At 59.7% G+C, this 82,601-nt stretch carries 84 protein-coding genes; 56 read left to right on the top strand and 28 right to left on the bottom strand.

Annotated features, from left to right (window positions below):
- Nucleotides 1-227 precede the first annotated feature (227 nt).
- The 3 genes from HY36_RS06315 to HY36_RS06305 are packed head-to-tail and all read right to left on the bottom strand — an operon-like array spanning nt 228 to nt 5,601.
- On the bottom strand, nt 228-1,154 hold the full coding sequence (locus HY36_RS06315; protein WP_035550007.1) for a GIY-YIG nuclease family protein: 927 nt from the start codon (nt 1,152-1,154) through the stop codon (nt 228-230).
- 5 nt (nt 1,155-1,159) lie between these two features.
- Nucleotides 1,160-3,754, bottom strand: coding sequence for a DEAD/DEAH box helicase (locus tag HY36_RS06310; protein WP_035550002.1), 2,595 nt, complete (start codon nt 3,752-3,754; stop codon nt 1,160-1,162).
- Nucleotides 3,751-5,601: a site-specific DNA-methyltransferase gene (locus tag HY36_RS06305; RefSeq protein WP_051602559.1), complete on the bottom strand. Its 1,851-nt coding sequence runs from the start codon at nt 5,599-5,601 to the stop codon at nt 3,751-3,753. The genes HY36_RS06310 and HY36_RS06305 overlap by 4 nt, the downstream gene beginning before the upstream one ends.
- A gap of 166 nt (nt 5,602-5,767) precedes the next feature.
- Between HY36_RS06305 and HY36_RS06300 the strand changes: the two genes are divergently transcribed.
- Entirely contained in the window at nt 5,768-6,694 is a 927-nt protein-coding gene (locus HY36_RS06300; RefSeq protein WP_035549999.1) for a hypothetical protein, read from the top strand.
- A 304-nt stretch (nt 6,695-6,998) separates the two neighbouring features.
- Here HY36_RS06300 and HY36_RS06295 read toward each other — a convergent pair whose 3' ends face one another.
- The 7 genes from HY36_RS06295 to HY36_RS06260 form a co-directional block, all read right to left on the bottom strand.
- Nucleotides 6,999-9,569, bottom strand: a complete 2,571-nt coding sequence (locus HY36_RS06295; RefSeq protein ID WP_035549996.1) for a glycosyl hydrolase 115 family protein — start codon at nt 9,567-9,569, stop codon at nt 6,999-7,001.
- Nucleotides 9,570-9,719: 150 nt separating this feature from the next.
- Nucleotides 9,720-10,250, bottom strand: coding sequence for a hypothetical protein (locus tag HY36_RS06290; protein ID WP_035549994.1), 531 nt, complete (start codon nt 10,248-10,250; stop codon nt 9,720-9,722).
- Between the two features lie 64 nt (nt 10,251-10,314).
- On the bottom strand, nt 10,315-11,247 hold the full coding sequence (locus HY36_RS06285) for a hypothetical protein (RefSeq protein ID WP_155841749.1): 933 nt from the start codon (nt 11,245-11,247) through the stop codon (nt 10,315-10,317).
- Nucleotides 11,248-11,251: 4 nt separating this feature from the next.
- Nucleotides 11,252-13,834: a fimbrial biogenesis outer membrane usher protein gene (locus HY36_RS06280; RefSeq protein WP_035549988.1), complete on the bottom strand. Its 2,583-nt coding sequence runs from the start codon at nt 13,832-13,834 to the stop codon at nt 11,252-11,254.
- A gap of 95 nt (nt 13,835-13,929) precedes the next feature.
- A complete protein-coding gene (locus tag HY36_RS06275) occupies nt 13,930-14,682 on the bottom strand; it encodes a fimbrial biogenesis chaperone (protein WP_035549977.1) in 753 nt (250 codons plus the stop codon).
- Between the two features lie 81 nt (nt 14,683-14,763).
- On the bottom strand, nt 14,764-15,276 hold the full coding sequence (locus HY36_RS06270; RefSeq protein ID WP_035549975.1) for a hypothetical protein: 513 nt from the start codon (nt 15,274-15,276) through the stop codon (nt 14,764-14,766).
- A gap of 1,015 nt (nt 15,277-16,291) precedes the next feature.
- Complete coding sequence (locus tag HY36_RS06260; RefSeq protein ID WP_051602558.1) at nt 16,292-17,302, bottom strand: AraC family transcriptional regulator; 1,011 nt, start codon at nt 17,300-17,302, stop codon at nt 16,292-16,294.
- Between the two features lie 225 nt (nt 17,303-17,527).
- On the opposite strand from HY36_RS06260, the gene HY36_RS06255 reads away from it, so the two are divergent.
- The 4 genes from HY36_RS06255 to HY36_RS06240 all read left to right on the top strand — a co-directional run bounded on the left by HY36_RS06255 (nt 17,528) and on the right by HY36_RS06240 (nt 20,439).
- Nucleotides 17,528-18,349: a cysteine hydrolase gene (locus HY36_RS06255; protein WP_081806060.1), complete on the top strand. Its 822-nt coding sequence runs from the start codon at nt 17,528-17,530 to the stop codon at nt 18,347-18,349.
- 227 nt (nt 18,350-18,576) lie between these two features.
- Complete coding sequence (locus tag HY36_RS06250) at nt 18,577-19,062, top strand: YHS domain-containing (seleno)protein (protein WP_035549972.1); 486 nt, start codon at nt 18,577-18,579, stop codon at nt 19,060-19,062.
- Nucleotides 19,063-19,136: 74 nt separating this feature from the next.
- Complete coding sequence (locus HY36_RS06245; RefSeq protein WP_035549969.1) at nt 19,137-19,598, top strand: DUF1348 family protein; 462 nt, start codon at nt 19,137-19,139, stop codon at nt 19,596-19,598.
- A gap of 112 nt (nt 19,599-19,710) precedes the next feature.
- Complete coding sequence (locus HY36_RS06240; RefSeq protein ID WP_035549966.1) at nt 19,711-20,439, top strand: SDR family NAD(P)-dependent oxidoreductase; 729 nt, start codon at nt 19,711-19,713, stop codon at nt 20,437-20,439.
- Nucleotides 20,440-20,517: 78 nt separating this feature from the next.
- Here the strand turns inward: HY36_RS06240 and HY36_RS06235 are convergent, their stop codons facing one another.
- The 5 genes from HY36_RS06235 to HY36_RS18875 form a co-directional block, all read right to left on the bottom strand.
- Entirely contained in the window at nt 20,518-21,549 is a 1,032-nt protein-coding gene (locus HY36_RS06235) for a phytase (protein ID WP_035549963.1), read from the bottom strand.
- Nucleotides 21,550-21,722: 173 nt separating this feature from the next.
- Nucleotides 21,723-21,983, bottom strand: a complete 261-nt coding sequence (locus HY36_RS06230) for a hypothetical protein (RefSeq protein WP_035549960.1) — start codon at nt 21,981-21,983, stop codon at nt 21,723-21,725.
- 182 nt (nt 21,984-22,165) lie between these two features.
- Complete coding sequence (locus HY36_RS06225) at nt 22,166-22,429, bottom strand: hypothetical protein (protein ID WP_035549957.1); 264 nt, start codon at nt 22,427-22,429, stop codon at nt 22,166-22,168.
- A gap of 112 nt (nt 22,430-22,541) precedes the next feature.
- Nucleotides 22,542-25,328, bottom strand: coding sequence for a TonB-dependent receptor (locus HY36_RS06220; RefSeq protein ID WP_051602557.1), 2,787 nt, complete (start codon nt 25,326-25,328; stop codon nt 22,542-22,544).
- 306 nt (nt 25,329-25,634) lie between these two features.
- Nucleotides 25,635-25,997 carry a hypothetical protein gene (locus HY36_RS18875; protein WP_155841747.1) on the bottom strand — a complete coding sequence of 121 codons (363 nt, stop codon included), beginning with the start codon at nt 25,995-25,997 and terminating at the stop codon, nt 25,635-25,637.
- Nucleotides 25,998-26,133: 136 nt separating this feature from the next.
- Here HY36_RS18875 and HY36_RS06205 point away from each other — a divergent pair, with 136 nt between their 5' ends.
- The gene (locus tag HY36_RS06205; RefSeq protein ID WP_051602560.1) at nt 26,134-27,372 is read left to right on the top strand and encodes a terminase large subunit domain-containing protein; all 1,239 of its coding nucleotides are present in this window, start codon (nt 26,134-26,136) and stop codon (nt 27,370-27,372) included.
- Nucleotides 27,373-27,446: 74 nt separating this feature from the next.
- Here HY36_RS06205 and HY36_RS06200 read toward each other — a convergent pair whose 3' ends face one another.
- Genes HY36_RS06200 through HY36_RS06190 form a run of 3 tightly spaced genes read right to left on the bottom strand, consistent with a single transcriptional unit; the run spans nt 27,447 to nt 29,197 of the window.
- On the bottom strand, nt 27,447-27,809 hold the full coding sequence (locus HY36_RS06200; RefSeq protein ID WP_081806059.1) for a GIY-YIG nuclease family protein: 363 nt from the start codon (nt 27,807-27,809) through the stop codon (nt 27,447-27,449).
- Nucleotides 27,810-27,863: 54 nt separating this feature from the next.
- Entirely contained in the window at nt 27,864-28,316 is a 453-nt protein-coding gene (locus HY36_RS06195) for a hypothetical protein (protein ID WP_035549950.1), read from the bottom strand.
- Nucleotides 28,313-29,197 carry a ParA family protein gene (locus tag HY36_RS06190; RefSeq protein ID WP_051602556.1) on the bottom strand — a complete coding sequence of 295 codons (885 nt, stop codon included), beginning with the start codon at nt 29,195-29,197 and terminating at the stop codon, nt 28,313-28,315. Before HY36_RS06190 ends, HY36_RS06195 begins: the two co-directional genes overlap by 4 nt.
- Before the next feature lie 218 nt (nt 29,198-29,415).
- Between HY36_RS06190 and HY36_RS06185 the strand changes: the two genes are divergently transcribed.
- From HY36_RS06185 to HY36_RS06105, 17 genes are all read left to right on the top strand, one after another.
- On the top strand, nt 29,416-30,543 hold the full coding sequence (locus tag HY36_RS06185) for a phage portal protein (protein WP_035549948.1): 1,128 nt from the start codon (nt 29,416-29,418) through the stop codon (nt 30,541-30,543).
- A complete protein-coding gene (locus HY36_RS06180) occupies nt 30,540-30,770 on the top strand; it encodes a hypothetical protein (protein ID WP_035549945.1) in 231 nt (76 codons plus the stop codon). The genes HY36_RS06185 and HY36_RS06180 overlap by 4 nt, the downstream gene beginning before the upstream one ends.
- Nucleotides 30,763-31,278, top strand: coding sequence for an HK97 family phage prohead protease (locus HY36_RS06175; RefSeq protein ID WP_081806058.1), 516 nt, complete (start codon nt 30,763-30,765; stop codon nt 31,276-31,278). Before HY36_RS06180 ends, HY36_RS06175 begins: the two co-directional genes overlap by 8 nt.
- Nucleotides 31,279-31,316: 38 nt before the next feature.
- Nucleotides 31,317-32,489: a phage major capsid protein gene (locus HY36_RS06170; RefSeq protein ID WP_035549942.1), complete on the top strand. Its 1,173-nt coding sequence runs from the start codon at nt 31,317-31,319 to the stop codon at nt 32,487-32,489.
- A gap of 212 nt (nt 32,490-32,701) precedes the next feature.
- Complete coding sequence (locus HY36_RS06165; RefSeq protein ID WP_035549940.1) at nt 32,702-32,905, top strand: hypothetical protein; 204 nt, start codon at nt 32,702-32,704, stop codon at nt 32,903-32,905.
- A 136-nt stretch (nt 32,906-33,041) separates the two neighbouring features.
- Nucleotides 33,042-33,590, top strand: a complete 549-nt coding sequence (locus HY36_RS06160) for a head-tail connector protein (RefSeq protein WP_035549937.1) — start codon at nt 33,042-33,044, stop codon at nt 33,588-33,590.
- Nucleotides 33,587-33,997, top strand: coding sequence for a DUF3168 domain-containing protein (locus HY36_RS17710; RefSeq protein WP_051602555.1), 411 nt, complete (start codon nt 33,587-33,589; stop codon nt 33,995-33,997). The genes HY36_RS06160 and HY36_RS17710 overlap by 4 nt, the downstream gene beginning before the upstream one ends.
- Nucleotides 33,997-34,410, top strand: coding sequence for a phage major tail protein, TP901-1 family (locus tag HY36_RS06150; RefSeq protein ID WP_035549935.1), 414 nt, complete (start codon nt 33,997-33,999; stop codon nt 34,408-34,410). The genes HY36_RS17710 and HY36_RS06150 overlap by 1 nt, the downstream gene beginning before the upstream one ends.
- Complete coding sequence (locus HY36_RS06145) at nt 34,407-34,700, top strand: GTA-gp10 family protein (protein ID WP_035549927.1); 294 nt, start codon at nt 34,407-34,409, stop codon at nt 34,698-34,700. The genes HY36_RS06150 and HY36_RS06145 overlap by 4 nt, the downstream gene beginning before the upstream one ends.
- Nucleotides 34,700-34,990 (top strand): phage tail assembly chaperone, encoded by a 291-nt coding sequence (locus HY36_RS06140; RefSeq protein WP_035549925.1) that lies wholly within the window; start codon nt 34,700-34,702, stop codon nt 34,988-34,990. Before HY36_RS06145 ends, HY36_RS06140 begins: the two co-directional genes overlap by 1 nt.
- Nucleotides 34,977-35,354, top strand: a complete 378-nt coding sequence (locus HY36_RS17705; protein WP_051602554.1) for a phage tail tape measure C-terminal domain-containing protein — start codon at nt 34,977-34,979, stop codon at nt 35,352-35,354. The genes HY36_RS06140 and HY36_RS17705 overlap by 14 nt, the downstream gene beginning before the upstream one ends.
- Before the next feature lie 2 nt (nt 35,355-35,356).
- Nucleotides 35,357-35,968, top strand: a complete 612-nt coding sequence (locus HY36_RS06130; RefSeq protein WP_035549922.1) for a DUF2460 domain-containing protein — start codon at nt 35,357-35,359, stop codon at nt 35,966-35,968.
- Nucleotides 35,969-35,973: 5 nt separating this feature from the next.
- Nucleotides 35,974-36,621 (top strand): DUF2163 domain-containing protein, encoded by a 648-nt coding sequence (locus HY36_RS06125; protein WP_051602553.1) that lies wholly within the window; start codon nt 35,974-35,976, stop codon nt 36,619-36,621.
- Nucleotides 36,618-37,049, top strand: coding sequence for an NlpC/P60 family protein (locus HY36_RS06120; protein WP_035549919.1), 432 nt, complete (start codon nt 36,618-36,620; stop codon nt 37,047-37,049). Before HY36_RS06125 ends, HY36_RS06120 begins: the two co-directional genes overlap by 4 nt.
- Before the next feature lie 3 nt (nt 37,050-37,052).
- Nucleotides 37,053-40,676: a baseplate multidomain protein megatron gene (locus HY36_RS06115; RefSeq protein ID WP_051602552.1), complete on the top strand. Its 3,624-nt coding sequence runs from the start codon at nt 37,053-37,055 to the stop codon at nt 40,674-40,676.
- A 67-nt stretch (nt 40,677-40,743) separates the two neighbouring features.
- A complete protein-coding gene (locus tag HY36_RS06110) occupies nt 40,744-41,214 on the top strand; it encodes a DUF1203 domain-containing protein (protein ID WP_035549916.1) in 471 nt (156 codons plus the stop codon).
- 78 nt (nt 41,215-41,292) lie between these two features.
- The gene (locus HY36_RS06105) at nt 41,293-42,168 is read left to right on the top strand and encodes a DnaJ C-terminal domain-containing protein (protein ID WP_035549913.1); all 876 of its coding nucleotides are present in this window, start codon (nt 41,293-41,295) and stop codon (nt 42,166-42,168) included.
- A gap of 4 nt (nt 42,169-42,172) precedes the next feature.
- Here HY36_RS06105 and HY36_RS06100 read toward each other — a convergent pair whose 3' ends face one another.
- Nucleotides 42,173-44,608 carry a bifunctional diguanylate cyclase/phosphodiesterase gene (locus HY36_RS06100; protein WP_162175952.1) on the bottom strand — a complete coding sequence of 812 codons (2,436 nt, stop codon included), beginning with the start codon at nt 44,606-44,608 and terminating at the stop codon, nt 42,173-42,175.
- 506 nt (nt 44,609-45,114) lie between these two features.
- On the opposite strand from HY36_RS06100, the gene HY36_RS06095 reads away from it, so the two are divergent.
- From HY36_RS06095 to HY36_RS06060, 8 genes are all read left to right on the top strand, one after another.
- Nucleotides 45,115-45,876 (top strand): helix-turn-helix transcriptional regulator, encoded by a 762-nt coding sequence (locus HY36_RS06095; RefSeq protein ID WP_035549906.1) that lies wholly within the window; start codon nt 45,115-45,117, stop codon nt 45,874-45,876.
- A 95-nt stretch (nt 45,877-45,971) separates the two neighbouring features.
- Complete coding sequence (locus HY36_RS06090) at nt 45,972-46,283, top strand: PepSY domain-containing protein (protein ID WP_035549903.1); 312 nt, start codon at nt 45,972-45,974, stop codon at nt 46,281-46,283.
- Nucleotides 46,284-46,320: 37 nt separating this feature from the next.
- Entirely contained in the window at nt 46,321-47,004 is a 684-nt protein-coding gene (locus HY36_RS06085) for a response regulator transcription factor (RefSeq protein WP_035549900.1), read from the top strand.
- A 27-nt stretch (nt 47,005-47,031) separates the two neighbouring features.
- Nucleotides 47,032-48,465: an ATP-binding protein gene (locus HY36_RS06080; RefSeq protein ID WP_051602551.1), complete on the top strand. Its 1,434-nt coding sequence runs from the start codon at nt 47,032-47,034 to the stop codon at nt 48,463-48,465.
- On the top strand, nt 48,462-49,064 hold the full coding sequence (locus HY36_RS06075) for a tetratricopeptide repeat protein (RefSeq protein ID WP_035549897.1): 603 nt from the start codon (nt 48,462-48,464) through the stop codon (nt 49,062-49,064). The genes HY36_RS06080 and HY36_RS06075 overlap by 4 nt, the downstream gene beginning before the upstream one ends.
- 56 nt (nt 49,065-49,120) lie before the next feature.
- On the top strand, nt 49,121-49,546 hold the full coding sequence (locus HY36_RS06070) for a cytochrome c maturation protein CcmE (protein WP_035549894.1): 426 nt from the start codon (nt 49,121-49,123) through the stop codon (nt 49,544-49,546).
- Nucleotides 49,543-51,426: a heme lyase CcmF/NrfE family subunit gene (locus HY36_RS06065; protein WP_035549892.1), complete on the top strand. Its 1,884-nt coding sequence runs from the start codon at nt 49,543-49,545 to the stop codon at nt 51,424-51,426. Before HY36_RS06070 ends, HY36_RS06065 begins: the two co-directional genes overlap by 4 nt.
- Nucleotides 51,423-51,842: a cytochrome c-type biogenesis protein gene (locus HY36_RS06060; protein WP_035549889.1), complete on the top strand. Its 420-nt coding sequence runs from the start codon at nt 51,423-51,425 to the stop codon at nt 51,840-51,842. Before HY36_RS06065 ends, HY36_RS06060 begins: the two co-directional genes overlap by 4 nt.
- Here HY36_RS06060 and HY36_RS06055 read toward each other — a convergent pair.
- Nucleotides 51,839-52,396 (bottom strand): prepilin peptidase, encoded by a 558-nt coding sequence (locus HY36_RS06055; RefSeq protein WP_051602550.1) that lies wholly within the window; start codon nt 52,394-52,396, stop codon nt 51,839-51,841. The genes HY36_RS06060 and HY36_RS06055 overlap by 4 nt on opposite strands.
- A gap of 670 nt (nt 52,397-53,066) precedes the next feature.
- On the opposite strand from HY36_RS06055, the gene HY36_RS06050 reads away from it, so the two are divergent.
- The 11 genes from HY36_RS06050 to HY36_RS06000 all read left to right on the top strand — a co-directional run bounded on the left by HY36_RS06050 (nt 53,067) and on the right by HY36_RS06000 (nt 63,987).
- Entirely contained in the window at nt 53,067-54,599 is a 1,533-nt protein-coding gene (locus tag HY36_RS06050; protein WP_035550033.1) for a Do family serine endopeptidase, read from the top strand.
- A gap of 36 nt (nt 54,600-54,635) precedes the next feature.
- A complete protein-coding gene (locus HY36_RS06045; protein WP_035550031.1) occupies nt 54,636-55,307 on the top strand; it encodes a response regulator transcription factor in 672 nt (223 codons plus the stop codon).
- A gap of 33 nt (nt 55,308-55,340) precedes the next feature.
- Nucleotides 55,341-56,741, top strand: coding sequence for a sensor histidine kinase (locus HY36_RS06040; protein WP_035549886.1), 1,401 nt, complete (start codon nt 55,341-55,343; stop codon nt 56,739-56,741).
- 7 nt (nt 56,742-56,748) lie between these two features.
- Entirely contained in the window at nt 56,749-59,424 is a 2,676-nt protein-coding gene (locus HY36_RS06035) for a bifunctional [glutamine synthetase] adenylyltransferase/[glutamine synthetase]-adenylyl-L-tyrosine phosphorylase (protein WP_051602549.1), read from the top strand.
- Between the two features lie 56 nt (nt 59,425-59,480).
- Nucleotides 59,481-60,020, top strand: a complete 540-nt coding sequence (locus tag HY36_RS06030; protein ID WP_035549883.1) for an EF-hand domain-containing protein — start codon at nt 59,481-59,483, stop codon at nt 60,018-60,020.
- Nucleotides 60,021-60,118: 98 nt separating this feature from the next.
- A complete protein-coding gene (locus HY36_RS06025; protein ID WP_035549882.1) occupies nt 60,119-60,661 on the top strand; it encodes an RNA polymerase sigma factor in 543 nt (180 codons plus the stop codon).
- Nucleotides 60,658-61,101: a hypothetical protein gene (locus HY36_RS17700; protein WP_051602548.1), complete on the top strand. Its 444-nt coding sequence runs from the start codon at nt 60,658-60,660 to the stop codon at nt 61,099-61,101. The genes HY36_RS06025 and HY36_RS17700 overlap by 4 nt, the downstream gene beginning before the upstream one ends.
- The gene (locus tag HY36_RS06015) at nt 61,098-61,586 is read left to right on the top strand and encodes a periplasmic heavy metal sensor (protein WP_035549879.1); all 489 of its coding nucleotides are present in this window, start codon (nt 61,098-61,100) and stop codon (nt 61,584-61,586) included. The genes HY36_RS17700 and HY36_RS06015 overlap by 4 nt, the downstream gene beginning before the upstream one ends.
- 54 nt (nt 61,587-61,640) lie before the next feature.
- Entirely contained in the window at nt 61,641-63,089 is a 1,449-nt protein-coding gene (locus HY36_RS06010) for an amidase (RefSeq protein WP_035549876.1), read from the top strand.
- Nucleotides 63,090-63,109: 20 nt separating this feature from the next.
- Nucleotides 63,110-63,589 (top strand): YbjN domain-containing protein, encoded by a 480-nt coding sequence (locus HY36_RS06005; RefSeq protein ID WP_035549873.1) that lies wholly within the window; start codon nt 63,110-63,112, stop codon nt 63,587-63,589.
- Between the two features lie 2 nt (nt 63,590-63,591).
- Nucleotides 63,592-63,987 (top strand): GFA family protein, encoded by a 396-nt coding sequence (locus tag HY36_RS06000; RefSeq protein ID WP_035550023.1) that lies wholly within the window; start codon nt 63,592-63,594, stop codon nt 63,985-63,987.
- Here HY36_RS06000 and HY36_RS05995 read toward each other — a convergent pair.
- The 3 genes from HY36_RS05995 to HY36_RS05985 form a co-directional block, all read right to left on the bottom strand.
- Nucleotides 63,984-64,313 (bottom strand): heavy metal-binding domain-containing protein, encoded by a 330-nt coding sequence (locus HY36_RS05995; protein ID WP_035550020.1) that lies wholly within the window; start codon nt 64,311-64,313, stop codon nt 63,984-63,986. The genes HY36_RS06000 and HY36_RS05995 overlap by 4 nt on opposite strands.
- Before the next feature lie 70 nt (nt 64,314-64,383).
- Nucleotides 64,384-66,543, bottom strand: coding sequence for a methylmalonyl-CoA mutase (gene scpA, locus HY36_RS05990; RefSeq protein WP_035549870.1), 2,160 nt, complete (start codon nt 66,541-66,543; stop codon nt 64,384-64,386).
- Entirely contained in the window at nt 66,540-68,462 is a 1,923-nt protein-coding gene (locus tag HY36_RS05985; RefSeq protein ID WP_035549867.1) for a methylmalonyl-CoA mutase family protein, read from the bottom strand. The genes scpA and HY36_RS05985 overlap by 4 nt, the downstream gene beginning before the upstream one ends.
- A gap of 126 nt (nt 68,463-68,588) precedes the next feature.
- On the opposite strand from HY36_RS05985, the gene HY36_RS05980 reads away from it, so the two are divergent.
- Nucleotides 68,589-68,810 (top strand): hypothetical protein, encoded by a 222-nt coding sequence (locus tag HY36_RS05980; protein WP_035549864.1) that lies wholly within the window; start codon nt 68,589-68,591, stop codon nt 68,808-68,810.
- A 119-nt stretch (nt 68,811-68,929) separates the two neighbouring features.
- Here the strand turns inward: HY36_RS05980 and HY36_RS05975 are convergent, their stop codons facing one another.
- The gene (locus tag HY36_RS05975; protein ID WP_035549861.1) at nt 68,930-70,105 is read right to left on the bottom strand and encodes a glycoside hydrolase family 43 protein; all 1,176 of its coding nucleotides are present in this window, start codon (nt 70,103-70,105) and stop codon (nt 68,930-68,932) included.
- A gap of 174 nt (nt 70,106-70,279) precedes the next feature.
- Here HY36_RS05975 and HY36_RS05970 point away from each other — a divergent pair, with 174 nt between their 5' ends.
- The 4 genes from HY36_RS05970 (at nt 70,280) to glpK (ending at nt 73,805) form a co-directional block, all read left to right on the top strand.
- Nucleotides 70,280-71,275 (top strand): NAD(P)H-dependent flavin oxidoreductase, encoded by a 996-nt coding sequence (locus HY36_RS05970; RefSeq protein WP_035549859.1) that lies wholly within the window; start codon nt 70,280-70,282, stop codon nt 71,273-71,275.
- 67 nt (nt 71,276-71,342) lie between these two features.
- Nucleotides 71,343-71,816 carry a D-Ala-D-Ala carboxypeptidase family metallohydrolase gene (locus HY36_RS05965; RefSeq protein ID WP_241764155.1) on the top strand — a complete coding sequence of 158 codons (474 nt, stop codon included), beginning with the start codon at nt 71,343-71,345 and terminating at the stop codon, nt 71,814-71,816.
- Nucleotides 71,804-72,271, top strand: coding sequence for a hypothetical protein (locus HY36_RS05960; protein WP_035549856.1), 468 nt, complete (start codon nt 71,804-71,806; stop codon nt 72,269-72,271). Before HY36_RS05965 ends, HY36_RS05960 begins: the two co-directional genes overlap by 13 nt.
- A gap of 52 nt (nt 72,272-72,323) precedes the next feature.
- Nucleotides 72,324-73,805, top strand: coding sequence for a glycerol kinase GlpK (gene glpK, locus HY36_RS05955; RefSeq protein WP_035549853.1), 1,482 nt, complete (start codon nt 72,324-72,326; stop codon nt 73,803-73,805).
- Nucleotides 73,806-73,928: 123 nt separating this feature from the next.
- Here glpK and HY36_RS05950 read toward each other — a convergent pair whose 3' ends face one another.
- Complete coding sequence (locus HY36_RS05950; protein WP_051602547.1) at nt 73,929-74,969, bottom strand: zinc-dependent alcohol dehydrogenase family protein; 1,041 nt, start codon at nt 74,967-74,969, stop codon at nt 73,929-73,931.
- 348 nt (nt 74,970-75,317) lie between these two features.
- Between HY36_RS05950 and HY36_RS05945 the strand changes: the two genes are divergently transcribed.
- The 7 genes from HY36_RS05945 (at nt 75,318) to HY36_RS18340 (ending at nt 80,699) form a co-directional block, all read left to right on the top strand.
- Nucleotides 75,318-75,755 carry a plasmid mobilization relaxosome protein MobC gene (locus HY36_RS05945; protein ID WP_081806054.1) on the top strand — a complete coding sequence of 146 codons (438 nt, stop codon included), beginning with the start codon at nt 75,318-75,320 and terminating at the stop codon, nt 75,753-75,755.
- Nucleotides 75,752-77,059 (top strand): relaxase/mobilization nuclease domain-containing protein, encoded by a 1,308-nt coding sequence (locus tag HY36_RS05940; protein WP_051602546.1) that lies wholly within the window; start codon nt 75,752-75,754, stop codon nt 77,057-77,059. Before HY36_RS05945 ends, HY36_RS05940 begins: the two co-directional genes overlap by 4 nt.
- A gap of 235 nt (nt 77,060-77,294) precedes the next feature.
- Nucleotides 77,295-78,635: a hypothetical protein gene (locus tag HY36_RS05935; protein ID WP_035549850.1), complete on the top strand. Its 1,341-nt coding sequence runs from the start codon at nt 77,295-77,297 to the stop codon at nt 78,633-78,635.
- A gap of 27 nt (nt 78,636-78,662) precedes the next feature.
- Nucleotides 78,663-79,247: a hypothetical protein gene (locus HY36_RS05930; protein ID WP_035549847.1), complete on the top strand. Its 585-nt coding sequence runs from the start codon at nt 78,663-78,665 to the stop codon at nt 79,245-79,247.
- Nucleotides 79,248-79,293: 46 nt separating this feature from the next.
- On the top strand, nt 79,294-79,569 hold the full coding sequence (locus tag HY36_RS05925; RefSeq protein ID WP_162175951.1) for a hypothetical protein: 276 nt from the start codon (nt 79,294-79,296) through the stop codon (nt 79,567-79,569).
- A gap of 307 nt (nt 79,570-79,876) precedes the next feature.
- A complete protein-coding gene (locus tag HY36_RS05920) occupies nt 79,877-80,356 on the top strand; it encodes a hypothetical protein (RefSeq protein ID WP_155841743.1) in 480 nt (159 codons plus the stop codon).
- A gap of 37 nt (nt 80,357-80,393) precedes the next feature.
- Nucleotides 80,394-80,699 carry a hypothetical protein gene (locus HY36_RS18340; protein ID WP_155841741.1) on the top strand — a complete coding sequence of 102 codons (306 nt, stop codon included), beginning with the start codon at nt 80,394-80,396 and terminating at the stop codon, nt 80,697-80,699.
- 46 nt (nt 80,700-80,745) lie between these two features.
- Here HY36_RS18340 and HY36_RS05915 read toward each other — a convergent pair whose 3' ends face one another.
- On the bottom strand, nt 80,746-80,961 hold the full coding sequence (locus HY36_RS05915) for a hypothetical protein (protein WP_162175950.1): 216 nt from the start codon (nt 80,959-80,961) through the stop codon (nt 80,746-80,748).
- Here HY36_RS05915 and HY36_RS05910 point away from each other — a divergent pair.
- Together HY36_RS05910 and HY36_RS05905 are read left to right on the top strand one after the other, a co-directional pair.
- Nucleotides 80,960-81,415: a hypothetical protein gene (locus HY36_RS05910; RefSeq protein ID WP_035549836.1), complete on the top strand. Its 456-nt coding sequence runs from the start codon at nt 80,960-80,962 to the stop codon at nt 81,413-81,415. The two genes, HY36_RS05915 and HY36_RS05910, sit on opposite strands and share 2 nt — an antisense overlap.
- Nucleotides 81,416-81,430: 15 nt before the next feature.
- Nucleotides 81,431-81,772: a hypothetical protein gene (locus HY36_RS05905; RefSeq protein WP_155841734.1), complete on the top strand. Its 342-nt coding sequence runs from the start codon at nt 81,431-81,433 to the stop codon at nt 81,770-81,772.
- A 14-nt stretch (nt 81,773-81,786) separates the two neighbouring features.
- Here the strand turns inward: HY36_RS05905 and HY36_RS05900 are convergent, their stop codons facing one another.
- Both HY36_RS05900 and HY36_RS05895 read right to left on the bottom strand, forming a co-directional pair.
- Complete coding sequence (locus HY36_RS05900; protein WP_035549832.1) at nt 81,787-82,227, bottom strand: hypothetical protein; 441 nt, start codon at nt 82,225-82,227, stop codon at nt 81,787-81,789.
- A 3-nt stretch (nt 82,228-82,230) separates the two neighbouring features.
- A partial coding sequence (locus HY36_RS05895) for an antirestriction protein ArdA (protein ID WP_035549829.1) occupies nt 82,231-82,601 on the bottom strand: 371 nt, incomplete at its 5' end.

The raw sequence follows: 82,601 nt of genomic DNA, 5'->3' as shown, positions 1-82,601 counted from the left end.
GGGGCGGGCGGGGTTACGACAGCACTCCGGGTCCTCAGTAACCCTTTACCGTCGCTTTCACCATTTTCCACGCTCACTATATGGTCGGTGTCGCCAAATTTTCAGTCCGTCAAGGGCGCGCACAAGGCGCGCCGCGAAGCGGCCGCAGGCCCTTGACGGACTGAAAATTTGGCAAGGAAGATTGTTATTGCCCAAGGCATTTGATGCCATTGGGCATGATGGAAAGTCTATTCCTTGAACAGCTCGCCAAGATCCTTCGAAGCTAAAAGATCGGACAATCGAGTGTATCGCGAACCTTGCATTGAGCCTTGCTTGGCTTGGCCAAAAGGAATCGATTCCTCGAGCTTCTTTGCAGGTTCAGAGAAGATTAATCGATACTTTCCCGTATCGCCATATGGTTCAATTCTTTCGACGGGCGCCCAATGAGTAACAGCACTAATCGGCTGTGTTTGGTATGCTGCGATATATCGAATGTGAGGAATTTTGCCGCCTGAAATTCTTACGGCCCACCACGCATCTTCCCCCAAGAATACTCGCTGAAACCCATCCCTTTTCGCCGGCACTATAATAGTGTCTATGCTGTCTATTGCGCCCGCTTCCGGAACAACAGGCGTAGACTTTTCAGTTGTCTTTATCACACGAGGACGTTCGAAAGCCGTGATGCCGATAAGCGGAAGGATCTGAAGAATTTCGCGGAGAAAGGCCTGTGTATCCGCCTTTTCAAATTCAGAAAGCGATGGCTCTTTTGGCGCGTTTCCATTGTCGAGATGGCATTGCCCTATCTCTTTCGCGCGTCTGATCAACGAATGTTCGAGCCACGTGATATGCGCTCGGTTCAGCCCATCGTTTGTAGATACAAACACAACGGCGCGATCCCAAAAATCCTTGTCCTTTTGGTGCTGGTTCAGTCTATTCAGAAGATCATCGGTTTGCCCGACGTACAGTAATGGCAGGTCGTCTTCCTCATCGGATTCAACGCGCCCAACCAGAATGTAGACGCCCGGTTTGGATAACTCCGGGCGAGACATCGCCCGGCCCCAAACATCTCGAGGGAATGCTACGCCGCGACCAGTCCAGTTCATACGGTCGATTACGCGAACGCCATCCGGGTCTCCATCTGGCACATAAATTCGAATTGTGAATGGATCGGCCAACTCGATTATCCTGTTGTGCGAAGCAATATATCCGGGTCAAATCTACCGCTTGGCAACAGGCGGTTTGCACTCTGGTCATACGATAGCCTCAAGAATAGATCATCGTCTTTTTGTGCCCACAGCACCGATTGATATGATCGATGAACCGCACCAATTTTCTCGAGACTTTCATCAGTGTTGTCTAGATGCCCGCCTTTGATTTCTACAAGTACGATCTCATTTGGCGTGGACCTCCCGCGAACGCTGACGACAAAATCCGGAAAGAAAAATCCGCCGCTCGGTAGTACGAGATTTGTACTCCATCCTCGCGACCAACCGGGTCGATGCGGATTGCGGAGCCACCATTTCACCCTGCCGGAACGGTCCGAGTCGAGCCACTCGGCAAAGGCTCTTTCGTCACCATTCAAATCCGATGGCAACACACCATACGCATTGTTCTTCGATGGCGCGCATTCCGGATAATCGTCGTGAACTTTGGGAACTGGTTCGTCAGCCTCCCCCGTGTCGATGTAGTTTGCTTTGGCTTCCTTCAATGCTTGTTTGAATGCTTGCGGCTCACGCATCGCCGCCAAGTAAACCGCTCTGGAGAGGTCCAAATACGAGAATCCAATCCCTTCCTGGATCGCCGCGTGACGGAGTTCGTCTCTCAGAAATTTGCGCAGCTGCCGATCATTTATGGAGGCATCAAAGCTGAATACGCGCTGGCCTTCGCGCTCAATTCTGGTGTCGTCTAGACGAACTTGGACATCCTCAACGGTCATCGACAGTTCATCATTAAACAAGTCGCGCAGGTGCAACTCGCCGGCCCCCATGCGGGTGTTGATACGGCGAAGAATGGTCGATTTTTCAATAAAGCGTCGTGCAAATTCGCGATTAAATTCCTCGCTATTCAGAACTTCAGCACGTGGCGGCTTCTCCGCAATGAGATACTCCGGTACGTCGAGTGCGGGTCGCAACGGATACTTTTGGCTCTTGGCTTGCTTTGAGCGCGAAGACCCACCAAATAGGCTTGGCACGTTCTGCTCGGGGAGCGTGCCGCCGAAAAGATCCAGACCTGAGACATCGCGAAGTTGTTCAGCAACTTGAATGGCGCGGTCAATCTCTTCCGTTGGCCGCTCTCGAATGTCGCCAGGTACACGTTGCTCTTCGATCAAAACATCGAGGCGCTGCTGACGCTCGGCATCGTCCTTTGGAGGAGGTGGGAGCTTCTTGTGTAAGAAGCCTCTCCCATACTCTCCAACAGACAGCGGCTGAGCTGTTCCAAGTTCGACCAGATCAAAGCTGCTAGTGACCACATCGATACTAGAAACCACGGAGTCGAGAGCATCGGCGGCTTCCTTTAACCCTGACTGCAACTCTGGATCAGTCAGGAAAACATAGCCCCGATCAAGAAGATCGTCCTGGCCATGGATCGGTCTCACATGCGGATGCACCCGCATGATTCGACCGACGATCTGCAGCCCGAAATCCTTCCCTCGGCTGGGGCGGAGGGAGACAAGAGTCCAAGCACGCGGCGCATCGAATCCAGTGGCAACGGCCACCTTGAAGATCAAAACTTCACGGGACGGATCGAAGGCAAGCGTGTGAAATTCCGGGTCCGGATTTCCAGATGTATGCGTTGCAATTTTCGATTCCGGCACGCCGATGGAGATCAGCTTTTCCTTCACCCGCTCGATCGGGTCTTCTTCGCCCTTTTTCTGGTCCTCAACCTGAACCAACATGAGCGGAACAACCCCAAGCTCTTTCTCATCAAGGCGTTCCTTGATTTTCTGATGCTGGTACCAGCCGCAGCTGAGTGCAGAGGTTTCGGGGTCAACCAGCGCCAGATCCTGTTCGCGCAGGCGCATGACGCCGACCATCAGTCCGTATTTGTTCAGTCCACGTTCGACAACACGATCGCGAGAGACGATTATTCGGCTAGCGACTTCGACTCCCGCATCTTCCGCAAATTTTTCGAGCTTATCGTCATTTGGCGTAGCGGTTGCCAAAATGGTCGCGTCTGGCTGCAAGTGGTCTAGATAGAACTTCGCCGCCGCCTTCGCACCTGTACCGAAATTCAAGTGAGCCTCGTCAATCACGACGCCAATTGCGAAACTCTCAAGTCGCAGCAGCTCCAGCATTTGGTCGAGTGAATAGGTATCTTCCGTCGTGCGACGTACCTTGCGGGCGTCTGCATTGTTCGCAGCGATCGCGCCCCAGGTGTTGACGAACACATCACCATCGCGCGCCAAGCTTGGCTCGCGATCACGGGTGGCATCGCGGAGCCGAAGGCCGGGGCACTGCTCAGCCAATGCCTCGACTGTTTGGTCGATCAGGCCGGAATAGGGGGCGAACCAGAACCAGACTGTCTTGCGCTCCAGCTTGCCGACGAGACCCTCCAGAGTCCGGCCGAGCATCAGCGTTTTGCCGCTTGCCGTTGGTGATTGCAGCAGCATCACGCCACCATGCCGCGCGATTTCCAGCCGCTTCTCTGGTGAATGTACCTGCTGCCCTATGGCGCGGGCAATTACGCCCTGCAGGCTAACAACCGCATCGAGTTGATAATCGGTCAACACATGACGGACGGCACTGTCCGTGGGATCAAAACCATCAGCGCTCATGCGGAAAACAACCTTTGCAGAGTGTCACGGATGCTGCGCACTTCGATATTGGCGCTCGCATCAAGGCCGGTGATCTGACCGGGTGCGAAGGCATAGAGGAAGACGGGGCGGCCCGCGTCAAACACGAGCGACAGCGCTTTGGCTGCCGCGTCGCTCCAATAGTCGATCAGCGCAAGTGTCACGTCTTCGCTTTCGTGTATCGCGAAAGTATCGCCTTCCGGCCATACGGTCAGCGGCAAGCCGTGGTGTGCCTCCAGAATGGACCAAGCCGCCTCTGGCGTCAGCGCATCGTCTATTTCGAGCGGATTGATCTCGCGGCAGCGCAGATAGGCAAAGCCCGCACTCAGCCGCTCATAATTGTCCGTATTCGCATTGAGACGACGTACCCGCTCGGCGGTTACATCGCGGCAAATATTCTTGTCTGGCTCCTCGCCAGTCGCCTCAGTTGAGGATACCATGATGAAGCGGCGATCGCCGCCATCCTGTGCATCGAGTTCCATCACCGCCTGCGCCGTCGTGGCTGAACCTGCGAAGAAGTCGAGGACGAGGTCTCCGGGGCTAGTCGATTGGCGGACAAGCTCTCGGATCAGTGAAGCAGGTTTGGCGTAGTTGAACGCTTTCTCGCCGAATACGTCCTTGATGACCTTCGCCCCCTCATCGTTCGTGCCGGAAATGACCATATTCGCGCCTTCCGGCACTGTTTCGGATTCAGCTTTTGGTGTGATCCAGCTTGAAAGCGGTTGGGTCTGGTTTTTCAGATCTTTCTTGTAGCGTTTGAAGGCTGGAGCGCCCCAGCCAATCCTCTTGCCTATCCAAAAATCAAGATCGGGAAGGTCTTCACGAAGCAGTTGTGCACGTCCGCTTGTCGGTACGTCTCCAGACCGAATGGCGGCTAACAAAGCATCTTTCGACTCGAAGGTTTCCACACGAGGCTCTTCAGGAAACAAGATGTGCCCTTCAGCAATCCATTCTTCCATGTACTTCGTTTTGATGCGCCCGTTCTCGCCAGAATAATCTTTCGAAGCGTATCCCCAGACACGGTCGGGATTGCAGGGATACCAAATGTCCGTCTTGGGGTCCCGCAAAGGATAATAGGCCTTTCCGGCGCGCTTGTCGGTGTAACCAACTGCGACTGTAAGATCGCTTTTCCGCCATGGCCCTTTCCCGTCACCATCGTCCCACTTGTACATGTCGAAAGATTTGTCCGTGCCGCCGAAACGAAACCCTGAATTCGCAAAGATCAGCACGTGCTCCTGATTTGGAGAGAAGAAACTTTCGCCCCCTTCATTTCCGCCAATTCTTGTTCGCCACACGAAACTTCCCACCCGCATCCCCGGCAACGCCTGGTCCATCATCAGCTCCAGCCGGGCGCGGTTCTCGTCATTGATGGAACAGAGCAGCACACCATCGGGCGCGAGCAGGTCACGGGCAATTAGTAAGCGCTGATAGAGGAATTCTAACCACTGCGAATGGCGGTAGCGGTGGGCTTTGTCGACATAGTCGTCATTATAGACCCAGTCCTTATTCCCAGTATTATAGGGTGGATCGATATAGATGCACTTCACCTGCCCGCGATGCGTCATTCGTAACCAGCGCAGGGCGTCGTAATTGTCGCCCTCAATGATCAGATTGTCCCACGGCGCGGGCCGCTCGCACTGATCGGCAATCAGATCGGCAACAACGAAATTGCTGTCGATGGCCTTGTCTGGGGAGATCTCATCGCGCTCCCAGACCAACCCCAGCTTGCGCTCCGCGTCGCGCTTTTTCAGCAGCGCGATCAGCTGGCTGCGCGTCAGCGAGTCGTACGCACTAGCCTGTTTCTTGATGCTCTCGCCACTATCAGCCACTTAAGTCCAACCTTGCTCGTATTTCCAATACTGACACGTTCAATGTCACCCAGAAAACAAAGCATCATTGATAACGTGTTTGGGCAGATTCGCCACCCATACCCTCCAGCCTATTGGTGGCTGATACACACGACTCTCGCTATAGATGCCTCCATAGGAGAATGCGATGCCGAGCCTTTGGTCTATTGAAGATGCCAACGCCGATGAGGGATACCAAAATATTAAAGCGGGTGATTCTGCGGCGGAACGGGAGATGCGAGAGTCGCTAGATGAAATGTGGGTAGTTTTCGAACCATTTGCAGACCGCGATTTCCTGCCTGCTTTTTCTCATGATCCCGACGCTCGATTTTGGGAAATGTTCCTAGGATATTCTCTGCTTCAAAATGGCCGAACACTGATGCCAGCCACAGAGCGGGGAAATCAAGAAGGGTTGCCCGACATATGCCTATTGGATGGTGATCGGAGAGTGTGGATTGAGGCAACAGCGCCTGGCGACGGCGCAACCGGACCGGACCAAGTCGTAAGGCCCGTGCCGATAAATGAAGGCGGGGGTTTAGCGGCTGCACCCGAACGTCAAGTACAACTACGAGTTACTAGCGCGCTCTACACCAAGTCGGCTGCATTTGCTCGATACGTTGAGCGTGGAACCATTACATCTGAAGACGTTAAGTTGATTGCGATTGGGGCAGCTAGATTTGGAGCATACGCTTCCGATGACCCGCCTTCTGCATTGAAGGCCGTCTTTCCCATTGGCGATCAATTCTTGAGAATAAACCGTGAAACGGGAGAAGTAGTTGAAGAAGGTTTTCTGGAGAGCAGGACGATCGAACGCGAAAATGGCGCTATCGATCGAACGGCATTTTTGACCGGGGAGTATTCGCATATCTCGGGACTAGTCTGGTCCAGAGTGGGAATCGGCAATTTCAATACGCGTGTGCGACCCATTTCGCTCATCCACAACCCGATGTCTGAAGTCCTCATGCCGGAAGGTTGGAATGTGTGGAATCGCGAATACGTCGCCCGGCGACAAGGTGAAAATTGGCAGGTTGAAAACATCGCTGAAGATGCATGCGAAGCTCAACCTGCTCAGTGATGCATTCGATGCAAATCGCAGTAGAATGAAAGCGACACGAATTGCGGGCAACTCAAAATCGAGCTAAGTGTTTATTTGTAAACGATAAAAGCAGGACTCTCACTCATACAGTCCTTCAAAAATATGGTATGCTGTATGGTACGGGTCGATACCATATTCCGAAAATAATCAAAACTTTTCAAAGCTTATGTGGTTAATGCCAGTCCTCTTCTGGCACCAGTTTTTTTGTGAGCCGTCCTTTTTGGGGCGGCTTTTTTGTTGGGTGCGGCGCAGCGGGGGCTGGGGGCTGCGCCGGATTGGGGGATCAGTTGAGGGTCAGGTCGATTGATTCGATGATGATATTGTCATCGATGCGATGCAGGGCCAGCGTGTGCGTGCCTTCGGGAAGGGCGGCGAAGCGGGCCTCCAGCGTGACGCCATTGTCGGAAACGGCCTCTGCCCAGCGGCGTTTGCCGGGCGTGTCCTGCGCGCCACCTGTCGGCTCCAGATCCAGTTCCAGAATTTTCATCGCCTGATCGCCAAGCGACACGCCGAGACGCAACGGCTCTGCATTGATCGTGTTCAGCGTCGGCGCAAGCCGGACCCGCACGGTCACGCCCTCATGCGCCGGCAAGTCGATCTGGTATTCGGCGCGCGGTCCGGTGGTCGGATCGCTGGCCGGCTGGCCCTGGGGCAGGGCAACGAGCGCGGCTTCGGCCTGTCCGAGATTTTCGATAGGGGTCCAGGTCACACCGTCGGCGCCCATATTGCGAGACATTTTGGAGACCGGCAAGGCGATGCGATTTGCCTCCGGCGCAGCGTCGACGAAGACCGGTTTGGCATTACGCATTTTCTCCGGCACATCGCCCGCGGTCCAGATGACTGTTGGCTGGGTCTGTTGGGTCGGATCGTTCCAGATTACATAATTCATGTGGATCTGGGACATCATGTGCGCCCATTTGCCATCCAGCAGGGCGTGATAGGAATCCTCCAGCTCGGAATCCCGCGCGAATGCGGCCTCCACGGCATGCATGAAATGGTTCCCGCGCGGATCGAAATGAGATGCCAGCATACGGTTCCACGCGGTCGCATAATACATCTCGTAGAGGTTCGATACGGCGAGGATCGGGAATTCCACGAGTTGGTAGAAAGCCGCTTCCTGTTCGGCTGGAATGTCGGCCTTCACCGCCTCCAGTTCCGCGACCAGGGCGCGCCAATCCTCGATCACTGCGCTCCATTCGCCGCGCACCAACACGTCTTTTCGGATCTCCCCAAGCTGATAGGTGGACTCGTTTACCAGCTCTGGTTTCCGCTTGGCGGCGAGGCGCGAATACTCCGTCACCAGATGGGCGATCTCTCCGGCATGCTCGGCGCCAAATTGCTGCGCGGCCCAATCCCGCGGATAGGCGTTCAGCGCGTCCGGCGTCATGTTTTCGGGGGACCAGGCCATGTCGAGGAAGAAATCGAGCGGGTACTCCATCGGCTTGATGTCGCCGACATTCACGATCCAGATATCACGCGCGCCGCGCTGATAGGCCAGGTCCATCTGTTGCCAGACTTTCTCGATCTGGTTCGTGTTCAGCCATTTATAGTTCCGGGGAACGCCGACATAGTCAAAATGATAGTAGACGCCAAAGCCGCCATCGCGGTCCACATCCTGCGTTGGCAGGCGACGGATCTGGCCCCAATTGTCGTCTGCAAACAGCAGGGTCACATCCTCCGGCACACTCATGCCCTGATCATAGTAGTCCTGCACTTCTTTATAGAGCGCCCACATTTGCGGTGTTTCAGAGGCCGGTTTGCCGGTCACGTCTTCGATGATCTTGCGCTGGTCAGCCACGATGGATTCGAGCAGGTCGATTGCGGTACCCTCGGCCATCGGGGCGTCGCCATCTCCGCGCATGCCGATGGTCAGCAAATTGTCGCGCATGCCGCCGCCTGGCAGGGCGAGCCGCTCCACGCCGGTGCGCCAGAACTCGCGGAGGTTCTCGGCATTGGTCTGGTAGTTCCATTCGCCGCCCGTATAGGGCGTGTCCAGACGATGCCATTCCGCCTGCGCACGGGAGAGGGGTTCATGATGGGAGGTGCCCATGACGATGCCCATTTCGTGCGCCAGATCGGCGCTGCGTTCATCATCCATGTGAAAGGCTTTCGGCGCCCACATGGCCGGCCAGATGTAATTGCCCTTCATGCGCAGCAGCAATTCGAACACATGTTCATACATGTCGGCATTGACGCCGCCGAATTGCGCCTCGGCCCAATTTTTCAGGGCAGGGTCTTCATCATTGATGAAAAAGCCGCGATAGCGCACGCCGGGGTGTTCCGTACGCTGTCCGGGCGTGAGGCGTACGTGGCTCCGGCGCTGCACCGGCACGTCCGCGAACCAGTACCAGGGAGAAACGCCCATATCTTCTGACACGTCGTAGGTGCCAAATACCGCGCCGCGCCGGTCTGACCCGACGATGACCAGCGCGCGATCAACCCCCGGCCAGGGCGTGTCCGCCACAGTAATGCGGAAGGTTTCCCACTCCCCCGCCAGGTCCGAAACGTCCAGTTTTCCGCGTGCAACAAGGTCATCAATCAGCGGGCTTTCCCCCGGAACGCCGACCAAAACGACGGGGCCGGTGGCGTTCGCGGCATCGCGCAGAACCTGTGGCGTCTGTCCGCTGACGCGGGCCAGGTCTTGCTGGAAGCTGGCGGCGACGCGCTGCACGGCCGGGTCGGCCTCCGCATCAATCAGGATGGCCGCAGGGCGGTTGTCGCGGATCAGGTCAAAGCCGGTTGCCGACGCTGTCTCGCACACGCGGGCCGGGCCGTCGCAGGCAAAGGCAGCAGAGACACAGCCGGTCGAGACGATAACGCCAAGGGTGGCGGCGAGCAGGCGGATCGGTTTCATGGGCTTTGAACTCCCTCTGGAATGTCAGCTTTTTTGGCAATCCCATCGTCTGACAGCCATTGGCGGGCTGCGCAGCGGGATTGCAGTTAGCGCTAACATTAGCAGGGTTCACGTACCCGTCCAGACCTTCCGCAACGCCATCAGGCACGGTCAGGTCTTGCCGCCGAGACCCATCGCGCGGAACGCCTTTTCGATGTCTGGTTTCATCGTCCAGGTATTGTTGCTCTCATCGAGGTCAGCCAGGATGCCCGTCATCATCTGTTCATCCTGCCGCGTGGAAGAGGGCGGGGCCGGCCATAGATAGATTTCGCGGCTTTTGCACATCGTGCCGAAATGCATGTGCCAGGTTTGTGCTTTCCACCCACACGCCGCGCTCAGCGCCCGGGATGTTGAACCGGGATTGGCCAGCAAGGCTTCGATGATCTTGACTTCCGTATCTGTGAGGGGCTGGCGCGTGAAGGCGGTGGCGACCCGCTCCGCTGCGGCCATTCCCTTGAGCTCATCATAGAGCGCCTGGTGTTCAGCGGTAACCGCGTCGTCCAGGGCTTTCAGAACAATGATGGCGTCAGCGCGTTGCGCGTCAGTGCCTTCATTGATCCAGCGTTCCGCATTGGCGCGGACTTTGTCCCGCGATTCCTGTGTCATGGACGGAATACGGTCCAGCGTGCCTTGTATGCTCAATGTGATCCTCCAGTGTCTTCTGTAGTGAATACAGCAGGTTGAGAAAACAGGGGAGTAACAGTTTTTACTGCGCGCTGATGATCAGGGTCAGGCGATCGGAATACTTGCCCGCAACGCCCAGGGTCGGGTCGTCTCGCAATTCGAAATCCAGCCTGTGACGGGAATTCTCATTGCTGGTGAACAGGGTGGCGGAGTTCGGATCTGAATCGCGTAGCAATTGGCCATCAATGCGGATGTCATAGTCCAGCGTGAGACCGGACAGCTCGTGCCTTAGTGCACCGGAATTCACGGATTCGAAATTGACTTTGTAATTGGTGTTGGCGGAAACCGCGAAATCAACTGATGCCTTCTGGTTGCGGGTCATTGTGCCCAAATCCAAATCTATCGAATTGTTGTTGCCGCTTGCAAGTTCCCCGAACGATGCGGAAACTTTTGGTGCAACCTCACTGGCGAAGTAAACCGATTGCTGATCCACCAACTCTTCCGCGCCATTGTCTGTTCGGTATAGAGACAAGGCGACCCGACCGGAATACATGCCCGCCAAGGCGCGCTGGCCGATCGGCATACTGATCTGGAAGGGGACTTCCTTTTGCGATTGATTGCTGGAGAAAGACCCGGACAGTTCAACCAGATTGTCCGCATTCTGGCCCTGACCGCCACTTGGCTCGATATTGTAGATCAGGTGTCCCGATGCGGAATGGATGTGGCCTTCACCTGGGCCAGTATCCGGCTCAATACGGAGCATATACTGGCACGCGCCACCTTCGTGCAGTATCCTGACGGTAGCGCGTTCAGCATGATTGTAAGAGCTTGCTGCGTCGTATCCTCGACTGAATGGCCCGCGATAGGTGATCGTGGAAGGCGGCGAAATACGCATCTCGCATTCCTGCAAGTTCGATTCTGATTCAGGGGCAATTGTAGAGGACTCTTCGGCGCATGCCACTCCCGCGCCCAAGACGAGCGAGAGGATAGCTGCGGTAAGGATGTTCGAGCTCATGGCGTCAGCCTCCCTGATAATTGTGAATACGCATGGTAACGTTGTAAGGCGATTGTTCTTCAGGTGTTTGTATGCGGATCGGGTCAGGCAACCGGATGACGCCGATCTCTCCGTCTGGAACAACGAAAGAAGTTGATGCCCCTTCCGGTGAGTCGAACTCCAGCTTGACCGTTTCGCCGTGCTTCAGACCGTCAATATATAAACGACCGCCGCGGTTGGTGAACATCTGCCGACGCTCGCCATCACTGGTGATCGCATAGCCTGCCGCGAACGGAATCGGCTCTCCATCCTGATCAACAAGAACAGACATGACCGCGACGTTGCGGTCATCTCCCAGCTTGACCACATAACCAGAACGGTATCCGGGCAAGAAGTTGAGCGCTTGTCCTCCCAGAGACGTTCCGGCTGGTGCATCGGGCGCTTCCACTTCGATCGTACGAATGTAATAAGCATTCAAATCCGGCACGACAGGTGGGCCAAGTACGGAGGAATACGCCGCATAAGAGGGCTTCGTATCCAACACGGTGCGGCGTGGATCGACGGCGATATCGATATCTTTCACCGCATCATTGCGGGAGAAGATCACGAAGCTGTCATAGACAGGGCGGGAGATCGCAAACGCGCCATCCGCGAATACGAGAGCGGAGCTGATCGAGGCTTCTGTAGTATGCTCGCTGCCAAAACTATCCTGCGGAGAGGCGGCGCTCAAACGCTGTTCTGCGCGCGCCTCGAACCGGTTGCCAACATAAGAGGCGCCCGCGCGAACATCGTCACGATCGGACTGCCGTGCATACGCGACGTCCCATCCGAAACTATCTGCATACCGATCAGTTCGGCTGGAATAAGAAACTCGACTCGATGAGGATTGCGTATCATGCGATGCCTGAACATACCCGCTGCCTAGTCGCATATTGAATGATATGCCCGCAGAGAATTCGTCATCTTTGCCAGGAGCGGTTGTGTAACGGACGAGCGTTCCAAACGTGCCGTACTTTGTTCGCCAGGACAGATTGGCAGAATGGGATTGTTCGAACTCGTCCAGATTGTGACGTTGTCGGAATCCGGTGGTCAATTGCAGGCGCAACGCTTGTGAAAAGTTTCGCGACGCGCGGGCGGTCAGATCGTATTTGATGCTGTTTCTGCCGGTGCCGAGGGTTGTATAATCTTCACTTTGATATCGAGCCTGGACATCGAAGCGTGTTGTTTTCTCATGACCGGCGCTATTCCATCGATATAGGCCGGTTAGCGCGCTGCCGGTTCCAAAGTCCGAATCACTCAGTCCAGCGAGTACGCCGAACGTTCCCAGACCTGTTGCATAGAATGCGTCTCCGCCAACATTCAAAATTTCTGTATCGGCCTGAAGGTTGAGTCCCGCGGTGAATTCGTCCGTCCAACCCTTTCGGTAAAAGGCGCTGATAGCGGGATTGTCGAAATCGTACTCTCGGCTGCCGTCATCAATACGAGATGTAGGGCCTACACTGAGAGAGAAATCGGTCACACCCTTTTTCAACAGGCTGAAATCATAGAAAGCTGAGAAAACGACACGATCTCGATCACCGCTGTCGTACTCGATCTCCAGAATGATGTCGTTTCCGGCAGCGCTCTGAAGCGGCAGATCAGTAAGATTGTATCGGCCCGGAAGCAGCCTCAGTTCCCGGATGAATTGGCCGTTGATGTAAACCTGCACCTGAGCCGCACGTTGCAATTCAAACTGTTGGGACGGGTTGGTGCGGTATTCTTCATAGGGTTGGAGGCCGAAGTTCCGAAAGCCCGCCAGACCGAGTATCCCTGGGTTTCCCTGCAATGCACTTGTCGGGACTGTCAGGTCACCGGCTTCCAGGCGAACCCGTTTGTCAATCAGGTCTTTCGTCAGCCGTGTGTCATTCAGGCCGAGCTTGTCTCCCGAATTGTCGCTATAGCGCAGCCCTGTTTCGAGAACGAGATCATAAATGTTCAGCGCGGCGGCCACGTTTACCTGCGTCGCGGAAAACCCTGGCTCAAGATATTTGCTTTCGTGAACATACCGCGTGCCGGCGGCCACATTTACAATTGCACTGGTTTTTGCTTGGTCTTCAGTATTGAGATTAAGTGCAGCCCGCATACGAGGCTGAATTGGAAGCGGTACAATCGTTCTGATTTCGACCGGTATGTCGATAATTAGAACCAGGTTTCCGTTGTCGAACTCGGTCGGCATGCCCAGCGAGGTGAGATCCCACGCCTTGATGGTATCCGCCTGCCCGAAAGCCTCCAGCAGTTCGGCTTGTTTCTGCTCTATGAGAAACGGAAGGATCATCTCTACAATCGCTTGCCGGTCGATCTCTGTTTCGCCCGGCAGGGGGCTCGGCGTAATCGCGATGTCCCCTTGGTTGATTCCTGAAATGATCACCGGGTAGGGTAGGGTCAAGGATTGTTGAGGGGCGCTGCCGAACAAGGCGCCATAGATGTCATCAACCGATGCGTTCTTGTCGACTTCCGGCTTTGTTTCCGGCTGTTCGGGATGGGGTGTTTCGTTTTCGGCATATGCGCCTTGGGCACCAAGCTGGAAGCCTAGAAGTGCCGCCGAGCAAGCCAGAATGGCTCGCAGCAATCGGTGCGAGATCGCGGGATGGCCTAAACTCAGAAAAAGCCGCCCTATTTGCCGTTGGTGTTTATGTGCAGCTGGCCATTCTGCCACAACAGTCTCTAATTCTTGTAGTAATCGGTTGAAAGTGATGCGCTGACTGGACCAAAGGGAAGGGATTCCGGCCACGGAATATCGAATACGGCTTGGGTGCCGGCGATAATGTTGTAGTTGCTGAGTACAGGAATACTGTCACCGGATAGGGTTGTGCTTTGACCGTTAGTTGTGACCGTTACGGACGGGTCCTGAAGGATGGCGCGGCGCTGACCGGTATTCTTGATGGTGAGCCGGAGCATCTTTTCTCCGGTCTCGGTCTCAATGGGGTCGGCGTGGGTGATCTCAGCTGCTGGGTCGCCTTCGCGTGGTACAACGTATAGCGCCGCCTCATAGCGGATGCCTAGACTGATATCCGTCACGCGATTGCTTCCCGCATCCTCCTTGGCATAGGGGATCGGAAGTTGCTCCACGATCATTCGGTACGACAATTCCATGTCCGGGTCTGAGTCGCCCACCCATTGTACGCGAATTGATTGGCTCTGACCTGGAGCCAGCACGAGTTGTGGCGGCGTAATAATGAAATCATCATATTCCGGTTGCCGAAGTTCCTTGCCTGTTTCGTCAGCGGACCGTTGAAACATCTCGATTTGCAGGGCGACAGGTTCTTCATGCGTGTTCCGAACAACGAATGTCCGAGCGGCGCCAGAGCCATTTGGTGTGAACTGAGCGACAATCGGCGCAAACTCATAGGCGGCGGCAGGAAGGGAGGACAGCGCCAGCAGGCAGCCAAAAAGGGCGGGGATGAGACGTTTCAGCATGAATTATTCCCGGGGCTTTCTTCAGAAAGGAAAAGACCAGGCGACACCTCGAAGAGTCGCCTGGTCAAAAGGTGAGGCGAACTAGTTGGTCGCCGTCAGTGTGATGGTCAGCTCGTCAGAGTACGTACCGGCAACGGCGTACTCGGAGAGGGAGTCAAAGGACAGGTCGAGGTTGCCTGTGCGCAGACCACCATTCAGCAGAATGTTCTGCCAGTCGCTGTTCGTGACGATGACAACCGGCGTGCCGTTCATGGCTGCCGAGTTCGTTGACGTTGCGCCAAAGCCAAAGAACCCTGCTGCTTCAATATCATAGTCGATGTTGACTGAGCCGCCGCTTTCAGCGTGCAGCATGCCACCATTCAGTGACTCGAGAGACACGGTGTATGGCGAGTTGCAGGAGTACAGGATGGTCAGGGAGCCCTGATTGCCGGTGTCCAGCATGTCGACGTTATAGCTTGCTGTGCCTTCTGGCACGAGTTCGCAGACGCTATCGACTTCGCCGCTGAGGTTGATGGTCAGTTCTTCGGAATCCAAGGCTGCGGCAGAGCCAGCGAACATGGCGACTGCTGCAATAGCTGTAAGTGTACGCTTCATTGTGGTACCCTCTTGATTCTCGGCATGGGTGCAAGCCATGACCGAGGCGTTCTGCCGAGCCACTATTGGCAAGGCAGGTTCCCACTTTCGTGGGCGGAATTGGCGAGTGATCGCCGGCTCAGGTCACGGGGCATACGTGTCCCGTGACCACACTCCGAATTTTGAGTGTGAATTCGGAAGTGATCTCGAATCTTGTGATGGTAACGAACTAATCGTGCTCGCAATATTCTTTGCTGCTCTGATGTCCCCTAATCTACGTCTCCCAATGACTTGGCATGTTCTATGTCAATCCGTCCGCTCATTTCTCCAGCCCGTGAAGCCGGGCAGAAAAGCGTGTCCCCGAACGTCCCTTCGACAGCTACCTACTATCAAAGGTTAACCCGATTTAACCCCCATTTTGGGGATGGCTCAAGACCCAATTTTGATTTTGCGAATCGCTGCGTGTTCAAAATAACGCCTCTCAGGCGAGTTCGGTGGGAGGGTTAACACATGAAAAGCGCCGTGGACGAACCATAAACTTAACCGAAAGTTTGAATGAAATTGGTTGCTTTTGTCCCTCGCGAATTTCGGATTCTTGCTTGCATCCTGTAGTAGTGACAGTGCAACTCAAGGGGTGGCGGGGGATTGGGCAGCTCATGCTCAAAACCTGAGCGACCAGGAGAAAAGCCTCCCAGATCGCCGAGTGTATCGGAGGGAGTCTATGCTTAAGAATCGCGCGCTGGGGGAGGGTAAAGCTTTTGCGACGCACACCAAAAAAAAGTGTAAAAAATGCATTAACCAGACCCAAAATAGTATTCGCAGCCGCGCGGACCAGATTTTCTGATCGCGATCTCTCAAACAAAGCGCCAATACTTTATCAATCCAAACGATTGTTTCGGGCGGGCCGAATCACTCCGTGCCCTGTTCGCCCGAATCGGGAATGCGAATCGATCAGGTTCCGCCTCCGCCCTGACAGGCGAATCGCTCGGTTCTACTTTTGCGAATGCGATCTGACGCTCGCTCCGATTGGCTGAAATCACGCGCTTGCGGTCATCGCCCGGTACGAGCCGGGGGTCTGCCCCGCCCAGCGTTTGAACGCCCGGGTGAAGGCGCTCTGTTCGGAGAAGCCGGTCAGGAAGGCGACTTCCGCGATCGAATAGTCGGTTGCGGCCAGGAAGCGTTCCGCACTTTCGCGCCGGGCCTGATCGACCAGCGCCTGGAAGGTGAGCCCCTGATCCGATAACCGTCTTTGCAGCGTCCGCGCGCTCATGCCGAGATCAGACGCCACCTGCCCAAGTGACGGAATGCCATCGGTCAGCACATCCGCGATCTGAAGCACGACTTGCCGGTCCAGCGACCGGTCGGCGGACTCTGCCGGTATCATCCCCTCTGCCTGCGAGCTGAGGAACCGCCAGATGCTCTCATCCCCGACCAGGTTGGGCTTGTCGAGGCGCTCGGCCGGAATGATCAGCGCGTCGATGTCTGCGCCAAATGTGATCGGACAGCGGAAATGCGCCTCCAGCACCTCCAGAGACCCGGCAGGCGCCTTATGGCGGAACTGCACAGCGCCGGGGCGCGAGTTTGGCCCCGTCGCCTCCCGGCACAGCGTCACATAGGTGGCCAGCGCCCCTTCGCTGGAAAGGTCCAGCCCCAACCGGGACATGTTCGGGCGCTCATGCGTCCACCAGAATGTATCGCCCTTGTCGTGCAGCTTGAAAGTCGACGCTGTATTATAGGCGCGCGCGTGCCGATCCATCCGCAGGAAGGAATGGCGCAGCGTCGGTGCCGATTTCCAGGCCAGGCCCACCGCGCCGAAATCGGAACAGGTGGCCGACATGCTGATCCCCAGCAGGAAGCGGATGTCCGGCTTTTCCGTCTCGGCGATCATTTCCAGAAGGCTGTAGTAATTCTCCGCGCTGATCATGGCCGGGGAGGGGGCGGGGGAATCCGCATCAATGCCGGCCACGCGGCACAGCGTGCCCCGGTCCAGCCTGTCGCTGACCCGGTCAATGATCCTCGAAACGAATATTGTTGAGACCGAAGCCATGCCCGTCGCACTCCCCAACTGACTGGCTCGTCCCCCGACGCACCAAGCTTTCCGATATTGCCCCCGATGGATTGACGCGTCCAGTCAACAGGATGTCGCGACCGGTCAATACCGTTCCGGCCCCGCCTCATAGGGTGAGTACAGATCAGCTCAGGAGGGGGCGCAACGCTCCGGACAGGGTTGACGCCGCCACTATTCGCTCAACCCGCTCTGAGGAAATCCGCCATGTTGAATTCCCCTTATCCGCCAAAATCCTTCCTGAAACTCATCGTGACCGCCACCGCGATCTTTGCCTGCGTCGGCATCCCGGCCGAGGCGGATGCGCCGAACTCCCGCGCTGCCAGTGCGAAGTTGCCGCCCATCAATGACGGCCTGCCCATGCCGGGCTTCGTGGTGACCACCGAAGGCACTGCCATCGTCGTGACTGATCCGCAGAATGACTTTCTGTCTCCCGAAGGCGTCACCTGGGGCGTTGTCGGCCAGAGCATTACGGAGAACCGCACAGTCGAGAACATTGGTGACCTGTTTGAGGTGGCCGAAGAAACCGGCATGCCGGTCTTCATCTCGCCGCACTACTATTTCGAGCATGACCACAAATGGCAGTTCGAAGGCACGCTCGAAACCCTGATGCACGCCATTGGCATGTTTGATCGCCCCTCCGCGCTCGATCTCGAAGGGTTCGAAGGCTCGGGCGCTGACTGGCTGGAAGAATACAAGCCCTATATCGAGAACGGCAAGACCGTCGTGACCAGTCCGCACAAGGTCTATGGGCCTGACAGCAACGACCTCGTGCTCCAGTTGCGCAAGGCCGGTATCGACAAGGTGATCCTTGCTGGCATGTCATCCAATCTGTGCACGGAATCCCATATGCGCAGCCTGATTGAAGCCGGATTTGAGGTCATGGTTGTCACCGATGCGACGGCCGGGGCCATCACCGAGCACTATAATGGCTACGACGCTTCCCTCACCAATTTCCGGATGATCGCCAGCAAGGTCGACAATACGGAAAACACGGTGAAGGCGATCCGCACCGCCTACAAGAAATAAGTATTGGGCCATCCGCACCCGCCCATTCCCACCCCCGGATGGCCCTATGGCGCCCGACTGTTTCCTGCCTCTCACACCTCGCAGTCGGGCGCCCACCCTGTTTTCGCTGGCGGATGATTCAAGGCCCGCCGCCAGACGGAATCCGCGCCTGCAGGCGTGTATCTCTCTCCCCCTTGGGCCGCTCTCCCTCGCGCCGTGCCCTGGCGCCCCAATCAAGGAATACCGAAATGTCCCGTAAACTTGCTCTCGCCGCCGTTGCTCTCGTTGCGGCCACATCCGTCTCTCTGCCCGCTCTTGCTGAAGATGAGTACAACGTCTCGACAGGTATCACAGCGGCAGGTGCGCCACTTGGCCTGCACGGATTCGACCCCGTCGCACTGACCACCTACAATGCAGTTGCCGAAGGGGACGCGTCCCACACGGTCGTCGAAGACGGCGTGGCTTACTATTTCGCGTCGGCTGACTCCGCCAAAATGTTCAAGAAAGACCCGGCACGCTACGCTCCACAATATGGCGGCTTCTGCGCCTATGCCGTTGCGGTCGGCAAGAAATTTGATGGTGATCCTCAGTTTGCGGACATCGTTGATGGCAAGCTCTACCTCTTTGTGAATGCGGATGTCTTCGCGAAGTACAAGAAAGACAAGGCAAACATTCTGAAGCGCGCCGAAAGAACCTGGCCAACCATCCAGCACAAGGCTGTGGGCGATCTGTAATCGCTCACCCCATGCAGCCGGGCCGAATGGCCCGGTTGCGCTCTTGACCCTGCTTCCAACTATTGGAGACCCGTATGCGTCCCCCATTGCCTCCCTTTACCCATGAAACGGCCACCCAGAAGGTGCGTCTTGCCGAAGATGGCTGGAATGGCCGTGATCCCGAGAAGGTCGCCCTGGCCTATTCGGAGAACAGTGCCTGGCGAAACCGGGACCTGTTCATCACTGGACGGGCAGAGATTGTCCGCTTCCTCACCGCGAAGTGGCGGCGGGAACTGAACTATCGTCTGATCAAGGAGTTGTTCGCCTTCTCCGAAAACCGAATTGCCGTTCGCTACGCGTATGAATTCCACGACCGGACCGGGCAGTGGTATCGTGCCTATGGCAACGAGAACTGGGTGTTCGATGACACCGGCCTGATGAGCCAGCGCTTCGCCAGCATCAACAATCTGCCGATTGGCAATTCCGAACGGAAGTTTCACTGGAAACTCGGCCGCCGCCCGGATGACCATGCCGGGCTGAGTGATTTCGGGCTATAGTCCGGACCGGCCCTCATTCCGGATTCTCCCCGAAAAGCCTGTTTCACCTATTTAGTTCTGATTTAGAACGCTCAATAGTGTGCGCTTGTCATCCAGCCGGGGAGAAGCGTGCATGGAACACCGGAACGAGACCGTCGCCATTGTCGGGGCGGGCGACTATATCGGCGCCGAGATCGCGAAGAAGTTTGCCGCCGAGGGCTATACAATTGTGGCTGGGCGGCGAAACGGCGAAAAGCTGACACCGCTCGTTGAGCAGATCGAGGCCGCGGGCGGGCGGATCTTTGCCCGGTCCCAGGACGCGCGCGAGCCCAATGACGTGACGGCCTTCCTGAACGAAGCGGATGCGCTCGCCCCGCTGGCGCTGACCGTGTTCAATGTCGGGGCCAATGTGAACTTCCCAATTCTGGAGACAACCGACCGGGTGTTTCGCAAGGTCTGGGAAATGGCCTGCTTCGCGGGCTTCGTGACGGGGCGGGAATCTGCGCGGCTGATGCTGGCGCGCGGCAAGGGCAAGATCTTCTTCACCGGCGCGACTGCCAGCCGCCGGGGCGGGAAGGGCTATGCGGCGTTTGCCTCTGCCAAATTCGGCCTGAAGGCCGTGGCCGAGGCGATGGCGCGGGAGCTCTGGCCCCAGCACATCCATGTGGCGCACCTGACGATTGATGCCGGTGTCGACACGGCCTGGGTGCGCCAGATCATCAAGGACCGGGGCGGGCCGGACGACCCGCAGGGCCTGATACCACCCGAAGCGATTGCCGACGCCTATTGGGAGCTCTTTTGTCAGCCGGAAACGGCCTGGACGTTCGAGAAGGAAATCCGGCCTTACGGGGAGACCTGGTAGGCTTGGTCTTTCCGCGTATGAAAAAGCCCGCTCCCGACGTATCAGGAGCGGGCTTTTCTGTCTGGCGACACCTGGCGACTATTCGAGGCCGAGCGCGGCCTGGATCAGCGTCCAGTCAACCAGTTTGAAGTTCTGGTCCACGCCGGATTCCGGATTGCCATCATCCTGAACCACGACAATCCCGTTCGGGAAGCCGGGCAGTGGCGCGGAATTCACGTCCAATCCGTCCGTATGGGTGACGGCGTCAATCGCGCCATCGAGACTTTCGACGACAGTGAACACGCCGCGCGGCGCATGCGGCGCTTTCAGATCATACACAACGAACCGGTCTGCGGCCTGCGACGAGACAACGAGATAGCCTTCGCCATTCTCACCTGCCCAGATGTCCATGCCTTCCACATCAGCCACAAGGCCGTTGCGCGCATCAATCGTGTCCACGCTGACCGGCGCAGCCGTCCAGTCGTTCAGGTCCAGCTTCCAAACGCCATGTTCTTCCTCGCCGACAAAGACCTGACCATTGGCCTCGTCAAAGACGCAGCCTTCCAGCTGCAGCTGGCCATACTGGCCAACCTGGATTTCGGCGAGCAGCTCTGGCCCGTCGCTAATCGCATCGGTCGCCACAGCCCAGACCTGAGCCACACCGTCCTTGTAGGTGGGCATGGCGTAATATGTATTGCCGACGAGACCGGCGCAGATGCCATAGGGCTCGTCCTTGTTGGTGGGGGTGTCCCCGATATGACTGACCGTATTCGTGGTCGAATCGATGGTGAACCAGCTGACCGAATTGGTCTCGTCATTCGAGGCGACCGCCAGATCGCCGCGCAGGTCCACATTGTTCACGCGGCCAACATCCAGGAACTGAAGCTCCTCGCCGGCCAGGTTGTAGACGTAGAGACCTGCGTCCTTGTTGGTGCCGAGGACGAGGCTGGCAGCAGGATTGGCCAGATTGACCCAGACGGCCGGATCATCAGCCTTGTCGCCTTTGCCCACCATTGGGGCAGTCTCGACAGCGGCCGGGATCGGCGCGGTCTCGATGGCGTAGAGGTCCTGTGCGGGCTCGGTTGCGCAGGCAGACACAAGCAGGGCGGCAAGGGGCAGATAGCGTTTCATGAACACTCCTTCTGGGGCTCGGTTAAAAGCGTTTCGCGCCGGTATTCCGCGCAGGGACGGGAAGATCAAGTCACCGGATGGAACTTTCACATAACTGCCACGAATTGCATTGCGGATGCAAAAAAAGCAGGCCCGGAGACCTGCTTTTTCCAAGTGTTCTGATGCCAACAGGATCAGCCGGCGCGGGGGTCGCCCGTGCTGAGGGCGCGGCGCTGTGCATCACCGGTGGCGTCCTCGCCAGCTTTCTCGTGGCGTTCCCACTGTTCAGCGGTCATGCAGATCTTGCCGGGGTAAATCTTGCCCGGAATGGACACACGTTCACAGATCAGGTCCGGGTTGTTGGAGGCGTCTGCAACAGCATAACCCTCTTTCTTTTTCAGTGCGCAACCGGACACGGCAAGGGCCGATGCGAGGGCGATAAGTGCAATTCTCATAAAGTTTTTTCTCCCGCGAATTGCAAAAGCTCTAGCAGAGGGATCCGGAAACGTCGCCCCCTCGGGCATGTTTTTTCATTCGAAAGCGACAGAAACGCACAATTCTGTTGCAATCGTGCACTTCTGTCGAAAATGCAACGGATTGCAGGCGGTGCCTTTGCCGTCTCGGTTGCAGGCGGCTGTCAGGTGCCCTGGCCGGGAGCAGGTGTCCGCAGGGCGCCGCGTTGAACATCTGATGTGGCAGTCTGGCCGGCCCTGTTATGCCGTTCCCATTGGGCAGCGGTCATGCAGATCTTGCCGGGATATACCTTGCCGGGCACGGGGACACGCTCACAGACGAGGTCAGGATCGTTGGAGTGGTCCACAATCTGGAAGCCTTCTTTCTTTTTCAGTGCGCAACCTGACAGAATGATTGCAGCTGCGAGCGCGGGTATCAGTCTTTTCATCAGTCCCTCCTATCCAGACGGGAAAGTATAGCCTGATTATACGCGCATGAAAAACCGGGCGGATAACGCGATCCGCCCGGCTTCCGGTTTTTGCGTTGTTTGCGCGCTGGCCTTAGTAGGTCAGGCGAGCACCGATGACGTAGCGAGCGCCGTACTCATCATACTGGGACAGACGGTTTTCGGATCCGAAATAGTAGTATTCCGGCTCGTCGGTCAGGTTCTTGCCTTCGACGAAGACCTGCAGATTGTCATTCACGTCATATTTGGCAGACGCTTCGACGCTGAGGTGATCGCTGGTGTACCGGTCGATGTTGGCACCAAACAGTTCGTCCAGGTAATCATCGCGGAAATTGGCCGAGATGCGCAGATCCCACGGACCGCGATCGTAACCGATCGAGGCGTTCCAGATCAGGTCGTTCTGCTTCAGCATCGGAACGTCGCGGGTCAGCAGCGGATCTTCCTCGTCCGGAACGGACGCTTCGGATTCGGCGATGGTCACGTTTGCGGAGACCAGGAAGCCTTCCCAGAAGTCGCCGATGAAATCGAGCTGCTGGACATAGTTGAGCTCGATACCTTTCACGGTGGCGTTTTCGCCGTTCACATATGTGAAGACTTCTTCAACCGTGTCCGGCAGCAGGGACAGGTCAACCGACCCCGGAACATCGTCGATGTCGTAGTTTGCGCCGAAGATCGGGTTGGAGATTTCCTTGTAGAACACACCAGCCGACAGGACGGACAGCTTGGTCGGGTAGTATTCGATCGAGAGATCGAAATTGTCCGCTTCATACGGATCCAGCGCCGGGTTGCCGAGTTCCGCTTCGTCGCGGTCATCGTTCAGGGCGATGGTCGGGCGCATTTCACCGAAGGCCGGACGCACGATGGAGGCATAGTAAGCTGCGCGGCCGATGAGGTTTTCGGAGAAGTTGTACTTCAGGTTCACACTCGGCAGGACGTGGGTGTAATCATCCTCGTACTTGCGGATCTCGACGTTCTCCGGATCGTCTCCCTCGAAGAAGATGTTTCCTGTGGCAGTCACATCCGTAGCTTCGACGCGGACACCGGCAACCACGGTCAGATTGTCGAACTGGAACGTACCCATACCGTACCCGGCAAGGATCATTTCCTCGATCGTGTAGTCTTCGGACAGGCTGTCGAAGTTCGTGCCGTCTTCGTCCAGCTCGTCATCCGTGAAGGTGCCGCGCAGGGCGTTGGTCAGTCCGGCGCTTGGCCACTGGAACATCGGGTTGTTCATGCGCCAGTTGGAAATCCGGCTGTTGTCGGTGATGTAGTCTGACATCAGGACATCATCGCGTTCCCAGATGAGCAGGTTTTGATCACGTACCTTTTCGCGGTCGCGGACCTTCACACCCATCTTCCAGGTAACTGGCGTGCTGCCGATGGAGGATTCGTTTTCGAGGTCGAGCTTGTAGGCCCACTCAGTGTCTTCGTTGACGGTGAATTCCTGCTCGAACGCATCCATTTCATAGGTGGACGGATCGTAGACGAAATCAACGCCAGCGCCGGTCAGGCGAGGTTTCTCAGGTGTGGAATTGTCCCACACGATGATCGCATCGCCGTCCATGTCGTCTGAGCGGAAGGCCACATCGTGATTGTTGGAATCGTCTTCCTCAGCATAGGCGTAGGAGACTTCGTAATCCACGGTCCATGCGCCAGCGATGGTCTGACCACCGAGGGCATAGGTCTGGATCTTGCGCTCTTCTTCACGCTGGCGGACTTCTGCGTCCACTTCGGCGAAGTTGAAATTGTAGTTGTTGCCATCGACGCTGACACCTTCTTCGGCCAGGTCGCGGAATTCGAACTTGTTGCGGACCTCATCATCCTTGTACTGGTTGAACAGGGTACGCAGGTAGAGTTCGGTATTCTCGGTGGCGCGATAGTCCACATTGAAGACGAGGCCGAGGCGTTCGCGGGTCAGGTCATACCAGCGCATCTCGTAATCATCGTTCGGATAGTAGGCGCCGAGATCGTCATCGAACTCCCACTCGCCAACTTCGTTGTTGTGAGCTTCGATGGCGAGGCTCTGGAAGTTCACGGAAGCGGCGATGCCGAGCTTGTCACCAAACACGTTGGAATAGGTCAGCGTGGCTTTCGGGGAGAGTTCTTCGGCGATCTCGTTGTAGGAGCCTTCGACCTTGGCGCGGACAAACTGGCCGTCGCGGTCGAATGCGGAGATGGTCTTCAGGTTGATGACACCGCCGATTGTGTCGGCGTCAACGTCCGGGGTCAGGGATTTCTGGACTTCGATACCGTCCAGAAGGTCAGATGGCACACCGTCCAGCAGAACGCCGCGGCGGTCTTCCGGGGAAGGGGTGCGCACGCCGTTGATGGTGGCGGAGATCAGGTCTGTGTTGATGCCGCGGATGGAGACATAGCGGCCTTCGCCCTGGTCGTTCTCGATGGAGAGACCGGCCACACGGGCAAGGGAGTCTGCCACGGTGGTGTCCGGGAAGTTTCCGAGGCCATCGGAGTCGATCACGCTGATCAGGGCGTCAGAGGCGCGCTGCTGGTTGATGGCGCCAGCCTGCGCAGCGGAGGAGCCGACCACGAGGATGTTGTCGAGATAGCGCACGTCACCGCCGAGGCGGATGCTGAAATCGGTGTCGCCAGAAACCGTCACGCTATCGGTGACCGTATCAGCGCCAACATAAGAGACGCTCAGCGTGTAATCGCCGGCCGGAATGTTCGCAAAACGATAGGTGCCGAAGCGGTCGGCGGAGGTGGTGCGGCCCAGTTCTTCAATCGTGACGAGGGCGCCTTGAAGGCCCGCTTCGCCGGTTGCGTCCGTGACGGTGCCGGTCAGGACGTCAGCGCCTGCAGCCTGGGCGAGGACTGCGGTAGCAGCGCCCAGCATAAAGAGTTTGCGGGAGGTTTTGGTCATCAAAATGATCCTTGCTGTGGAAAGCCGTATGAAGAAGTCTACGCTTCGAAACTGCGGCCCCGTCCCACAGGAAGGTAACGGCTGGATGACAGCTATGTTATGTTTTGATGACGGCGCCCGAAATCCCTTTAATCAAGGCCACACGCGGAGACACGGGGAGATCAGCGTGTTTTTCCTGCAACACAAATTAACCGCGATGCCCGTCGCATAAGTGGTTGCATGCGAAATCATCAATGATTCTGGAACCTCCAATCCGACGGGGATGGGGCCGTGCCAACCTTCTGGAAACAGGAGGCCAAAGCCATGTCAGATACGCCACATCGCAATCGCCTGATCCGGCAGGTTCGCCAGATGCGCCTGTTGGGCAAGCCGGTCGCCGAGATCGCCGGTATCGTCGGCCTGCACCGGGCGACCGTCTACAAGCTGATCCAGCGCAACGGCCTTGATGGGCCGGAAGAGTGGATGGAGCGTCCGCGCCTCGCCCTGCATGAGGCCATTGATGAGATCACCGAACAACTCGCCGCAAGCCAGACCGGGGAGGCGCAACGGGCCTATTGTGGCGTGCTGACCCGCCTGATCGGGGAATTGCGCCGTCTGGAAGTGACGGTCGCGAAATGGAGAGGAGAGCAGGATGCCGGGCATGCCGGATGTGATAATCAGGAAAGTCATTCCGACACGGACGAAACCGACGAAGACAGCGACGACGCCGAAGACGAATTATCCCCTGCCGCTGAGCGGCGCCGGCTGGCAGCCTATGCAGCAGAGTTTCAGACAAAGGGCGAGGCAGGCCAACAAGTCCGGCCAGATGCACCTGTTGAGCGCGGAAGAGACACGTCTGGTCAGCCAGAATCCCTGGATCCTGAGCGCCCGCGATATACAGGTTCCGCCGCCGGACGGCTGGCGGAGTTTCGTCTTCATGGGCGGACGCGGCGCTGGCAAGACACGGGCGGGGGCCGAATGGCTGCGCTGGTCAATGCTGCAGGGCGGGTGTGGCCGCGCGGCGCTGGTGGGCCCGGCCTTGCACGATGTGCGCGAAGTGATGATCGACGGGCCGAGCGGCCTGAAATGGATCGAGCCGCTGAAGTGTCGCCGCCCATCCTATTCGCCCAGCCGCCGGATCCTGAGCTTTGACAATGGTGCGGAGGCGCATGTCTTTTCCGCCGAAGACCCGGACAGCCTGCGCGGGCCGCAATTCGATGTGGCCTGGTGTGACGAGATCGCGGCCTGGCTGCGCGGGCAGGCGGTGTGGGACACGCTGCAAATGGGGCTGAGGCTGGGCGCTGATCCGCGCGTGATGGCGACAACCACGCCCCGGCCGACGCCCTTTTTCAAGGCGCTGCTGGCCGGGCCGGACACGATCATTGGACGCGCCAGCATGGCAGAGAATGCGGCGAACCTTTCAGCAGGCTTCGTGGCCGCGATGGAGGCGGCCTATGGCGGCAGCGCGCTGGCCCGGCAGGAAATTCACGGCGAAATGCTGGAGGATCCGGAAGGCGCCCTGTTCAGCCGACGGAAGATTGATGATGCACGGGTCGAGACGCCGCCGATGCTGGAAGATGTGATCGTGGCCGTCGATCCGCCCGCCACCAGCGGTGCACGCGCTGATGCCTGCGGTATCATTGCGGCGGGGGTGCGCGATGGCACGGCCTTTGTGCTGGCCGATGCATCCGCACCGGGACTGAAGCCGCTGGACTGGGCCCGGCGCGCCGTTGTCATTAGCCGAGAGGTGGGCGCGCGGGAGATCATCGCCGAGGCAAACCAGGGCGGGGAGATGGTGCGGCAGGTTCTGGAAAGCGCGGGCGTGGATGTGCCGGTGCGGCTGGTCCATGCCCGGCTGGGAAAGCGGGCGCGCGCCGCGCCAGTGGCGACATTGTACGAAAAAGGACGGGTGGCGCATGTCGGCCTGCTGCCGGAACTGGAAGACCAGATGTGCCGCTTCGGCGCGGAGGGTTTTCGCGGCTCACCCGACCGCGTCGACGCCCTCGTCTGGGCCATCTGGGCCCTCCTCCTGGACCGAGCCGGGCCCTGGGTGCGGGTGTTGTGACTTTTGGTGCTGGGAGGGTGAGTGTGGCCTTCCTCTCTTCCGCTCATCCCGGCGTATGCCGGGATCCAGATGGGTCAGTCCGGTCTGTGCGGTGCTGGGCCCCGGCCTTCGCCGGGGTGAGCGGTATTGTGAAATGGAGGAGTGGGGGTCCAGTCAAGGAGTTCCAGATACAAATCCCGCCAGTCGGGATTGGCCTTTTCAATGAGGTTCAGTTTCCACTGTCTCCGCCAATCCTTGATCCGGCGTTCACGCGTAAACGCAGATTCGCGAGTATCATGTTCTTCGAACCAGACCAGCCGCGCGCAATGATATTTCGAGGCGAAGCCGGGGCGTATCCTGTTTTGGTGTTCCCAGCACCGCCGCATCAAGTCATCCGTATGACCCGTGTAGAGCGTGCCGTTCCGGCGGTTGCAAACGATGTAGGTGTAGAACGCCATGACCGGGAACGTATCATGAACACCGCGCGAAATCCACCCGGTTATCTGGGAGATTTACCCCCCCGTGCGGAAGGCCTTGCGTCCGAAGTAGGCGTTCTTGGGGGCGGGGGGTGTGTCGTCCGGCTTGTCTTCCGTGGCAGGCTCGACCGTCTCGGTCTTCTCCGCAGGGGGCGGTGTCGTGCCGTTCATCAGGCCACGGATCCAGGCGCAGGCGGCGCCGGCAGTGGAGACTTCGAGATCGGGGACAGAGCGGTCCATGCGGCGCGCCAACTGGCGGGCCTGGTGGGCGGTGAGGGATTTCAGCGTTGTTTCGAACAGGTCCGCGCCGACCGTCTCGCGCAGATCCTTCATGTCTTGCGTGGTCTGACCCGCGGAGATCATCAGCTTTTTCACGAGCAGGGCCGTTGCGGCAGCGAAATCCTTCTCGCCGAGCTTCGCAAAGCGCTCGCGCTGGGCCAGCAGGGATTCGAGCGCTTTCGCGCTGGACGGGGCGGGGGTGTCGGTCATTGAATCTTCTCGCGCACTTCCTTCAGGAGACCTTCGATGATGCCGAGGGCATCGCCGGGCCATTTCGCCTGAAGGGTTGGCTCTGGGCCAAGTTCGATTGGGTTGGTGGCAAAGCCCGGCTTCATCGGGATCACCGAGTTGAACATGTTGAATTCGGTTTCCTTGGCATTCGCCGCATCGCGCATGGCGTTCAGCACGACCTTCTGGTGCGCCGAGCCGTCAAACCGGGTGGCCAGCACGCAGGGCAGATTCTCGATGTCGCGGCCGCGCAGGTTGCGCATGATGTCACCGGTGAACAGGTCGAGGCCCAGCGTGGACATGAAGTCCGGAATGGTCGGCACGATGATCAGGTGGCTGGCGGCCAGCACGGTTTCGGTCATCACGGAAATGCCGGGCGGGCAGTCACACAGGATGACATCATAATCGGCTTTCAGCTTTTCGAAATCATCGCGCATGCGGCGGCCGACCTGACCCTGCAACGCCTCCATCGAATAGCCCTTGGCGGTCAGCTCATAGATCAGCTCGCGCTCTGTCTTGCGCAGGCGCGGTGAGGACGGGATCAGGTCCAGCTCCAGCGGCTTGCCATTATAGGTCACGTCAGAGGCGTCGGTGACGATGAAGTCTGACAGGCGCTTGTGCTCGCCCGCGAAGAAATTCTCCAGCAGCCAGTCGGAAATCGTGACGTAATCATTGATGGCCTGGAACAAATGCTCGTCGCCTTCATGGCCGAAGACCAGCAGCGATGCGTTGGCCTGCGTGTCCAGATCGACCACCAGCGTGCGGAAGCCATTTGCGGCAAAGGCCTCTGCCAGACTGACGCAAGTTGTGGTCTTGCCCACACCGCCTTTGGAGTTGGCGATGGAAATCACGCGTGCCGACATTCTGTAAGCTCCTTTGACCCTGACCGAATGGCGAAAAAGCAGATTTGCGCCTGCATGGCTATGGCCCGGCCGCAGGAAATTAGGGGTGTAGTGTTCGGTTAACCCTCAGCTTTTCGGCGCTAGCGGGCTGATTTTCCGGCACTTTTCCTTGCCCAATCCGATGGGGACCGGCGGCATTTAATTTCTGCTCATCAAAGGAAACGGAGCCGAGCCCCAACATGAACCCAATCTGGCCGTTCACCCGTCGCCCAAGCGAGGCGAAATCTGCGCCGTCCCTCGTGGCGCTGTCCCAACTGGGCGAGGCCCGATGGGGCAGCCGGGAGGGCGCGGCGCTGACGCGGGATGGCTATCTTGCCAATGCAATCGCCTATCGCGCGGTGCGCATGGTGGCAGAGGCGGCGGCGTCCGTGCCGCTGGTCACCGATCATGAGGGCGCAGCCCGCCTGATCCGCAGGCCCCAGCCGGACGGCGTGGCGGCGGATCTGTTCGAGGCGGCCTATTCGCAATTGCAGCTGACCGGCAACGCCTTCCTGGAGGGGGTGCAGCTATCGGGCGAGGCAGGCATCTCTGCGCTCTACGCGCTGAACCCGGCCATGATGCGCCCGGTCAGCGATGCGCGCGGCTGGGTCGAGGCGTGGGCCGTGCGTGAGCGTCATGGCGAGCGGCTGATCCGGCGCGATGGCGAGACTGGCTGGAGCCCGGTGCTGCACCTGAAACTGTTCAATCCGGTCAGCGATGTGATGGGGCTGGCCCCGCTGGGCGCAGCGCGGCGGGCGCTGGACCTGCACAATGCGAGCGCGGACTGGGCCAAGGCACTGATTGACAACTCCGCAAAACCGTCCGGCGCGCTGGTCTATGGCGGGCATGGGCGGATGCCGCCGGACCAGTATGACGCGCTGAAGGACGAGCTGGAGGGCATGTATTCCGGCGCGGCCAATGCGGGGCGCCCCTTGCTGCTGGAAGGCGGGCTCGACTGGCGGCCCATGTCGCTGTCCCCGGCGGAGATGGATTTCCTGGAGGCGCGCCACAGCGCCGCGCGGGAGATTGCGCTGGCGCTGGGTGTGCCGCCCATGCTGCTCGGCATTCCGGGGGATAATACGTATTCAAACTATAAAGAGGCCAATCTCGCCTTCTGGCGGCTGACCATCCTGCCGCTGGTGCAGAAGATGGCGGCGTCCCTGTCGGTCTGGCTGGACGACCCGTTCCAGACCGAAGTGACCGTGCGGCCAGACCTCGATCGTGTGCCCGCCCTGTCGGCAGAACGCGACGCGCTGTGGGCGCGGCTGGAAGGGGCGAGCTTTGCGACGGGCGAAGAGAAACGCCGCCTGGCGGGGCTGCAGCCATGAAGATCGACCGGAAAGTGACTATTGCCTTCATCGCGGCCGTGCTGGCGCAAACCGGCGGCGCGCTGGTCTGGGCGGGCGCAGCCGCGGAGCGAATTTCTTCCCTGGAAGATACCGTCCGGGAACGGCGCAGCGTGGTGGAGCGCCTCGCCCGCCTCGAAGAGGGCGTCGACCGGATGGAGAGCCAGCTGGACCGGATTGAGCGGAGACTGGAGGGCGGGGATGAGTAGTTTGATCAGCGCCGCTCATCCCGGCGCAGGCCGGGATCCCGACCGGCGTGCTGCGTCTCTTGCGGCGCTGGGCCCCGGCCTTCGCCGGGGTGAGCGGAAAAGTGAGCCCCTCCTCATCGAAGGTTACGCCTCTCTCTTCGGAATTCCGGATGCGAGTGGGGATGTTGTGCGGGCGGGGGCGTTTGCCCGCAGCCTGCAGCGCGGGACGGGCCTGCCCATGCTGTTACAGCACAGGCCCGGCGCGATTGCCGGGCGCTGGGTGCGGATGATCGAGGATGGACGTGGCCTGTATGTGCGCGGCCTGGTGGAGGGCGTCGCGGCGCGGTCCTTGGTGGCGCAGGGGCTGAGCGGACTCTCCATCGGATTTCGCCCCCGCATCTGGAATGCGCGGCGGCCGGACGGGCGCGAACTGGTCGAGGTGGACCTTGTGGAGGTCTCCCTCGTGACCAGCCCGATGCAGGCCCGTGCGCGCTTTGCCCTGCTGGGCGCGGAAGGGAAAGCGGCGTGAGGCCGAAGGATTATGGATTTGAGAGGAATGGAGAACGCATGACCAAGGAAACCAAGATGGCGGGCGGCGGGGCCGATACCACCGAGCTGATGGCGGTGTTTGCCGCCTATACGGAGGCGAATGATGCCCGGCTGGCCGAGATCGAAGCCAAGGGCGACAGTGATCCGCTGACAGATGAGCGTCTCGCCCGCATCGACCGCCGCCTTGAGGCGCTGAGCCTGAAAATGGCGCGGCCCGAAGCCGGCGCGGTGAAGACGGCGGACGAGGATGCCCGCAATCAAGCCTGGACGCGATACCTGCGTGCGGGCGATGAAAGCGGGCTGGCGCGTCTGGACGTGAAGGCGCTGAACACGGGCACGGACGAGCAAGGCGGCTATATCGCGCCGCCGGAGCTGGACCGGCTGATCGAGTCGCGCCTGATGGCGGCAAGCCCGATGCGCCAGATTGCGACCGTGCGCCAGACCAGCGCGGGCACCTACAAGAAGCCGGTTGGCCTTGGCGCGGCGGCGAGCTGGGTGGGTGAACAGGCGACGCGGACCCAGACCACGCATTCGGGCCTGTCCCTGCTGGAATTCCCGGCAGGCGAGCTGTACGCCATGCCGGCGGCGACGCAGACCTTGCTGGAAGATTCCTATGCCGACATCGATGCCTGGCTGGCCGATGAAGTGGAGGCCGCCTTTGCGGCGCAGGAATCGGCCGCCTTTGTCAGCGGCGATGGCGACGGCAAGCCGAAGGGCTTTCTGGACTATGACATCGTCGCCGAGGCGAGCCATGAATGGGGCAAGATCGGCTCTGTCGCGGGCGACTTTACCGCCGATGACGCCGCTGACCAGATCATTGACCTGATCTACACACCAAAGGCCCAGTTCCGCGCGAATGGGCGCTTTGTGATGAACCGGCGCACCGTGGCGGCTGTCCGCAAGCTGAAGGATGGCGACGGGCGCTATCTGTGGCAGCCCGGCAATGGCGGCGAGGCGGCGACCATCATGGGCTATCCTGTGACGGAAGTGGAGGACATGCCCGACGTTGGCACAGGCAATGCAGCCATCGCCTTCGGGGATTTCCGCCGCTTCTACCTGATCGCTGACCGGCAGGGGGCCCGCGTTCTGCGTGATCCATACTCGGCCAAGCCGTTCGTGCTGTTCTACACCACCAAGCGCGTCGGCGGCGGCGTGCAGAATTTCGACGCCGCGAAAGTGATGGTGTTCTGATTTTTATCCTCCCCCGCTTGCGGGGGAGGTGCCCGAAGGGCGGAGGGGGAAGGCCCCCTTCGAGCCGGACGCGTCGCGCTCGGGCCCACATCCGCTCATCCCGGCGAAGGCCGGGACCTCGCCCGGCATGTCCGGTCTGAATTAGCTGGGCCCCGGCCTTCGCCGGGGTGAGCGGACCTTTTTTTATCCAACCCAACCAAAGGAACCCCAACATGTTCGAATCCATTCTCACCACCCTCATCCGCCAGGCCGCATTGCTGACCGAGCCGCAGCAGGAGGAATTCACGACCAAGATCGCCGAGGCGCTCTCGACCCTGATCAATTCCACCGAGACCGAGATCGACAATGAACTCGTCCGCAGCGTTGCCTTGCCTATCGGCGGCACGCTGATCGAGAAGCTGGAGGGGATGGTTTAGGCCGATCAATCCTCCCCCGCTTGCGGGGGAGGTGCCCGCAGGGCGGAGGGGGAAGAGGCCCCCTTCGAGCCGGACGCGTCGCGCCCGGCCCACTTCCCCCGCAGGCGGGGGAAGAAAGAACCATAAGGAAACAAGAATGAACAATCTGACGGTGATCTCACCGCCGGACGGGGAGGCTTTGTCTCTCGATACGGCAAAGGCCTATCTGCGCATCGGTCATGAGGGCGAGGATGATCTCGTCACCGGCCTGATCGCGTCGGCGCGGGCGCGGCTGGAGGCGGAGACGGGGTTGGCCCTCGTTATGCGCACGGTGAAACGGCGGTTCGACCGCTGGCCATCGGGCGTGACGCGGACCGGCATGCGGCTGGTGCCGGGGCCGGCTTCGGCGCTGGTCTCGGTTGAGACATTGGATGCCGAGGGGGCCGCGCAGCTCTACACCGCGCGGTTTGCGCTGAGTGGCGGGCGGCTGCGGCTGAAGCCCTTTGTGGCGCTGCCGCCCATTCCGCCGGGCGGGCATGCGGATGTCACCTTCGTGACCGGCTATGGCGCGGCGGCGGATGTGCCGGAGGATCTGGTGCAGGCGCTGAAACGGCTGGTGCTGGCGGCCTATCGGCGCGAAGCGGGCGAGGCGCTGCCGGACGAGGTCTCCGCCATCCTGGCGGCGCGGCGGGAGCGGAGACTATGAGTGCCGAGGCAGCGATTGAGGCGGCGCTGATGGAGCTGCTGCGCGCAGATGCGGGCGTGCAATCCGTGTTCGGCCAGCCCGCGCGCGTGTTCGACGCCGAAAGCGATGCGCCGCTCTTTCCTTATGCCGAGTTGGAGCGTCATGAAGTGACACCCGCCGGGGCGGCGCTGGTGGACGGGCATGAGCACCGACTGACGCTGGCCGTGTTCACGCGGGAAGACGGGCTGAGAGGCGCGAAGGCGGCGGTGGCGGCCTTGCGAGCGGCGGTTGAGGGCGCGGCCTGGAGCGTGCCGGGCGTGCATGTGGTGCTGGCGCATGTCGTCTATGGCGATGTGATGCGCACCGCCGACAAGCGCGCCTTTCGCGGCATCATCCGGATTCGGATTATCTCAGAGGAGGCAGGCTGATGGCAGGCCAGAGAGGCAGGGACATCCTGCTGAAGATTGCAGATGGCGCAGGCGGGTTCACGACGCTGGCCGGGGTGCGGACAAGCCGTATCCAATTGTCGGCGGGGATGGTGGACGGCACCAGCGCCGACAGCGCAGAGGCGTGGCGGGAGCTGATCGACGGTGCGGGCGTGAAGACCGCGCGTGTGACCGGGCGGGGCGTGTTCAAGGATGCGGCCAGCGATGCCCGCATGCGGGCGGTGTTCTTTGCGGGCGAGGCGCCGGACTGGCAGTTGATCCTGCCGGATTTCGGCATTCTCGAAGGCGCCTTCCAGATCACCGAGCTGAGCTGGAGCGGCGCGCATGATGGCGAGGCGGAATTCTCCGTGACGCTGGAGAGCGCGGGGCGGCTGGGTTTTGAGGTGCTGCCATGAATGCGGCGCGGGGCGAGACAGAGCTGGTGATCGGTGGGCAGGCGCGGCGGCTTTGCCTGACGCTGGGCGCGTTGGCGGAGATTGAAGCGGCGTTCGGATGTGTACGGATCAGCGACCTTGAGGCGCGGATGCGGGCGCTGTCGGCGGCAGATCTGATGATTGTGCTGGCGGCCCTGTTGCGCGGCGGCGGCGAAGCGGAAACTGCCGGGCAGCTGGGCGCGCAGCAAATGGCGCCGGGCGCTGCGGCGCGGGCTGTGGCCGAAGCGTTCCGGCTGGGGTTGGCGGGCTGATGTTGCTCTGGTCGGAGATGATGCGGTCAGCGCTGGCGGCGGGCATTCGCCCGGCGGATTTCTGGCGATTGTCGCTGAAAGAGTGGCGATGGCTGGCGGCGCGGGGAGCGGGCCTGAAGGCTGGGCGGCTCACGGAATTGATGGCGGGGTTTCCGGATGTTCACCCAACCGCTCATCCCGGCGCAGGCCGGGATCCCGATAGAGGCTGTGCGGACGTCACGCGCTGGGCCCCGGCCTGCGCCGGGGTGAGCGGCAAGGTTGAAAGAAAGGCAAGTGATGAACGATTTTGAGAATGACCTAACCGCCGCGGGCGATGCCTTCCGCAGCCTTGCCGAAGGGCCGGGCGTGCAGGCGGCTGAAGCGCTGGAGGCGGCGTTCGGCAAGGCCGGGCAGAGCATCGAGACCGCGTTGGGGCAAGCGGCACGGTCTGGCGAGCTGGACTTTGAACGCATGGCCGAGAGCATCCTGAAAGATTTGGCGCGCGTGGCGGCGGAAAGTGTTGTCGCGATGGCAGGCGCGGACGGTGGCGCGCAGCAGGCGGTGACCCTCAACATGAACTATGCGCCGGGAGCGGAGCAGTCCGGGCAAAGCAGCGAAGCATCCCTCAGCGCATTGCTGGCGCGGATCGTGGCAGGCGGGGGGCGGTTCCTGTGAGTGTGACGAATTTCCATGAGGTGAGCTTTCCCGTGCCGCTGGCGCTGGCCGCGACAGGCGGGCCGGAGCGGCGCACGGAGGTGGTGAATCTGGCGAGTGGCGCGGAAGTGCGCAATGCGGTCTGGGCGGGCTCTCGGCGGCGGTGGGATGTCGGCAGCGCGGCGCTGAAGCTGGATGCGTTGCAGCATCTTGTGGCCTTTTTCGAGGCGCGCGGCGGGCGACTCTACGGGTTTCGGTTCCGTGACGCGCTCGATGACCGGTCCTGCGCCGCGGGGGAGGTGCCCTCGGCCACGGATCAGCGGATTGGCACAGGCGATGGGGTGGCGACGCGGTTCCAGCTGGTCAAGGCGTATGGCGATCATCAACGGCGCATCCTGAAGCCAGTGGCAGGCAGCGTGCTCGTGGCCGTGGATGGCGTGACGGCGGAGTTCAGCCTGGACGCGACGACGGGGGAGGTGACGCTGGATGCCGCGCCAGCGCCGGGCGGGGTGGTGACCGCAGGGTATCGTTTCGACTGTCCGGTACGGTTCGACACCGACCGGCTGGACATCACGCTGGAAGGCTTTGGCGCAGGCAAGGCGCTGCGCGTGCCTCTGGTCGAGTTGATCGGATAGACACCATGCGGATCATTGAACAGGAATTTGCAGAGCGTCTGGCCAGCGGGGCGGCAACGACCTGTCTCTGTTGGCGGATCACGCGCGCGGATGGCTTCTTGCTGGCGGTGACGGAGCATGATCGGGCGATAGAGGTGGGTGGCATTCTCTACCAGTCCGGCGCGGCGCTGGAGGGGGCGAGTTTTGCGCAGTCTGCTGATCTGAGGCCCGGCCATGCGGCGGCGGGCGGGGCGCTGTCGCATGAGGCGATCACCGAAGCCGATCTGGCGGCGGGCAAGTGGGATGGCGCGCGCGTCGATGTGATCCGTACAGACTGGCAACGGCCGGATTTGTTCGTGACGGTGTGGAGCGGATGGCTGAGCGACGTGACGCGCGGTGAGGCCGGGTTTGAAGCGCAGCTGGTCAGCCGGAAGGCGGAGCTCGAGCGCCCGCTGGGCCGGGTCTATGCGCGCCAGTGCGACGCCGTGCTGGGCGATGAACGCTGCGGCGTGAATGTGGATGCGTTTCCTGGACTGGCTTGTGACCATAGGTTTTCGACGTGTTCGGACGTGTTTGGCAATGCGCAGAACTTTCGCGGATTTCCGCATCTGCCGGGGGCGGATTTCGTTCTGCTCGGCCCTGCGGCGAGCGGCAATGATGGGGGCAGGCGATGAGACGAGAGGATATTGTGACGGCGGCGCGGGGCTGGCTTGGCACGCCCTATCGCCATCAGGCCAGCCGCAAGGGCGCGGGCTGTGACTGTCTTGGCCTGGTGCGCGGGGTGTGGCGGGAGTTGATCGGGCCGGAGCCGCAGCCTGTGCCGCCCTATTCGCCGGACTGGGCGGAAGTGACGGGCGAGGACACGCTGCTGGCGGCGGCGCGGATGTATCTGGTGGAGAAGCCGGTCAGCGCGGCAAAGGCGGGCGATGTGCTGGTGTTCCGTATGGCGAGCGGTGTGCCGGCCAAGCATTGCGGCGTGCTGTCTGCGCCGGGGCGGATTGTGCATGCCTATTGGGGGCGGGCGGTGGTGGAGACGCGGCTGGTGCCGTGGTGGCAGAGGCGGGCCGTGGCGGCGTTCAGCTTTCCCGGCGTGGAGGACTAGGCAATGGCGCAGATCGTGTTTTCAAGTGTCGGGCAGGCGATCGGGCAGCAGGCCCTGCCGCAAGGGCTGAACCTGCTTGGGCGGCAACTCTCCGGCGCGGCGATTGGCAAGTCTCTCGGCAATCTGGCCGGGCGGGCGGTAGGCGCATATTTTGCCCCGGCGCAGGAGGGGCCGCGTGTCAAATCCCTGCCCGTGATGGAGGCGCGCGAAGGCGCGGGGATGCCCTCCGTTTACGGCCGGATGCGTGTGGGCGGTCAGGTGATCTGGGCAGCGCGCTTCAAGGAGACAAAGACAACCCGCCGCGCCGGCAGCAAGGGCGGGCCGAAGCTGACCGAGTATGATTATTCGGTCAGCTTTGCCGTGGCACTGGGCGAGGGGCCGATCCTTGGCGTGCGGCGGGCCTGGGCGAATGGTGAGGCGTTTGACCTGTCTGGCGTCGTGCACCGGGTCTATCCCGGCGATGAGGTGCAGGCGCCGGACCCGTTGATCGAGATGATCGAGGGGACGGGCAAGGCGCCGGCCTATCGCGGTACGGCCTATATCGTGTTCGAGGATTTGCCGCTGGACGCATTCGGCAACCGGTTGCCGCAGCTTTCTTTCGAGGTGGAGCGCGTGCCGCCGGGTGGGGCCGAGCCGGGGCTGTCGGATGTCGTCACGGCGGTGAACATCATCCCGGCGTCGGGTGAGTTTGTCTATGCGACCGAGATTGTGCGCGAGCAGGTGTTCGCCGGAAAGGAGCGTGCGCTGAATGCGTGGTCGGGTGAGGCGCGGGCGGACTTTCTTGTCTCGCTGGACCAGCTGGAGACAGATTTGCCGCGTGTTTCCCATGTGGCGCTGACCGTGGGCTGGTTCGGGACGAGTATTGCGGCGGGGACGTGTGAGATCCATCCTGGTGTGGAAGTCCGCGAGCGGGTGACGGTGCCCTATGCCTGGGAGGTGGCCGGTGTCGCGCGGGGGGATGCCTATGTCATTTCGCGCGATGAAGGCGGCAATCCGAATTATGGTGGCACGCCCGCAGACCGGTGCGTGATCGACGCGATCCGGGAGATGAACGCGCGAGGCCTGTCGGTGACCCTGTCGCCTTTCCTGTTCATGGACAGCGAGGGCTTTCCGTGGCGCGGGCGGATAGGCGTGTCGGCAGATGGCACAGCGGCGGCACGCAGCGAGATCGACGCTTTCGTGAACGGCGCAAATGGTTTCCGTCGGTTCATCCTGCAACATGCGCAGTTGGCCGCGGAGGCGGGCGGTGTGGAGGCGTTCCTGATCGGCAGCGAGATGGTGGGGCTGACCCGTGTAAGGGATGAGGCGGGCGCATTTCCGTTTGTGGAGGCGCTGGTGGCCCTGGCGGCGGAGGTGAAGGCGATCCTGCCGGGGGCGGACATTTCCTACGCGGCGGACTGGACCGAATATGGCGCCCATGTGCCCGGTGACGGAACGGGGGACGTGCTGTTCCCGCTCGACGCGCTATGGGCAAGCGCGGATGTGGATTTCGTCGGGGTGGACTGGTATCCGCCGCTTGGTGACTGGCGCGACGGTGCGGCGCATCTGGACGCCCTGGCGGGATATGGGGCGGCGGACGACCCGGCCTATCTGGCATCGCAGATTGCAGGCGGCGAGGCGTATGACTGGTATTATGCCGATGGCACGGCGCGCGATGCGCAGACGCGCCTGTCTATTCAGGACGGTGCGTATGGGGAGCATTTCATCTTCCGCCGGAAGGATATCACTGGCTGGGCCAACGCGTATCATCATGAGCGTCCCGGAGGGGTGCGGGCGGCGACGCCGACGGGCTGGACGCCGGGGATGAAGCCGGTGCGGCTGATGGAGATTGGCTTTGCGGCGGTCGACAAGGGCGGCAATGCGCCGAACGTGTTCTTTGATCCAAAGAGCAGCGAAAGCGCGCTGCCGCCCTATTCCAACGGGGCGCGGGACGAGGTGTTCCAGAGGCGGGCGCTGGCGGCGGTGTTGCCGCATTGGGAGGCTGAGCCGCTGGTGGAGGCCGCCTATGTCTGGGCGTGGGATGGGCGACCGTTTCCAGCCTGGCCACTGAAGGAGGCGGTCTGGAGTGATGGCGGAAACTGGGCGCGCGGGCATTGGCTGAATGGCCGGTCGGGCCTTGCACCATTGGCCGATGTGGTGGCGGACATCTGCGCGCGGGGCGGCGTGGAAGATGTTGACGTCTCCGGACTGGACGGCGTGGTTGAGGGCTATGGCCTCGACGGGGTGCATTCGGTGCGCGCGGCGCTTGAGCCGCTGAAGGTGGCGTACGGGTTTGAGTGCGTGGAGCGTGATGGCGCACTGGTGTTCCGCATGGCGGGTGAGGGCGAGGTGCTGGACGTGTCGGCGGCGGCGCTGACCGAGACGGGGGCACAGCGCACGCGCGGCCTGCTGGACAAGGCCCCCGCGCGCCTTCGCCTGTCATATATTGATCTTGAGGCGGACTACCAACCGGGTCTGGCCGAAGCGCGCGCAGGCGGGGGCGATGCACGGCTTGTGCAGGATGTGACCTTGCCACTGGCCCTTGGGGCAAGCCGGGCGGAGGCCGTGGCGGGGGCCTTGCTGGACGCGGCGGCGAGCGGCGAGAGCCTGACTTGTGCGCTGCCGCTGTCGGCATTGGCGCTGGAGCCGGGCGATGGGCTGCGGCTGGAGGATGGCGCGGTCTGGCGGGTGAGCGATGTGGTGGATCGCGGCGGTGTTCGCGCGCTCACCTGCCATGAGGAGCTGACACCGATGCCGCGTGTCCGTGCGGGACAGGCCGGCAGCGCGCCGCCGGAGGCAGCAGTGTTTGGCGGGGTGGATCTGGTCATCATGGACGCGCCGCACCTGCCGGAATTTGGAGAGGAGACCGGCCCACTTGTCGCGGCTTGGGTCGATCCGTGGCCGGGCGAGGTGGCGGTTCTGGCCGGGCTCGCGGAGGATGCGCTGAATGAGGTGGCGCGCCTCTCCCGGCCTGCCGTGATCGGACGGCTGACGGATGCGTGTGGACCGGGGCCCGTCGGGCGGTGGGATCTTGCGACGGTTCTGAGTGTGTATTGTCCGGGGGGAGAGTTTGCGAGCCTGCCAGAGGGGCAGGTGCTGTCCGGCGGCAACGCGGCCCTGCTTGAGACGGAGGCGGGCTGGGAGTGCATCCAGTTCCAGAGCGCGGACCTTGTTGCGCCGGATGTTTGGCAGCTCAGCGGCCTGTTGAGGGGGCAAAGGGGCAGCGTGCCGGGCAGGGCCCAGATTGGCGCGCGGCTGGTGATGCTGGATGCCGCTGTGGTGCGGGCGCGCCTTGGCGGCGAGACGCTCGGCGTGGAGATGATGTGGAAAGCGGTCACCGACGATACCGCAATGGCGGAGACGTTCGAGGATCAGGCGGGCCGGCCCTGGCCGGTTGCGCATCTGAGGCGCGTGGGCGACCAGTTGAGCTGGACGCGGCGCGGGGCGGATGTGCCGGAAAGCTGGGCCCTGCCGGAAGCGGAGAACGCAGGCCGGTTCGCGGTGGCGTTCGATTTCGGTTCAGGATTTTCCGCGTCGGAGATTGTCGAAGTGCCATCCGCCGTCTGGCCTGTTGGGGCGGTTGCTGCGCGCGTGGCAGAGATTGGGCCGGACGGGCGCATTGGGGCGTGGCAATCCTGCGGGGCGTAGCATGTATCGGGTGGCGTGAGCGGAGCGCGGCCGACAGGGTGTTTCATGAAGCACAAAGGACCCCGACATGACTTTCCAGATCCGCGCCCTGCCAGCAGGCCAGTTCGCCCATTTGACCCAATTGTCTGATGCGGAACTGGCCGCGCAGAACATTCACAAGCGGGTTGTGGATGCCAATCCCGGCTATCCGTGCCGGGTCAGCCTGCAGGATGCAGACATCGGGGAGACGGTGTTCCTGCTGCACCACTGCCACCATGGTGAGGCGACGCCCTACCGCGCGTCCCATGCGATATTCGTGCGGGCGGGTGCGACGCAAGCCCAGCCGGAATTGGGCGAGGTGCCGGAATCCCTCACATTGCGGCTGATCTCGATCCGGGCCTTTAATGAGGCGCACGATATGGTCGCAGCGGATGTGGCGGAAGGCGTTGACCTGGCCACGGCGATACCGGACATGCTGTCGAAAGAGGGCGTTGCCTATCTTCATCTGCACAATGCCCGGCCGGGGTGCTATGCCGCGCGGGTCGACCCGGTAAGGTAATCTCCGGGTTTCAATACGCTGCGGGAGGGCCTAACTGTGTGCGGATAAGTGACTCGCAGACAGAAGGATGCCCGGCCCGTGGCTCTTGACCCTTACAAAGTGCTCGGCGTGGACCGTTCGGCCAGTGATGCCGACATCAAGAAGGCCTACCGCCAGAAGGCAAAGGACCTGCACCCCGACCTGCACCCGGACAACAAGGCCAAGGCGGAAGAGTTCAAGCGCGTCTCTCTCGCGTGGGACATTCTGGGCGACAAGGACAAGAAGGCGAAATTCGATCGCGGCGAGATCGATGGCGGCGGCAACCCGACCGGCTTTGGCGGCGGCGGCCAGCCCTATGGGCAGGGGGGTGGTTCCTATCGCTGGGAAGGGCGCGGCGGCAATCCGTTTGGCGGCGCACAAGGCGACCCGTTTGAGGACATCCTGTCCGGCATGTTCGGCGGTGGACGCTCGCGCCGCGCCGGTCCGACAAAGGGCCGGGATGTGCGCTATCGCGTGTCGATTGATTTTGAGGACGCCGTCACCGGCGCACGCCGCCGGATGACGATGGCGGACGGGACGGCGCTGGACGTGAACATTCCGGCCGGCGTGGAAACTGGCCAGACGCTGCGCCTGAAAAGCCAGGGGGAGCCCTCTCCGAATGGTGGCCCGCCGGGAGATGCGCTGCTGGAAATCCAGGTGCCTGAGAGCAAGGTCTGGCAGCGCGATGGCAAGGATTTGCGCATGACGGTCGCCATTGACCTGAAGACCGCTGTTCTGGGCGGCAGTGTGGAGGTGAAAACCCCGTCCGGGCCGGTGACGCTGAAAGTGCCTGCGGGGTCCAATACCGGGTCTCAGCTTCGCCTGCGGGGCAAGGGCGTGCAGACCTCAACGCCGGGCAATCTCTATGCGCGGCTGGAGATTGTTCTGTCCGATCCGAAAGATCCCGGCCTCAAGGACTGGGCCGAGGGTCGCTAGGCGATCAGGCCTGTGCCGGTTCGAACAGAAGCGTGTCGTCTTCAAAGATGATCTCTACCGGCGCCGGCGCGGCGATCAGATAGCCCTGCAATTCCTCACAGGCGAGACGTGCGAGGGCTTCGGCCTGGTCCTCTGTCTCAACGCCTTCCGCGACGACGGGGATTTGCAGCGAGTGTGCGAGATGGATGATCGCTTCCACGATGGCGCGTGATTTCGGATCGACATTCATGGAGGTCACGAAAGAGCGGTCGATCTTGATACGGTCGAACGGGAATTCCTGAATATAGCTCATCGAGGAATAGCCGGTTCCGAAATCATCCAGCGAGATCTTGATGCCCAGACTCTTCAGGTCGAGCAGGATGCTGGTGGCCAATTGGGTGTTGTGGATGATGGCTGTTTCCGTGATCTCCAGTTCGAACCGGTTTGGCGACAGGCCCGTTTCGGCAAGCGCTGTGCGGACGGTATCGACCAGGTCTGCATCGAGCAGTTGGCGGGCGGAGAGGTTTACGGCGACGGACTCATTCTCTCCCCAGTGGCGTGCCGCGCGGCAGGCGGCCTGAATGGTCCAGCGCCCAATCTCCACGATCAGCATGCTTTGTTCAGCAATCGGAATGAATGTGTCCGGGCCGACAAGGCCGATGCCGGGACGGTTCCAGCGCACTAGCGCTTCATGGCCAACAACATCCCGGGTCGCCGCATTCACCTTGGGCTGGAAGTGGAGCACGAGTTCGTCATTCTCGACGGCCTTGTGCAAGGCGCGCTCAAGATTGCGTGCCTCCATCTGTTGCTTGTGCAGTTCGGCGTCATAGAAGCGGAAACAATTGCGCCCGGCTTCCTTGGCGGAGTAGAGCGCGCGGTCTGCGAAGGTGAGCAGGCGCGCTGCGCTGTGATTGCCTCTGGAGGCCATGGCGATGCCAATACTGCCGCCACTGGACAGGTTCCGACGCCCGATTGCGATGGGGTCTGACAGGGCCGTCAGGATGCGGCTGGCGACATCCGTGATCTCGTCCTGGGATTTGCGACCGCGCAGGAGAACCGCAAACTCGTCGCCGCCGAGACGTGAGAGAACGTCTTTCTTTTCAAGCTGGCTGGACAGGCGGCGCCCGATGGATTTCAGCAGCGTATCACCTGCGCCATGCCCGTACTGGTCGTTGACCTCCTTGAACTCATCGAGGTCGATAATGAGGACGGCCAGTTCATGCGGGTTGGTGCCTGTTCGTTTGCTGACGGCAGATTCCAGCGCCATGTTGAAGGCGACACGATTGTAGAGGCCGGTCAGCGAGTCGCGATAGGCCAGCGTACGCACACGGGCTTCTGCGCGGACACGCTGGGTCATGTCATGAACCGCGAAGACGATGAAATCGCCATCCGATTCGCTGACATAGCGGCTGGACACCGTCGCCACCATTTCGCGACCGTCAGAGAAACGCAGTCGCCGCTCACCGAAATCGTGATTGCCGGCGAAGGTGATGTCCTCATCCTTGATCTGCAGGATGTCCTGGATCTTCTTGCCGACCAGCATCTGTTCTGTTTCTGGTTCTGGCTCCGGCGTCAAACCAAGGTCTTCCAGTTTGCGTGCGTCGGGGCCGTCATCCTTGAACATGGTGCGCGCGGATGAGTTGGTGGACAGGATCGTGCCGTCCGGGGCGACTACGAACAGGCCCTCGCTGCTGGCATCGGCCAGCACGAAGAGTTTGCGCTGTTCCTTGTTGCGGATGCGCTGGAACTGATTGTCGAGCCCTGCGGCCATCGCGAAGATGAAGACGACGAGCAGCATGGCCAGAGCGATAATGATGCTGAGGCCGCCTGAACGCAGCGCGATTGCTGGAATTTCCAACCCCTTTACCGGGATCATCGTGGTGCCGGTGGCGCTGATGAAATGGATGGAGAGAACCGCGATGATGCTGAACACGGTGGCCAGCAGGGTGCTGCGCGGGATGCTGGGGTTCGCGCCGGTGAGATAGGTCGCAACGTATCCCATGAAGCCGAGCACCAGGGCAGTCGTGACCATCATCTGGTCGTATTCCATGATGGCTGAGGCGTTCAGGGCGGTCATGCCGCAGAAGTGCATGGCGGCGACCGAGGCGGTGGCGATCGCTGCGCAAAGCACCCGCACGAGGACATCGGAATTCATCCGCATCAATAGCGCAGTGGTCACGAAACCGGTGACCACGATCATGGCGGAGAGAATGGTGCGTCCGCCCGAGAAGACAACTTCAAAGCCGGGCTTGTAGCCGAGCAGGGCGATGAAATGCGTGGACCAGATGCCCAGGCCGACGACCGTTCCAGCAGCAATCGCCCAGAAAATCTGGTTCTGCAGCTGTACGGCCACCATGCTGCGGCGGAACACGACAAGCGAACAGCAATTGCTGAACGTCAGAACCAGAAGCGCGGCAATAACGTGTGAGAGATCGTGCTCGGTCGTTATGCAAGTCAACACATTGTACATAAAAAAGGTAAACCCATCAGTCCGCCAATCTCACTGACGTGGTTGCGTTACCAAAAGGGAAATCAGATTGGTCGCGTTTACCATAATTGCGGCCAGGCAGCCGGGCGCTGAAGTCCGGGATTTTTTCATCGTGTAGTGAAATATACAGGACGGGCGATTTGGCCTGGCGAAAATGTACGGACAAAATGTCAGATCATGAATTCGTGTTTTAGCAGTTGGATGCTGAAAGTTTCCATCGATTGCATTTTTTCATGGAAAGCGCGCTCCACCCATGATGGAGGAATCTCTTTGGCGAAAGCCGGAGATTGAGATAGATTGCCATCGTGGCTGTGGGGGACGCAGGCACCATCAGGCGTGCATTGTGCGCGCTTTCGGCATCGCCGGATCATTCGATGAAATGGTCCGGCGCGCCGACCCCGAAAGGGAGAGGGTGCTTTTTTCTTGCCGAACAGGGGAAGCCATCTAGCATCGTTCGGGGTGTTGGAAAGGTGAGCGACATGTTGGACGGTATTTCAGCTTTGTTGACTGCGCGGTCTTTGCAGGATCTGCGAGCCGAAGCTGTTTCCGTGTTCAGCATGATGGGCATGCCGCGCGTGATCTGCCTGTCTCCCATCGGGCATGACCGCTCGGTAGGGCGGACATTGGTGAATGCCGGGTTTCCGCTTGAATGGGAAAACGCCTATCTCGACGCGCGCCATATGGATGACCCGTTGCCGGATATCGCCGTGCGGATCGGCTCGGCCTTTCATTGGGATCATCTGCCTTCTGATGTGGTGCTGAACCAGAACGAGACGACGTATCTGGAAGACCTGAAAAGCTGGGGCATGGAGAAAGGTGTCTGTGTCGCAACTTACGGACCTGCGGCGCGGGTCGGTTTCATCGCGGCAAGTTCCGAGACTGGCCAGGACAGCCTTCATGCCGTGGACATGCAATTGTTCCAGGTGGCCGCCCAGACCGCCTATTTGCGCTATTGCCAGTTGATGACGCTGGAGCTGAATTACGAGATGAATCTGTCGAGCCGTGAACTCGACGTGCTTCACTGGATGGCGCAGGGACGCAGCAATGCCGCGATTGGCGAAACGCTGAGCCTCAGCCCGGACACGGTGGGGACTTATGTGAAGCGCATCTTCGCGAAGCTGGAAGTCTTCGACCGGACATCGGCGGTCATGAAGGGGGTGATGCGCGGGCTGGTCATCGCGTCGGACCCCGAAGTCGAAGCCGAAGCGCTTGCCCGCCGCGCACGCAAGCGCGAAGGCTAGGCGCACGTCGATGCGCTGCTGTCTGCTGAAAGTGAAGGAATCCGCGCGGATATGTTCACTTGGTATTCAGAGCCTGATGCCTATACAGCAAAGCCATGAGACGGATTTCTGCCTTTCTTCTGGCCCTGGGCCTTGTGATGACGCCACCGGCGATCGCGCAGGACTGGCGTAACCAATGGTCGCCGGGCCAGGCGCGCGATTCGGTACGCGAAGGCAAAACGGTGCCGCTCAGCCAGATTTTCCAGAATCTGAAGCGCCAGTATGGCGGTTACCAACTGAACGCAGACCTGTTCGATAATGGCGGCAATCCGCGCTACAAGATCGACTGGATGACCGGCGATGGTCGCAAGATGCGGTTCACGGTGGACGCCCGGTCTGGCCGCGTGCTTGACCGGCAGGGCGCATGACCCGACAGTGTATTTTTGAATTCGGAGGGACGTATTGATGCGTATCCTGGTTGTTGAAGATGATTCAGACCTGCGTCGCCAATTGGCCGACGTGCTGTCGCAATCCGGCTATGCAGTCGACCTGGCCGCCGATGGCGAAGACGGCCACTTCCTGGGCGATACCGAGCCGTATGATGCGGTGATCCTGGATCTGGGCCTGCCAAAGATGGATGGCGTCAGCGTCCTGAAGAAATGGCGCGCGGACGGCAAGTCCTTCCCGGTGCTGATCCTGACCGCGCGCGATTCGTGGAGCGAGAAGGTTGCAGGCTTTGACGCGGGCGCGGACGACTATCTGACCAAGCCCTTCATCACGGAGGAATTGCTGGCGCGTTTGCGTGCCTTGCTGCGCCGGGCCGCCGGTCACTCCGCCGCAACGCTGGAGGCTGGCAAGCTGGTGGTCGATACCCGCGCTGCACGGGCCAGTGTGAATGGCGAACCGGTGAAGCTGACCGCACATGAGTATCGCGTCCTGTCCTACCTGATGCACCATATGGGCCGCGTCGTGCCGCGCACGGAACTGGTCGAGCATATCTATGACCAGGATTTTGACCGTGACTCGAACACGATCGAGGTTTTCATCGGCCGCCTGCGCCGCAAGATTGGCACGGACCGGATTCAGACAGAGCGCGGCCTTGGCTATCGCCTGGTTGTGCCGGATGCCGAAGCCCGCGTCGCCGGATAAGGCCTGCTTCGCGCCGGAGCCCTCAGCATGAGCGACAGCGCCGCTTCCAAACCAAGCCTGATGGATCGCTGGACCCGGCTGTCGCTGGCCCGGCGTATCATGCTGGCCGCAGCGATATGGGGCTTTGTCGTTTTGATTGGCGGGGCGATTGCCTTGTCTGCCGTGTATCGCGCGCAGACCTTGAGCCTGCTGGAAGAAGACCTGGAGCAGACCCTGGTCGGCCTGACACGGGAAATGACCCGCGAGAACGCGTTTCTGGAAGATGGCCGGGTGACGGATTCCCAGCGGGAATTCTTTGCAGGCGACGTACGTTTTCGCACGCAATATTCCGGCCGATACTGGTCCATTGTTGGCGTGAATTCAGAGGGCAGTATTGCAGGCGACATCCGCTCACGGAGCTTGTGGGACGAGCCAGTGCCCCTGAATGAAGACCAGCTTGAGCGGACACTGATGAATCCCGGCCTGACCATGTTTGGAAACTTCCGTTTTGAGGGGCCGGCAGGCCAGCGCGTGCGGGTGGCCTCCCGCGCGATCCTGATCGAGAACCGCGAGACACCGCTGATCCTTGTCACGGCAGCAGACCGGGCCGCGAATGATGCAGCGACCAGCCGCTTCCGCAGCCTCTTGCTGGTCACGATGATTGCCCTGTTCGGAGGCGTGTTTGCGGCAATGGTTGTGGCGATTTCATTCTCCCTGCGACCCTTGCGGCGGATCGGGGGCGACATTGCCGAAGTGCGCGAAGGCACGCGGCAGAGACTGTCTGAAGACTATCCCGCGGAAGTGCGCCCACTGGCCGATGAGCTGAACAAGCTGCTGGAGCATAACCGGCAGGTGGTAGAGCGTGCACGGACCCATGTGGGCAATCTGGCCCATGCGCTGAAAACCCCGCTGGCCGTTTTGCGCAATGAAGCGACCGGCGAGACACAACTGGATGATGTGGTGCGCCGTCAGTCCGAAAGCATGCAGACCAATGTGGAACATTACCTGAAGCGGGCGCAGATGGTGGCGCGCGCGCAGACGCTTGGCGCACGCACCGAATTGCGCCCCGTGATTGATGGCATCGCCCGCATGCTGAACCGTCTCTATGATGCGAGGGGCGTCAACGTGTCTGTTGACGGCGGGGTGGGGGCCGTGTTCCGGGGGGAGAAACAGGATCTTGAGGAAATGGTCGGCAATCTGATGGAAAATGCCTGCAAATGGGCGAGCAGCGAAGTGCTGGTGCGCGTGCGCGACACGGCAGCGGCCCTGACCATTGATGTCGAGGACAATGGCAAGGGCCTGTCACCGGAGGAGCGCGAAGGCGCCCTGAAACGCGGTGTGCGCCTGGATGAGACCACGCCGGGTACGGGTCTTGGCCTGTCCATCGTGAAGGAGCTGGCCGAGTTGCATCGTGGTTCACTGGAGCTGGGCGATGCGGAGCTTGGCGGCCTGAAAGCACAGCTGAGGTTTCCGAAACCATGACGCGGACGAACTGGATCATTCTTGTGGTCTGTCTCGCCGTGGCGGTGGGCGGTTATTTGCTGATCGGGAAGCCCGGCATGGGCGACCAGCCCATGAAGGATCGTCAGGCGGGCCTGATGGAGAAGATACAGACCAATCCGCAATCGCTGACGCCGGCGGAGACCCTGTCGCGGTTGGAAGCCACTGTGCAGGAGCGCCCGGACGACCCGCAGCCACATTTCTTCATTGGAGAAATCCTGCGATCTCAGGGCCGCACGTCAGATGCGGCGCGCGCCTATCAGTCCGCCCTGCGGCGCGATGGCGAATATGTTCCTGCCTTGTTGGCGCTGGCCGATGCGCTGGTGGATCTGAACAATGGCGCCGTTTCACCGGAGGCAACGCGTCTGTTTGCGAAGGCTTATGAGCTGGACGAAACACAGGTGCGGGCCGGCATGTGGGCGGCCATGGGCGCGGCGCAGGCAGGGGATCAGGCCAAGGCCGAACAGGCCATGCGCTATATCTATTCCCGCCTGCCGGAAGACGACCCCCGCCGCGAACGCTTCGCCCCGATGATCGAGGCGCTGGGCAGTGGTGAGGCCGCTGCACCGGAAACCGAATAAACCGGCTACATTCGCCGCACTCCCCACATGGGCCAACACACCCTATAAGACCTTTCATGCGCGCACGGACACGACGGCTTTATATGTTTGGCATTGCGGCGCTGCTGCTTCTGGCGGCGGCGGCGCTGGCGTTTATGGCGCTGCGCGAGAATGCGAACCTGTTCTATACGCCGGAAATCCTGGCCGAGAATGGCCAGCCGGAAACGGGCAAGGTGGTCAAGGTTGGTGGTTGGGTTGAGCCGGGCTCGCTGACCTATTCCGATGATGGCGCGACCATGATCTTTACGGTCATTGATAACAGCCCCCACACGATCCGCGTGAATTATACCGGGATTGCGCCAGACTTGTTCCGCGAGGGGCAGGGCGTGGTTGCCACCGGCCAGTTCGGGCCAGAGGGCGATTTCACGGCCCGGCAGATCCTGGCCAAGCATGACGAGAATTACCAACCCCGCGAACTGAAACCGCTGGACGCAGCCGGATGATCGAACTCGGCCATTTCGCGGCCTTTCTCGCGCTGGCAGCGGCGCTGGCTCAGGGCCTGTTCGGACTGAGAGGAGAAAGACGCCTCGCAGCGCTGGCAGCCTATGCCGGGTTTGGCGTGATGACGCTGTCCTTCGTGACGCTGATCATCGCCTTTGCACGATCTGACTTTTCCGTCGCGCTGGTGGCGAACAATTCCCACACGCTGAAGCCGATGCTCTACAAGATCGCCGGGGCATGGGGAAATCATGAAGGGTCCATGGCGCTGTGGTGCCTTGTCACGATCGGTTTTGGCGCGGCAGGGGCGTTGTGGATGCGCACAGGCCGTGACCTGTTCGAGGCCCGGGCGCTGGGCGTGCAGGGATTGCTGGCGGTCGGATCGCTGGCCTATCTGCTGTTTGCATCTTCGCCCTATCTGCGATTGGACCCGGCCCCGTTTCAGGGCGCGGGCCTGAATCCCCTGCTACAGGATCCGGCGCTGAGTATTCATCCGCCCATGCTGTATCTCGGCTATGTTGGCTATTCCTTTGTCTTCGCGCTGGCCGCGGCGGGCATGATGGAGGCGCGCATTGATGCCGTCTGGGCGCGGGAAGCGCGGCGCTGGTCTCTGGCGGCCTTCATTCCGCTTACGCTGGGCATCGCGCTCGGCTCCTACTGGGCGTATTACGAGCTTGGCTGGGGCGGCTGGTGGTTCTGGGACCCGGTGGAGAATGCGTCCCTGATGCCGTGGCTGATTGGGGCGGCATTGCTGCATTCGGTGGTCGTGACGGAAAAGCGCGAAGGCTTTGCGGCCTGGTCTGCCTTGCTGGCGGTGCTGGCCTTCCTGTTTTCGATCATGGGCGCATTCCTCGTGCGCTCGGGCATCCTGACCTCTGTACACGCCTTTGCGGTCGACCCGGAACGGGGAATGCTGCTGCTGGGCGGATTGCTGGCCTATGGTGGCTTCGCGCTGGTCCTGTTCGCGATGCGCGCGCCAAAGCTGGCGGGTGGCAAACCCTGGGCGCTGCTCAGCCGTGAAGGCGCGCTGATGGCGAACAATATCGTGCTGATCGTGGCGACACTGACCGTGCTGCTGGGCACGCTGTTCCCGCTGATGGCGGAGGCCGCAGGGCGCACGATTTCTGTCGGGGAGCCTTATTTCAATCTGACCTTCACGCCGATGCTGGGCGTGTTGCTGATCATCCTGCCGGTCGTGCAGGCCTGGGCCTGGGGCAAGGCAGACCTGAAATCCTGGACCAAATGGGCCGTCGGCGGCGCAGCATTGGCGCTTGTCTTCGTTGCGCTGGGCATTGGCCTGTGGAGCATTTCCATCGGCGCAGCGCTTGGTCTTGCGCTGGGCGTGTGGCTGGTGCTCGGCTCTGTCTGGGAATTGAAGCGCCGGGCGATCACGCCGGGCCGCATCTTCCGACTGCCGCCGCGTGTTTGGGGCATGACGCTGGCGCATCTGGGGCTGGGCCTGTTCGTGATCGGGGCCGTTGTGGAGACGACCGGACGCTATGAAACCACGGTGGCCTTGGCGGAAGGCGGCTCGGCCGAGGTAATCGGCTGGACGCTGACACTGGATGAAGTGCGCGCGATTGAGGGACCGAACTGGTATGCTGACCGCGCGGTTCTGACGGCTGCGCGTAGTGGATCCCGCGCAGTGATGACCCCGATGAAGCGCTATTACCCGGCCGCGCAGATGCCGACCACGGAAACCGCGATCCACAAGACCGGCACGGGCGATCTCTATGCGGCGCTGGGCGAACAGCGCATGGTGGAGGGCGAACCGCGCTGGGTGTTCCGCGTCTACTACAACCCGATGATTGATCTGCTATACTTCGGCGTACTCCTGATGGCGCTGGGCGGTGTGTTCAGCCTGTGGCCGAGGCGGAAAGCATGAAGCAGATCATCATTATCCTGATCAGTGTCTTGTTGGCGGGTGCGGCGTTTGCCGAAGACGTGGCGCTGGACGATCCGCAACAAGAGGTCCGCGCGCAGGATCTGATGCGGGAGCTGCGCTGTGTGGCGTGCGAGAATGAGCCAATCTCGCAATCCTCTGCGCCGATTGCCGAGGACATGCGCGCACGTGTTCGCACCCTTGTAGGGGAAGGCGCAAGCGACGAAGAGGTTCGCACCTGGTTTGAAGATCGCTATGGCGAGTTTGTTCTGTTCCGTCCGAAGGCGGAGGGCGTGGCTGGCTGGATGCTGTGGGGCCTGCCATTCGCATTATTGCTGATCGGCGGCTGGATCGGCCTGCAGATTGCCCGCTCTCGCAAGGCAGCACCGGTTGAACCGATCGCGCCGGAAGACGTCTAGTAGACGCCAGCTGGCAGAAGGTATGGCGCCCCAAGCCAGACCACCCATCCACCAAGCGCAATGAACGGCCCGAACGGGATGGCTGTGTCGGCATCTGCCTTGCGAATGCCTGTCACGGCCAGCGCTATGACGCCGATCAAGGCCGAAGCAGACGCCGCAAGCATGATGGGTGCAAGACCCATCCACCCCGTCCAGACGCCAAGACCGCCGAGGAGTTTCGCATCACCGCGCCCGATGCCGTCCCGCCCGCGCAGGCGGCGATAGCCGACTTCGATGGCGACCAGCACGAGATATCCGGCAAGGCCGCCAATGGCATGCGCTCGCCATTCCTCCGGGCGTGTCAGCCAGACCATGGCGATGCCCAGCAGGACAATTCCGGCTGTAAGAGGATCGGGCAGCGTGAAGCTGCGAATGTCGATGATGCTGAGCGCCAGAAGGAGCGCGCCAAGGCAGAGCGTCAGGAGCAGCGTTCCCGGCGGCGCGAACATCCAGGCAGAGATGCCGAGCGCGGCTGTGGCCAGCGCTGTCAGCAAGAGAGAAAGTGGTTTTGACATGCGTGTCTGTCCTTTCCCCGGCCGGGGCAATGCTCGCTCAAGAGCATTCGCGCCTAGGGAAATCAAGAGTGGCCAGCAAACAAGGCGCGCCAGAAAACGCGCGGCGGTGAGTGGGGAGTCTTCCTGTCGTGGGATGCCGACGCCGCTCCATAACACTCGTCAGCTGGGTGGGGACGCGCTTGACGATTGCAATGGCCCGGAAGGTGAGTCCTGGCAGGGACCTTTGCCTCCGGAGGCATATGCCGCAGTTCCCGTAAGGGCCTGTGCGACGCCGGCAACTTGTTTGGGGGCAGCCCTCCACGACCGAATGCAAACGCCCGGTCCCTAGTGCCGACTGGCGGCAAAAGAGACATGGCGTGATTGCGGAAATACCCCCCAAAGCCTGTTGTTATTACAGAATGGGCCGAAAATTCGAGTCTTACAAGGGAATTCACCGGGGATGCGAAAAATTTATTGGGGAAACAGCGCGGTGGAGGATTACCCTCAGATTTACCCTGATTTCGCCGCAGTCATCGGGCAGTTGAGGGAATACCGTGTGGTGCGGTGCCAATTATGGGGAATTCAGGCAAAATAACCTTGCTGTCTTTTAATGACCACAATGCTTGTGGCAGGTTAATGTTTGGACCACATGCCCAATACCGGCAAATTTTTCAGTGACTTGGAGACAGGAATGAAGACAATCGGCATATCGAGACAGGCCATGGTAGCAGCGCTGGTAGGCGTCGCGATGGTGGGCTCTTTCTCTCTGGCCCCACAGGTCTTCAGCCCGGAGGCCGGCGCCCAGCCGATTCAGATTGAAGCCCCGCTTGGTGCACCGCTCAGCTTTGCGGACCTGATCGAGCAGGTCGAGCCTGCGGTTGTCAGCGTGAATGTTACCACGGAGCGCGAAGTTGGCCGCCTGGCCGACATGCAGCAATTCTTCGAACAGTTCCGCGGCATGCCTGGCCTGGACGAGTTCATGGAACAACGCCGCCAGGAAGAGGAAGAAGAGCCGGAAACCCAGGAAGGGCGTTCGCTCGGCTCAGGCTTCTTCATCTCGAAAAATGGCTACATCGTCACCAATAATCACGTCGTGGATGGCGCGACCGCAATTCAGGTTGTCTTGCAGGATGGCCGCGAACTGGATGCTGAGCTCGTCGGCAAGGACGCCCAGACAGACCTCGCCGTGCTGCGCGTGACGGAAGAGGGCGAATACCCCTTCGTGAATTTCGGCGACTCCCACACCATGCGCAAAGGTGACTGGGTCGTGGCGCTGGGCAACCCGTTCGGCCTCGGCGGAACAGCCACCGCGGGCATCCTGTCAGCAGACGGGCGCGAGATTGGCCCTGACAGCCCGTACACAGACTTCCTTCAGATTGACGCCTCGATCAATCGCGGCAATTCCGGCGGCCCGACCTTTGACCTGAACGGCAATGTGATCGGTGTGAACACTGCGATCTTCTCTCCAACGGGTGGGTCGGTTGGCATCGGCTTTGCCATTCCGGCAGAACTGGCCGATGAGGTCACCAAGGCCCTGATCAAGGACGGGAAAGTGTCCCGTGGCTGGTTGGGCGTTGCGATTCAGGACCTGACCGAGGATATGGCGGAAGCCCAGGGCATCAAGGATGCCAAAGGGGCGATTATCGCTGATGTGACCAGCGGCAGCCCGGCCGAGAAGGGCGGATTGGAACGCGGCGACATCATCTTGTCCGTCAATGGCGACAAGGTGACGGACGCAACCTCCACCACGCGCCTTGTCGGAAAGCTGATTGCGAACACCGCCAACCGGTTTGAAATCATTCGCGGCGGCAAGAAACAGACAATCAACGTGACTGTTGGCGAACGCCCGAGCAGTCCGAATGCGAACATCACACCTTCCAGTTCGTCCCCATCGGATGATGCGGTCGAGGATGGCCAGGTGGTTTCCGAAGTCGGTGGCACGTTCGAGCAGATGGACGACGAATTGCGCGAACGCCTTGGCCTGAAAGCCGGGGAGAACGGCCTCGTGATCACCAAGGTTTCAAAGGATGGCGTGCTTGAGGAAGCTGGCTTTCAGGCCGGTATGGTGATCCTCGAAGTGAACAATAAGCCCGCAACGAGCGTTGATGCCCTGCGCAAGGCCATCAGCGATGCAAAGCGGGCCAATCGCACGAAAGTTCTGGTCGCTGTCCGTATCGGGCAGATCACGAATTATCGCACAATTGATTTGTCGGACGCCGAATAGGAGGGTCTGATGCTGCAGACAGTTCAGGAAGACGCCATGCATGTACTCGTGATTGAAGACGATATTGAAATGGCCAGCTTTATCGAGAAGGTTCTGGTCGAGGCGGGCCACCGCGTCGACATGGCCACAGATGGCGACAGTGGCCTGGCCCTGGCAAGATCATCGGAGTTCGATGCGCTTGTGGTCGACCGCATGCTGCCGGAGAAGGATGGCCTGACGCTCGTCAAGGAATACCGTGAGGCTGGCGGCAAGACGCCAACCCTCTTCCTGTCGGCGCTGGGCGATGTCCAGAATCGGGTGCAGGGCCTGAAGGTTGGCGCGGATGATTACCTGGCCAAGCCGTTTGCCCCGGCGGAGCTGGCCGCGCGCGTTGAGGCGCTGGGCCGCCGCCTGCCGGTGGAGCAGCAAATCACCGTTCTGAAGGCAGGCGATCTGGAAATGAATCTGCTGACCCGCAAGGTGACGCGGGCTGGCCAGAAGATTGACCTGCAGCCGCGCGAATTCCGCCTGCTGGAGTATCTGATGCGCCATGCCGGACAGGTCGTGACGCGCACGATGTTGCTGGAGAAGGTGTGGGATTACAATTTCGACCCCCAGACCAATGTCATCGACGTGCATATTTCTCGCCTGCGCGCGAAGATCGACAAGGAATTCGATGAGCCTCTGCTTCATACGGTGCGCGGCGCCGGGTATCGCCTGCAGGGCTAGACGCCCGCGCAGGCGGCTGGCACCAAGCGCTGTATGAAACTTGCCCTGCCGACTTTCCTGAAGACGACAACGTTCAAACTGGCGCTGATCTACAGCGCCATGTTTGCGGCGTTCTCGGCTGCGTTGCTGGTCTATCTCTACTATTCGACGGTCTACTACATCCGCGCGGAGAGCGAGCGGCGGATGGACCTCGAATTCGAGCAGCTCGGCAATGCCTACTTCACCGGCGGTATGGAGCGGCTCAGCCAGTCAGTTCTGGAGCGCATGACGCGGACGGGCTCCACCTATTTCTATTATCTCGAAGATTCCTCGGGCCGGAAGATTGCCGGCCATTTCGGACGAATGCCAACCACGCCGCCGGAAGAGGATGTGCAGACCGTCTATTTCGAATTCCTGCAGCATGAACCGGACGGTACGGAGATATTCCGGCCAGCGGCGGGCCGCATCGTGCGCCTGCGCGACAATGGCGGGGCCTTGCTGGTCGCGTTTGACACCGAACAGCAGACTGCGATTGTCGGACGGATCCAGCGGGCAATCTTCATTGCCGCGCCGATCGGGCTGATCTTCTCCTTGCTGGGCGGTATCTTGATCTCCCGCGGGGCTGCGCGACGAGCGGATGAACTGGCCCGGACGGCGGAGGCCGTGATGGGCGGAGAACTGGGGCGCCGCGCGCCTGTGCGGGGGTCTGGTGACGAGTTTGACCGTCTCGCCTCACGCCTCAATGCCATGCTGGACCAGATCGAGAAGCTGGTCGATTCAACCCGCCACACCGGCAACGCCATCGCGCATGATCTGCGCTCGCCCCTGTCTCGCCTGCGCAACCGGCTGGAGATTGCCCTGTCAGAGCCGATGACGCGGGAAAGCGCGGAGGCGACCCTGGAAGAGACCGTGCTGGAGGTGGACCGCGTGCTGGGCACCTTCAACGCCATCCTGCGCCTTGCCCGGCTTGAGGCGGGCGCAGAGGGCGAACGGGTGCGGATGGATGTTTCCGAACTGGGCGAAGAGCTGGCCGAACTGTTTGATCCGGCGTGCGAGGAGGCCGGGCTCGGCTTCAAGAGCCAGATTTCGCGCAATCTGGTCGTGCTTGCTGACCGGGACCTTGTTGGACAGGCGCTCTCGAACCTGCTCGACAATGCGGTGAAGTATACGCCCGAAGGCGGCGAGATCAGCTTTTCCATCACGCGCGGGCCGAATGGGACGGTGGACATGACCGTGATCGATTCCGGGCCCGGTGTGCCGGTTGAGGCGCGCGAACGCGTTGTGCAACGCTTCCAGCGCATGGATTCCGCGCGGACCCAGCCGGGCTCGGGCCTTGGTCTGGCACTGGTGGATTCGGTGGCGGACATGCATGGCGGCGCACTGATCCTGGATGATGCGGACGGACCCGCGGACGCACCGGGCCTGAAGGCCACGCTTCGCCTGCCAAGAGTGTGAGACCTGTATGCTGACGATTTCGCCCATCGCCGACACGCCAGAAGCTGCGCTGGAGCGGGTCTTGCCATCTGCGCCTTATCTGCGCCGCCTGCACGAGACGGGCACACGCGGCCATTGGCGCGATGCGCTGCAAGCGGTGAGAGATATTCCGGCGGACTTGCCGGAGGCCGAGGCCATGACCGTGATGCGCAAGGCAAAGGCGCAATTGCACCTGTCGCTGGCGGCAGAAGACCTGTCCGGCATACTGCCCGTGATGAGTGTAACGCGGGCGCTGAGCGAGTTTGCCGAGGCCTGTCTTGAGGCGGCCCTGCGCGTGACACTGGCGCGCCGCGGTGTGGGCGGGGCGGGTATCTTTGCTGTCGCGCTTGGCAAGATGGGCGCGTATGAGCTGAACTATTCCAGCGATATCGACATCTGTGTCTTCTACGAACCCGGCGTGTTCATGGCCGGGGACTATGAAGCCGGGGAGACCGCGCAGCGTATCGCGCGCGATATTGTCCGCATCATGCAGGAACTGACCGGAGACGGGTATGTGTTCCGGACCGATCTGCGCCTGCGCCCAGATCCATCCTCCACACCATTGGCTGTCTCTACACGGATGGCGGACCTCTACTATGAGAGTGTCGGGCAGAATTGGGAGCGCATGGTCTGGATCAAGGGGCGGCCCACGGCGGGCGATCGGGAGAGCGCAGCGCGTTTCCTGAAGATCCTGTCGCCTTTCGTCTGGCGGCGCAATCTGGACTATTGGGCGATTGGCGACATTCAGGCCATCAAGCGCATGATCAACAGCAAGGTGGGGCGGGCCGATTTCGAAACCGTGTCACCGGACGTGAAGCTGGGGCCGGGCGGCATTCGAGAGATCGAATTTTTCGCGCAGACACAGCAGCTGATCCTTGGCGGACGCCAGCCTGAATTGCGGGACAATTCCACGCTCGGCGCGCTGGCAGCCCTGACGAAGGCGGGTGTTGTCGAGCCGGACACGGCGGATGAGCTGAATACGGCCTATCTGGCCCTGCGCAATCTGGAGCACCGGGTCCAGATGCGCCGCGACGAGCAAACCCATATTGTGCCCGCCGGAGAAGACGACCGGCGCGATGTGGCGTTGATGAGCGGCTACGACGATCTCGCCGCCTTCGACCGCGATCTTCAAGCCACGCGCCGCTGTGTGCAGGCGCATTATGATCGCCTGTTCGCGCATGAGGATCGCGCGCTGGAGGATCATTCGCTCGGCAATCTTGTCTTCACGGGTGTGGATGATGATCCGGGCACAATCGAAACCCTAGCGTCACTTGGCTTCAGCAATCCGAGCGCCGCGATCGACACGATCCGCAATTGGCACCGAGGCCGCGTCCCCGCCACCCGCACAGCGCGTGGGCGGGAATTGCTGACGGCCTTGCTGCCGGGTATGCTGGCGGCCATGGGCAAGACGGGGGAGGCGGACGAGGCGTTTCGCTGGTTCTCCCGATTTTTCGAGGGCTTGTCATCGGGTGTGCAGACGTTGTCCATGCTGCTGGCAGAGCAGACATTGCTGGACGATCTTGTCTCCACCCTGGCACTGGCTCCGCGCCTGGCACAGATCCTGTCGCGCCGGCCAGACCTGCTGGAGGCACTGGTCAGCAATCAGGAGCCGTCCCGCCCGGTGATTGATGAGCATGTCAGTTTTGATGGCGCACTGGATTCGTGGCGGCGGTATCACCGTGAACAGAATTTCCTGATCGGACACCGTCTGTTGCACGGGTTGATTCAGGCACGGGACGCCGGAACGCATTGGTCTGACCTGGCCGATGACACCATTCGGGAAATGGCCGCTGCGGCGGAGCGGGAAACGGCCAATCGGTATGGGCCAAGGCCGGGCAGCTGGGCGGTGTTCGCAATGGGCAAGCTGGGCGGACGGGAGTTGACCGCCGGATCGGACCTCGACCTGATCGTGATCTACGACGCCGACCCGATGGAAGCCCAGACCTGGTATACACGGTTTACCCAGCGCCTGATCACCGCGCTGACTGCGCCGACGGCGGAGGGCGATCTCTACGAAGTGGACATGCGGCTGCGCCCTTCTGGCGGGGCAGGCCCGGTGGCGGTGAGTGTGCCTGCCTTTGAGCGGTACCAGAATAAGGACGCATGGACGTGGGAGCATATGGCCCTGACACGGCTGCGCCCCGTTGCGGGGAATGAGGCGCTCAGTCATCAGATCATGACGATTGCATGCGAGGCGATTGTCTCGCGGGCCGCAAAGGATGACGGCACCATCGCAAGAGACGTCAGCGATATGCGCCAGCGGCTCTACCGCGAAAAACCCGGCAAGGGATTGTGGGATCTGAAAACAGCCGAAGGCGGATTGGTGGACGCCGAGTTTGTCGTGCAGCAGGACATGTTGTTGAGTGGCAAGCCGGAGGCGATCCGCGCCAACACGCGCGAGGCGATTGCGCATTCTACCCTGCCGGACGCTGAACGATCCATGCTGATCGAGGGCGTGACCTTCCTGCAATCGCTCCAACAGGTGCATCGCCTTGCGCTGGGCAGCGATGTGCAGGCTGGCGTGATGCCGGAAGGCCTCAAGGATCGCCTGTGTCGTTCAGTGGGCGTCGACAGTTTTGCAGCGCTGGAAGCAGAAATATCTTCATTGAAATCAAGGGTTCATGCGCTTTGCGCAGAAAAACTTCATCTGCCCGCGACGGATTAGGTGGGCCGGTCCGTTCAATACGCGATGGGTGAGTAAAACGAACGGAGTTTTTTCAAATGAAACGCACTACTCTCGCAACTGCTTCGATTGCCGCCATTGCTGCGCTGACCCTGCCGCTTGTGGCCTTGGCCCAGCCGGGTGATGGTCCGCGTGGAGACCGCCCACATGGCCCTCGCGGTGGCATGGAAGAAATGATCAAGCAGATCGACACCAATGGTGATGGCAACATCAGCAAAGCAGAAATGGAAGCGCACCGCACGGCGCGTTTCGCTGAAATCGACGCAAATGGCGATGGCGCCGTGACGCAGGCCGAACTCGATGCGCATCACGAAGCCAAAAAGGCGGAACGTGAAGCTGAACGCGCAGCACGTCGCGCCGAGCGCAAGGCTGAGATGTTCGCTAAGCTGGATGCAGACGGCAATGGCACGATCAGCATCGACGAACTCGATGACCGCGGACATCCCGGTTTCGACAAGCTTGATGCGGATGGCGATGGCGTGATCACCGCCGAAGAAATAGAGGACATGAAGTCCAAGATGAAGGGCAAGCGTCACGGCAAGTGGCACAAGCGGGGCGACGGCCCACGCCCGGAATAGGGTAGGACTTGCTGAATGGGCCGGAAGCGTGTGATGTGTTCGCGTGACTCACGAGATGACCAACCTCTTCCGGCCCGTCTTCGGTTAAGAAACCTGTCTTGGCTTTCAGTTCAGACCTCGACCGGATTACACGAGCGGCAGCGGGCGATCCCGCTGCTGTCTCCAGCCTTGTCGACCGCTACAGCAGCGGCGTCCTCGCTTTGGCAACCCGGATGCTGGGGGATGCCGCGGAGGCGGAAGACGTGACGCAGGAAACCTTCCTCCGCGCCTGGAAAGCGCTTCCGACCTGGGAGCCACGGGCGAAATTCTCCACCTGGCTGCACCGGGTGGCGCTCAATCTCTGTTATGATCGGCTGCGCAAGCGCCGGGAAGTAACGATGGAACACCTGCCGGAACGCACCGATCCGGCCATGACACCAGCAGAATTGCTGGACCAGTCCCAGCGCGTCCGCGCCGTGGAGGATGCAATCTCCCACTTGCCGGAACGCCAGGCCGCTGCCTTGACGCTGTGCGCGTTGCAGGGACACTCACAAGCCGAAGCGGCAGACATCATGGATGTCAGCGTGGAGGCGCTGGAAAGTTTGCTGGCCCGTGCACGTCGCACATTGAGAGCCAGCCTGTTGGAGAGGGCCGCATCATGAGCGGACAGATGATCACAGACGCGCGGGTTCTGGCCCTGATCGAAGCCTACGGGGCAGATCCGGACATGTTCCCGGAGGCCGAGCGAGCCGCCGCGAAAGCGCGCATGGCAGACAACCCCGCCCGGTTTGCGACAGCGCTGTCTGAGGCGCAGGCTCTGGATGGTCTGTTTTCAGACATTCCTCATGTCTCGCCATCGCCTGCCTTGCGCGAAACACTGATTGCATCTGCACCGAAACCCCGGTCGGCTCGGTCATCTCGCTGGAAGCTGCCGGTCTGGATTCCGGCAGGGGCTCTGGCCTCCCTCACGGTTGGCCTGTTCGCCGGGATGAGCGTTGCGCAGCCAGTCACGACGCAGGACGAACAAGCCGAAGCCGCTGTCTATGCGGCGCTCGGGTTTGACACGTACACGCTGGAACTTGAAGAAGAGGTGATGCAATGAGCGATACGTCCGCGCCGAAACCGCGCCGCATTTCCTTCTGGTTGACGGTCTCTCTCTTGTTCAACCTGCTTTTGCTTGGATTGATTGCCGGGATGCTCGTGCGCCAGATGCCGGATCGTGACCGGGGCAGGGATCGCCCGAGTGTCGAGCGCGACATTTCATCGGACACCCGCCGGGCCATGTTCGGCTTGATGCGTGAATCGTATCGGGAATCGCGGCCTGAACGCGAAGTGCGCAACGCAGCGCGAGAGGAACTGGCAAAGGCCCTCAAGACAGAACCCTTCAACGCAGAGCAGGTTCGCAAAGCGTTTGCCGCTCTGCGGTCCAGTGAGCAGGACGTGCACGCCGCAACACATGAAGCCATGATCGGGCGTCTGGAGGCTCTGCCATCAGATCAGCGCGCCGCCATGGCGGACTTGCTGGCGCGCGGGCCGGACCGGCGCAGCCGTGATCGGCGTGATCCTCCGCCACCACCACAGGACTAGGGGTTTCCTTCTCTGCCTTCACGTTCCAAACTGCCTTCAAAACAGGAGGGCGGAATGAAGGAATATGCGGCGTTTGACGCGATGGGACTGGCGGAGCTGGTCCGAACTGGGGAAGTATCGTCAAAAGAGTTGCTGGACGAGGCGGTGTCCCGCGCCCATGCCGCGCAGGAGCAGCTGAATTGCTTTTCCGCGCTCTATCCGGACATGGCAGAGACGCAGCTGGCAGATGTGCCCAAGGATGGCCCCTTTGCAGGCGTCCCGTTCCTGACAAAGGATTTGGGTGTTGCCCTGAAGGGCGCTCCGCTCACCAATGGGTCCGTCAGCTGGAAGGGGCATGTTGCCGAGCGGGATTCGGTCCTGACAGAGCGTTATCGCAAGGCGGGCCTGGTCATGTTCGGGCAGACGACCAGCCCTGAATTCGGACTGACCACGACGACGGAATCCACGCTCTACGGCCAAACGCGCAACCCGTGGGATGTAACGCGGACGTCTGGCGGATCGTCCGGCGGCGCCTCGGCGGCGGTTGCGGCAGGAGTTGTGCCCTTGGCGCAGGCCAGCGATGGCGGCGGATCAATCCGCATTCCGGCGTCCTGCACGGGCCTGTTCGGCATGAAGCCTTCACGCGGGCGCACCCCGATGGGACCGCTTCAGACAGAAAATTGGAACGGCATGTCGACGGTCCATGCCGTCAGCCAGACCGTGCGCGACAATGCCGCCCTGCTCGACGCCTCGCATGGCCGGGAGACTGGCAGTCGTTATGTCGCGCCGGCGCCGGAGGGCACCTATCTCAACGCGGTCTCGCGCGATCCGAAGAAGCTGAAGATTGCGCTCTGGCGGACCGCACCGAACGGCACGGAAATGAGCGCCGAGGCGAAAGAGGGTGCCGAGGCCACAGCTCGCCTGCTGGAAGAGCTGGGCCATGAAGTGGTCGAAGCCGCCCCATCCCTGGACGGTGAGGCGCTTGGCAAGGCGGCGCTGTTCACCATCTCGGCCAATGTCGCCGCGGCGATTGATGCGCGGGCCGCCATGCTTGGCCGGGACGTGCGCGAGGATGAGTTGGAACCGATCACGTTCGCGATGGCGGGGCTTGGACGGACTGTGCCGATGGTGGAGTTGGCACGGGCGAACAATCTGTTCAATCTGACCGCCATACAGTTCGAACAATTCCTGGAGGATCAGGGCATCGATTTGATCATGACCCCGACGACCTTCCGTGCGCCGGATGAGTTGGGCGTGCTGGCATTGACGGCGCCGCCAGACCAGATGAGCGAGGCGGTTGGCAGCTTTGCGCCGCTGTGCCCATTGTTCAATCAGATTGGCGCGCCCGCCATGTCTGTGCCACTTCATTGGACAGATCCGACAGAAACTGCACCGCAGGGCCTGCCGATCGGTATGATGTTTGGCGGGCGGTGTGGTAGCGAGGAATTGCTGTTCTCGCTGGCTGGCCAGCTGGAACGGGCAAAGCCCTGGATTGACCGGTGCCCGCCAGTCTGGATGGGATGAAACAAGGAAGACGACGCAACATGATCAGAAGCGGAATTTGCGCGGCACTTGCCGTGATGATGGCTCTGCCTGCGCTGGCTTGGCCAATTTCTCCGGAGAATGCCTCAACCATATTGACCCGCGCCGGCGGCGAAGACGTGGAGCTTACGTGGGTACGCGATGATGTTGCTCTCCTCGATGCAACAAAGGGTAACTTCAAGTATTCGGTGCGCATGATGGATTGCGACGAAACGAAGACCTGCGCGAGCGCGATGATCTTTGCGACGTTTGAAATGGCAGGGGTGCCAGACCTCGCCACGCATGAAAAAACCAACCATTTCAACGACAGTTACCCGTTTGGCCGCGCCTTCATCCTGCCGCGCCCGGACCAGCAGTCCTTTGCGGTGGGGGTCGACTATTCCCTCGACCTGAAGCATGAGGCCAATTTCGATACCGAGGATGTGGATAAGTTCATGGCCATTCTCGACGCCTATGTAGGCCATATGAGCAAAGAAGAGTGACCCTGCCCGGACTAAACACGCAGGCGGGCGGGTGCCATTGCGGCGCGGTGCGGTTCGAGGTGGATTTGCCGGCGGCCTTCGAGGTCGAGGATTGCAACTGCTCGATCTGCGCGATGAGCGGAAATATTCATGTCATCGTGCCAGCCAGTCGCTTTCGTCTTCTTCAGGGGGCGGAGAACCTTGCCGAATACACGTTCAACACGGGCGGCGCGAAACACCGTTTCTGCAAGACATGCGGCATCAAGAGTTTCTACGTGCCGCGCTCAAACCAGGATGGATTCGCCGTGACGTGGCGGTGCCTTGATGAGTGGCAGACACTGGACGTGACCGTGAACAAGTTCGATGGGCAGAACTGGGAGGCCAATGCCGCAGCACTGGCCCACAAGTCAAAGGATTAGCTGCCGGCCTTGATCGTCACCGCCGTACCGGAAACCGACACCATCATCATGGAGCCGCCCTGGCCAACGACTTCATAGTCGATGTCCACGCCGACCACGGCATTCCCGCCGCGCCGGGCGGCTTCCTCGCACATTTCGCGCGTGGCAACCTCGCGGGCTTCGCGGATCGTCTTCTCATAGGCTTCGGAGCGGCCGCCCACAACATCGCGAATGCCGGCGAACAGATCCTTGAAGATATGCGCGCCGATAATGGCTTCGCCGGTCACGAGGCCTTTGTACTCAGTGATGTCATGGCCCTGCAGGGTCGGGGTGGTCGAAACGATCATGTCTTGCTCCATTATTATTGTTTATCAATAATAATTGGGGTGGGCCTACCCGGCTTTCAAGAGGCGCCACTCACTCCGCCGCTGTCTTGGAGCCGTCGTCTTCGTCCAGAACTTCCAGCATGCGGATGGCGCTGTCGGCGATGACGGTGCCCGGCGGGAAGATGGCGGAAGCGCCGGCGGCGTAGAGCGCGTCGAAATCCTGTGGCGGAATCACGCCGCCGACAATGATCTGCGTGTGCGCCGCGCCTTCATTGCCGAGCGCGCGTTTCAGTTCCGGCACCAGCGTGAGGTGGCCCGCCGCGAGCGAGGAGGCGGCGACAATGTCGACCCCGGCCTTTCGAGCGTCGGCGGCGGCCTCTTCCGGTGTTTGGAACAGCGGGCCGATCTCGACATCCCAGCCGAGGTCCATCAGAGCGGAGGCGACAACCTTCTGTCCACGGTCGTGTCCGTCCTGACCCATCTTGGCAATGTAGACCTTCGGTTTGCGGCCATGTTTCTTCTCGAAATCTGAAGCAAGCGTTGCGGCGGCCTCGGCCTTGTCGTCGCCCTTCACGCCGCCGCCATAGACGCCCTTGATGGAGCGGATGACAGCCTGGTGGCGGCCCTGGCTGCGCTCGACAGCTTCGGAAATCTCGCCCACCGTGGCCTTCGCGCGGGCGGCGTCCACGGCTAGCGCGAGCAAATTGCCCTCGGTGCCGGCGGCGGCCCTGGCGATTGCGTCCAGCTTGGCGGTGACCTCTGCCTCGTCGCGTTCGGATTTCAGGCGAGCCAGCTTGTCCAGCTGCATACGGCGCACGGCGGCATTGTCTACCTTCAGCACAGGGACGTCTTCTTCCTCGTCCAGAAGGAATTTGTTCACGCCGACCACGGTCTGCGTGCCGCTGTCGATGCGGGCCTGCGTATTGGCCGCGGCTTCCTCAATTCGTAGCTTCGGCAGGCCTTCCTCAATGGCCTTGGCCATGCCGCCCATCTTTTCGACTTCGGCGATGTGGGCGAGGGCCTTTTCGGCAAGGTCATGCGTCAGGCGTTCGACATAGTAGGAGCCGCCCCACATGTCGATCGTCTGGCAGGCGCCGCCTTCCTGTTGCAGGAAGAGCTGCGTGTTGCGGCTGATCCGGGCGGAGAAGTCGGTCGGCAGGGCGAGGGCCTCATCGAAGCTGTTCGTGTGCAGCGACTGGGTCTGGCCGCCCGTGGCTGCTATGGCCTCAAGGCAGGTGCGGATGACATTGTTGTAGACGTCCTGCGCGGTCAGGGACCAGCCGGAGGTTTGCGAGTGTGTCCGCAGGCTGAGGGATTTCGGGTTCTTCGGGTTGAACTCTTCCTTCACGAGCTTTGCCCAGAGCAGGCGCGCGGCGCGCATCTTGGCGACTTCCATGAAGGTGTTCATGCCGATGGCCCAGAAGAAGGACAGGCGCGGCGCAAAGGCATCGACATCGAGGCCGGCAGCGACACCGGCGCGGATGTACTCAATGCCGTCGGCGAGGGTGTAGGCCAGTTCCAGATCCGCCGAGGCGCCCGCTTCCTGCATGTGATAGCCGGAAATCGAGATCGAGTTGAATTTCGGCATGTTCTGCGAGGTGTAGGCAAAGATATCCGAAATGATCCGCATCGATGGCTTGGGCGGATAGATATAGGTGTTCCGCACCATGAACTCTTTCAGAATGTCGTTCTGAATGGTTCCCGCGAGCTTTTCCGGGCCGACACCCTGTTCCTCGGCTGCGACGATGTAGAGTGCGAGGATGGGCAGAACCGCGCCGTTCATGGTCATGGACACCGACATCTTGTCCAGAGGGATGCCGGAGAAGAGCGTGCGCATGTCATAGATGGAGTCGATGGCGACGCCCGCCATGCCGACATCCCCGGACACGCGGACATGGTCGGAATCATAACCGCGGTGTGTGGCCAGGTCGAAGGCGACCGAGAGGCCTTTCTGACCGGCGGCCAGGTTGCGGCGATAGAAGGCGTTGGAGTCTTCCGCCGTGGAGAAGCCAGCATACTGACGAACCGTCCAGGGCTGGTTCGTATACATGGTCGGGTAAGGCCCGCGTCCGAAGGGGGCAAGGCCTGGATAATCGTCCAGGAAGTCGAGCCCCTTGCGGTCGTCGGCGGTATAGGTGGATTTGACGGCGACACCTTCCGGCGTCTCCCAAGCCTCGCCAAGGTCTGGCGACTTGGCCTTTGCATCTGGCGTGCCGAGATCGAGTTTCGTGAAGTCGGGGAAATTGGTCATTGGGCCACTCCCAAATTTGCGTGGGCGAGTTTCAGCGTGTGTAGCACATCGCAGCCCATGAAGATGTTGGAATCGATGCTGTCGCCTTCGAACTTGCCAGCGAGCCAGACATGCAGTGCGCCAGCGGCTTTCAGCGCCTTGGCGGTTTCGACGGCTTCGTCTTTGTAGCGCGCATCGGCACCGCAGATGCAGGCGATCTTGCTGCTGGAGGCCTTGAACGCGGCGGCGGCTTCGGATGGGGATTGCGGCGGCACAGGGGGCTGCGTCGCCTCAAGGCCGCCAGCGGCGAAGAGGTTTCGGGCAAAGTCTGCGCGGGCATTGTGTTCGGCAAGCGGGCCGAGCGTCGCCAGGAAGATGCTTGGGCGCTTGGGCGCAGCACTCGCCGCATCGCGCAGGGCTTCATAGTCTTCCGCAAGACGAATGCGCGGCAGGGCTTCGGCGGTGGCATCGGCCTCGTCTGCGGGCAGGTCAGCCGTCACGAAACGCGCGAAGCCTTCGTTCGAGATGCCGTCCTTTGGCGTGACGGAGGGCGCGTCCGCGACCGGCGCGGCGATCTCGTCCAGCAGCGGGAACTCACTGACGCCCGTGATCGGAACCTTGCGTTTGGCGATGTCCTTGGCGCGCGCCTCGCGCTTCTCGGCGATCCGTTTCTGGAAGCTGCCCGCGATCAGGGAGTCGGCATAGCCGCCTTCGGCTTCGAGGGTCTGGAATTCCTTCCAGGCTGCTTCGGCCAGATCGTCCGCAAAGGTTTCGGTAAACCATGCGCCTCCGGTTGGGTCGGCCACGCGGCCAAGCTGGCTTTCCTCCATCGCGATCAATTGCGTGTTCCGCGCGATGCGCCGCCCGAGGCCTTCGGGAATGCCGAGCGCCTCATTGAAGGGGCGGATGGTGAGAATGTCTGCGCCGCCCACTGCACCCGCAAACGCCGCCGCCGTCGTGCGCAGCATGTTCGTCCAGGCGTCATAACGCGACAAAATGCGACCAGACGAGACAGCCTGCAAACGCATGGGAACAGGTTGCAGCTCCATGGCGTCAAGAATACGCGCCCAGAGACGACGGGCTGCGCGTAGTTTTGCGACACCGAGACCGTAATTGCTGTCGAGCGCGATTGCGAAGCTCATGCGTGGGACAAGCGCAGAAATATCCGCGCGATTGTCCAGCCGGCGCAGCGTGTCCACGGCGCTGGCGATCAGGGTGGCCAGCTCCTGCGCGTCGGAGCCGCCAGCTTCATGCACCATGCGGGCATCAATGCGGATCAGGCCGGCTTCCGGATAGGCGTCGCCAAGGCTGTTGGCCGCTGCCGAGAGGCGCGCAAAGGCGCCGTTCAATCCACCCGACAGCTTGCCCGTGCGGGCAAGGCACCCGAGCGGGTCCATGTTGAAATCGAATTTCTGACTGGCGGGAGTATCTTGCTCCTGTCCCCACAGACCGAGCAGCGTGGCCGCGGTGACACCAGAGCCTGCGCCATGGTCAAGTGCGATAGGGGCGATGTCCGCGCGCAGGCCATTCAGCGCTGTGCGGAAATCTTCCAGCGTGGTGATCTGCACGCCGTTTGCGCCTGTGCAATCGAGCTTCAGTTCGACGGACATGACCCCACGCTCGAGATCACGCAGGATTTCTTCATTCGTTGTGACCGGTGATGGATGCGCGAATGCCTGACGAATATCCCACGGCGCAAACCGGTCCGGCGCAGCGGTGGGCCCGCGGAGATACGGGGCCACGCCTGGTGTGCCCAGCGGGTCGGTGGCTGCGGGGAAATCACTCTCCCGATAGAGCGGGTGGATCTCCAGCCCGTCCACGGTCTTGCGTGTAATCGAATCAATGCCGCGGCCCTTCAGGACCTTGTCGACGCTGGCGAGCCATTCGGCTTCGGTGGCGTCGGGAAACCCGCTGCTCAGGGGAAGGAGATCATCTGCCATGCCGGGGATTTAGTCCGAACCGGGGGCGCTTGTGAACTGCTAACGATAGGTCAAGGACACTTGGTCGCTTGACTCTCTTCTTCGACTCCGTGAGAATGAGAATTGTTCGCATATAGGGAGTGAGTCATGTCCGCCAAGCTCTTGCCGTTTCAGCCTGTTTCAGAGCCGCTTGCAGCGGCAGGGGGCCGGCATGAAGCCTTGAGGGACTGGATGGAAACGCACACCCGCATTCTGGGCTTCTGGATGGACCGTCTCATTGAAGACGGGGATTCAGAGGACATCGTATCCATGCTTCATCGCCAGCAAAGCTGGTTGGCCATGATGCAGGACCGGCTGGTCGGGGGATGAGGGATCCCCGGCCAGTCGGAAGTTCTCTCCAATGCGTGAGAGCTATTAGTCGCGCAAACTGAAAAGCCGGTACGGGAATTCCGTACCGGCTTCTTTTTTCGTCGGACAGGCGGGCGTGATTATTCGCCCGGCATCGGATCGATGGGCTCGATCGTGCCGTCTTCGTTGATCGTCAGTTCGGCAATCTTCACATTGCGCAAATGGCTTTTCCCGCTCAGCTGAACGTCGTGATAGGCCAGATAATATTTGCCGTCATGCTCGAAGATTGAGTGGTGATTGGTCCAACCTTCAACTGGCTGATTGACGACACCCTGATAGGTAAACGGGCCATAGGGACTGTCGCCTGTCGCATAGACGATCAGATGCGTATCGCCTGTTGAATAGGAGAGGTAGTATTTGTCGCCAATCTTGTTGACCCAGGCCGCCTCGAAGAAGCGACGTGCATGGTCCTTCGCTTTGATCGGATCGCCATTCTCATCAAGGATCATCACGTCTTTCGGGGCTTCTGCAAAGGACACCATGTCGTCACCCATGCGGGCGATTTTCGGCATCAGGGCGACATCGTCCGGCTGGCCGGCTTCGTCATCATTGGTCAGGGGATCATCATTGACGAGATCGGTGTTGAGGCCGGGATCAGCATTGTATTCGCCTGTCGCCCAGCGTTGCAGCTGGCCGCCCCAGATGCCGCCGAAATACATGTAGTATTCGCCATCCGTATCTTCGAAGACGCTCGGGTCCATCGAGAACGAACCTTCGATCGGTTCCGGCTCAGCGGTGAACGGGCCCGTCGGACTGTCAGAGATGGCGGCGCCGATATAGAAGACGCCGTCCGCATCCTTGGCCGGGAAATAGAGATAGTATTTGCCATCCTTGTGCGCGGCATCCGGGGCCCACATCTGCTGCGCGGCCCAGGCGACATCGTCCACATCCAGCGCAACATCGTGGATGGTCACGTCGCCGCCGACTTCATCCATCGAGAGGACGATATAATCGCGCATCGCATACTGGCTGCCGAGATCATCTTCAGGGATGCCGGCGTCATAGTCGTGGCTTGGGTAGACATAGATGCGGCCATCGTCCCAAACGTGCACCGACGGGTCTGCGGTGAAGATTCCGGAGACAAGCGGTTGGACAAGATATTTCGACTCCGATGGTTCGGTGTCAGCTGTTTCTGAGACTTCGGCGGGTGGTGTGGCGACCTCTGTGTCGGCGCTCTGGTCTGTCGGTTCGCCGGAACAGGCAGCCGCTGCTGCCAGTATGATAGCGCTACCAAAAGTCAGGCTGAAGTTTCGCATTCCGTTTTTCTCCCTCGGACAAAATTCTTTGGCACTGTTGTGGATGCCCGGTACTCTGGCCTGAACAGCAGTTGAGGGCAAGAGGTCTCCGCAACGTCACGCCTTGCCCAACATGGATCAAGCGATAGTTTCCGTTTACGTAAACGACGTCGTTATCAGGTGAGGTAATTTCTCATGGCACTGCCCCCCATTCTCCAGAACCTGCGCATCCCGGTCATCGGGTCGCCACTGTTTATCATCTCAAATCCGGACCTCGTGATCGCCCAGTGCAAGGCGGGCGTGGTCGGCAGTTTCCCGGCGCTGAACGCCCGGCCGGAACACGTGCTTGACGAGTGGCTCGACAAGATCACGACAGAACTGGCCGAATACAATGAAAAGAACCCGGATCGCCCGGCGGCGCCCTTTGCGGTGAACCAGATTGTCCACAAGACGAACAACCGCCTCGATCATGACGTGGAAATGTGCGTGAAGTACAAGGTGCCAGTGGTGATCACATCATTGGGCGCGCGTCAGGAAGTGAATGATGCCATCCACTCCTATGGTGGTATCGTGCTGCACGACATCATCAATGTTGTCTTCGCGCACAAGGCGCTGGAGAAGGGCGCAGATGGTCTGATCGCCGTCTGCTCCGGGGCAGGTGGCCATGCGGGCACCCTGTCGCCTTTCGCGCTGATTCAGGAGATCCGCCAATTCTTTGACGGACCACTTGCGCTGTCGGGCTCCATCGCCAATGGCGGGTCCATCGCAGCGGCGCAGGCGCTCGGCGCGGATCTCGCCTATATCGGCTCGGCCTTCATCTCGTGCGACGAAGCGAACGCTGTTGATGGATACAAGGACATGATTGTCGATTCCAAAGCGGGCGACATTGTCTATTCGAACTTGTTCACCGGCGTGCATGGCAATTACCTCGCACCATCCATTTCAAAGGCCGGGCTTGACCCCAACAATCTGCCTGAGAGTGATCCGAGCGCGATGAATTTCGGGTCCGGCGGCAATCAGGAAGCCAAGGCCTGGAAAGACATCTGGGGGTGTGGCCAGGGCATTGGTGCCATCGACAAGCGGATGCCGACGTCAGAATTCGTCGACAAGCTGGCCCGGGAGTATGACGAGGCCCGTGCCGCTCTTGCCAAGCGTCAGGCGTTCGGCGTGGCTCCGGTGGCTGCGGAGTAGGTTCGTCTTCTCCCCGAACTGAACATTGAAGGCGCCCCTGAAATCCGCGTGATTTCAGGGGCGTTGTATGTTCTGCGCCGTTTCCAATCCGGCAGGGACTGGCCCGTGTCAGCCTCGGGACATGTTGATCCCGTCTGTTTCCCTCTTCGATGCGCATGGCTGGCGCTGGCCGCATTTTTCTCCCAGAGAGCTCGCGTGCAAATGCGCCGGCCAGTTCTGTGAAGGCGAGTACTGGCATGATTCAAAATTTCTGGATTCGCTGGAGACATTGCGCGCTCGGGTCGGGGGCCCCTTGTTCATCAATTCCGGTCATCGATGCGAAGGATGGAACGCAGAGATTGGCGGCGCGCCGCAATCCCGACATCTGGAAATGGCGGTCGACATTTCCCTGATCGGCCACGACCGGTTCGCGCTCCTCTCTGCGGCGGAGGAACTCGGTTTCACCGGTATCGGTCTCGGGCGAAACTTCCTGCATCTGGATCGGCGTGAACAGCCCGCGCGCTGGTACTATAAGAGGAGCCGGGCAAAATGGCGGAGCTGATCGGTCTGGCCGCGAGCGCGGCAGGGGGCGGCGTGTTCGGCCTGCTCGGTACGATGATCGGCCGCGCCGCCGGATATTTCGAACAGCGCCAGTCGCAGGCGCATGAGCGGTCCCGCTGGCAACATGAGTCCCACCTTGCTGGAATGGAGTTGCAGGCGCTCCGGGAAGAGAGCGAAGCAGCAGAGCGGCTGGCCGAAACCTCGGGTCGCTGGCAGGGGCTGGCGGCGTCGATACAGGCGGAGGCGGCGATTGGGGAAAGCTACGCTTGGGTGAATGCCGTACGTGCGCTGACCCGGCCCATTCTGACCCTGCTGTTATGGCTGATCACCTGGCTGGTCTTTCTCGCATCGCCTGAGACAGAGCAGGCGAAGATCGTCGAGACGGCTACATTCGCGGCAACCGCGGCAACACTTTGGTGGTTTGGGGATCGCGGGGCACAGCGCAACGCGCGTTGACCGGCAGGCGCGCACCGGTCCATCCTGTCTCAAACACCAGAGGGCAGGCGACATGGGCGACTATATTCTCGTCATTGATGAGGGCACCACATCCACGCGGGCAATCGTGTTCGACCGCGACCTGAATGAAGTCGCGCTGGCGCAGGAAGAGGTGCCGCTGACTTATCCGAATGATGGTTGGGTTGAGCAGGACGGCGAGGAGATCTGGGAGAAGACGCTCGGCGTGTGCCGCTCTGCGATTGCGGAGGCGGGCGGCGCAGAGCGTATTGCCGGCATCGGCATCACCAATCAGCGCGAGACGACGCTCGTCTGGGATCGTGCGACAGGAACGCCCGTCGCCCCGGCCATCATCTGGCAGGATCGTCGCACGGCAGAAACCTGTGACCGCCTGCGCAAACAGGGTCATGAAGCCGCTGTGCACGAAGAGACGGGCCTGCTGATCGATCCCTATTTTTCCGGCACGAAGATTGGCTGGATACTGGATAATGTGGATGGTGCCCGCGCGCGCGCCGAGGCGGGAGAGTTGGCCTTCGGCACAATCGAGAGCTTCCTGATCTGGAAGCTGACCGGCGGTGCATCCCACGTTACGGACGTGACCAATGCGTCTCGGACCTTGCTCTACCGCCTTGGCCTGGGCGGGGATGCTGGCTGGAGCGAATCCATGTGCAGCCTTCTGGGTGTGCCGAAACCCCTGCTTCCAGAGATAAGACAGAACGCGGATGATTTTGGAACGAGTGCTGCGGCCTTGCTCGGAAAGGCATTGCCGATCCTGTCAGCGGCGGGTGACCAGCAATCTGCGCTTGTTGGTCAGGCTTGCCTGGATGTGGGAACAGCCAAGATTACATATGGCACCGGGGCGTTCCTGGTGGCCAATTGCGGGCTGGATCGACCGCAATCGGTCAACCGCCTGCTGGGCACAATTGGCTATGAAGCGCCGGGCCGGGGCGCGATGGCGCTGGAAGGGTCGATCTTCAATGCCGGTACAATCGTCCAATGGCTGCGCGATGATTTGCGCCTGATCGAAGATGCGGCGGAAAGCGCGGAAATAGCGGCCAGCCTGCCAGGCAATGGCGGTGTCTACATCGTCCCGGCTTTTACCGGACTTGGTGCGCCGCATTGGGAAGCGGATGCCCGCGGCACGATCACGGGCATTACGCGGGCCACGACTGCGGAGCATCTGGTCCGCGCTGGCCTTGAATCCGTTGCGTATCAGACGCGGGATCTGCTCGACGCATTCGAGGCAGACGGTGTCGCGATCAAGGAGCTGCGCGTCGATGGCGGTATGGTTGCAAATGACTGGCTGATGCAATTCATAGCCGATATTTGCGAGCGGCCTATTCTGCGGCCGGACTATCGCGAGATGACAGCGCTTGGTGCGGCAGCTCTGGCCGGGATGCAGCTGGGCTGGCTATCCGCCGATGACTGGGCCAGCCGCACCGTTCCGGGCACGCGGTTCGAGCCCCAAATGGAAAAGACCGCGTCCGCCCGCCTTCGCCGCGGCTGGGCCACCGCCCTGAAAAAAACGCTGGCCTGATCCCTGCACATTGTCAGAGACAAAAGAAAAAGGGCGGGCCCGGAGGACCACCCTTTCTAGTTCGAAATCCTAACACACCGGCGATGTGGGATCGGCTCGGTGCGCTTGATGATTTGCAAGGGATCAGTTCACGCGAATGACGACTTTTCCGATCTTGTCGGTGCTGGCCATATAGGCGACGGCTTCGTTGGCCTGGTCGAAATCATAGACGCGGTCGATGATCGGTTTGATGTTGTGCTTTGAGACTGCGTTGATCAGATCTTCGTACATTTTCCGGCTACCAACAATCACGCCGCGAATATCGATGTTCTTGATGATGAGCAAAGGAAGGCGCAGGAGCGGGGGCATCGCGCGGGCTTCACGGTCAGAGGAAACCGGGCTGTGCCCAAGAAACATCACCCGGCCGCACGATGCGCAGGATTCCAGGCACTGATCCATTTCAGATGTGCCGACATTGTTGATGACAGCTTCAGCGCCGCGGCCACCCGTTAATTCCATCACCTGTTTGGACCATTCCGGATGCGTCCGGTAATTGATGACATCGTTCGCGCCCAGCTCTTTCATCTTTGCCAGTTTTTCGTCGCTGGACGAGGTAACGATGACGCGTGCACCCAGCATCTTTGCCCATTGCATGGCGAAAACGGAAACCCCGCCCGTGCCGATCGTGACAACGGTTTCGCCCGCCTTGACCTGGCCGGTGGCAACCACGGCGTTCCATGCCGTCAGTCCTGCGCTGGGCAGGGTGGATGCGTCTTCAAAGGAGATATTCTCGGGCAGCTTGACCACAGCCTCGGCCGATACAATGGCCTTCTCCTGCATGAACCCATCAATCGTTTGCCCATGATCAATGTGCCGCATTTCAAAGTCCCACGGGCCATCGATCCATTGATTGTAATGGATCGTCGAGATGCGGTCGCCAGGCTTTACATTGGTGACGCCTTCACCGACGGCCAGAACTTCGCCGGCATTGTCTGCGCACACAACGCGCTCGCTGGGCGGGGGTCCCATGGCGGTGCCGGTTGTCCAGATCTGAAAGTCACGCGCATTTGGACCGGTTGCACGCACTTTCATGAGGACTTCACCGGGGCCGGGCGTCGGATCGGGACGGTCTACCGGCGCCAGTTGTTTGGTGTTGATGTAGTCTCCAATGACGTACGCCTTCATGTGGGCTGCTTCCTTCCGTGACTGATCGGCAATTGTTTTCACGGGCGTCGCGCGAGGGCAAGGCAAAAGATATACCAAAGTTTGATGGTGAGCCTGAGTGAGCATGATTTCATGCGGCGTGCTCGTCTCTCATGCACGTCCATTTCGCCAAATCGAACTGAGGCTCAGCGTTTCCCGAGAGGGACCACATCCGCGTCAGCGATCTCTTGCGAAATGAGGGGAAATCCTGGTGCCACTGAGCGGAGATCTCTTAAACTCTCCGATTGAAGTGGACGAACTATTTGAAAGCTTACGATATTTCGAAGACCAACTTCAACCATATCGTTATGAGCTTGAGGAGCTGGGCTTATGAGGAGACCCGGCGGACCCAAGACATATGAAAGCTTCTCGGAGGCGGCGGGACACGGCGATGTAAAAATCCGGCCTGCCCGAACCAAACGCGGCGCGCCGTTCTCCCTGCGCCTGACGAAACAAGAACGAGACGAGCTTGCGGACAAGGCTAACGGTCAACCTTTGGGCGCTTACATCAAGTCGCGCCTGTTCACAGGACCGCATTATCGCTCCCGCGCGCGGCAGGTGGATCGCGAAGCGCTTGGCAAAGTGCTGGGCGCTTTGGGTCAGTCGCGCATTTCTCAGAACCTCAATCAGATCGCCAAGGCTGCGAATATCGGGGCATTGCCTCTCACGCCTGATCTGATCGAAGAGCTTCGTGAAACTTGCGCCGAGCTAAAATCTTTGCGGCAGGATATCATGGCTGCGCTTGGCTATGGGGGCCGCACGCCATGATCCTGCACGGTAATGCCAGAGGCGGCGGGCGTGAGTTGGCGATTCACCTCATGCGCACCGATGAGAATGAACACGTCCAGGTGCATGATGTTGAAGGCTTCATGGCGGATGATGTGCGCGGAGCGTTTCAGGAGATTGAAGCGCTTGCCAAAGGCACACGCTGCCAAAAGCCTCTATTCTCGCTCAGCCTGTCACCACCCAAGGATGCCAATGCCAGTTCGAAGGACTTCGAGAAAGCGATTGCCAAGGCCGAAGACGCCTTGGGGCTGTCAGGTCAACCTCGCGTGATTGTCTTCCATGAGAAAGGCGAGCATCGAGATCGGCATTGCCATGTCGTCTGGTCACGGATTGATGCTGAAACCATGCGGGCCATTCCGATGCCGTTCAATCGGCTCAAGATGCGCGATGTCAGCCGCGAGTTGTTCATAGAGCATGGATGGACTGTACCGCGCGGCCTGATCAACAAAGCCGAGCGCAATCCGCTCAATTACACGCTTGAGCAATATCAGCAGGCCAAGCGCACAGGGCGTCATGCCGATGAGCTCAAAGCTGATTTGCAAGCGGCCTGGGCGATGAGTGACACACGCGCCGCCTTTGAACATGCATTACAGGATAAGGGCTTCCGGCTCGCGCGCGGGGGGCGGCGCGGCTTTGTCGTGATTGATCATCAGGAGGAAGTGATGAGCCTGCCGCGCTGGCTAGGTGTGAAGACCAAGATGGTGCGAGAGCGCTTGGGGCCGGAGAAGGACTTGCCCGATGTTGAATCGGCTCAAGCCCAATACGCCCGCGACATGGCGGAGAAGATGGGCGGGTTTGCGCAAGAGCTGAGAACCCGCAATGCGGCGCGTCTGGCTGAGCGCAGCACACAGAAACAGGCTCTCATTGAGCGTCAACGTGCCGAGCGCTCTGAAACGCTCCAGCGGATCGAGGAGCGCCGCATCGAAGAGGTTCGGGCAAGGCAGGCCAAATTCCCGAACGGTCTGCTTAAGCGGGCGTGGTCATGGCTGAACGGTGAGAATGCACGGATCAAGCGCGAGAATGAGGCCGAAGCGACAAAGGCGCAAATGCGGGATGAGGCGGAAAAACACGATTTGATTCAGCATCAGCGTGAACAGCGGCTCTTCTTCCAAAGGCGTATGGAAGAACGGCGTGACAAACTGAGCCAGCAACACCAAGAGATATCGCGGGAGCGCGCGGATTTTGAAGCGCGGGCTAACTTATCGCGGGAAGAGCGAAAGCAGGCGTTCATGGACCGTCGGCAAGCTGCATCTGGTCAGAGACGAGGGCCAGAGCCGGAGCGGTGATCTCTCATTCCAACTCGAGTCGAGTAATAAGTTTAGCCCGTTCACAGCATGAAATTGATATTCGATATCCATCAGGTTGATTGAATGCCTTTGTATTCATAGGCCCTTCATGTCAGGTGGAATATAACTCGAAAGACTGATGAGGGGGATGGATGTGAGAGCGGCTTGTTCATTGCGCAGGACAAACTGCAAGCTCGCCTGCTAGTAGGGTCGAGAGGCTCTTGGGGAATGGCATGTGAATAAGCTGGCTACGATTTTGTTCTTTTCGATCTTCGTTTCCTTTCATGCGATAGGACAAGAGACTTTCTCTGAGTATCGGCGATCACAAGCTTGTTCAGAGCGTCTTTTTGAGAAGATGGAGGATATTCAGTCTAGCCTTATCGGTCCCGAACAAATTCGAGGGTATGTTGGAGGGTATAGCGACCAAGCTATAAATCAAAGAATTCGTGTTCATGAGAAACTGAGGAATGAGTTGCGATCTCTATCGATGGAAGATTGTCTCCAGCCAGCGTTGTTGGCAAGCTTGAACTTGGATGTACATTTTCACTCAAAAGCAAGAATATTTTCTCTTTATAGAGACGGTAGGATTTCGAGAACAGAATTGGGCAGACAAATTGACGAAGAAATCGATCGCTACGAAGCTATAAACGCCCAGCTTCTTCTGGATAATAAAGACCATCTTGTAAGGATTAAGCTCGAACTAAAGGGTTTAGCGATTGGTTATATTCAGGATGCACTCATTGATGCTGGTTTTGCGGTTAAGCGTTCCAAGCAATTCGATCTAGCTACGGCCAGGGCGCTCAATTCTTTCATTCTGGCCTTACAAAAAGACAAGGATTATTGGGGGCAAGGGTGGAGCGATCCCGCAGACGGTCGTTACACGGAGAAATTTTCTCGCCACATACACTCGAAACTGGCTGGACGATCAAATAACCTGATAGTCATCCGTGCCGTGGACGCCCTTGATTTTTTGATGGAACAAGATGCGCTTCCAAAAGCCATTGCAAGAACGTCCAGCCCATTATCTCCATTTAATAAGTATAGCACCCAAGATAGACCCGTGGTAGCGCCTCCGAGGGGGGCGCCTGTGATAGATGAAAGAGGCTTGCAGAGATATCCTGTCTCCCCATCGGGCAAGGGCGATGAGAGTGGCGATAAAATCGTGGCTGCTTTGTTCATACCCGCGTTTCAGGGGTTCGCGCTTGAATGGGCGGATGAGATTTACTGCGAGTTTGTTTTTGAAGGCGATTTCTTGCCATGCCAGGAGGATGCCAAGACCCTGATTGAAGGTTATGAAAACGAATATGGTTGGCTCGCTATCGCCTCAAACATTGTAGGAGTCCTGCTCTCACCAGCGGGTCTCATTTTTGTTTTCTTTCTTGCCGGAACTACAAAAAGCTCATGGGAAGCTTTTAAAGGCGGGTTTACAGCGGAGGCCATTGAAGGCGGGCTTTCTGCTGCTGGTATCTACAACACTCACGGCGCGTTTCCTGGTGGGGAGTATTTTGTTCTCATGACGGCGGCAGCGGGGCTGGTCACTGGCATAGTCGCAGCATCTCGGGTAAAGAGGAAATAGTCACAGATTTGGCGAGAGGAACATCCCATGTCTTCCAGCATCAGGCTTCCGTTTCCAGGCATAGTCCTCGCCATTGCTTCTTTAGCCGCACCCACGCTCTCAGCTCAGGCGGAAAATCCCCGCGTTCAAGCCGGGGAAGCCATCGTCAAAGTCTTCAAAAAGGAAGGTGAAGAGATTACGGATGTTCGGCGCGCTGACCCATATAGAGCGCCACGTTATGATGCGCCCACGCCGACTACTCCGCCAGCAGCAGTCTTAGATGACGCAAACGCACTACTTCAACGAAAGCAAGGCGCGTTTTTCGCGGAACCGAGTGCTAAGTCTTCTGCCGACGCGGAACGGCTCAAACTGAAGTTGGAGAAAGAACAAGTTTCTCGGCAGCAAATGATTACGCCCACGCGAGAAGCGAGAACAATAGCAGATTCTTCAACGGCTAAGCCGTTTGGGGACGCGGAATTTTATGCTCGCGACTATGGGGGACAGGCGCAAGATTACTCCAAATTATCAAGTGAGCGTGCGACGCTTCGTGATGGGGGTTCTATGGAAACTCACTGGGTTGAGAATACAAAAACGGGCGATAGAGTGGCGATGAAGTCTATAGTCGAAGAATAAATCCGTACACAAATGAATAGCAATAGTGTACAGTTGTTCTATGAATATGTGCGATATTGCAACTCAAATGAAAAATTCAGAATTGCCTTTGCTCAAAGGAATCTTGCTTCTTAGGGATTTGTCTTGGAAAGCCCTGAAAGACGACGATGATCTACATCTTAGGATATCGGGTATAGATTCGCAGATTGACCACCTGGCTTATTTTATTGAGAACCCCGAAAATGCTCCGGCTGAGCGAGTAGATGAAATTTCGAAACGAACAGAATTCTTCAAAGAAAATATCTTGATTATCTGCGATGAGATACTTGCCAGAGGGATTTAGTGCTTTCTGAACATGTTCAGCACTTAAACAAATCCCTCTGCTGTGCGAGCATGTCATCAAGCGCGATCAAGTGAGCGAAATTATTGACCATGTGATTGTGCTTTAAGCTCAATGGCTACCGAGAGTGTTGATGGGCGCTCTGTTTCGGTTCGACATACAGTAACAAGAGATGATAAGATAATACATCAGCACCAAGAGCATTTTGGCTCATCTGGTTCTGTTAGGCGGTTTTCTGATGAATTAACAGGTGTTGAGACAATAGGAAGCCCGCCCAGAGTCGATACTTACTCAGACCTTACGAAGAAAATTGAAACAACAGATTGACGATATATTTTTTGAAATTCTGCTTCCGTCACTTACCAATACAGTGCCAACTGAGTCGGAACTTTCTGCATTAAAGGAAAGAATCAGCAGTTCAGACCAGTACACCTTTTCTGAGGCAGCATCGCTTTTAATGTTCTGTGACACGCAGTCCGTTGGTGACTTGGTAGGCATAGACGTTTTCACTCACGTTCACAGGATATCCGGTTCTTTTCAGCGAGTTGCCTTAGCGTGCCATTTTGCTTTGATAGGCCATATCACGTGGAAAGAGCTGGAGGCATTGATCAGTTGGCGTGGTATGGATGATGGTGAAATTGAAACCGTTCTTGGTGAGCTTGTGCGACTAGAATGCCATACATTCGATGATGGTTACTCGGATGGCATTGATGAGCAGCGTTTGTACCCTTTAGTAAAAACACTTTTGGAGTACAGCTTAAGCCAGATAAAGGATAATGAAGAATTTTAATCTTGAGAATTGTGTCTAGAAAGTGCGATAATGAAGCATGCCAATCAGGAAAGCCATTGATGATTTTGTATGTTTAAACGGGAACTATGAGACCTTAAAAGGAAACTTCAGTCCCTTTTTGTTTAATCATGATTCAGTTCAGGTAGAGCTTCGAATTGATAATCTGATTCATGCCATCAAAATGCTGAATCCTGATCAACTATCTGATTGGTGTGCAAATTTGGAAGCTTGCGAGTCGGTATACTACTCGCAAAAAGACGAAGAAAAATTGCACTTCCTGATTTCGGAGTTGGCGCCGCCTCGTTACTCGCTATCTAATGACCGAGAAAATTCTACAGTCTAGAGATTGTTTTTCAAAAGTGTTGGGCGTTTTAAGTTTACAGCCAATACTACAATAGTTCATCACCGCCATCTTCAGTCATTTCTTGATTGCTGATCGCTGTTGTCGGGGTTTGTTCTGTCTTCTGACGTACTGGAATAGTCGCAGCATCTCGGGTAAAGAGGAAATAGCCACGGATTTGGCGAGAAGGACATCCCATGTCTTCCAGCATCAGGCTTTCGTTTCCAGGCATAGTCCTCGCCATTGCTTCTTTAGCCGCATCCATGTTCTCTGCTCAGGCGGAAAATCCCCGCGTTCAAGCCGGGGAAGCCATCGTCAAAGCCTTCAAAAAAGAGGGCGACGAAATTACGGGCACCAGGAGGGCTAATGTTGAGCCATCCCCGCTCCCTGTTCGGTCAATTGAGCCCGTTGTTCCTCCCAGAGCCGTTGTAGACAAAGCGGATGGGCTTTTGCAGCGCAGGCAGGGGGCTTTCTTCACGGAATCTGGACCTCAACCGTTCAGCTCTGAAAAATCAGCGCTTGTTGATATGGCTCAGGCCGACAAGCGAACAGGCATGTCCTCTTCAGATATGCAGGCATACAAAGAATTAAATAGGGAACTCCCTAATCCTTTTCCTCGCGACAAAGTTCGGGGTCCCGAACGCCATTTAGATAGAAATTACAAGGAATGGCACGGGCATGTCGGCCCAATAAACCATATTCCAATCAAAGATAAATGATTGTACGATTTAGGTATGCTGATTTTGGATAAATATAATGGAGAATTGGAAGACCTATTTGATCAAGTAGGCTTAAAAAGTAGTACAATCAGCACAGGCGCAATACCCGGTCTCGCTAAGGATATCGGTGAATTATTTTTACTTCACAATTTTGGAGGTTGCGCGGGTTTGATACTCGTTCCCTCTGCCGCAGGATTTAATCTCTCACAGCTCGACCTGATCTGGGAGGCGGGGTTTGGGTGTTCTGTTGTAGATTTCTCTGGTGATGAAACCAGAGCCGACCTTATAGATGTCCTGACTGATTGGGGGTGGACCGGACCGTCCGATGAGAAGCCCGCCTGGTTGGTGTACGACTGAATCGCACAAGCAATCTAGAGATCAAACAAATCCCTCTGCCGTGCGAGCATGTCATCAAGCGCGATCAAGTGAGCGAAATTATTGACCATATGATTGTGCTTTAAGCTCAGGGCCGTGTGGATGTCGCCGCAGGACGTAATCTCGCTGTCATCCGGCAGTTGTCTATTTGTTTGACGAAGTTCTCTAATGCATTCGCGGTAACGGCTGAGGTCATTTCGTAAATCGCTCAAGAACTTTGCGCGCAGAATGCGAAGGGTTTCCGAGCGTTTTGGTTCTGCCATCTGATCGGCTGCTTTGATGTTCTCGCGGGCATAGCCCTGATAACCGCTTTGGCGTGTTGCTTCGAGGATGTCTCGGGGGCTGAGTGGCTGTCCGCCAAGGAAATAATACCAAGGATGCCCTGGGGAGTAGCCCCTATGCTCATGGGCGGGTGTAAAGGTCTGAACTTTCTTCATTGCTTAAGCCCTCCAGAATATGTGGATGGCTTCAAAGCCTGTCTCGATGGTCAGGATGTCATTGATTTCGCAGTCTCGGGCCATCGACTCCCAGTCGATGTAATATTGAAGGCTCTTTGGGATTTCGGTGCTTTGCTCGGTCATCTCCTGTACGAAGTCGGCAGTAGAGCAATATTGCCCCGCGTACTGATCGTTGATTGCGGTTTTCGCATCTTCAAGGCTGTCGAAATACGCGATAAGCTTGCCGCCGAGTTCGCCATGTTCAGCTGTGAATGCGGCAATCTCCGAGATACGCTCAAAACTCTCCCATTCACTGATGGTGGCGCCTTCAAAGCCTTCATAGTGTCGGGTAACAGGCCGGTGTTGCCACCGGC

The organism is Hyphomonas atlantica corrig., assembly GCF_000682715.1.
GTDB lineage: Bacteria > Pseudomonadota > Alphaproteobacteria > Caulobacterales > Hyphomonadaceae > Hyphomonas > Hyphomonas atlantica.
The sequence above is the reverse complement of the archived record's forward strand: the minus strand, read 5'-3'. Positions and strand labels throughout refer to the sequence as shown.

What these genes read in the sequence shown, in the direction of transcription:
- HY36_RS06310 (WP_035550002.1), bottom strand. Translation starts at nt 3,754, where the DNA reads ATGAGCGCTGATGGTTTTGATCCCACGGACAGTGCCGTCCGTCATGTG.
- HY36_RS06300 (WP_035549999.1), top strand. Translation starts at nt 5,768, where the DNA reads ATGCCGAGCCTTTGGTCTATTGAAGATGCCAACGCCGATGAGGGATAC.
- HY36_RS06295 (WP_035549996.1), bottom strand. Translation starts at nt 9,569, where the DNA reads ATGAAACCGATCCGCCTGCTCGCCGCCACCCTTGGCGTTATCGTCTCG.
- HY36_RS06285 (WP_155841749.1), bottom strand. Translation starts at nt 11,247, where the DNA reads ATGAGCTCGAACATCCTTACCGCAGCTATCCTCTCGCTCGTCTTGGGC.
- HY36_RS06275 (WP_035549977.1), bottom strand. Translation starts at nt 14,682, where the DNA reads ATGCTGAAACGTCTCATCCCCGCCCTTTTTGGCTGCCTGCTGGCGCTG.
- HY36_RS06270 (WP_035549975.1), bottom strand. Translation starts at nt 15,276, where the DNA reads ATGAAGCGTACACTTACAGCTATTGCAGCAGTCGCCATGTTCGCTGGC.
- HY36_RS06260 (WP_051602558.1), bottom strand. Translation starts at nt 17,302, where the DNA reads ATGGCTTCGGTCTCAACAATATTCGTTTCGAGGATCATTGACCGGGTC.
- HY36_RS06255 (WP_081806060.1), top strand. Translation starts at nt 17,528, where the DNA reads ATGTTGAATTCCCCTTATCCGCCAAAATCCTTCCTGAAACTCATCGTG.
- HY36_RS06250 (WP_035549972.1), top strand. Translation starts at nt 18,577, where the DNA reads ATGTCCCGTAAACTTGCTCTCGCCGCCGTTGCTCTCGTTGCGGCCACA.
- HY36_RS06245 (WP_035549969.1), top strand. Translation starts at nt 19,137, where the DNA reads ATGCGTCCCCCATTGCCTCCCTTTACCCATGAAACGGCCACCCAGAAG.
- HY36_RS06240 (WP_035549966.1), top strand. Translation starts at nt 19,711, where the DNA reads ATGGAACACCGGAACGAGACCGTCGCCATTGTCGGGGCGGGCGACTAT.
- HY36_RS06235 (WP_035549963.1), bottom strand. Translation starts at nt 21,549, where the DNA reads ATGAAACGCTATCTGCCCCTTGCCGCCCTGCTTGTGTCTGCCTGCGCA.
- HY36_RS06230 (WP_035549960.1), bottom strand. Translation starts at nt 21,983, where the DNA reads ATGAGAATTGCACTTATCGCCCTCGCATCGGCCCTTGCCGTGTCCGGT.
- HY36_RS06225 (WP_035549957.1), bottom strand. Translation starts at nt 22,429, where the DNA reads ATGAAAAGACTGATACCCGCGCTCGCAGCTGCAATCATTCTGTCAGGT.
- HY36_RS06220 (WP_051602557.1), bottom strand. Translation starts at nt 25,328, where the DNA reads ATGACCAAAACCTCCCGCAAACTCTTTATGCTGGGCGCTGCTACCGCA.
- HY36_RS18875 (WP_155841747.1), bottom strand. Translation starts at nt 25,997, where the DNA reads ATGACTTTCCTGATTATCACATCCGGCATGCCCGGCATCCTGCTCTCC.
- HY36_RS06205 (WP_051602560.1), top strand. Translation starts at nt 26,134, where the DNA reads ATGCACCTGTTGAGCGCGGAAGAGACACGTCTGGTCAGCCAGAATCCC.
- HY36_RS06200 (WP_081806059.1), bottom strand. Translation starts at nt 27,809, where the DNA reads ATGGCGTTCTACACCTACATCGTTTGCAACCGCCGGAACGGCACGCTC.
- HY36_RS06195 (WP_035549950.1), bottom strand. Translation starts at nt 28,316, where the DNA reads ATGACCGACACCCCCGCCCCGTCCAGCGCGAAAGCGCTCGAATCCCTG.
- HY36_RS06190 (WP_051602556.1), bottom strand. Translation starts at nt 29,197, where the DNA reads ATGTCGGCACGCGTGATTTCCATCGCCAACTCCAAAGGCGGTGTGGGC.
- HY36_RS06185 (WP_035549948.1), top strand. Translation starts at nt 29,416, where the DNA reads ATGAACCCAATCTGGCCGTTCACCCGTCGCCCAAGCGAGGCGAAATCT.
- HY36_RS06180 (WP_035549945.1), top strand. Translation starts at nt 30,540, where the DNA reads ATGAAGATCGACCGGAAAGTGACTATTGCCTTCATCGCGGCCGTGCTG.
- HY36_RS06175 (WP_081806058.1), top strand. Translation starts at nt 30,763, where the DNA reads ATGAGTAGTTTGATCAGCGCCGCTCATCCCGGCGCAGGCCGGGATCCC.
- HY36_RS06170 (WP_035549942.1), top strand. Translation starts at nt 31,317, where the DNA reads ATGACCAAGGAAACCAAGATGGCGGGCGGCGGGGCCGATACCACCGAG.
- HY36_RS06165 (WP_035549940.1), top strand. Translation starts at nt 32,702, where the DNA reads ATGTTCGAATCCATTCTCACCACCCTCATCCGCCAGGCCGCATTGCTG.
- HY36_RS06160 (WP_035549937.1), top strand. Translation starts at nt 33,042, where the DNA reads ATGAACAATCTGACGGTGATCTCACCGCCGGACGGGGAGGCTTTGTCT.
- HY36_RS17710 (WP_051602555.1), top strand. Translation starts at nt 33,587, where the DNA reads ATGAGTGCCGAGGCAGCGATTGAGGCGGCGCTGATGGAGCTGCTGCGC.
- HY36_RS06150 (WP_035549935.1), top strand. Translation starts at nt 33,997, where the DNA reads ATGGCAGGCCAGAGAGGCAGGGACATCCTGCTGAAGATTGCAGATGGC.
- HY36_RS06145 (WP_035549927.1), top strand. Translation starts at nt 34,407, where the DNA reads ATGAATGCGGCGCGGGGCGAGACAGAGCTGGTGATCGGTGGGCAGGCG.
- HY36_RS06140 (WP_035549925.1), top strand. Translation starts at nt 34,700, where the DNA reads ATGTTGCTCTGGTCGGAGATGATGCGGTCAGCGCTGGCGGCGGGCATT.
- HY36_RS17705 (WP_051602554.1), top strand. Translation starts at nt 34,977, where the DNA reads ATGAACGATTTTGAGAATGACCTAACCGCCGCGGGCGATGCCTTCCGC.
- HY36_RS06125 (WP_051602553.1), top strand. Translation starts at nt 35,974, where the DNA reads ATGCGGATCATTGAACAGGAATTTGCAGAGCGTCTGGCCAGCGGGGCG.
- HY36_RS06120 (WP_035549919.1), top strand. Translation starts at nt 36,618, where the DNA reads ATGAGACGAGAGGATATTGTGACGGCGGCGCGGGGCTGGCTTGGCACG.
- HY36_RS06115 (WP_051602552.1), top strand. Translation starts at nt 37,053, where the DNA reads ATGGCGCAGATCGTGTTTTCAAGTGTCGGGCAGGCGATCGGGCAGCAG.
- HY36_RS06110 (WP_035549916.1), top strand. Translation starts at nt 40,744, where the DNA reads ATGACTTTCCAGATCCGCGCCCTGCCAGCAGGCCAGTTCGCCCATTTG.
- HY36_RS06095 (WP_035549906.1), top strand. Translation starts at nt 45,115, where the DNA reads ATGTTGGACGGTATTTCAGCTTTGTTGACTGCGCGGTCTTTGCAGGAT.
- HY36_RS06090 (WP_035549903.1), top strand. Translation starts at nt 45,972, where the DNA reads ATGAGACGGATTTCTGCCTTTCTTCTGGCCCTGGGCCTTGTGATGACG.
- HY36_RS06085 (WP_035549900.1), top strand. Translation starts at nt 46,321, where the DNA reads ATGCGTATCCTGGTTGTTGAAGATGATTCAGACCTGCGTCGCCAATTG.
- HY36_RS06080 (WP_051602551.1), top strand. Translation starts at nt 47,032, where the DNA reads ATGAGCGACAGCGCCGCTTCCAAACCAAGCCTGATGGATCGCTGGACC.
- HY36_RS06075 (WP_035549897.1), top strand. Translation starts at nt 48,462, where the DNA reads ATGACGCGGACGAACTGGATCATTCTTGTGGTCTGTCTCGCCGTGGCG.
- HY36_RS06070 (WP_035549894.1), top strand. Translation starts at nt 49,121, where the DNA reads ATGCGCGCACGGACACGACGGCTTTATATGTTTGGCATTGCGGCGCTG.
- HY36_RS06065 (WP_035549892.1), top strand. Translation starts at nt 49,543, where the DNA reads ATGATCGAACTCGGCCATTTCGCGGCCTTTCTCGCGCTGGCAGCGGCG.
- HY36_RS06060 (WP_035549889.1), top strand. Translation starts at nt 51,423, where the DNA reads ATGAAGCAGATCATCATTATCCTGATCAGTGTCTTGTTGGCGGGTGCG.
- HY36_RS06055 (WP_051602550.1), bottom strand. Translation starts at nt 52,396, where the DNA reads ATGTCAAAACCACTTTCTCTCTTGCTGACAGCGCTGGCCACAGCCGCG.
- HY36_RS06050 (WP_035550033.1), top strand. Translation starts at nt 53,067, where the DNA reads ATGAAGACAATCGGCATATCGAGACAGGCCATGGTAGCAGCGCTGGTA.
- HY36_RS06045 (WP_035550031.1), top strand. Translation starts at nt 54,636, where the DNA reads ATGCATGTACTCGTGATTGAAGACGATATTGAAATGGCCAGCTTTATC.
- HY36_RS06040 (WP_035549886.1), top strand. Translation starts at nt 55,341, where the DNA reads ATGAAACTTGCCCTGCCGACTTTCCTGAAGACGACAACGTTCAAACTG.
- HY36_RS06035 (WP_051602549.1), top strand. Translation starts at nt 56,749, where the DNA reads ATGCTGACGATTTCGCCCATCGCCGACACGCCAGAAGCTGCGCTGGAG.
- HY36_RS06030 (WP_035549883.1), top strand. Translation starts at nt 59,481, where the DNA reads ATGAAACGCACTACTCTCGCAACTGCTTCGATTGCCGCCATTGCTGCG.
- HY36_RS17700 (WP_051602548.1), top strand. Translation starts at nt 60,658, where the DNA reads ATGAGCGGACAGATGATCACAGACGCGCGGGTTCTGGCCCTGATCGAA.
- HY36_RS06015 (WP_035549879.1), top strand. Translation starts at nt 61,098, where the DNA reads ATGAGCGATACGTCCGCGCCGAAACCGCGCCGCATTTCCTTCTGGTTG.
- HY36_RS06010 (WP_035549876.1), top strand. Translation starts at nt 61,641, where the DNA reads ATGAAGGAATATGCGGCGTTTGACGCGATGGGACTGGCGGAGCTGGTC.
- HY36_RS06005 (WP_035549873.1), top strand. Translation starts at nt 63,110, where the DNA reads ATGATCAGAAGCGGAATTTGCGCGGCACTTGCCGTGATGATGGCTCTG.
- HY36_RS05995 (WP_035550020.1), bottom strand. Translation starts at nt 64,313, where the DNA reads ATGATCGTTTCGACCACCCCGACCCTGCAGGGCCATGACATCACTGAG.
- scpA (WP_035549870.1), bottom strand. Translation starts at nt 66,543, where the DNA reads ATGACCAATTTCCCCGACTTCACGAAACTCGATCTCGGCACGCCAGAT.
- HY36_RS05985 (WP_035549867.1), bottom strand. Translation starts at nt 68,462, where the DNA reads ATGGCAGATGATCTCCTTCCCCTGAGCAGCGGGTTTCCCGACGCCACC.
- HY36_RS05980 (WP_035549864.1), top strand. Translation starts at nt 68,589, where the DNA reads ATGTCCGCCAAGCTCTTGCCGTTTCAGCCTGTTTCAGAGCCGCTTGCA.
- HY36_RS05975 (WP_035549861.1), bottom strand. Translation starts at nt 70,105, where the DNA reads ATGCGAAACTTCAGCCTGACTTTTGGTAGCGCTATCATACTGGCAGCA.
- HY36_RS05970 (WP_035549859.1), top strand. Translation starts at nt 70,280, where the DNA reads ATGGCACTGCCCCCCATTCTCCAGAACCTGCGCATCCCGGTCATCGGG.
- HY36_RS05965 (WP_241764155.1), top strand. Translation starts at nt 71,343, where the DNA reads ATGTTCTGCGCCGTTTCCAATCCGGCAGGGACTGGCCCGTGTCAGCCT.
- HY36_RS05960 (WP_035549856.1), top strand. Translation starts at nt 71,804, where the DNA reads ATGGCGGAGCTGATCGGTCTGGCCGCGAGCGCGGCAGGGGGCGGCGTG.
- glpK (WP_035549853.1), top strand. Translation starts at nt 72,324, where the DNA reads ATGGGCGACTATATTCTCGTCATTGATGAGGGCACCACATCCACGCGG.
- HY36_RS05950 (WP_051602547.1), bottom strand. Translation starts at nt 74,969, where the DNA reads ATGAAGGCGTACGTCATTGGAGACTACATCAACACCAAACAACTGGCG.
- HY36_RS05945 (WP_081806054.1), top strand. Translation starts at nt 75,318, where the DNA reads ATGAGGAGACCCGGCGGACCCAAGACATATGAAAGCTTCTCGGAGGCG.
- HY36_RS05940 (WP_051602546.1), top strand. Translation starts at nt 75,752, where the DNA reads ATGATCCTGCACGGTAATGCCAGAGGCGGCGGGCGTGAGTTGGCGATT.
- HY36_RS05930 (WP_035549847.1), top strand. Translation starts at nt 78,663, where the DNA reads ATGTCTTCCAGCATCAGGCTTCCGTTTCCAGGCATAGTCCTCGCCATT.
- HY36_RS05925 (WP_162175951.1), top strand. Translation starts at nt 79,294, where the DNA reads ATGTGCGATATTGCAACTCAAATGAAAAATTCAGAATTGCCTTTGCTC.
- HY36_RS18340 (WP_155841741.1), top strand. Translation starts at nt 80,394, where the DNA reads ATGCCAATCAGGAAAGCCATTGATGATTTTGTATGTTTAAACGGGAAC.
- HY36_RS05910 (WP_035549836.1), top strand. Translation starts at nt 80,960, where the DNA reads ATGTTCTCTGCTCAGGCGGAAAATCCCCGCGTTCAAGCCGGGGAAGCC.
- HY36_RS05915 (WP_162175950.1), bottom strand. Translation starts at nt 80,961, where the DNA reads ATGGATGCGGCTAAAGAAGCAATGGCGAGGACTATGCCTGGAAACGAA.
- HY36_RS05905 (WP_155841734.1), top strand. Translation starts at nt 81,431, where the DNA reads ATGCTGATTTTGGATAAATATAATGGAGAATTGGAAGACCTATTTGAT.
- HY36_RS05900 (WP_035549832.1), bottom strand. Translation starts at nt 82,227, where the DNA reads ATGAAGAAAGTTCAGACCTTTACACCCGCCCATGAGCATAGGGGCTAC.